Origin of the sequence: uncultured Stenotrophomonas sp. (assembly GCF_913778665.1) — a bacterium.
In the GTDB taxonomy this organism is placed as follows: Bacteria; Pseudomonadota; Gammaproteobacteria; order Xanthomonadales; family Xanthomonadaceae; genus Stenotrophomonas.
This window is the reverse complement of sequence record NZ_CAJYVQ010000004.1, coordinates 55,993-167,473: the sequence shown is the minus strand read 5'-3', so window position 1 is coordinate 167,473 and position 111,481 is coordinate 55,993. Positions and strand designations below refer to the sequence as shown.

The following is a 111,481-nucleotide window of genomic DNA, read 5'->3' as shown; positions in this document are numbered from 1 at the left end:
CTTGCGGTTGCTCGAATCGTCCAATTCATCAGCCTGAAGTCGGCGTCATTCCTACCTGTTTCCCACAGGCCCACAGGCCGGGCGCCATTCACTTGCAGCCAGCAGCGCCGGTGCACTGTCCGGACGCACGTTCAGCAGCGTGGCAATCGCGCTGTGTTGGTCGGGCGCGCGTGCAACGTAGTCAGCGGCAATGCGGTAACCGATCCAGTAGCCAAGATCGCCGCGACGCGTTTCATCGCCGGGTCCGTTGTAAAGCCATTGCGACAGGTCGGTGCCAGCGCTGTCCTGGGCGAACTGGCGTTCCAGCGCGCACTCGCGGCCCTGGGTCCAGCGGCGCAGATGCGCGTTGGCTGGTTGCCCGGAGATCAGTTCGGCCACGTACTCGGCGCCTCCTTCCAGCAGCGTCTGGTAGAGCAGGGTCGGTTGCGCAACCTCCGCGCCCGCGCCGGGCTGCTGGATGTGCACGTACTCATGGGCGATCAGGTGCACGAAGCGATCGCTCACATCGGCCTGCATCCAGTCGGCGTTGCACAGCGCTTCCAGCCCAATGACTACACCCTCGGGCGTGGTGACACCGCCGCTGTTGCCCCGGCCCACCAGCACCGTCACCAAGGGGAAGCGTGCCTCCGGCAGCAGCGTGCCCAGCCGGCCGAGCGCGGCGGCGACGCGGGTGCGGATGGCGGGCAGGGCGGTCGCGCAGCGGCGTGCCTTCTCGAACAGCGCCGGCTTGTCCTGGATCGCGCGCGCCAGCCGTTCCATCGAACCGATGCGGCTTGCGGTGAAACCGTGCAATGCCTTGCTGCCCGGATCCAGGTAGTGGCGCTGCAGATCCTGCGCGCTCGGCCGTCCCTGGTTGGCATCAAGCACCTGGAAGAAGCGCGCGACATCCTCGGTCTGGATGACCACGTGTTCAGCGGCAGGCGCGCGAGCGGCGGCCTGCGCGGGCAGCACAGAAGCAAGCAGGACCCAGGGCAGCAATACCTGCAGCAATCCGAAGAGGCAGCGCGGCACACCGTGCGATGCAACGGATGACGGCTTCATCAGGTTCCCCAAACCCATGCAGAGGCAACTACGATAGCGCGGCCGTGGTGCAGGCATAGCGGGACCAGCCCCGAACAGCGCCACGTCCGGCTGCAACGCATACGTGGCAGACGCCCACTCCGAGAGCGTCGCAGCCTGCTCGACGACGAGGTTCTGCGCAACGGCTGCGACCGGGGCAACACAAGCGGCACAGAGGGGGCTTCGGAGCAGCACAGGATTCACGGGCAATCCTCGGATGGGGGAGTGGCCGCGCACGGCAGGGAGGGCGCGTGTGGCCGGCCATGCGAGAAGTTGCAGATTCGAAGCTTCGTGCAGCTACCCGAGCAGAGTTCCCTGAACGCCAGCCTTATTTATATACCAGTCAGTTCAATATTCAGGGTCGATTAGACCCCCTAACGGATAATTCACACCTGTCGTCCGCCTCCTCTCCCTCCCCTCCCGGGAGGCGGTCGACGAAACCAAAATAATTAAAGGTGTGTCCCGATGAACAAGAATTCGCTGCTTGCCCTGGGTCTACTGGCTGCTCTGCCGTTCGCTGCATCGGCGACCGACGGCCTGTCGTACAACTACGTTGAAGGCGGCTACGTGAACACCGATGCCAAGGGCGGCGACGCCGATGGCTGGAAAGTAAAGGGTTCGGTGGCGGTGCACCCGAACTTCCACATCTTCGGCGACTACAGCGCGCAGGAGACCGACAAGTTCAAGAATGACGTCGACCAGTGGCGCATCGGCGCCGGCTACAACTACGGCATCGCACCGAACACTGACCTGGTGGCCCGCGTTGCGTACCAGAAGTACGACATGAAGCATGGCCTGGACTTCAACGGCTACTCCACGGAAGTGGGCGTGCGCACTGCGTTCAACCCGTACGTGGAAGGCTACGTGATGGCCGGCTATGAAGACTTCAGCAAGAAGCACGGCATCAACCCGGATGGCGAGTTCTACGGCCGCGTCGGCGCCACCGCCAAGTTCAACCAGAACTGGGGCCTGAGTGGCGAAGTGAAGCTGGCCAAGGCCGGCGACCGCGAGTGGTTCGTGGGCCCGCGCTTCACCTGGTAACAAACGCCTGTCGTCAGTGCGTGTTGTGCTGGCGTGTGACTCTCTCTCTCTCTCTCCCACACGCCAACCGAAGCCCGGCCTCGCGCCGGGCTTCACTTTTTTGTGGACTGCAGCGGAATCATTGCGCGCCGTGGAGCGGGCATACTGGGTCCGAGCCAGGCAGAGTCCAGGGCATGCTGACCCCTATTTCCGCGTATGTGCAGCAGGCAGACGGCAATACCGTACAGGTGGTGCTGCTGGACGCAGACGCGCGCGCGGCGTTGCAGGCACTCGGCTTCGAGGGGCAGGCGACGACCCTGTGCACCGAAGTGGGCGACGACATCGGCAAAGCCCGCTTGTTCGCTGCCCTGCGTGATCGTGGCGTAGCCTTCTCGGCCGGTCGCGAATGGAGCCCGGCCGAGGTGTTTGCCTGGCTTCGCGACGGTGGCCTGCTGGACGGTCCGTATCTGCGCATCGCCTGGACCGGCCCACAGCAGTACGTTGTCTGCAGCGAGTCGTGATGCGCCTTGGCGGATGCGGCCCTAGCGCACCGGCTGGCGATAGGCCTCCGACAGCGTGGCCTTGTACTGCGCCAGCGGTTGCAGGCCCATGGCCTGGCGACGTGCGTCCAGTCCGTCCATGTCCTCGGTGGGGCGCAGCTCCATCGTGCCGTCGCCGGCAGTGGTGAACTGGCTGCCGTAACGCTGCGGCTTGCCCTGCGCGAGCAGTACGCGATCAGTCAGCAGGGCCAGATCGGGAAGATCGGCCTCGCCGGCCTTCGCCGCATGTTCGATCAGCGGCAGTACCTGCGCCTGGAACGCGGGATCGTGATCGGCGTGCTGGACGATCAGCCAGGCCGCCTTGGCCCCGTCATGGCCGACCCGCGAGTAGGTCGGCCAGCCCTTGTCGGCAATCACGGTCTTCAGCCAAGCGGCATTGGCCTGGGCCACCGGCGCGACGCCCTTGAACGCATCGCCACCCCCCGCGTCGATGGCCACATGCTGTGCGGCCTGGTCACGCTCGGCGCGTTCCAGCAGCTCCCTGCGCAGTGGCGCGTCCAGCTGCGCGCGGCGTTGCTGCTCGGCCGCTTCCACGCGCCGCTGCATGTCCGGCCACGCCGGATCGGCACGCAGCGCGTTCAAGCCCGGGCGATCCTTGTGCAGCAGATCATCGAATGACAGGCGCCCGCTGGGCAGCAGCTGGTTCACGTAGTCCATTGCCTGGCTGCGGTCGCCGGCGGCGGCGGTGCATTCAATCAGCAGCAGTTCGCCGCCGTCCGGGAAGTGGCCGCCACGCTGCAACAGGTCACCAAGCAGTCGCGCGCATCCTCTGAAGTCATCGGCGCCGTAGCGGTCGAGGGCGGTGAAGAAGGGATCCTCGGCTGCGGCTTGCGTGCGAAGCGGTGTGCCCAACGCCAGGGCGAAGGCCACGGTTGCGGCCGATGCGCGCAGCCACTGCATCGATGTAGGGGACATCAGCGTCTTCCTCCGTGAAGTGCGGGGATGGCCACGTGCTGCCGGCCTCATGGCGCAGGCTAGCAGTGTCATGGCGCCGTCTCAAACGCATGCGGCATCCGCTGCGAACTGAGAACCGCTCCGTCGCCACCAGGGGTGTTCCGCTATGATCGCCCGCACATCGCCACCCGCGATGCGCCCGCCTCAAGCCCGCAGGAACCGACGTGAACTCCCAGCCCGCACCGATCACCGCCCTCAACCACACGCTCGACAACGAGCCGCAGCAGATCACCGCGCCGTTGACCCACTCGGCCGCGTTCCTGGTGCTGAAGGTGAAGGATGACGAGGCTTCGATCGCGAAGGCACGCGAGGTGCTGGCCAGCACCGACGACCTGATCAAGAACACTGCCATCCGCGATATCGAGCGCACCTTCACCTGCAATGTGGCCATCGGCCACCGCGTGTGGGAAGCGGTGGTGGGCAGCACGCCGCCGCGCGAGCTGAAGCCGTTCCGCGAGATCAAGGGCGCGACCCACACCGCCGTGTCCACGCCAGGTGACCTGCTGTACCACATCCGCGCCCGCACGATGGACCTGATCGTGGCGTTCGAGCGCAACCTGCTGATGGCCTTCGGTGATGCGGTGGAGGCGGTGGATGACGTGGCCGGTTTCCGCTACTTCGATGGCCGCGACCTGCTCGACTTCGTTGACGGCACCGCCAATCCCGAAGGGCTGTCGCTGCCGGAAGCCACGATCGTGGGTAGCGAGGACCCTGACCATGCGGGCGGCAGCTACGTGGTGGTGCAGAAGTACCTGCACAACCTCGACAGCTGGCGCGCGCAGAAGACCGAAGCACAGGAAGCGATCATCGGCCGCACCAAGCATGACAACATCGAGCTGGATGATGCGCCGGCCGACGCGCAGAAATCGCACAAGACGCTGTGCACGATCGAGGACGCCGACGGCGAGCACGAGATCCTGCGTGACAACATGCCGTTCGCCAACCCAGGCCGTGGCGAGTACGGTACCTACTTCATCGGCTACACCCGCCGCCTGTGGGTGATCGAGACGATGCTGGAGCGGATGTTCATCGGCAATCCCGCACCGCTGCATGACCGCATCCTCGACTTCTCCACCGCCGTGACCGGCGGAACCTTCTTCGCGCCGGCGCGCAAGGTGCTGGCCGACCTGGGCGACTGATTGCCGGGTACGCGCCGCCATCTGCCTGTCATCTACCGCGCCGACCATGTCGCGCTGGATGGGAGTGCAGGAGGCGGGCGATGGCCACGACAGGGAACAGGAGCGGCGCACGCCGCGGCTGGCGGCCAATCGCCGCCTTGGTCAGCGCGCTGGCACTGGGGGGCGCCAGCGTTTCCGCGCAGGAGGCCCCTGCGCACTGGATGGCCTATGCCGCCGCGGTGGGCGGTCAGCTGCAGCAGCGCCTGCAGCAGGAACAGGACCCGCAGGCGCAGCGCGTTGTGGAATGGCTGCAAGCGCATCCGGACACCCCCACGCCGCTGCCGGTGAGCCTGTGGATCGCCGCAGATGGCCGCATCTCGACGCTGGAATTCGAGAGCCTCGGCGACCGCCAGGTGGATGCGGACCTGCGCGCGACACTCCAGGCCGCGCCACTGCAGGCGCCGCCGCCGGCAGACATGCGCCAGCCGCTGCGCCTGGGCTTGGCCCTGACCCGGTAGATGTACGCACGCCTGGATGGCGGCCGGCATCTACCCGACCCATCCACGCAGGGCGTGGGTCTACCGGGTTGCCACCTGCGGTTCGCGCGCGGCCGAACTCCACGCGCGCAGGCCGAACACGGCCAACCCGAGGAAGAACACGTACAGCGCCGCAGTCACGTGCAGCGACTTGAACAGGTACGCGCCGACATAGACCACGTCCACCCCGATCCACACCCACCAGCAGGCAACGTGGCGACGCGCCTGCCACCACTGCCCAACCAGGCTCAGGCCGGTCAGCAAGGCATCCAGCCACGGCAGGGCGGCGTCGGTGAAGCTGTGCATGGCCGCGCCCAGCGCCACGCCACCGCACACGCCGATGGCCAGGTCGCGCAGCAGCTTGTCGCGCGCCAGCGGCACGATGCGGATGTTGCCCTCATCGGCGGCATGCTGGCGCCAGTTGATCCAGCCATAGACCAGGAAACCGCCGAAGATCATCTGCAACAGCGTGTCCGAGTACAGCTTGGCCTCGGCGAACACCAGACCATACAGGGTCACCGACAGCAGGCCGACCGGCCACGCCGACAGCCGGCGCCGGGCCATCAGCCAGACGCCGAGGATGCTGCACAGCGCGGCGGTCCACTCCAGCATCACGCCGCTCACAGCGCGAACGTCACCGACAGGCGCGCCTGTCGCGGTGCGCCGGGGAACAGGTAATAGTCACCGCCGCTGCTGCCGGTATCGCGCCAGTAGAAGCGATTGAACACGTTGTCCACCGACAGGTTCCAGGTCACCGCACGTTCGTGCAGGCGATGCTGGAAGCGCAGGCCTGCGTCGAACACCGAGTAGTCCGGTGCACGCACGCCGCCATCGGCACGCGCGACGTTGGCACCGGCGTAGCGCCAGCCGCCAGTGACATCCAGGCCCTGCACGAATGGCAGCGCGTAGGCCAGGTGCACGCTGGCGCGCACCTTCGGCACGTTCACCAGCTGATGGCCTTCATAGGCCGGCGTACCGGTATCGCGCGCGCGCGCCTGCAGCACGCTGGCGCTGGCCACGATCTGCAGCGCATTGGTCAGCTGGCCATTGGCGGTCAGCTCCAGGCCGGTGTGGGCCTGCGTGCCCTGCTCGACGAAGGTGTAGCCGACGTCGCTGTTGTCGGGCTGGGCGTACTGGTACGGCTGCGAAATGCGGAACAGCGCAGCGCCCAGCGTCAGTGCCTCGACCGGCACGTACTTCACGCCCACTTCCAGCTGCCGCGACTGCACCGACGGCAGGAACGCATCGGCGTTGGAGGTCCAGAACGGCGCTTCCTGGCCCAGCGAAATGCCGCGCACGTAGCTGGCGTAGGCGTTGAGCTGGCCGGTGGCCTTCCACACCAGTGCGGTCTGCGGCAGGAAGCGCGACAGGCGGCTGTGGCGCTGCGGGATGCCGCGCTTGTCATACGCACGCTCGTCCAGGCGCACGAAGCGGCCACCGGCCAGCCACTGCCAGTCGTCTCCGAAGCTCATCCGGTCCAGCGCGAAGAACGCGGTCTGGCGGCTGTCCAGGCGTCGTGCGGATGGGCCGGGCATTTTCGGCGACGGCTCGAACACCGGCACCTGCGCGTCGTGGATGTTGCTGGTGCCGACGTACTCGTTGACGCTGGGGCGCCTGTCCACGGTGCGGCGGAAATAATCGGCACCGACGGTCAGCTGGTGGCCGACGCTGCCGGTCGCGAAGCGGCCGCGCAGTTCGGCACGTGCCTGCTGGTTGCGGCGGCTGTCGTCCGGGCTGCGGTAGTCGTAGACATCGTAATCGCCGTTGGGCGCAAAGTAGTTGCCCGGCACGCTGCCATCGGCGCATTGCGCGGCGTAGTAGCAGCCGTAGGCGAAGGCGACGTTGTCGTCGATCACCGAACGGCTGTGGCCGACCGAGACGCGCGACTGCCAGGCGTCGTTGAAGTCGTAGGTGTGCAGCGCGGTGATGTTGGTACTGGCGATATCCACCGGGCGCTGCCACGGCTGGTAGCCGAGCAGGTGCTCGCGGTCGACGCCGCGTGGCAGGTCGCGTGCGCCCAGCAGCTGGTAGCCCGACACCGAGCGCTGCGAGCTGGTCTGGTAGTTGGCGTCCACCTCCAGCTTGCCGCGTTCGCCGATCAGCCAGTCGGCCGCCAGCGAGTAGAAGTTGCGGCGGCCATCGGCGTGCTCGACATAGGAATTGCTGGAGTCCCATGCGGCATTCAGCCGCAGGCCGAAGCGCGGGGTGATCCAGTGGCCGACATCAACGGCGACGTAGCGTGAGCCTTCCGAATCGGTGCCAAGCGTAGCGTTGCGCACTTCGGCCGGGCGCTTGCCGATGTAGTTGATGATGCCGCCCGGCGCCATCACCCCGGCGGCGAGGCCAGCCTCGCCCTTGAGGATCTCCACCGACTGCACGTTCTCCAGCGCCAGGCGCTGTTCGCCGGCGATGGACAGGCCGTTGAAGCGGTAGCCGGTCGCCGCGTCCAGCGCGAAGCCGCGGATGGCGATGTTCTGGTAGTAGCCCACCGGCGCATAGGCATCGCCCAGCGAGGCATCGTTGCTGGCCAGCTCGGACAGCGAACGCACCTGGCGGCGGTCGAGGTAGTCGCGCTCGAGCACGTTGACCGAAGCCGGGGTGTCCTTCCAGCTGCCGCCACCGAAGGCGTTCACGCGCGAGGTGTCGGCCTTCGGTTTGCCGGCCTCCACGCGCACCGCCGCCAGTTCGGTGGGTGAGCGTTGGGCGCCGGTGGCAGCCGCGTCTGGGGACGCCTCGGCCTCGCTGGCATGCAGCGGCAGCGAAGCGCAGAGGGCGAGGAAGAGCAGGGTGGGGCGCAGGCAGCGGTTCATTCGATTCGTCTTCGGACAACAAGGGAGACGAAGCGACGGCGCGCAGGCGCACCGGCCCATGACGGGGGTGTGGCTGCGGCTCAAAGCTCCCTACGCCGGTGCAAACCGGATCAGGTTCCAAGGGACTCTCTCAGCCTGGCAGATCCAGGCACCCCCGCTTCAGGTGGCCATTTCACTACAAATGGTACGGATTTGCGAGCGCAGCCCTTTTCACAGGAAAGCTGACCCTGATGATGCGTCCCCAACGGTGCGCCAACCGGGTCACGCGGCGGCGTGCAGCGCCTGCAGCAGTGCCTGCCCGGGCGCACTGTGGAACCAGGCTGGATGCCCCAGCATGAAGGGCTGCCAGGCCACGTCGGCGTTCGCGGTGGAGCCGGTGACACCTTCGAAATACTCCACTTCGGACAGTGCGAAGTCGAAATGGACCATCGGCAGCAGGTCGGCCAGCAGGTGCACGCGCGTTGACGACAGCGGCAGTACCTGCCGGTAGCCATCGAGCAATGCCAGCGCGATGTCGATGCGCACCGCGTCGCTGCCGCGTTCCAGTTCCAGCCACGCCACCGCGTTGCGCTCGATCGCGGTGGCGAGGTCGAACAGTGCGCTGGTGGGCGAGGCCAGCCCGAAATCCAGCACGGTGCTGACCTGGCCGTCGCGCCACAGCAGGTTGGAGACGTGCCAGTCGTTGTGCGCCCACAGCGCGGGTTCGTCGCGCAGGCGCTTGGCCAGGCCGGCGTGCCAGGTCAGGACGTGGCGGCGCAGCTGTGCTTCCCAGGGGATACGTGCGAGATAGCGGGCCAGGCCTGGGCGCGCGGGCAGGTCGGCCTTGATCGCTGCAATCGGATCGTCGGCGCGGATCAGTTCGTCGCGTGCTACCAGCAGGTGCGTGCTGCGCTGGGGCGCGTGGAAGCTGGCCGAAGCGCGGTGCAGCTGCGCGAGCGCGCGGCCCGCTTGGCGGGCCTGCCCGACGTCGGTCAGCAGCGACCACGACACCGCATCGCGGTACAGGTCGTCACCCGCACCGACGGCGTGCAGTTCAAAGGTCCACTGATCGTGCTCGACGGCCGTCTGGCCATCGGCCGAGGCCAGCACCTGCACGACCGGCACGCCGGCGTGGGCGAGATGGGCGATGAAGCGGTGCTCTTCCTGCAGGCAGGCCGCGCTGCGCACGCTGTGGTGATGGCGCTTGATGAACACCGCGCCGTGCGTGCCGTCGACGATGGCCGCGGCCGACAACGGCCGCGGGCTGTGCCAGCGTGGTGCGCTGTGCTCGCCCAGCTGTGGGTAGCGCGCGCTCAGCCACCCGATGTCTGCGGTGCTGATCGGCGGCCAGTCGGCGGCGACCTCATCGTTGTTGAGGCCCTGCACGCGGTGGGAAGAAGAAGTCATGCCGCAGCCCGAGAGGGGAAAGTCACGTCCAAGGCTGCGCATTCAACGCCATGACCACGGCCAACGCAAACGGGCGGGTCATCGACCCGCCCGCCCCAGCGTCGGCATGCAGTGTGCCGTGCTGCCGCTTACCAGCCGCGATGGCGGCCGCGATCGTTGTAGTAGCGGTTGTCGTAGTAACGCTCGCGCTGCCAGCGGCGGTGATCCCCGCGGTCGTAGTAGCCGCTGCGGTAGTAGCCACGGTCGTAACGGCGGTCGTAGCGGTTGTCGTAATAGCGACGGTCGCGGCGGTCGGAGGTGGTCAGATTGCCGATCGCACCGCCGGCCACGGCACCGCCGACGGTGGCCGCCGGGTCGCCGTTGGAGAGCAGGTTGCCGGCCACGCCACCCACCACGGCGCCGACCAGGGTGCGCTTGTCCTTCCTCGACATCGCGCTGGCATCGCTGACCACGGCGACACCGGCAACCAGTGCAAGGGCCATCGCCAGACCACGGAAGCTGAGTGTGGAAGTACTGAGCATGTTCGATTCTCCTGTGAGGTGCATGCCACGTGGGCAGGGAGGGCGCGGGCGCCCTGGCTGCCGTGGAGACCACGCTGGCGTTCCAACGTTGTCGGAACATTGCCGGGTCCACCGGGCGGCTTGCGCATTCATCTAGCGGCAGGCGGCATGAAGCAAGGCTGAAAGTGACCGCGGCCGCTCAGCTGGCAGTGGGGAAAACAGCGGCGCATGCCAGACCACGCCCTTGTCCAGCAAGGCGTTCGGGGGCTCAGGCCAGCATCATCCGCTGCGCCTGGCGAGCCCTTTTCAGCTGGGGTTGCTGCCGCTGGCGCAGCAGGATCGGCGCGCGGATCATGCGCGCGGCCGGTCAGATGTTGCCATCGCGCAGGTAGTCGAACAGTTCAGCGTCGCCCTTCAGTCCCAGCTTGAGCATGGCGTCACCCTTCTGCCGGCTGATGGTGCTGACGCTCTTGTGCAGCTGCAGCGAAATCTCCTTCACCGTCATGCCGGTGCCGAGCAGCCGCAGCACCTCCACTTCGCGCGGTGACAGCGGCTTGCCGTCGCCCTCGCGCATGCGCCAGCTGCCGGCGGTCTCCACCCGCTCGCGCAGGCTGCGGCTGATGTAGGGCTGGCCGCGATAGACCGACTGGATGGCCTGCGGCAGCTCGTCCATCGACGAGCTCTTGTCGACCAGGCCCAGCACGCCACTGTCGAGCACCATGCGCAGGATCGCCAGGTTGTTGGAGACGCTGAGCATCAGCACCGGCAGGTCGGGATAGCGGCGGCGGATCATGCCGATCATGGTGAAGCCGTCGGCCTGCGGGCTGCCGGGCATGGAGTAATCGGTCACCAGCAGGTCGCAGGGCTGGCTGCCGAGCAGGGTCATCAGCGCCTGCGCGCTGTCGGCTTCACCGACCACCCGGCCCACCCCGCTGGACTCGATGACGGCGCGGGTACCGATGCGGACCACGGGGTGGTCGTCTGCGATGATGATGCGCAAGCTCATGCTCTAGTATGACCACCGGTAGGCTGGGCCGCGACCATCGCGGTCCCTGCCAGCATTCTAGGAGATCGACGCCGATGCGTAGCTGGGCTGTTCGCGGGCTGGTCCTGCTGCTGGCCGTGATGCTGCTGCCGGTAGCCCTGGCACAGGCGGTGCCGGGGCCGCTTCCGCTCAGTCCGTTGCAGCGCGAGTACCTCGCCGCCCATCCCACCATCGTGGTGGGGCAGTATGACAGCGGCTGGCCGCCGTTCGAGTCCCTCCGTGATGGGCAACAGGTTGGCTTGGGGCCGGATTATCTGTCGCTTCTTGCCCGTCAATTGGGCGTGAAGGTGGAGGCCCGTCGCTATCCCGATTGGACATCCGTGCTGGATGCGGCATGTCGTGGCGAGATCGACGTGGTGATGAACATCGGCCTGAGTGCCGACCGCACCCGTTGCATGGTCTATACCGCCGCCTACGCTGAGGCCGCGCTCGCCATCGTCGGCCGGCCGGGGGATCTGCGCGCCTCTGAAATGCCGGACCTGGAGGGTCTGCGGGTGGTGATCGAACAGGATTTCCTGACCGCCGGCCAGGTGCGTGCGCGTTTCCCGCGTGCGCGCCAACTTGTCGTAAACAACACTCTGACGGCATTGCAGATGGTCAGAGACGACAAAGCTGATGTCTACATCGGCAATGCCTATGTCGCCACCGAACTGATTGCGCGCCAGCGGCTGGAAGGCGTGGTGCTGTTGCGTCCCAGCGATCTGCTCCCCGAACGGCTGCACTTCGGCATTTCCAACAGCAAGCAACCGCTGGCCGAGGCGCTGGATCTGGCCCTGGCGGCGACCAGCCAGGCCCAGATCGACGCTCTCGCCCAGCGCTGGCTGACCCCGCCGAAGTGGTCGGTGCCAGCACAGCTGGCGCTGAGCCAGGCCGAAAAGCGGGTGCTGGAGCAGCCGCTGAAGATCGGCTTTGCCCCCAACGCCGCGCCGCTCTCGTTTGCCGACACGGACGGCAAGCCAAGTGGCCTGGCCAGCGAGTACCTGCAGCGGTTGATCGCGGCCGGCGCCAACCTGCAGCCGGAGAACAGCCACGACTGGTTCGACGTGCGCGAGAAGGCACGCCGTGGCGAACTGCAGGCGGTGATCGGCATTCCCGCCGACTCGCGCTACCTGGGCCCGGACTGGGTGTTCAGCCAGCCCTTCATCAGCGTGCCGAACGTGATTGTCAGCCGCAAGGACAGTCCAGCGCTGCTGGGGCTGTCGGACCTGCAGGGCAAGCGCGTGCTGCTGTCCGACCCCGAACGGGTGCGTGGTTACGTGCTGCAGCAGGCGCCACAGGCCAGGATCATCGCCGCGCGCAGCGCCGAACAGGCCCTGCAGCGGGTGAGCGATGGCGAAGCCGATGTCTACGTGGGCAACCTCGCGCTGGTCGACCACCTCCTGCGCAACCGCTTCCCGGGGCAGCTGCAGGTGGCTGCCCCGGCCGGCTTCAACGACCAGCTGGTGCTGGCGGTGGAGCGCCGCCATGCCGCCCTGGCCACCACCTTCGACCGCATGCTGCTGCAGATGCCGCCGCGCACGCGCGAGGCGCTGCGCGGCGACTGGCTGGCGGTGGAGTACCGCAACGGTGTCGACTGGACGACCGCGCTGCGTTGGGCCCTGCCGCTGCTGCTGGTATTGCTGACCGCGTTGCTGGTGCATGGCATCGGCTACTGGCGCCTGCGCCGCGAAGTGGCTGGGCGCCGTCACCTGGAACAGCGCTTGGCAGAGGTCACCGACAACCTGCCGGCGGTGGTCTACCAGGCCCGCCGCGAGGCCGACGGTGCGCTCAGTTTCCCGTTCATTGCCGGCGATCTGCAGGCATTGTTCGGCATCACCCGGCAGCAGGCCGAGCAGGATGCCAGTACCCTGCTGGCGCGCGTCGAAGAGGACGATCGCGCGCGCATCCTGCAGGCGGTGGAACAGGCGGCCCGGCAGTTCGCACCGCTGATCCTCGAATTCCGCCTGCGTACCGACGGTGCCGGCGTGCGCTGGGTGCGCAGCCAGGCCCATCCATATGCGGCCGAGGCCGGTGCGGTGACCTGGAGTGGATACTGGGTGGATGTGAGCGAAGCGCGCGCGCAAGCCGAGGCGCTGACCGCTGCCAAGGCCGAGGCCGAGCAGGCCGCCGACGCGAAGTCGCGCTTCCTGGCCACGATGAGCCATGAGATCCGCACGCCGATGAGCGGCGTGCTGGGCATGCTGGAAGTGCTGGCGCACTCGCCGTTGGACGCCGAACAGAAGCGCATCCTCGGCGCAATCGAGGACTCGGCGCAGATGCTGCGGCAGATCCTCGATGACATCCTCGACTACTCGCGGCTGGAGGCGGACGCACTGCGCCTGGAGCCGGTGCCGCAACGGCTGCGCCCGTTGCTGGAAAGCGTGTGCCGGCTGCTGTCGGCGCAGGCCAGCGCACGCGGGCTGGCGCTGCATGTGCAGATCGACCCGCAGCTGGCGGCGGCCCACGAGGTGGATGGCGTGCGCCTGCGCCAGATCGTGTTCAACCTGCTCAGCAACGCCATCAAGTTCACGTCGCAGGGTGAAGTGCGCCTGCAGCTGGAAGTGACGGGGCCGACCGCCGCCAATGGTGGCCAGCCACTGTGCCTGAGCGTGACCGACACCGGCATGGGCATCGCGCCGGAACAGCTGCAGCACCTGTTCGCGCCCTTCACCCAGGCTGGCGCCTACATCCAGCGCGACCACGGTGGCACCGGCCTGGGCCTGAGCATCTGCCAGCGCCTGGTGAAGATGATGGACGGCGAACTCACGCTGCACAGCGTGCTGGGCGAAGGCACGCGTGCCGAAGTGCGCTTCTCGCTGGTCGAAGCCGGCAGCGGGGACGTTGAAGCGCTGGATGCCGAGCAGGAACAGGCGGCTCTGCTGCCGCCGGCGCTGCGCCAGGCGCGGGTGCTGGTGATCGAGGACCATCCGACCAACCAGGCGATGATGGCCTGGCGGCTGCAGCAGCTGGGCGTGCCGCATGTGCTGGTCGGCGACGGCCAGCAGGGGCTGGACCGGCTGTCAACGGAGTCGTTCGATCTGGTCATCACCGATTGCCGGATGCCGGTGCTGGACGGTTTTGCGTTCACCCGCCTGCTGCGCGAGCGCGAGGGCCGCACCGGGCAACCCCGGCTGACCGTTCTGGCGTTGACCGCCAGCGTGCTGGACGACGACGCGCGCCGTTGCCGCGAGGCGGGCATGGATGAAGTGCTGGCCAAGCCGTTGTCGCTGGCAACATTGCGCGCGGCGCTGCTGCGCTGGCTGCCGCAGGCACAGGGCCAGGTGTTCGATGCGCCGGCAGCACAGCAGTCTGCTGCTGATGGGGATGCGGTGCCCGACATGGCGGCGTTGCAGCAGCGCTACGGTTCGCGCGCGGTCGCCGAGCAGCTGCGCGACAGCCTGCTGCAGGCCAGTGAGAGCGATCTGGCCGCTGTGCAGCGTGCGCTGCAGGCGGGTGATGGCGTGACCGCCGCACTGCACCTGCATCGCCAGGCTGGTGGCCTTGGCGCGGTGGGGGCGACGGCGCTGGCCGCGCAGGCCAATGCACTGGTCGAACGCCTGCAGGAGGTGGATCCCTCCGATCCGGCACCGCTGTTTGCCGAGGTGGCCGACTTCGTGGCGCGGCTGCAGCGGCAGCTGCAGCGCCTGGCTCACTGAGCGGACTGCTGCTGCAGGTAGGCGATCACCAGGGCGCGGCGTTCGGCGCTGGGAAAGGCGTTGTACATGCGCGTGCCCGGCACCAGGTGCGTGGGTGACTGCAGGAAGGTATCCAGCGTCTGCGCGGTCCAGGTGAGGTTGGCGCGGCGCATGCCGTCGGAATAGCCGTAATCGGGCAGGCTGCCGGCGCGGCGGCCGATCACGCCGTGCAGGTTGGGCCCGAAGCGATGGATGCCACCGGGCTGCACAGTGTGGCAGCCGGCACACAGTTCGAACGCGCGCTGCATGGCCTGCTGGCGCGCCTGTTCCGGCGTAGCGGGTGCTGCAGGCGGGCGCTGGCAGGCTGTGGCGACCAGCGCCACGGCAACGGCGATGAGCAGGTGGGAAGCACGCATGGGCGGGCAGGATAGCGCTGCGCGGCAACCGACGGGCTGCGACGCGCGGTCGCAGCCCGTGGCGATCACATGCCCGAGTAGTTCGGGCCGCCGCCGCCCTGCGGGGTCACCCAGACGATGTTCTGGGTCGGGTCCTTGATGTCGCAGGTCTTGCAGTGCACGCAGTTCTGCGCGTTGATCTGCAGCCGTGCGTTGTCGGCTTCGCCAACGAACTCGTACACGCCGGCCGGGCAGTAGCGCGCTTCCGGGCCGGCGTACTCGGCCAGGTTGACCTTCACCGGAATGCTCGGGTCCTTCAGCGTCAGGTGGCTGGGCTGGTTTTCGTCGTGGTTGGTGCTGCTCAGGAACACCGAGCTGAGACGATCGAAGCTCAGTACACCATCCGGCTTCGGGTAGGCGATGCGAGTGTGCTTGGCCGCCGGTTCCAGGCAGGCGTGATCCGGCTGGGTGCGGTGCAGGGTCCACGGAGGGTTGCGCACGCCCAGCTTGGGCAGCAGCCACTGCTCCACGCCGGTCATCAGCGTGGCCACGGTCTGGCCCTTCTTGAACCACTGCTTGAAGTTCTTGGCCTGCTGCAGTTCGGTGAACAGCCAGCTGGCTTCGAACGCCTTCGGATACGCGCTCAGTTCATCGTGCTGGCGGTCAGCAGCCAGCGCATCGAACGCGGCGTCGGCGCACAGCATGCCGGTCTTGATCGCCGCGTGGCTGCCCTTGATTCGGCTGGCGTTGAGGTAGCCGGCCTCGCAGCCGACCAATGCGCCACCCGGGAACACCGTCTTCGGCAGCGACAGCAGGCCACCGGCGGTGATCGCGCGCGCGCCGTAACCGATGCGGGTGCCACCCTCCAGGTGCTTGCGGATGTCCGGGTGGGTCTTGAAGCGCTGGAATTCCTCGAACGGGCTCAGCCACGGATTCTTGTAGTCCAGGCCGACCACGTAGCCGATGGCGACCTTGCCGCCGTCGGCGTGGTACAGGAACGCACCGCCGTAGGTATCGCTGTCCAGCGGCCAGCCGGCGGCATGCACCACCAGGCCAGGCTCATGCTTGGCCGGGTCGATCTGCCACAGTTCCTTGATGCCGATGCCGTAGGCCTGGGGGTCCTTGCCTTCGTCCAGCGTGTAGCGGGCGATCAGCTGGCGGCCCAGGTGGCCGCGCGCACCTTCGGCGAAGATCGTGTACTTCGCCTGCAGGGCCATGCCGCGCTCGAACGCCGGGCCGATGCTGCCGTCCTTCTCGATGCCCATGTCGCCGGTGGCCACGCCGATCACTTCACCGTTGTCGCCATACAGCACTTCGGCGGCGGCGAAACCCGGGAAGATCGCAACCTCCAGCGCCTCGGCCTGCTGCGCCAGCCAGCGGGTCACTTCACCCAGGCTGATGATGTAGTTGCCTTCGTTGTGGAAGCACTCCGGCAGCAGCGCGTTGGGGGTGCTGCGCGAACCGGTCTCGCTGAGGAACAGGAACTCGTCGCGGGTAACCTTCTGCTTCAGCGGTGCGCCGCGCTCGGCCCAGTCCGGGAACAGTTCGGTCAGCGCGCGCGGGTCCATCACCGCACCGGACAGCACGTGCGCGCCCGGCTCGGACCCCTTCTCCAGCACGCACACCGACAATTCGCGGCCGGCTTCGATCGCGCGCTGGCGCAGGCGGATCGCGGTGGCCAGGCCGGCGGGGCCGGCACCGACGATCACCACGTCGAATTCCATTACTTCACGCGGGGGCAGGGCGTTGGCTTCAGCGCTCATCGATTGCATGACTCGTGGGTAGGGCCGGCATCGGGGCCACCGGCGGTGCCTGGGAATCGCGCGTGCGGCCACGGGCGAAACGGTTGTTTGAATGTGTCAGGGTACCGGGCCGCGCGTGATCGAGCTAGATCGGCACCGTTCACGCCAAGATTGCTGCATTGCAGCGTAGTGCCGCAGCTCTGGCAGGTGCCGACGTTGCTCGGCACGCTCTGCCCGGATGACCGACAATGGCCGGGTCCTGACTGCGTGTGAGTGCCATGGCTTTGCATCCGTACGATCTGTTCGATGTCCGTTCCCTGCTCAACGAGGAAGAGCGCGCGGTGCAGGAGAGCGTGGCCCGCTTCACCAACGAACGCGTGCTGCCGATCATCGGCGATGCCTTTGACCAGGCCCGTTTCCCCGACGAACTGGTGCCGGAGATCGCTTCGCTGGGCCTGCTCGGTGCGACCCTGCCGACCGAGTACGGCGGCGGTGGCCTCGGCGCGGTCAGCTACGGCCTGATCTGCCAGGAGCTGGAGCGCGGCGATTCCGGCCTGCGCAGCTTCGTGTCGGTGCAGAGCTCGCTGTGCATGTACCCGATCTACGCCTATGGCAGCGAGGAGCAGCGCCAGCAGTGGCTGCCGGCGATGGCGCGCGGTGAACTGATCGGCTGCTTCGGCCTGACCGAGGCGCACGGCGGTTCCGACCCGGCCAGCATGAAGACCCGCGCGGTGCGCGATGGCAGTGACTGGCGCATCAGTGGCAGCAAGATGTGGATCACCAGTGGCCCGGTGGCCGATCTGGCCATCGTCTGGGCGCAGACCGAGGACGGCATCCAGGGCTTCGTGCTGGAAAAGGGCATGGCTGGCTTCACCACGCAGGAAATCAAGCACAAGATGAGCCTGCGCGCGTCGCTGACCGGTGCGCTGTTCTTCGACGACGTGCGCGTGCCCGACAGCCACCGCCTGCCGAATGTGAAGGGACTGAAGGGACCGCTGGGCTGCTTGACCCAGGCCCGTTACGGCATCAGCTGGGGCCCGATCGGTTCGGCCATTGCCTGCCTCGATGAAGCGCTGGGCTATGCCATGGAACGCGTGCTGTTCGGCCGTCCGCTGGCGGCCACGCAGAGCGCGCAGATCAAGCTGGCCGAGATGGCGCGCCGCATCACCACCGCGCAGCTGCTGGCACTGCAGCTGGGCCGACTGAAGGAAGCCGGCCAGCTGCAGCCGCAGCAGGTGAGCTTGGCCAAGTGGAACAACTGCCGCATGGCCATCGACATCGCCCGGGAGTGTCGCGACCTGCTGGGCGGTGCCGGCATCACCACCGAGCATGTGGCGATCCGGCACGCGCTGAACCTGGAATCGGTGATCACCTATGAAGGCACCGAGACCGTGCACCAGCTGGTGATCGGCCGCGAACTGACCGGCATCAACGCGTTCTGAACCCTGCTTCCGGTGGGTGCCAACCTTGGTTGGCGTATTCCTTCAGCGCGCGAGCGGCGGTTGGGTCCGCCTTGAAGCGAGCCGAGCACCGCAGGTCAGGCGGGGCGAAGAGGCGCAGATGCCTGAGCGTAGCGAGTTCCGCGCCGTCCCCGGGCGGGCCGAGGAGCGCAGGGTACCGGTGCGCAGCACCGGCTCGCGGATGGCGGCGCGTTTCTTTGGTTACTTTCTTTGCGAGCGCAAAGAAAGTGACACACGTGAGCTACGCCCCGCCGGCAAACCCATGCTGCCGCCACGCTTCGTACATCACCACGGCCACGGTGTTGGACAGATTGAGGCTGCGGTTGTCCGGCCGCATCGGCAGGCGCAGGCGGCGGCCATCGGGCAGGGCATCGAGTACGTCCTGCGGCAGGCCACGGCTTTCCGGGCCGAACAGGAACGCGTCGCCGTCTTCGAACGCCACGCTGTCGTAGCGGACGCTGGCCCGCGTGCTCAGGGCAAATACCCGCTTGGGCGCGATCCGCGCCAGCGCGGTGTCCAGGTCGGTGTGCACCTGCAGGCGCGAGTACTCGTGGTAGTCCAGCCCGGCGCGCTTGAGCTGCTTGTCTTCCAGTGCGAAGCCGAGGGGCTCGACCAGGTGCAGCTGCGCGCCGGTGTTGGCGCAGAGCCGGATCACATTGCCCGTGTTGGGCGGGATTTCCGGTTGGAACAGGATCACGTGGAACTGGGGCGCGGCATTCATCGGCGCAGTGTACCTGCCACGGCCGCCGCCTTTACGGCGCACGCCCTGCGCAGGGCAGGGCGGCACCGGTCACGGGCGCAGCAGGACCTGGGCGGTTTCGGTGGCCAGGGCCTGCAGATCGGCAGCGCTCGGACGCACCTGCAGGGCCGGCAGGTTGACGATCACCTGGTTGGCGACGCTGGTGGCGGCGGCGGCCAGGGTGGCGGCGTAGCGCTGGGCTTCCAGTTCGGCGGCCAGGGCGACGCGCTGTTCCAGGCTCGGACGGACTTCCACCGAGGCCAGCGTGGTGATCGGCATCGCGGCGGCGACCGGGGCGGCGGCGTAGCCGTTGCGCTCGGCCAGCTGGTCGGCGCTCGGGCGCACTTCCACGGTGGCCAGGGTCGGGATGCCGCTGGCCTGTTCCCAGGCCTGCTGGGCCAGCTGGTCGGCGGCCGGACGGACCTGCACGGTGTGCAGGGTCTTGATGGATTCGGAGGCCTGCACCGACGAAACAACCGCGGTGCCGGCGATCAGGGCGATGGCGATGGCAATGGTCTTGGCGTTCATGACGGGGCCTGTTTGGTGTTGGTGATCAGTGGTGTGGTAGTAAGGTAGTACACCAGTTCTGGGCTTGCAAGGAAAATTTTCGATTTCCTGCATTTGTTCAGTCTTCAGTCAGCTTTTGTCTGAAGCCCTTCTTGGCGCAGGAACTACGAAGCAATCCCCGTGCCAACTTTTAGCCATTGATTTGCAAAGGTTTTTTAACTCAGAGAAAGTGTCCGGTGGGCGGACACCTGTCCATTCGATGGGCCGCGGACACTGTCCGGACGGGACCTGCCGATGCATGTGACGTATCAGAACGGGCGAAGGAGCGCCCGGATGGCGGACCGGGGCAAACACCCCCAGTGACTCCCGACCGATTCCTGCCGCAGCGCGCGCAGGCTAGGATCGCGGTTCACCTATGTGACCAAGGATCCGGATATGTCTCTCGCCCTTCGCCCGCGCGCTGCACTGCTGGCCGTTGCCCTCAGTACCGCCTTGGGCACGCTTGCGCCCACCCATGCGCTGGCCGCCAAGCCGGCGGCACCGGCCAAGGTCGATATTCCGTACGAGCAGTTCACCCTGCCCAATGGCCTGCGCGTGATCGTGCATACCGATCGCAAGGCGCCGATCGTGGCGGTCAATGTCTGGTACCACGTCGGCAGCAAGGACGAACCGGCCGGCCGCACCGGCTTTGCGCACCTGTTTGAACACCTGATGTTCCAGGGCAGCGAGAACCACAGCGGCGAATTCTTCGAACCGTTCAAGCAGGTCGGTGCCACCAACCAGAACGGCACCACCAATACCGACCGCACCAACTACTTTGAGAACGTGCCGACCACCGCGCTGGACATGGCGCTGTGGATGGAATCGGACCGCATGGGCCATCTGGTCGGTGCGATCGACCAGGCCGCGCTGGACGAGCAGCGTGGCGTGGTGCAGAACGAGAAGCGCCAGGGCGAGAACCAGCCGTATGGACAGGCCTGGGACCAGCTCAACAAGGCGCTGTACCCGGTCGGCCATCCGTACCACCACGGCGTGATCGGCTCGATGAACGATCTCAACGCCGCGTCGCTGGACGACGTGAAGACCTGGTTCCGCACCTGGTACGGCCCGAACAACGCGGTGCTGGTGCTGGCCGGCGACATCGACGTCGCCACCGCCAAGGAAAAGGTTGCCCGCTATTTCGGCAGCATCCCGGCCGGCCCGACCATGGCGCAGCCGGCGGTGAACGTCGCCAAGCGCAGCGCTGACACCCGCGAAACGATGACCGACAAGGTGCCGCAGGCGCGCATCTACCGCGCCTGGAACGTGCCGCAGGTCGGTACCACCGACATCGACCAGCTGCAGCTGTTCGCGCAGGTACTGGGCGGTGCCAAATCCTCGCGCCTGAGCCAGCGCCTGCAGCACCAGGACAAGCTGGTGGACAGCATCGGTTCGGGCCTGTCGTCGTCGCAGCTGGGCTCCAACTTCCTGATCGTGGCCACGGTCAAGCAGGGCCAGGACCCGGCCAAGGTCGAAAGGATCATCGATGAGGAACTGGACCGGCTGATCAAGCAGGGCCCGACCGCCGCCGAACTTGAGCGTGCCAAGACCGGCGCCCGCGCCGGCTTCATCCGCGGCATCGAACGCATCGGTGGCTTCGGCGGCAAGGCCGACGCGCTGGCCGAGTGCGCGGTGTTCACCGGCGATCCGGGCTGCTTCCGTACCTCGCTGGCCAACATCGAGAAGACCACCGCCGCCGATCTCAGCCGCCTCGGCGCGCAGTGGCTGGACAAGGGCAGCCACACCCTGGTGATCACACCGGGTGAGCGCGTGGCGCTGAAGGAGGAACCGAGCCAGGCGCCGAAGCCGTTCAACGTGCCGGCGGCGGATCCCAAGTACAGCACGCTGCCCGACCAGGTCGACCGCAAGGCCGGCGTGCCGCAGACGCGCGAGTTCCCGCCGCTGAAGTTCCCGGCGCTGCAGCGCGCCACGCTGAAGAACGGCACGCAGGTGATCCTGGCCGAGCGCCATGAGATTCCGGTGGTGCAGTTCAGCTACCAGTTCCCGGGTGGCTTCAGCGCCGACCAGGGCCGCAAGCCCGGTACCGCCAACTTCACCATGAGCCTGATGACCGAAGGTGCCGGCAAGCTGGGCTCGCTGGCCTTTGCCGATGCAGCCGATGCGCTGGGCGCCAGCCTGGACGCCTCGGCCGGGCTGGACTCGATGAGCGTGGACCTGTCGGCCCTGAAGGAGAACCTGGCGCCGTCGCTGGCGCTGTACCGCGACCTGCTGCGCGAGCCGCGCTTCGAACAGGGCGAGATCGACCGGGTGCGTGCCACCTGGATCGCCGGGATCCAGCAGGAGAAGGTCAACCCGGGTGCGGTGGCGATGCGCGTGCTGCCGCCGCTGCTGTACGGCAAGGGTCACCCGTACGCCATTCCGTTCACCGGCAGCGGTGACGAAGCGGCGATCAACGGCCTGACCCGCGAGGACCTGGTCGACTTCCACCACGACTGGCTGCGCCCGCAGAACGGCACCCTGATCGTGGTCGGTGACACCACCCTGGCCGAGATCGTGCCGCTGCTGGACAAGCAGCTGGGCGACTGGAAGGCCAGCGGCGATGCGCCGCAGGTGAAGGCGGCCACCGATGTCGCGCTGCCCAAGGGCCCGCGCGTGTTCCTGATCGACCAACCGGGCGCGGTGCAGGCCAACCTGTTCGCCGGCCAGGTGGTGCCGCCATCCAGCGCCGCCAGCTCGACCCGCTTCGACATCGCCAACGGCGTGATCGGTGGTGACTTCACTTCGCGCCTGAACATGAACCTGCGCGAGGACAAGCACTGGTCGTATGGCGCGCGCAGCAGCGCGACCAGTTCGGTGGGCCAGCGTCCATGGATGGCCAGTGCGCCGGTGCAGATCGACAAGACCGGCCCGGCGATTACGGAAATGCGCAAAGAGATCGCCGCGTTCGCCGATGGCAGCAAGCCGGCTACCGCCGCCGAGGTCAACCGCATCCGCAACATCCAGACCTTGAGCCTGCCCGGTGCCTACGAGACCGCCAGTGCGGTGGCCTCGACCATCGGCTCGATCGTCCAGTTCAAGCGACCGGACGATTACGTGCTGCGTCGCAAGGCCGAGATCGAGGCGATGACCCCGGCGCAGGTGCAGCAGGCTGCCGCCGAAATCAAGCCGCAGGCCCTGACCTGGGTGGTGGTGGGTGATCTCAAGCAGACCGAAGCGGCCGTGCGCGCGCTGAACCTGGGCGAGGTGACCGTGATCGATGCCGAAGGCAACCCGGTCAAGAAATAAGGGATGTGCCTGCCCGCCAAGGCGGGCAGGCCTGCTGTGGTGGCGCCGGGCCATGCCCGGCGGTTTCCCGGCGGCCAGCGACGCCGCGCTGCGCGCTGGCCGGTCATGGCCCGGCCCTACCGGGGGATCCGACCCCGCTCCGGCTACCCCCGATTCAGGCTGTTCAGGCAGAATCCCCCCATACCCTTCCAGGATCTGCCCATGCGCGTTCTGCTGCTTTCCTCCCTGCTGCTCACCGTCACCGCCTGCACCTGGGTGCCGATCGAACCGGCCGGCAAGGCGACCCGCGTGCTGCCGGCAGGCCCGGTTCCGGCCGGCTGCATCGCCAAGGGCGAAGTGGTGGTCACCGTGAAGAGCAAGGTCGGCTTCTACAACCGCAACCCGCTGCGTGTGCAGGAAGAGCTGGAAACCCTGGCCCGCAACGAGGCCCCCAGCGCCGGCGCCAACGCCGTGCAGGCCGCTGCGGCCCCCGCCGATGGCAGCCAGCGCTTTGCCGCGTTCCAGTGCCCGCCGCGCTGAACGCTTCACCATACGGCCAAGGCTGAATTCGTAAAGATGCGGTGAAGGCCCCGGGGGTTATAGAATAGCGCCCCCTTTTGCCTGAGCCTTGGCGCTAACCTCGATGCTCTTCAAGAATGTCTCGATCGCCGGCCTGGCACACGTCGACGCGCCGCATACGCTGACGACCAAGGAAATCAACGAGCGGCTGCAGCCGACGTTGGACCGCCTGGGTATCCGCACCGATGTGCTCGGCGATATCGCCGGCATCCACGCCCGCCGCCTGTGGGATAACGGCGTGCTCGCCTCCGATGCCGCCACCATGGCCGGCCGCAAGGCGCTGGAAGACGCAGGCATCGAAGCGACGCAGGTCGGCCTGCTGGTCAACACCTCGGTCAGCCGCGACTATCTGGAGCCGTCCACGGCATCGATCGTCTCGGGCAACCTCGGCGTCAGCGACGAGTGCATGACCTTCGACGTTGCCAATGCCTGCCTGGCCTTCATCAACGGCATGGATATCGCCGCGCGCATGATCGAGCGCGGTGACATCGACTACGCGCTGGTGGTCGATGGCGAGACCGCCAACCTGGTGTACGAGAAGACCCTGGAGCGCATGACCGCCCCGGACGTCACCGCCGACGATTTCCGCAACGAGCTGGCCGCGCTGACCACCGGTTCGGGTGCTGCCGCGATGGTGATGGCGCGCTCGGAACTGGTGCCGGACGCCCCGCGGTACAAGGGCGGCGTGACCCGCTCGGCCACCGAGTGGAACCAGCTGTGCCTGGGCAACCTGGACCGCATGGTCACCGACACACGCCTGCTGCTGATCGAAGGCATCAAGCTGGCGCAGAAGACCTTCACCGCTGCCAAGATCGCCTTGGGCTGGGCGGTGGAAGAGCTGGACCAGTTCGTGATCCACCAGGTCAGCCAGCCGCACACCGCCGCGTTCATCAAGAACTTCGGCATCGACCCGAAGAAGGTCATGACCATCTTCGGTGAGCACGGCAACATCGGTCCGGCCTCGGTGCCGATCGTGCTGAGCAAGCTCAAGCAGCTGGGCAAGCTGAAAAAGGGCGATCGCATCGCGCTGCTCGGTATTGGCTCGGGCCTGAACTGCTCGATGGCTGAAGTGGTCTGGTAAGCAGCCCGCTGCCCGATCTCCTGTAGAGCCGAGCCATGCTCGGCTCACGCGCACTGCGCGGTTTTTCCGCGGCCTGACCGGAGAGCCGCCGAGCATGGCTCGGCGCTACGCCGCGCCGCGATTCTCACTAGGTGCTCCGCATGCGCGATCTTCCCGGTTACCCCGCCCACCCGCAGCGCTTCGAGGTCCGTCCCGGCCTGTCGATGAGTTATCTCGACGAGGGCCCGCGCGATGGCGAGGTGGTGGTGATGGTGCACGGCAATCCGTCGTGGAGCTATTACTGGCGCACGCTGGTGGCCGGCCTGTCGGACACGTACCGCTGCATCGTGCCGGACCACATCGGCATGGGCCTGTCGGACAAGCCCGATGACAGCCGCTACGAGTACACGCTGCAGTCGCGCGTGGACGATCTGGATGCGCTGCTGAAGCACCTGGGCATCACCGGCCCGGTGACCCTGGCCGTGCACGACTGGGGCGGCATGATCGGCTTCGGCTGGGCGCTGTCGCACCACGCGCAGGTCAAGCGCCTGGTGGTGCTCAATACCGCCGCCTTCCCGATGCCGGCCGCGAAGAAGATGCCGTGGCAGATTGCGCTGGGCCGCCACTGGAAGATCGGTGAGTGGATCATCCGCACCTTCAACGCGTTCTCGTCCGGCGCCTCGTGGCTGGGCGTGGAGCGGAGGATGCCGGCCGACGTTCGCCGCGCCTACGTGTCGCCGTACAACAGCTACGCCAACCGCATCAGTACCATCCGCTTCATGCAGGACATCCCGCTGTCGCCGGCCGACAAGGCGTGGTCGTTGCTGGAGCGTGCCGGCAAGGCACTGCCGTCGTTCGCCGACCGCCCGGCCTTTCTCGGCTGGGGCCTGCGCGACTTCGTGTTCGACCATCATTTCCTGAAGGGCTTCCAGGCCGCGCTGCCGCGGGCCCAGGTGCATGCCTTCGAGGATGCCGGCCACTATGTGCTGGAAGACAAGCACGAAGTGCTGGTGCCGCAGATCCGCGCCTTCCTGGACGCCAACCCGATCTGAGGGGCGTGCCGGCCAACGGTCGGCACACCGGCCGGATTCATGAGGTTGCCGGCCGGCGGCCGGCACTACCGCTACGCCGCGATCGGTGCCTGTGGTGGCGATGAGGGGCTGTTGCCGTTGTCGTCCGGGTGGCCATCGTCGTTGCCGGCTTCATCGCGCCAGCGCCAGTCGGCCAAGGTCAGCGGGTCCAGGCCATAGGCGATGCGCGCCTTGTCGCACTGCGGGCTGGCCTTGCCGTACTCCCACGACGCGTCCACCTCGCGGCACACGCTGGGCCGGTTGGGATGGATGGTGCAGCGTGAATACACCCCGATCTGCGCATCCAGCGCCACGCAGCGCACCGGCTTGGCGTGGGTGCCGCGCATGCACAGGCGGTGCGGGTCGAGCACCTCGGTCAGCTGGTGCGGCACGCCGCCAGGGGTGACCTCGTCTGATTCCATCCAGTGGAAGGCCACGCGGTATTGGGTGCAGCAGGCGCCGCAGGTCATGCAGGGATGTTGCATGGGCAAGCCGCCTCGGGCGGCAGTTGGAATCGGGGACGAGGCAGCGGATTTTCCACGAAGTGGACCGCCGCGCAAGAAATTCCGTAAGCGGCGACAATGAACGGATGAACCGACCCTGCAACATTGCCGCGCGCCTGCCTGAACTGGCGCGTGAACGCCCCCACCAGATCGCCATCCGCTGTCCCGGCCGCCGGGGCGCCGGCAACAGCATGGCAGCCTATGATGTGACCCTGGATTACCGCCAGCTGGATGCCCGCAGCGACGCCATGGCCGCCGGCCTTGCCGGCTACGGGATCGGTCGTGGGGTGCGCACGGTGGTGATGGTGCGGCCGTCGCCGGAGTTCTTCCTGCTGATGTTCGCGCTGTTCAAGCTGGGCGCGGTACCGGTGCTGGTTGATCCAGGCATCGACAAGCGCGCGCTGAAACAGTGCCTGGACGAGGCGCAGCCGGAGGCCTTCATCGGCATCCCGCTGGCGCATGTGGCGCGGCTGGTGCTGCGCTGGGCGCCGTCGGCGGCGCGCCTGGTCACCGTCGGTCGCCGCCTCGGCTGGGGCGGTACCACCCTCGCCGCGCTGGAGCGTGCCGGCGCCAACCGCGGTGCGATGCTGGCCGACACCGACGGCGAGGACATGGCCGCGATCCTGTTTACCAGCGGCTCCACCGGCGTACCCAAGGGCGTGGTGTACCGCCATCGCCATTTCGTCGGCCAAATCCAGTTGCTGGGCAGCGCGTTCGGCATGGAAGCGGGTGGGGTGGACCTGCCGACCTTCCCGCCATTCGCGCTGTTCGATCCCGCGCTGGGGCTGACCTCGGTCATTCCGGACATGGATCCGACGCGGCCGGCACAGGCCGATCCGGCGCGCCTGCATGATGCCATCCGCCGTTTCGGCGTGACCCAGCTGTTCGGCTCGCCGGCGCTGATGCGGGTGCTGGCGAAGCATGGCCAGCCGCTGCCGACGGTGACCCGGGTGACCTCGGCCGGGGCACCGGTGCCGCCTGACGTGGTCGCCACCATCCGCAGCCTGCTACCCGCCGACGCGCAGTTCTGGACGCCCTATGGCGCCACCGAGTGCCTGCCGGTGGCGGTGGTCGAGGGGCGCGAACTGGAGCGCACGCGCGCCGCCACCGAGGCCGGTGCCGGTACCTGCGTGGGCAGCGTGGTGGCACCGAACGAGGTCCGCATCATCGCCATCGATGACGCGCCGCTGGCCGACTGGTCGCAGGCGCGCGTCCTGCCCACCGGCGAGGTCGGCGAGATCACCGTGGCCGGACCGACGGCCACCGACAGTTACTTCAATCGCCCGCAGGCCACGGCCGCAGCGAAGATCAGCGAGACCCTGGCCGATGGCAGCACCCGCGTGGTGCATCGCATGGGCGATGTGGGCTACTTCGATGCGCAGGGCCGCCTGTGGTTCTGCGGGCGCAAGACGCAGCGCGTGGAGACTGCGCGCGGGCCGCTGTACACCGAACAGGTCGAGCCGGTGTTCAACACCGTTGCAGGCGTGGCGCGCACCGCGCTGGTCGGCGTCGGTGTGGCGGGTGCGCAGGTGCCGGTGCTGTGTGTGGAACTGCAGCGTGGCCAGTCCGGCAGCCCGGCACTGCAGGAAGCGCTGCGTGCGCATGCCGCAGCGCGCATGCCCGAAGCCGGCCTGCAGCACTTCCTGGTTCACCCGGCCTTCCCCGTCGATATCCGTCACAACGCCAAGATCGGCCGCGAGAAGCTCGCCGTCTGGGCCAGCGCCGAACTGGAGAAGCGCGCATGAAAATCCTGGTTACCGGTGGTGGGGGGTTCCTTGGCCAAGCGCTGTGCCGCGGGCTGGTCGAGCGTGGTCACCAGGTGCTGGCGTTCAACCGCAGCCATTACCCGGAACTGCAGGCGATGGGCGTGGGGCAGATCCGTGGCGACCTGGCCGATCCGCAGGCGGTGCTGCATGCGGTGGCCGGCGTCGATGCGGTGTTCCACAACGGCGCCAAGGCCGGTGCCTGGGGCAGCTATGACAGCTACCACCAGGCCAACGTGGTCGGCACCGACAACGTCATTGCCGCCTGCCGCGCGCACGGCATCAACCGGCTGGTCTATACCTCCACGCCCAGCGTGACCCACCGTGCCACTCATCCGGTGGAAGGTCTCGGCGCCGACCAGGTGCCGTACGGCGAGGACTTCCAGGCACCGTATGCGGCGACCAAGGCGATTGCCGAACAGCGTGTGCTGGCCGCCAACGACGCCTCGCTGGCGACGGTGGCGCTGCGCCCGCGCCTGATCTGGGGCCCGGGCGACCAGCAGCTGGTGCCGCGCCTGGCCGAACGTGCACGGCAGGGCCGCCTGCGCCTGGTGGGCGATGGCAACAACAAGGTGGATACCACCTACATCGACAACGCCGCGCTCGCACACTTTCTCGCTTTCGAGGCATTGGCGCCGGGGGCCGCGTGTGCGGGCAAGGCCTACTTCATTTCCAACGGCGAACCGCTGCCGATGCGCGAACTGGTCAACAAGCTGCTGGCCGCCGTCGGTGCGCCGGCCGTGGACAAGGCGATCAGCTTCAGGACCGCCTACCGCATCGGCGCGATCTGCGAGCGCCTGTGGCCGCTGCTGCGCCTGCGTGGCGAGCCACCGCTGACCCGTTTCCTGGCCGAGCAGCTGTGCACGCCGCACTGGTACAGCATGGAACCGGCGCGCCGCGACTTCGGCTATGTGCCCCAGGTCAGCATCGAAGAAGGGCTGCGCAGGCTGAAGGCTTCATCTGCCGCATAGATCGCCATCACCGGTTGCACACCGCCAGATCGGGAGGATGGACCCACGCCATCCAACGGCCCGGACATCTGCGAGGAGCGCCATGCTGCATTACGCCGTCATTTTCTTTGTCATCGCCATCATCGCCGCCGTGCTCGGCTTCTCCGGCATCGCCGGTGCTGCCAGCAACATCGCCTGGATCCTGTTCGTGATCTTCCTGGTGCTGGCGGTGATCTCGATGTTCCGCAAGCGCGGATAGAAACCGCAGGGCGTGCCGGTCACCGACCGGCAGGCCCTCGCTGGGCAGGTGCCTGGTAGGCACACCTTCTGTAGAGTCGAGCATGGCTCGACTCTACAGAAGCGCCCGATCCGCCGCATGGCGCTCCAGCGCCAGTTCAATCAGCCTCATGATCAGCGTGGCGTAGTCCACGCCACTGGCACCCCACAGTTTCGGGTACATGCTGATGCGGGTGAAACCGGGCAGCGTGTTTATCTCGTTGATGACGATCCCGCCGCTGCCGGTGAGGAACACATCCACCCGCGCCATGCCGGCGCATTCCAGCACTTGGTAGGCCTGCAGCGCCACCTGCTGGATGCTCGCCTGGGTGTCGCCATCGATGTCGGCCGGCACCACCACGTCGGCGCCATCGGCGTTGATGTACTTGGTGTCGTAGGCATAGAACTCGTCGTGCAGCACCACTTCGCCACACACGCTGGCCTGTGGCTGCGCGTTGCCCAGCACCGCACACTCGATCTCGCGCCCCACAACGGCTGATTCGACCAGTACCTTGTGGTCGTAGCGCAGCGCCAGTTCCAGCGCGGCCGCAAAGCCGTCCGCATCCTTGACCTTGCTGACGCCCACCGACGACCCCTGGTTGGCCGGCTTCACGAACAGTGGCAGGCCGAGCTGGGCGATGATCGCCTCGACATCGACCGTGGCCGCCTGGTGGCGACGCAGGCACAGCCACGGCGCGACCTGCAGGCCGGCGTCGCGCAGCAGGCGCTTGGCTACATCCTTGTCCATCGCCATCGCCGAACCCAGCACCGAGGAACCGACGAACGGCAGGTTCGCCATCCGCAGCAAGCCCTGCAGCGTACCGTCCTCGCCCAGTGGCCCGTGCACGATCGGCAGCACCACATCGATCTGGCCAAGCGCGGCGCTCGCGTCGGAAGGGCGCAGGGGCGCCTGCTCGGCACCGGGATACACCGACAGCGAGGTGCCGGAGCGGTGCAGGGCGATGCGCGCCGGGTCATCGGCGTTGAGCAGGAAAGTGCCGGGCTGGCTCAGGTGCCACTGGCCCTGCTTGTCGATGCCGATCAGCACCGGCTCGAAGCGGTCGCGGTCGAGGGCGTCGAGGATGTTCTTCGCCGACTGCAGCGAAACTTCGTGCTCGGAGGAGGTGCCCCCGAAGATGATGCCGACCCGGGTCCGCGCCATGGAGTTGCGGTGTCCTGTGCGTTGCGTGGCCGTACAGCATGAACCTTCCATTGCGGCTCAGGTGAGGCGCGGATGAACCAACCATCCATCCACGCATGGCGTGGATCTATCGTCCTCATGGCCCATCAACAGGGGTCAGAGCCCGTTGCGCAGCAACGGGATCCGACCCCTGTCGCCCCACAGATCGCGGGAACCTGTCGAAGGCGGGGTGGGTCCGGTTGCGGGGGTGTCCGCGGCATGGATGCCGCGGCCAAGCCCCCACGGACGGGTTTACGGCGTCCCCCGCAACCGGACCCATCCCGCCAACCCACGGAATGCCGGTTGTTGCAGTTGCTTCGGCTATTGCTGTTGCCGTTGCCTCTGCCGTTGCCTCTGCGGGTGCCGGGCGGCAGCCCGGCCCAAGCCCCCCACCCACGCAGGTAGAATGCGCACATGGCTCTTTCCCTGCTCAAGTCCCTCAAGCCGGTCGCCGGCCGCGCCCTGCAGATCGCCCTGAACCGCGCACTGGCGCTGGATCCGGATACCCGCCATGCACTGGCCGGGCTCGACGGTCGGCATATCGACCTGACCCTGGAAGCGCCGCCGCTGGCGATGCGCATCAGCGTGGACGGCGATCAGCTGCGGGTCGGCCCGGTGGACGCGCAGGAAGCCGACCTGGCCGTGCGCAGCAGCCTGGCCGGTGTGCTGGCGCAGTTGCCGCTGCTGGCCAACGCCCGCCGCGCCGACAGCAACGACAAGGGCCGCGTGCGCGTGGCGGGCGATGCCGAACTGGCGCGCCGCCTGCAGCAGCTGGCCAAGGGCTTCGATCCCGACTGGCAGCAGCCGTTCGTCAGCGTGTTTGGCGAAGTGCTGGGCGTGCAGGTCGCCAATACCCTGCGCAGCGCGCTGCAGCATGCACGCCAGGGCGCAATCGATCTTGCCCACAGTGCCGCCGAGTTCATCACCGAAGAGTCGCGCGACGTCGTGCCGCGCGCTGAGCTGGATGCCTTCCACGATGACGTGGATGTGCTGCGCGATGACGTCGAACGCCTCGATGCGCGCGTGCAGCGCCTGCGGGGTGCCGCATGAAGGCCGTGCTGCGGGCCAGCCGCATCGGCCGGGTGATCCTGCGTTATCGCCTCGATGACCTGCTGCAGGGCACGCCCGCCGAACGCTGGCTGCGCCTGGCCAAGCCGTTCGTGCCGCGCGCCTCGGCCGACATCGCCGTGCAATCGCGTGGCGCACGCCTGCGCCTGGCGTTGCAGGACCTGGGCCCGATCTTCGTCAAGTTCGGCCAGATCCTGTCCACCCGCCGCGACCTGGTGCCGACGGATGTAGCGAACGAACTGACCCTGCTGCAGGACCGGGTCAAGCCGTTCGATGGCGAGACCGCGCGTGCCATCGTCGAGGAAGCGCTCGGCCTGCCGGTCAGCGAAGCGTTTGCCAGCTTCGACACCGAACCGTTGGCCTCGGCCTCGATCGCGCAGGTCCACGCGGCCACGCTGGCCGATGGCCGCCAGGTGGTGGTCAAGGTGCTGCGCCCGGGCATCGAGAAGCAGATCGGCGCCGACATCGCCCTGCTCAATTCGCTGGCCGCCCTGGTCGAGCGCACCCACCCGCGCGCCGACAAGATCCGCCCGCGCGAAGTGGTGGCAGAAGTGGAGAACACCCTGGCCGCCGAGCTGGACCTGCAGCGCGAAGGCGCCAATGCCAGCGTGCTGCGCCGCTTCTGGGAGAACTCCGACGACCTGTACGTGCCGGAAGTGATCTGGAGCCATACCGCCGAGCGCGCGCTGACCCTGGAGCGCGTGTGGGGCATTCCGTCCGATGACATCGCCGCGCTGGACAAGGCCGGCATCGACCGCAAGGCGCTGGCCGCCAAGGGCGTGCGGGTGTTCTACACCCAGGTGTTCCGCGACAACTTCTTCCATGCCGATGCGCACGCCGGCAACATCTGGGTCGATACCGATCCGGCACGCCGCGCCAACCCGCGCTTCATCGCGCTGGACTTCGGCATCATGGGCCAGCTCTCGCAGGAAGATCAGTACTACCTGGCCGAGAACTTCATGGCCATCTTCAACCGCGACTATCGCCGCATCGCCGAACTGCACGTGCAGGCGCGCTGGATGCCCGACCACGTGCGCATCGATGATCTGGAAGCGGCGGTGCGCTCGGTGTGCGAGCCGTACTTCACCCGGCCGCTGTCGCAGATCTCGCTGGCGGAAGTGCTGATGAAGCTGTTCCGCGTGGCGCAGCGCTACCAGCTGACGTTGCAGCCACAGCTGATCCTGCTGCAGAAGACCCTGCTGAACATCGAAGGCGTCGGCCGCCAGCTGGACCCGCAGATCGACATCTGGGCAGTGGCCAAGCCGGTGCTGGCCAGGATCCTGCGCGAGCGCTACAGCCCGCGCCGCGTGGTGCGCGAGATCGGCAAGCGGCTGCCGGAAATCATGACCCACGCGCCGGACATGCCGCGCCTGGTACACGCCTGGCTGACCCAGCAGGTGGAAGGTCGCCATGAACTGGCAATGCGTTCGCGCGATCTGGTCGCGCTCGATGCCAGTGTGCAGCGGCTGCAGAAGCGCGCGGTCGGCGCGATCACCGGGGTCGGCCTGCTGGCCATTGCGGCGTCGATGTACGTGCTGCAGCCGCCGGGCTGGTACTGGGGCGACCTGCCGATGTGGAGCTGGTTGTCCGGTGCGATCGGCGCGGTGGCGCTGGCGCGCGCGTGGTGGAAGTAGCCGCCGTGCTGCAGGCACTCAAGGACGAGCTGGCTCGCTTCGGCGCCGACAACGACGCGCGCGAGACCGAGCGCGGCCGGCGCATGCTCAACATCACGCCGGACACCGGTGCGTTCCTGTCGGTACTGGTGCGTTTCGGGCAGGCGCGCCAGGTGCTGGAAATCGGCACCTCCAACGGCTATTCAACGCTGTGGCTGGCCGAGGCCGCCGCTGCCATCGATGGCCATGTGACCACGCTGGAGTTCGCCGAGGACAAGGCGGCGATGGCGCGTGCCACCTTCGCACGCAGCGGCCTGGAGCAGTGCATCACCCTGGTCCACGGCGATGCAGGGTCGTGGCTGGCGCGGGCCGTCGATGCCAGCGTCGACCTGCTGTTCCTCGATTCGGACCGTGAACAGTACGCCGGTTGGTGGCCGCAGCTGCGCCGCGTGCTGCGCCCGGGTGGCCTGCTGGTGGTGGACAACGCCACTTCGCATGCCGCGCAGATGGAACCGCTGCGTGCGCTGCTGGCCGCCGACGAGAGCTTCAGCACCAGCCTGGTGCCGGTGGGCAACGGCGAACTGCTGGCCGTGCGCAACGCCTGACGGCTTTGCAGGCAGGTGCCACCCTTGGTTGGCACGCTGTTGCCGGTCGCGCGGAGCAGCCGAGCGTGGGCTCGGCTCTACAGAAGGCAGGCCTTTATAATCCCGTGGTGAGCACCGAACCCGATACCCCCCTCGCCGCGGTCGAGACCGACACCGCGCCCCTGCAGCTGCTGTACCTGGACGAACGCCTCGCGGTGGTCAACAAGCCGGCCGGGCTGATGGTCCACGACAGCAAGCTGGCCCGTGGCGAAGACGATTTCCTGGCCGACCGCCTGCGCGAGCAGCTGGGCCGACCTGTCTTCCTCGTGCATCGCCTGGACCGCGCGACCAGCGGCTGCCTGCTGCTGGCCTTCGACCGTGACTCCGCCAGCACGCTGGGCAAGGCGCTGATGGGCGGCGAAGTGCTGAAGGACTACCTGACGGTGTGCCGCGGCTGGCCGGCTGAATGTTCCTGGCGGGTCGACCATGACCTGGATGGCGGCCCCGGCAAGCCGGTGAAGAAGCCGGCGATCACCGACTTCCAGCGCCTGGCCACCGGCGAACTGTCGGTGCCGATCGGCGAATTCAGCAGTTCGCGTTATGCGCTGCTGCGCTGCCAGCCGCAGACCGGACGCTTCCGTCAGATCCGGCGCCACCTCAAGCACCTGTCGCACCACATGATCGGCGATACCAGCCACGGCGATGGCCGCCACAACCGCATCTTCCGCATGCAGGGCGTGCACCGCATGCTGCTGCACGCCGAGCGCCTGCGTTTCCCGCATCCCGATGGCGGCATGGTGGATGTAAGTGCGCCGCTGGACCGCGAGTTCCAGAAGGCGCTGGACCTGTTTGGCTGGAACCAGGGCCTGTAGACGGTGGTGCCGGCCGCGGGCCGGCATCCGCCCGATTCCGGTTGTTCCAGGATTGCCGGCCAGCGGCCGGCGCTACCTCACTTCTTTTCCGGCTCGTTGACGATCGCTTCCAGGTCCTTCTGCAGATCGGCAAACAGCGGCTGCATGCGCGCCTGGATCGCCACCATTACGTTCTGCATCAGCGCCGGGGTCTTGTCCAGCAGGCTCTGGCCGGCCGAGCTCTCGTAGAACTCGGCCATCGCCAGCACGTCTTCCTTGCTGAACGTCTTCTTGTACAGGTCCACGTACATCGGCCTCAGCTGCTGCCACGACAGGGCCTGGCGCAGGGTCTGGCTGGTCCGTGCCTGGATCCGCTTCAGCTGTTCCTGCTGCTGGGCGTTGAGCTGGCGCTGGGCGGCCACCTGCTGGAACTGCTGCTGCTGCATCGCCTCGATCTGCGGCAGCATGGTGTCGATCATGCTCTGCGCGCGCGAGGCCGAGAGCAGGCGGTTGATGTCGCCGTCGGTCGGCGGCGCGGCCAGGGCGGGGACACTGGCCACGGCCAGCGCCAGCAGCAGGGCAGCGCGGCGCAGCAGGGACGGCAGGGCGGGTGCGAAGCGGGTCATGCGAAGCTTCCTGCGGTACATGGGACGGCCAGCATACCCGCAGCCGAGGCGAAGGCGGCGTGTTCGGCACCTGATCGGCGGCATACGGTGCGCGATGCCCACTCCGCCGCGTGGCTGCCGCTACAATGCGCGGATGGGCAGTGGACCGGTCATCATCAGCGCGCAGCTTGAGATCCCCGACGGCGAGATCGTCGAGCGGTTCGTGCGTGCCAGTGGCGCCGGTGGCCAGAACGTCAACAAGGTCTCCACCGCGGTGGAACTGCGGTTCGACGTGGCCAACTCGCCCTCGTTGCCCGACCCGTTGCGCGAGCGCCTGCTGGCGCGGCGTGACCGGCGCATGACCAGCGAAGGCGTGCTGGTCATCGACGCGCAACGTTTCCGGACCCAGGATCGCAATCGCGAGGATGCGCGCGAGCGGCTGGCGGCCTTCATCCAGGCCGGGCTGAGCGTGCCCAAACCACGCAAGGCGACCAAGCCGAGCCTCGGGTCGAAACTGCGTCGTCTGGACGCCAAACGCGGGCGCGCGCAGATCAAGCGCGGGCGCTCATCACGTGACTGGGAGTGATTGCTTGAACAAGCCGATTTCGTTGCTGCCGGCCGTGCCGCCGCAGATGCCGCAGGTCAAACCCAACGCCTTCCTGCGCTGGCTGGCGCGCTGCACCCTGCGCATGGGCGGCTGGAAGGTGACCGGCACCCTGCCTGACATTCCCCGCCTGGTGTTCATCATCGCGCCGCACTCGTCCAACTGGGACGGCCTGTGGGGCATGGCGGCCAAGATCGCGCTGGGCATGAAGGTGAAGGTACTGGGCAAGGCCTCACTGTTCTGGTGGCCGCTGGGCCCGCTGCTGCACAAGCTGGGCGTGATCCCACTGGACCGCAGCTCGCCGCAGGGCACGGTGGGCCAGGCCGTGGACCTGCTGCGCAACAACGAGAAAATGTGGTTCGCCATCACCCCCGAGGGCACCCGCAAGGCGGTGAAGGAGTGGAAGGCCGGCTTCCTGAAGATCGCGCGGATGGCCGACGTGCCGATCCTGACCGCGTATTTCCACTACCCGGAAAAGACCATCGGCATCGGTCCGCTGTTCACGCCCAGCGGCGATGATGCCGCCGACATGGCGGCCATCCGTGAGTTCTACCGGCCCTGGATCGGCAAGACCCGCGGTACGGTCTGAGCCGGCCACAGGCCGCCGCATAGACGCCACGTCCGGCACATGCCGGGCGTGCGCGACAGGAGTAGGGTGGAGGGCTGGTATTCCGTACCGTCTGCCCAAGGAGCGTTTTACATGTCGCGTACCGTAGTCCTGGCCGCCGCCATCAGCCTGGCGCTGGCGGCCTGTTCCGGCAAGGAGTCCACCCCCGTGTCCGATGCCCAGAAAGCCCCGGCCCAGCAGCCAGCCGAAGCCTCCACCAATCCGCTGCTGAGCGCCAGCACGCTGCCGTTCCAGGCGCCGCAGTTCGACAAGATCAAGGACAGCGACTACCTGCCGGCGTTCGAAGAAGGCATGCGCCAGCACCTGGCCGACGTGCGCAAGATCGCCGACAGCAGCGAGCCGGCCACCTTCGACAACACCATCGTGGCGATGGAGCGCAGCGGCGAGACCCTGAACCGCGTGTCGCGCATCTTCTTCGGCCTGGTCCAGGCCGATACCAACGACGCGCGCCAGAAGATCCAGGAGGAAGTGGCGCCGAAGCTGGCTGCGCACCAGGACGAGATCAATCTCGATCCGAAGCTGTTCGCGCGCGTGAAGTCGATCTATGACCAGCGCGACACGCTGGAACTGGATCCGGTGCAGAAGCGCCTGGTCGAGCATTACTACGACGGCCTGGTGCGCGCTGGCGCGCAGCTGTCCGACGCCGACAAGGCCTCGCTGCGCAAGCTCAACGTGGAAGAGACCACCCTCTCCACCCAGTTCCACACCCGCCTGGTGGCAGCCACCGCCGCGGCCGCCGTGGTCGTCGACGACAAGGCCAAGCTGGCCGGCCTGGACGAGGATGCGATCAACAACGCTGCGGCCGCCGCGAAGGACCGCAAGCTGGATGGCAAGTTCCTGCTGCCGCTGCAGAACACCACCCAGCAGCCGGTGCTGGGTTCGCTGAGCGACCGCGACCAGCGCGCTGCCGTGCTGAAGGCTTCGGAAACCCGCGCCGAGCGCGGCGATGCCAACGACACCCGGCAGACCGTGCAGCGCCTGGCCCAGCTGCGTGCGCAGAAGGCCAAGCTGCTGGGTTTCGACACTTTCGCCGACTACCAGCTGGGCGACCAGATGGCCAAGACCCCGGCTGCCGCGTTGAAGCTGCTGACTGATACCGTGCCGGCGGCCACCGCCAAGGCTCGCGCCGAAGCCGGCGAGATCCAGAAGGTGATCGACGCGCAGAAGGGTGGCTTCCAGGTTGCCGCCTCGGACTGGGACTTCTACGCCGAACAGGTGCGCAAGGCCAAGTACGATCTGGACGAATCGCAGGTCAAGCCGTACTTCGAGCTGGACAACGTGCTGCAGAACGGCGTCTTCTACGCCGCTACCCAGCTGTACGGCATCACCTTCAAGCCGCGCACCGACATTCCGACCTACAATCCGGACATGAAGGTGTACGAAGTGTTCGACAAGGACGGCACCTCGCTGGCGCTGTTCTACACCGACTACTTCAAGCGTGACAGCAAGTCCGGCGGCGCCTGGATGGACGTGTTCGTGGAGCAGGACGGCCTGACCGGTGCCAAGCCGGTGGTCTACAACGTCTGCAACTTCACCAAGCCGGCCGCCGGCCAGCCTGCGCTGATCAGCTTCGACGACGTCACCACCATGTTCCATGAGTTCGGCCATGCACTGCACGGCATGTTCTCGAACGTGAAGTACCCGTCGATCGCCGGCACCGCCACCTCGCGCGATTTCGTCGAATTCCCGTCGCAGTTCAACGAGCACTGGGCGCTGGACCCGAAGGTGTTCGCCAACTACGCCAAGCACTACAAGACCGGCGAAGCGATGCCGCAGGAACTGGTCGACAAGATCCTCAAGGCACGCAGCTTCAACCAGGGCTATGCGACCACCGAGTATCTGTCGGCCGCACTGCTGGACCTGGCCTGGCACACGCAGAAGGCCGACGCGCCGCTGCAGGATGTCGGCGCCTTTGAAGCCAGCGCGCTGAAGAAGTTCAAGGTCGATCTGCCGCAGGTGCCGCCGCGTTACCGCACCACTTACTTCGACCACATCTGGGGTGGCGGTTACTCGGCCGGTTACTACGCCTACTTCTGGGCCGAAGTGCTGGATCATGACGCCTACCAGTGGTTCACCGAACACGGCGGCCTGACCGCCGCCAACGGCCAGGAATTCCGCGACAAGATCCTTTCGCGCGGCAACAGCGTGGAGCTGTCGACCCTGTACCGCGATTTCCGCGGCAAGGACCCGTCGGTGGAACCGCTGCTGAAGTTCCGCGGGCTGAAATAAGAAGAGCAGAACGGCGGGGGCAACCCCGCCGTTTTTCGTTATGTAGCGTCGAGCCGTGCTCGGCAGCCTTTCCACGAAGAGCCAGTCGAGCATGGCTCGACTCTGCGAACAGCGCTACGTGCCCACGTGCACCCGGTTCGCCTGCTCGGCCAACCCGAGGTGATCCAGCGCGATATCCAGCGCCAGCACGTAGCTCTGCGCACCATACCCGGCCGCAATGCCCAGGCGCTGGCCGACACCGGCTGGCAGGCACGGCTCGGCCACGGCGCCGTCGTCATGCACTTCCACGTAGGCGTTGTGCAGATAGGGCAGCAGCCGCTGCAGGCGAAGGCTGTTGGCGCACGCACCTGGATCAAGCAACGTCACCTCGCCGCGGCTGTGGTCGGCCACGCGCAGTGCGTCCAGCAGCTCCTGCTCCGACCCACAGGCACGGATCGCCACGCTGGTGCCGGCATCGATCGCACGATGCACCAGCGACTTCAGCACCGGCGCCGGCAGTGGCATGGCGGTACGGATCAACGCGCCGGCGGCTTCCGGGCCACGGATGATGAAGATCGACATGGCTCAGCCCTCCTGTGCCAGGCGGCGGCCGACGATGGCCAGCGACAACGGATAGCCGGCCTGCTGGCTGCGCTGGTCGATGATCACCGCGGCGGGTCCATGCTGCAGCCGCAGGCGTGCATCCAGGCCGGGCTCGCTGGGCGCCTGCAGCTCGATGTACTGCGCCGGCAGCCGTTCCAGCGCCGCCTGCAGCGCACCCCTCTCGGCCTGCCATTGCGCCTCGTCGGCCACGCCGACATCCAGCAGCACCCAGTCGGCCGAACGTGCCTGCGGCTGGCACAGGCACTGGCGCACTTCGGACAGGCTGGCGCAGTCGCTGCACAGCACGCGATGGCCGGCCAGCTGCGCCGGCAGCTGCGGGCGCGGCGCCGATGAGGGCGCGTGGCGGATCACCAGGAGGGTCATACAACACCTTGCGGAATGCGCCCTGCGGCGCGGTGGGCACACGATGCGCGCGGCCCCCGTAAAGGTGCGATGCCCGGATCCGGCCCCGCGCGTAAAACCTGCGTAACCCTGCATCGGTAGCGCCGGGCCACGCCCGGCGAACGCGCTGCGCCCCCGTTTCCATCGGTTACTGGGCATGGCGCGGCGCCATCGGGAACCTCTCCCTCCATGTGTGGTCTGATGCAGCGACCACCCACCAGAACCCGTCATGGACGCCGTCTCCCGCCCTCCCTTTTCCGAACGCGCGCTCACCTGGCTGAAGAAGGAAGCGCTGCCGCTGCTGGTCATGCTCGGCCTGCTCGCCGCCGCCCGCGACACCCTGGCCAACCACTACGTGGTGCCCAGCGGCTCGATGCAGCCGACCCTGCAGCCCGGCGACCGCGTGGTGGTGGACATGCGCGCCTACGGCCTGCGCCTGCCGTTCACCGCCAAGGAACTGATGGCCACCGGCACCCCGCAGCGCGGCGAGGTGGCGGTGTTCGATTCGCCGGCCGATGGCACCCGCCTGATCAAGCGCGTGGCGGCGGTGGCCGGCGACCATGTGCAGATGCGCGAGGGCCACCTGAGCATCAATGGCCAGCCACTGCAGAGCGCCGACCTGCAGGATGTGGAAGCCTTCGGCACGCGCCGTGCCCACCTCGACCTGGACATGGGCGGCGGCCCGGACATCGCCGATCTGGTGGTGCCGGCCGGCAAGCTGCTGGTGCTGGGCGACCACCGTGGCAACAGCTTCGACGGCCGCTTCTTTGGCTTCGTCGATGCCGACAAGGTCTACGGCCGCGCGGTGGCGGTGTATTACCGCCGGGGCGACGGCTTCGAGTGGCAGCGCCTGTAAGCTGAATCGATATGTCAGGCATATCAATCCTGACTTATCCGGTTATGGATCGACTGGATGAACGGGCCTAGTCTGGGCCCCCGTTCCCTCCCACGCCCGGCCGCCCCACCGGCCCACCGATCCCATGACTGGCGAAACCGCGGCGGCCGTCGAACGCCGCCCCCGCACTGTTGACCCCGCCGCAGAGACCCGTATCCAGCAGGGCACGCCGGCGTTCCGTCGTACCGCGCTCGCGCTGTTCCTGGCCGGCTTCTCCACCTTCGGCCTGTTGTACACGGTGCAGCCGCTGCTGCCCGAGTTCAGCCGCCACTTCGGCGTGTCCGCCGCCGGCAGTGCGATGTCGCTGTCGCTGACCACCGGCACCCTGGCCGTGGCGATGCTGTTGGCCGGCCTGGTGTCCGATGCGCTCGGCCGCCGCCCGCTGATGATCGCCGCGCTGCTGGCCTCGGCCACCCTGTCGCTGTGCACCGCGCTGGTGGATGACTGGACCACGCTGCTGGTGCTGCGCACCCTGCTCGGCCTGGCCCTGAGCGGCGTACCGGCGGTGGCGATGACTTACCTGGTCGAAGAAATGGACAGCCGCGCGCTGGGCCTGGCGATGGGCCTGTACATCGGCGGCAATGCCATCGGTGGCATGAGCGGACGCCTGCTGGCCGGCATCATCGCTGACCACTGGGGCTGGCGCTGGGGCATCGGCGTGGTCTCGATCATCGCCATCGCCAGTACCGTGCTGCTATGGTTGCAGCTGCCGCCGTCGCGGCATTTCCAGGCGCGCCGCGATGGCCTGCGCCAGTTGCCGTCGCGCTGGCGCGCGCTGTTCGCCGACCCCGGCCTGCCGTGGCTGTTCGCCACCTCGTTCGTACTGATGGGCGTGTTCGTCACCCTCTACAACTACCTGGGCTACCACCTGCTGGCGCCGCCGTACCACCTCAGCCAGACCGTGGTCGGCCTGATCTTCAGCGTCTATCTGGTCGGTACCTTCAGTTCGGCGTGGATGGGCCAGCAGGCCACGCGCTACGGACGTGGCCGCATTCTGTCGATCTCGTTCGCGCTGATCGGCGCCGGCATCGCGCTGCTGGCGATGCCGTGGCTGAGCACGATGGCGCTGGGTATCGCGCTGGTGACGTTTGGCTTCTTCGGTGGCCACTCGGTCGCCAGCAGCTGGGTCGGAAGCCGCGCCGGCGCGATGCGCGCGGAAGCCTCGGCGCTGTATCTGTTTGCCTACTACCTCGGCTCCAGCGTGCTGGGCGGCGTGGGTGGCCTCGCCTATGCCGCCTGGGACTGGCTTGGCGTCTGTGCGTTCGCCGCCGTGCTGACCCTGATCGGTGGTGGCATCGTTTGGGCGCTGCAGCAGCGTGCGCCGCAGCCGGTTACGGCGTGATCCTGTGGAGTTGCGCTTGCCTTGGTAGAGTCGACTGTCAGTCGACTGTTCTTCGATCAGACCGCAAAAGCCCCGCGCAGCAGCGCGGCGAAGTTGCGGATCAACGGCGTTAGCCGTTCGCGATGCCACGCCAGCTGCACCTCCGAATGCGCGCCAGCATCGGCCAGTGCCACAAAGCGCGCGCCTTCCACGCGGATGTGATCGCACGACGATGGCAGGATCGCCGCGCCCAGGCCGGCGGCGGCCAGGCTGATCAGCGTCGAGGCTTCGCCCGCCTCCTGCACGATGCGCGGGGTGAAGCCGGCTGCGGCGCACAGGGCGATCATGTGGTCGTGGATGCCGGCACCGGCACTGCGACGAAATGCCACGAACGGCTCCTGGGCGAAATCACGCAGCGCCAGCGTGCCCTGCTTCGTCAGCCGGCGAAGGGCAGGGTGGCCGGCATGCACGATCAACGCCAGCGGATCGACGAACAGGCTGTGTGCCACCAGTTCCTGCGGCAATGCGCGCTTGCGGATGATGCCGACGTCCAGTGAACCGTCGAGCAGCGCATCGATCTGCTGCAGGGTGTTCATCTCGCTCAGCTGCAGGCGCACCTGCGGGTACTGCTGCCGGTACTGCAGGATAGACCGCGGAATCTGCGGCGACAGCGGCGTGGCGCGGGTGAGGCCAATGTGCAGCTCACCCTGCTCACCGCGCTGCGCGCGCTGCACCTCGTCCACCGCCGCTTCCACCTGCTGCACGATGGCGCGTGCCCGTTCCTGCAGCAGCTCCCCCGCAGGCGTCAGCTGCACGCGGCGATGGCTGCGCACGAACAGGCGCGCGCCGATCAGTTCTTCCAGCTGGCGGATCTGCTGGCTGAGCGGCGGCTGCGACATGCCCAACCGCTCGGCCGCCTGGCCGAAGTGCAGCGTATCGGCAACGGCAAGGAAGTAACGCAGGTGGCGCAGTTCGATGGACATGCGCCCAGTCTATGCATCGCCAGCCACAAATGGAGCCAGATCATTCGTACGTCATCCACGCATGGCATGGATCTACCGTGTCGGCCAAGGTCGACACCCACCAACAGCAGTCCATGGCGTTCCGACAGACCACGGAGATCTGTCGAAGGCGGGGTGGGTCCGGTGGCGGGGGTGTCCGCGGCATGGATGCCGCGGCCAAGCCCCCAAGGAGGGGTTTACGGCGTCCCCCGCCACCGGACCCATCCCGCCATCACACGGATAGCTCGCTGTTGCTGTTGCTTCGGCTGTTGCTCTGGCCCCTGGAGGTGCAGGGCGCAGCCCTGCCGAACACCCCTCACCGCTCGGAATGCCCGCTCTGGTCGTAATCGCGCGGACTGAACAACTCCGGCTGGATCAGCTCGATGAACGCGCGCGCCTGCGCCGACAGCGCCTTGCCCCGGCGCACGATCACCCCGTAACTGCGCTCGGGGAACCAGCGCCTCATCGACCGCGCCGCCAACCGCTCGCGGTCGGCCTCGTTCAGGCACAGCGCCGGCACGATGGAAATGCCCATGCCCATCGCCACGTACTGCTTGATCACCTCCCAGCCGCCCACTTCCAGTGCCACGGTGTAGGCGATGCGGTGGCGCTGGAATACCTGGTCAACCAGCCGGTAAGTGATCTGCCGCTTCGGCGGCAGCACCAGCGGGTAGCGGGCGATGTCGGCGAGCTCCAGCTCGCCACCACTGGCCAGCGGATGATCGTGTGGCGCGATCAGCACCTGCTCGAAGCGGTAGGCCGGCGCATAGGTCAGGTCGGCCGGCACGTCGGTCATCGACCCGATCGCCAGGTCGGCGGCATCCTCGCGCAGCAGATCGGTGCCGTCGGCACTGATTGCGTTGTGCAGGGTCAGGCGCACGTCCGGGTGATGCATCCGGAAGCGTTCGACGATCTTCGGCAGCAGGTACAGGATGGTGGAACTGTTGGCGGCGATGTTCAGTTCGCCCGCGTCCAGGCCGCGCACCTTGTCGCGGAAGCGCGCCTCCAGCCCGTCAAGGTTCTCCACCAGTGGCTGCGCCATTTCATACAGCAGCTGGCCCTCGCGGCTGGGCACCAGGCGCCGCCCGCTGCGCTCGAACAAGGGTACCCCCAGCTCACGTTCCAGCGCCTGCAGCTGCAGGCTGATGGCCGGCTGGCTGACGAACAGTGCCTCAGCAGCCCGTGAGACCGAGCCCAGGCGCACGGTTTGGCAGAACGCGCGCAGTGGTTTCAACCGGTCGGATTTGTAGGAAAAACGAGGACTTGGCGAGGGGCGCGTGGTCATGGCGTCACAAGTATTAGCACAATTTATGTAAAGCATTGCAAAAACTGTTTTGCCAAATACTCGGCCCGGGCGGCACCGTGGAGGCGTTCCCCCACCGCTGGAGTCGCCCCATGTCCGCCGTCGCTTCCGCTGTTCCCGCCCCTGCCAGCAAGGCTACCCCCGGAATCGCCCTGGCGACCCGCGTGGCCGGCCAGGACGCCGTGCTGCCGGCGCCGCTGCTGGCCCTGCTGGTGTCGCTGCACCGTGCGGTGGAACCGGGCCGGCAGGCACGGCTGCAGGCCCGCTGTGAACGCCAGGCGTTCTTCGACCAGGGCGGCCTGCCGGACTTCCGTGAAGACACCACCGCGATCCGTAGCGGCGACTGGCGCGTTGCGCCGCTGCCGGCCGCGCTGCAGGACCGCCGCGTCGAGATCACCGGCCCGACAGACCCGAAGATGGTCATCAACGCGCTGAACTCCGGCGCCAAGGTGTTCATGGCCGACTTCGAGGATTCGACCTCGCCGACCTGGCGCAACCTGCTGGCCGGGCAGCAGTCGCTGGCGGCGGCGGTGCGTGGTGATCTGGAATTCACCGCCGCCAATGGCAAGCACTACACGCTGCGCCCGTACGACGAACAGGCCGTGCTGATCGTGCGCCCGCGCGGCTGGCATCTGGACGAGAAGCACGTGCGCATCGATGGCCAGTTCATCGCCGGCGGCCTGTTCGACGCGGCCGTTTTCGCCTTCCACAACGCGCGCACGCTGCAGGCCAGGGACCGTGGCCCGTACTTCTACCTGCCCAAGCTGCAGAGCATGGAAGAGGCTGCGCTGTGGGAAACCGCGCTGTCGCACATCGAAGGCATGCTCGGCCTGCCGCACGGCCAGATCAAGGTGACCGTGCTGATCGAAACGCTGCCGGCGGTGTTCGAGATGGACGAGATCCTGCACGCGCTGCGTGACCGCATCGTCGGCCTGAACTGCGGGCGCTGGGATTACATCTTCTCGTACCTGAAGACCTTCCGCCGCCATGCCGACCGCGTGCTGCCCGAGCGTGGCCAGGTGACCATGACCCAGCCGTTCCTGAAGGCCTATTCGGAGCTGCTGATCCAGACCTGCCATCGCCGCGGTGCGCATGCGATGGGCGGCATGGCTGCGCAGATCCCGATCAACAACGATGCGGCCGCCAACGAGCAGGCGATGGCCCGCGTGCGCGCCGACAAGCTGCGCGAAGTGACCGCGGGCCATGACGGCACCTGGGTCGCGCACCCGGCGCTGATTCCGGTGGCGATGGCGATCTTCGACGAGCACATGCCCACCGCGAACCAGCACAACGTGCTGCGCCAGGACGTGCGCGTCGGCCGCGATGAACTCATCGCACGGCCGCCGGGCACCATCACCCGCGCCGGCTTCGACAGTAACGTGGAAGTCTGCGTGCGCTATCTGGCCGCGTGGCTGGATGGCAACGGCTGCGTGCCGATCCATCACCTGATGGAGGACGCGGCCACCGCCGAGATCAGCCGCAGCCAGCTGTGGCAGTGGCTGCACACGCAGGGCCAGCAGCTGGACGATGGCACCGCGATCGACCTGGCCCTGCTCGACGCCACGCTGGCGCAGCTGCCTGCACGACTGGGCGATACCGCCGCGTTGCCCGGTGGCGCCCGCATCGGCGAGGCGGTCGCCCTGCTGGCCGAACTGAGCCGCAGCAACGAACTGACCGACTTCCTGACCCTGCCGGCCTACGCACGCATCGACTGACCGCGCGCTCGCGTTACGCCGTCGCTTCCTTCCCCGCTGCACGCACGAACCGAACTGGAGAAAGACATGAGCAAGCTGCCCACTGCCGAACAGATCCAGCACGACTGGGATACCAACCCGCGTTGGGAAGGCATCCAGCGCAACTACAGCGCCGCCGACGTGGTGCGCCTGCGCGGCACCGTCCACATCGAGCATTCGCTGGCCCGCCTGGGTGCGGAGAAGCTCTGGGCGTCGCTGCACGAGCGCGAGTTCGTCAATGCGCTGGGTGCGCTGACCGGCAACCAGGCCATGCAGCAGGTCAAGGCCGGGTTGAAGGCGATCTACCTGTCCGGCTGGCAGGTGGCCGCCGATGCCAACCTGGCTGGGCAGATGTACCCGGACCAGTCGCTGTACCCGGCCGATTCGGTGCCGGCGGTGGTCAAGCGCATCAACAACACCCTGCTGCGCGCCGACCAGCTGCACCACGCCGAAGGCAAGGATGACATCGACTTCCTGCAGCCGATCGTGGCCGACGCCGAAGCCGGTTTCGGCGGCGTGCTCAACGCCTTCGAGCTGATGAAGGCAATGATCGAGGCCGGTGCCGCCGGCGTGCACTTCGAGGACCAGCTGGCCTCGGTGAAGAAGTGCGGCCACATGGGCGGCAAGGTACTGGTGCCGACCCGCGAGGCGATCGAGAAGCTCAACGCCGCGCGCCTGGCCGCCGACGTGCTGGGCGTGCCGACCCTGCTGGTGGCGCGTACCGATGCCGAGGCGGCCGACCTGCTGACCAGCGACATCGACGGCAACGACAAGCCGTTCGCCACCGGCGAGCGCACCGTTGAAGGCTTCTACAAGACCCGCAACGGCCTGGAACAGGCGATCAGCCGCGGCCTGGCCTACGCGCCCTACGCCGACCTGGTGTGGTGCGAGACCGGCAAGCCGGACCTGGAATTCGCCCGCAGGTTCGCCGAAGCGATCCATGCGAAGTTCCCCGGCAAGCTGCTGGCCTACAACTGCTCGCCCAGCTTCAACTGGAAGAAGAACCTGGACGACGCCACCATCGCCAAGTTCCAGCGCGAACTGGGCCGCTATGGCTACAAGTTCCAGTTCATCACCCTGGCCGGTTTCCACGCGCTGAACTACGGCATGTTCAACCTGGCCCACGGTTATGCGCGCCGCCAGATGAGTGCGTTCGTGGAACTGCAGGAAGCTGAATTCGAAGCGGCCGAGCGCGGCTTCACTGCGGTCAAGCACCAGCGCGAAGTCGGCACCGGCTACTTCGATGCGGTCACCCAGGCGATCCAGCAGGGTCAGTCGTCGACCACCGCATTGACCGGCTCGACCGAAGAAGAGCAGTTCCACGGCGGGCGCAGCGAACGCGCCGCCTGAGCGGGTAGTGCCGGCCGCAGGCCGGCTCAACCGGGTCTGCGAGCAATCAGGGTGGCCACGGAAGGGCCAGGCAACGCCGGCAGGTCGGGGGACCTGCCGGCGTTGTTATATCGATGGAAGTGGTGTGAATGCGGGCCGCGTCAATCAGGCGCACCCGATCGCCGGGCACTTTGGCCGAAATCCTGTGAAGGCGGCCATCGAATTGATCCGGAACGACTTTTTGCACGCCCTTGGCGAGCAGAACGGCCACTGCACTGCTTCACGGCGGGAACGCGGGCCGGAAAGCTCAAAATGAGATAGGGCGCACATTTTAAAGCGGTGCTATGCTCCGCGGCTCACCAGGGGACGCTGGCGGCGGGTGCAGGGAATGACCGGCAGGGGTGCGGCCGAGAACAGTGATGTGACGTCAGGTATCGCCCGGGTGGCGATGGCCGAGATCGTGCATGCGCTGCTGTCCGATGCCGAGGTCGCATTGTTCGCCAGATTTGCTCGTGCGTGCAAGCTTCATGCCGGACAGTGGCTGTTCCAGCGTGGACGCCGTGGCGAGCGCATGTATGTGATCCTCGAGGGCCAGATCGAACTGGACTTCGGCGAGGACCTGGTGATCAAGACCCTCGGTCAACACGAGTTCTTCGGTGAGCTGGGGCTGCTGGTCGGCGACCACCCGCGCAGCGCCAGTGCCCGCGCCCTGGTCGACTGTGAAGTGCTGGAACTGGGCCCCTCCGACTTCCACCGCCTGGTCGAATCCGACCCGGGGCTGGTCGCCTACTTCCTGCGCCGCACGATCATGCGCGTGCTGACCAACGAGCAGGCCCTGATCAGCCAGCTGCGACGGCGCAACCACGATCTGGAAACCGCGCTGGACAATCTGTACATCACCACCCACCAGCTGACCCACACCCGTGAGCTGGTGCGCACCGATGAACTGACCGGCCTGCACAACCGCCGTGGCCTCACCCTGTACCTGCAGGAGTGCCGCATCGACGGCAATGGCCCGCCGCAGGCGCTGCTGCTGATCGACTGCGACCGCTTCAAGCAGATCAATGACCGCCACGGCCACCAGGCCGGTGATCGCGTCCTGCAGAGCATGGGCAACATCCTGCGTTCGATGGCTGGCGAGCACGATCTGGCCTGCCGGCTCGGTGGCGACGAGTTCTGCCTGATCCTTCGCCGTGGAAATCATGAGATCGTGCAGCACGCGGCCGAGTTCATTCTCAGCGCGGTGCACGGTCTGCTGGAACGCAGCCACGGTACGCCGCACGTGAGCCTGGTCAGCATCGGTGCCAGCCTGCTGGCGCCGGAATCGGGCTGGACCGAGTGGTACGCCAGCGCCGACCGCGCGCTCTACCAGGCCAAGCACGACGGCGGCAACTGCCTGCGTTGGGTGGACGCAGCGCAATCACCTTGATCGGGAGGACAGAGGCGATGAATGGCGACAACGGAACGTCGACGCCGCACAACCAGCAACTGCGCGCCCTGCTGTTCACCGATCTGTGTGACTCGTTGCTGCTGGTCGAACGCATCGGCGATGTCGCCGCCGCCGAACTGTTCCAGGAGCACGACCGCCTGGTGCTGGCGCTGCAGCAGCGCTGGCACGGCCAGCTGATCGACCGCTCCGATGGCTTGTTCATGCTGTTCGAGCGCCCGATCGATGCGCTCGGCTTCGCGCTGGATTACCAGCGTGGCCTGCAACCGCTGGGGCAGGACCGCGACATCCGCCTGCAGGCGCGGGCAGGGCTGCATGTGGGCGAAGTCATCCTGTGGAACAACAGCACCGAATCGATCGCGCTTGGAGCCAAGGCAGTGGAGGTGGAGGGCCTGGCCAAGCCGATGGCCGCGCGCCTGATGCAGTTGGCACCCCCTGGACAACTGCTGATGTCGGCGGCTGCCGAATCGGTGGTACGCCGCGCAGCAACGGAGCTGGGGGAACTGGGCGGTCGCCTGCAGTGGAGGTCATTCGGTCGCTGGCGCTTTCGCGGTGTGGCGCAATCGATGGAAGTGCTGGGCGTGGCGGTGGCAGGCACGGGCATGCTTTCGCGGCCGCGTGCCAGCGACAAGGCGCGCCCCGACGTCCCGGTCTGGCGGCGCCCGCTGGCGATGGCCGCGCAGGCGGCCCTGATTGTCTCTGTCGGGCTGGGTCTTTGGCTGCTGGCGCGGCCGCAGCCGGCGATTGCCTTCGCCGAACGCGACTGGGTGGTGATGGCCGATGCGCGCAACCTGACCGACAACCCGGTCCTGGACGACGCCTTGAACCAGGCGTTGCGCATCGGGCTTGAGCAGTCGCGCTACGTAAATGTGATCAGCGACATGAAGGCGCGCGACACCATGGCGCGCATGTTGATGCCACCCAACACCGAGATCGATCGTGGGGCCGCTGTCCAGATCGCGATGCGCGATGGCGCCCGCGCAGTACTCGATCCCTCGATCCGTGAGGTGCACGGCCAGTTGCGGATTGCCGTCGATGTTGTCAATCCTGCCACGGGCGAGACCGTCTACTCGGTCTATTCCGATGGCAAGGGCCTGCCTTCCGCGCTGACCTCCAGTGACCAGGTCGTGGTGCAGTTGCGAGCGCGGCTGGGCGAAGCGATGGCGCAGATCGGCAAAACATCGGCACCGTTGCCACAGGTGGCAACCGCCAACCTCGATGCGCTGCATGCCTATGCGCGCGGACAGCTTGCCTACGGCCGTGGACAGACCGAGTCATCGTTGAAATTTTTCCAGATCGCAACGCGCATCGATCCCGACTTCGCCATGGCCTATATCGGGCAGATGCGCTCGATGTTCAGCCAGGGCCGGCTGGAGGACGCGCGCGGCTTGCTGACCAAGGTCAGGACGCTGCGCCACCGGCTGAGCACGCGTGAGGGCCTGTATCTGGATGCATGGCAGGTGGAGCTGGAGTCCGGTTCAGAATCCGCCGCTGGCGAGGCCTGGAAGGTATTGGCCGATCTGTATCCAGATCATCACGGGGCCAGCGTCAACTACGGCCTGGCCGAGTTCGTGCTGGGCCACTATGAAAAGGCGGAGCAGGCCGTTGCCCATGCAAATGTCGAGCAGAACCCGCTGCGCAGCGTGACGCTGGAGCTGCTCGGGCGCATCCAGCTGGCACGGGGAAAGGTTGATGAGGCGGTGGCAACGCTGCGCCGTGCCATGCAGCTCGCCGAAGGTCGCCCGAACCGGCAGCTGGTTGCGGCGCTGGCCGTGTCCGGGCGAAATGCAGAAGCCAATGCAGTGCTGGCGCGGTTGCCGGAGAACGGGCCGGGACGATGGCTGGAAGGGACTTCACTGGCCATCGATGAGGGGCGGTTCGAGCGGGCGTTGGCAGCCTCGATCGGGGCCGCAGGCCGGTGCAATGACGGTCCCTTCGTCTGTGATCTGCTGGGCACGGTCAATTTGGCTGTTCACGCCGCGTCGGCCCGCTGCGTAGCGCCACGTGACATCGCAACGCAGGCCAGCGCGATGCTGCGGAATGCGGCGCAACCCGACAACGGTGAGCGTGGACAGTACCTGTATTTTGCTGCGGCCAACCTGTATGCGGCACAGCGATTGGGCCTGCAGTCCTCGATCACCCGGCAGCTGGCCGAGCTTGATGCATTGGCGGACGATACGGTCGATCCACGTGCGCGCCAACTGGCGGCGGTGGTCAAGGCCAATGCGTTGCACCTGTCCGGCGACAGCGCGCAGGCAATCACGATGCTGCAGGCAATGGTTGACGGTAGTGAGCTGTTCCAGGTCCACAGCGTGCTGGCAGCAGCCTATGCTGCACAGGGCGCGACACAGGAGCATCAGTCGCAGTTGGACTGGATGCATCGGCACCGCGGGCGCGCTTATACCGAGTTTGCAGGATCGTCCGCGTTGCAGGCACTGAATGTGGGTGACAGCCAGCGTGGGCCATCACGCCCGGGATGCGCCGCCTCACCGGACGCATCCTGAGCGATCAACCAAGGTCAGGGAGCCTGCGAACCGTCGATGAAGCAATGCGGATGGCTGAACACCGAGCGCTCGGTCAGCTGCTGCACCAGATTGTCGCGTGCCGCGGCCAGATCTTCGCTGGAGGCCAGGTCGGCCGACAGCATGCATCCTTCTGCGGCTGCAGCGGCCTCGGCACTGATCTGCCGAAGGGCGGTGGCCGGATGCTGCTTGAACGTCGCGCGGAAAGCCTCGTCCGAGGTCAAACGGTCCAACAGCGTGGTGGCATCGGCAAGGGACAACGGAGACTTCTGGTTCGTCATGAGCGTGGGATCCAAGGAGACAGGGAGGGTCGAACGAGTGGCGCGTGCCTGTGGCCGTACTCATAGCGGCGCGGATCGATGGGTCTTGAACACAGTACCGGGTCATACTTCCCCAGCTCCACCGGCTGCACACGGCCTGATCCCCATTCGCCACAGGAACTCCGATGACCTTTTCGCGGTACCGCCGATGCCACGCGCTGGCTGTTGTTCCCGATGAACAACCCTCGTTCTCCCTGGACAGCCTGCTGACGGGTGGAACCGGTGTGGAGTTCGTGCAGCAGTTGCAGGTGCGTGCTGCCCATCTCGATCAGCCTGTGACGCTCGATGTGGACGCTTGCGCGTTGTTGCTGCAGACCAGTGCCGAGCGCTGGCAGGTCTTCCCGGATGACCTGCAGCACCGCGCCCGGGTGGCATCGCTGCTGGAGGCGGGGCTGCTGATCGCGGAGGAGGGCGCGCCCGAGGCAGCGCGGCAGGCCGACCAGCGTGTTCGAGACGGCCACTGGTGGGCGTTGTCAGCCATCCATCATCGACACTCCCGCTGGGCGGGCGTAGACAGTGCTGGTGACATGGAGAAGCACCGGATGGTGACCGCGCAGGACCTGGTGCAGCAGCTCGGCAAGCCACCCGCCGAAGCGCCGGAGCGACAGCCCGGCGCGATCGCATTGCCGGTCGCGGCACCCGATGCCGTGGCGCAGCTGCTGGCTGCACGTACCACCTGTCGCAACTACGCCGAGGACAAGCCGCTTCCGCTGGAGATGCTGGCCGGCATGATGCAGCACGTACTGATGGCGCAGGCACAGGTGGAAACCGAACCCGGCGTGCGCTTCCTGAAGAAGAACGTGCCGTCCGCGGGGAGTCTGCATCCGCTGGAAGCCTACGTGATTGCACGCAATGTCGATGGCCTGCAGCCGGGGGTGTACCACTACCACGCGGTGGCTCACGAGCTGGCGTGGCAGCAGGCACAGCCTGCCCGGCTGGACGATTTTTGCCTGCGCCTGTTGTCGGGCCAGCACTGGTTCGCTTCGGCCCATGCCATGGTGGTGCTGGTCTGCCGTTTCGGTCGCAACTTCTGGAAGTACCGCAACCACGCCAAGGCCTATCGTGCCGTGAGCCTGGATGTCGGCCATGTGTCGCAGGCACTTTATACAGCGGCCACGGCCAATGGCCTGGGTGGCTTCGTCACTGCGGCGATCAATGAGACGGAGATCGAGTCGCTGCTGGGGTTCGACCCGATGGTCGATGGCGCGATGGCGGTGTGCGGATTCGGCTGGCGTTCGCAGAACATGACGACCGCAGAACTGGATCCGGCGGGGCATGTCTGGAAGCGCGAGGCCAGCGATTGAACGGGCCCGGCAGGGCGCTGGAGCATCCAGCGCCCCCTGTCGGGTGTGTTACTGGATGATGCGGTGGACGTGACCGGCTTCGAAGGTGAAGACCACGGTCATCGATGCGCGGTGACTGGAGAGGTAGTTCGCCAGGGCATCGCGGGCCTGGCTCAGCTCTTCCTTGCTGGCCAGCTTGCCGGTGCTCAGGCAGGGCGGCACCTGCGCCATCGAGTCGAATGCCAGGCCGATCTGCCGGCAGGCCTGCATCGGATTCCTGCTGAACTGTGCACGGAACACGTCATCGCTGCACAGGCGGTCGAGCAGGGCAATGGCGGTTTGCGGCTCAAAGCGGGGTGACTCGGTGGTGGTGTGTTGGCTGGAGAACGGGGCACGAGTGGACGGCAACATCGGATTTACCTCTGGAGTGGATCGAGGGGCGTTTGCCGTGCCATCGCAGCGCCGGCATCGGCCGTGAACTCCGCGCGGAGGGCGTCGTCACAAGAAAGCAGGTCGAGCAGTCGACCGGCATTGACGGCACTCATCGGGGACGTTGTGGACATCGGAAACATTCCTTGTCGTTCAATGTCCGCCGATTAAAGCACGGGTGACGGGCGCGAGCGCGCGGCAGCGCAGCGTCAGGCAACACCGGCGGCAGGCGCGGAGAGTCGCAACGCCATCGGGCCCGGCTGAGGGATCTGAAGCTCGAAGACCGCGCGGTCTGAACCGCGCGGCCCGTGCCACATCACGCCGCTTCGAAGTCCACCAGCACCGCACCGTCACCGACCTGGTCGCCAGCCTTGGCGCGGTAGCCCTTCACCGTGCCGTCGGCGGGCGCCTGCAGGGTGTGCTCCATCTTCATCGCTTCCAGCACCACCAGCGGCGTGCCGCGCTTGACCTCGGTGCCGGCCGCGACCAGCGTGGCCACGATCTTTCCCGGCATCGGTGCCAGCAGGCTGCCGGCGTCGGCCGCGGCGTGATCCGATTCACCCACCGGGTCGTGCAGGGTGAAGCGGTGCTGGCCATCGGCGCCGAACAGGTACAGCTGATCACCGTCGCGCAGGAGCTGCAGTGTCCAGCGGCGTCCGTCCAGCTGCACGTTCAGCCCGTGCGCATCGGCGTTGCCGATCGCCCGCACCGGCGCGGCGTCATCGCGCTGCACGCGCCAGCCGTCGGCCTGTGCCCATACCTTCAGGGCATGCCGGCGCTCGCCCTGCTGCAGCGGCAGCACGCGGGGTGCGGCCGCGCCCAGGCGCCAGCCATCCTGTACCTGCCACGGCGAATGCGGGTCGCGCGCATCAATGCTGGCACCGGAGGTGCTGGCGACGGCGGCCACTGCGGCCAGCATCCACAGCGCATCGTCGGTATCGCCGATGCGGCTCAACGCGTCCTGCTCGCGTTCGATCAGCGCAGTATCCAGCCTGGCGTGGGCGAACGAATCGGTGTTCACCAGCCGGCGCAGGAAGCCGGCATTGGTGGTCACGCCCACCACCTGGCAGTCGGCCAGGGCCTGGCTCATGCGGCGCAGTGCAGCGTCGCGGTCCACGTCCCAGACGATCAGCTTGGCGATCATCGGGTCGTAGTACGGAGTGATGCTGTCGCCTTCCTCCACACCGGTATCCACGCGGACGTTGGCCGACGGCGTCGGCAGGCGCAGGCGGCGCAGGGTGCCGGTGGACGGCAGGAAGCCACGGTCGGCATCCTCGGCGTACAGGCGCGCTTCGATCGCGTGGCCGTGGATGGCCAGCTGCTCCTGGCGCAGCGGCAGCGGCTGGCCCGAGGCCACGCGCAGCTGCCACTCCACCAGGTCGGTGCCGGTGATGTACTCGGTCACCGGGTGCTCGACCTGCAGGCGGGTGTTCATTTCCATGAAGTAGAAATCGCCGTCCGGGCCGGCAATGAACTCCACCGTGCCCGCGCCCACATAGCCCACCGCGCGCGCGGCATCGACCGCCGCCTGGCCCATCGCCGCGCGGCGCTCGGCACTCATGCCCGGCGCCGGGGCTTCTTCCAGTACCTTCTGATGGCGACGCTGCACCGAGCAGTCGCGCTCGAACAGGTACACCGCCTCACCGTGGCTGTCGCCGAACACCTGGATCTCGATGTGGCGCGGCCGCTCGACGTATTTCTCGACCAGCACGTGGTCGTTGCCGAACGCCGAGGCCGCCTCACGCTGGCAGCTGGCCAGTGCATCGACGAAGTCCTCGCTGCGCTCGACCTTGCGCATGCCCTTGCCACCGCCACCGGCGCTGGCCTTGATCAGCACCGGGTAACCGATAGCGTCGGCCTGCGCGCGCAGGAAGTCGGGTGCCTGCTGTTCGCCGTGGTAGCCGGGGGTGAGTGGCACGCCGGCCTTGGCCATCAATGCCTTGGCCGCGCTCTTGTCGCCCATCGCGCGGATCGCGCTGGCCGGTGGGCCGATGAAGGTGATGCCCGCCGCGGTGCAGACGTCGGCGAAGCCGGCGTTCTCGGACAGGAAGCCGTAGCCGGGGTGGATCGCCTGCGCGCCGGTCGCGCGTGCGGCGTCGAGCAGCGCATCGCCGCGCAGGTAGCTGTCACGCGCGGCGGCCGGGCCGATGTGGATGGCTTCATCGGCCAGGCGCACGTGGCGCGCGTTGCGGTCGGCATCGGAATACACCGCCACAGTGGCGATGCCCAGGCGGCGGCAGGTGGCGATGACGCGGCAGGCGATCTCGCCGCGGTTGGCGATCAGGACTTTGGTGAACATGGCAACGGGCTTCATGGGAGCGTGCTCGGTCATGGCACGGGTTACATGCGGAACACGCCGAAGCGCGTCTGCTGCGGGGCGGCGTTGAGGCTGGCCGACAGCGCGAGCGCCAGCACCCGGCGGGTGTCGGCCGGGTCGATCACGCCGTCGTCCCACAGGCGCGCGCTGGCGTAGTAGGGATGGCCCTGTTGTTCGAACTGCTCGCGGATCGGCGCCTTGAACGCATCTTCCTCTGCCGCCGGCCACTGCCCGCCCTTGGCTTCGATGCCATCGCGCTTGACCGTGGCCAGCACGCTGGCGGCCTGCTCGCCGCCCATCACGCCGATGCGCGCGTTCGGCCACATCCACAGGAAGTTCGGCGAGTACGCGCGGCCGCACATGCCGTAGTTGCCGGCACCGAACGAACCGCCGATGACCACGGTGAACTTGGGCACCTTGGCGCAGGCCACCGCCATCACCAGCTTGGCACCGTCCTTGGCGATGCCGCCCTGTTCGTACTTGCGGCCGACCATGAAGCCGGTGATGTTCTGCAGGAACACCAGCGGGATGTTGCGCTGGGTGCACAGCTCGATGAAGTGCGCGCCCTTCAGTGCCGACTCGGAGAACAGGATGCCGTTGTTGGCGATGATGCCGATCGGGTAGCCGTTCAGATGGGCGAAGCCGGTAACCAGCGTCGCGCCATAGCGCGGCTTGAACTCATCGAAGCGCGAGCCATCGACCAGGCGCGCGATCACTTCGCGCACGTCGTAGGGCTTGCGCGTATCGGCCGGGATCACGCCGTACAGTTCATGCGCCGGCAGCAGCGGTTCTTCGGGCACCTGCACCGCCATCGCTGGCTCCGGCTTGCGCCAGTTGAGTTGCGCGATGATCGCGCGGACCCGTGCCAGTGCCTGCAGGTCATTGTCGGCCATGTGGTCGGCCACGCCGGAAATGCGCGTGTGCACGTCGGCGCCGCCCAGTTCCTCGGCGGTCACCACTTCACCGGTCGCCGCCTTCACCAGCGGCGGCCCGCCGAGGAAGATCGTGCCCTGTTCGCGCACGATTACCGTCTCGTCGCTCATCGCCGGCACATAGGCGCCGCCGGCGGTGCAGCTGCCCATCACGCAGGCGATCTGCGGAATGCCCTGCGCGGAGAGGTTGGCCTGGTTGTAGAAAATGCGGCCGAAATGGTCGCGGTCGGGGAAGACTTCATCCTGCAGTGGCAGGAAGGCGCCACCGGAATCGACCAGGTAGATGCACGGCAGGTGGTTCTGCTCGGCGATCTCCTGCGCGCGCAGGTGCTTCTTCACCGTCATCGGGTAGTAGGTGCCGCCCTTGACCGTGGCGTCGTTGGCCACGATCACGCATTCCACGCCACTGACCCGGCCGATGCCGGCCACCACGCCGGCGGCAGGCACGGCGTCGTCGTACATGCCATGCGCGGCCAGCGGCGCGATTTCCAGGAAGGCGCTGCCGGGGTCGAGCAGGGCGTCGATGCGGTCGCGCACCAGCAGCTTGCCGCGCGCGGTGTGCTTGGCGCGTGCCGCCTCGTTGCCGCCCAGCGCGGTGTGGGCAAGGGTGGCGTGCAGGTCGTCGACCACGGCCTGCATCGCCGCGTGGTTGGCTTCAAAGGTTTCGCTGCCCGGTTGCAGCTGGCTGTTCAGGACGGTCATCGCGGTGGCCTTACAGGGTGCGCTGGAACAGTTCGCGGCCGATCAGCATGCGGCGGATCTCCGAGGTGCCGGCGCCGATTTCATACAGCTTGGCATCGCGCCACAAGCGGCCGGTCGGGTATTCGTTGATGTAGCCGTTGCCGCCCAGGATCTGGATCGCCTGGCCGGTCAGCCAGGTGGCCTTCTCGGCGGCGTACAGGATGGCACCGGCGGCGTCCTGGCGGGTGGTGCGGCCCTGGTCGCAGGCGCGCGCCACGGCATAGACATAGGCGCGGCAGGCGCCCAGGCCGACGTACATGTCGGCGATCTTGGCCTGGATCAGCTGGAAGCTGCCGATCGCCTCGCCGAACTGGTGGCGCTCGTGCACGTAAGGCATCACCACATCCATCGCCGCCGCCATCAGGCCCAGCGGGCCGCCGGACAGCACCACGCGCTCATAGTCCAGGCCGGACATCAGCACCCGCACGCCACCGCCGACCTGGCCCAGCACGTTTTCTTCCGGCACTTCGCAATCCTGGAACACCAGCTCGCAGGTGGGCGAGGAACGCATGCCCAGCTTGTCCAGCTTCTGCGCGGTGGAGAAGCCCTTCATGCCCTTCTCGACCAGGAAGGCGGTGATGCCCTTGGCGCCGGCGTCCACGTCGGTCTTTGCATAGACCACCAGTACGTCAGCATCCGGGCCGTTGGTGATCCACATCTTGTTGCCATTGAGCACATAGCGGTCGCCGCGCTTGTCCGCGCGCAGCTTCATCGACACCACGTCCGAACCGGCGCCCGGTTCGCTCATCGCCAGCGCACCGACCTTGGCGCCGCTGCACAGGTCGGGCAGGAAGCGCTGCTTCTGTTCCTCGTTGCCGTTCTTGCGCAGCTGGTTCACGCACAGGTTGGAATGCGCGCCATAGGACAGGCCGATGCCACCGGAGGCGCGCGAGATTTCTTCCATCGCCACCACGTGGGCCAGGTAGCCCATGCCGGTACCGCCGTATGCTTCCTCCACGGTGAGGCCGAGCAGGCCCTGTTCGCCCAGCTTGGGCCACAGGGTCAGCGGGAACTGGTTGGTGGCATCGGCCTCGGCGGCCAGCGGTGCGACCTCGGCGGCGGCAAAATGGGCCACGCTCTGGCGCAGCAGGTCGATCTCCTCACCGAGATCGAAGTTCAGGGATGGCACGTGCATTGCGGTGGCTCCACGGCGGGACTGCAGGGAATGGACGCACCCGGCGGGGGAGTGGGCGACGGTTTCCAGGACCGCCACCCACACGGGCGATGGCCCCAGCGTAGCGGGGTTCGGGAAAGAAGTGAATACAAATTCAAAAATTGAAAATAGAATCAAAACATGGCCTACAAACGCTCTGCACTGATGGAAGAACGACTGGCCGGGGCCCGGGAACGGATTCTGCTGGCCACCCGTGAGCTGGTCGCCGCCGGCGGCTGGCGCAACGCCCCGGTGACCGCGGTGGCGACCCAGGCGGGGGTGTCCACCGGCCTGATCTACCGCCACTTCCCGTCCAAGGCCGAGCTGTTCGTGGAAGTGCTCAACGCCGCCGTGGCCCACGAAGTGGCGATCATGGAGCGCATCGCCAGCGGCCCGGAGGTCGCCAGCGAGCGGTTGCGGCTGGCGATCACCGCCTTCGTCCGCCGCGCGCTGGCCGGGCCGGGGCTGGCCCATGCCTTCATCGTTGAACCGGTCGACCCGGACGTGGAGGCCGAGCGCATGCGCGGTCGTCGCGCGTTCGGCGATGTGTTCCTGCGCCTGGTGGAAGAGGGCGTGGCGGCTGGTGAGCTGCCGGCGCAGGACGCGCACGTCGCCGCCGCCTGCCTGGTCGGTGCCTTTACCGAGGCGATGGTCGGCCCCACCGCACCCAGCCGTGAAGCGCACCGCGACGAGGACGCGCTGGTCGACGCGATCTGCAGCTTCTGCCTGCGCGCGATCGGCGCCCGGTAATCCGGTCGAGCCGGCCGCTGGCCGGCTACTGTTGCCGGGGTCGGATCCCTTTTGCACGGCAAAAGGAATCTGACCCCCAGCCCCGGCATGCTGCGCCGCATCAGCATCGACGCCTGTTGTCGCACGCGAAGCGCGTTCTATACTCGGCCCATCACGCAGTCGCTCAGCCGTGGTCCAACGACTATCAGCCAGGGGTAACGAAGAGTGCGGAATTACGATCTGGAGTTCCTGAAACGCTTCTCCATGGTGATCGCGCTGCTGGCGACCATCACCCTCGGCCTGATCCTCCTTGCCGCCTACATCCACACCCGGATTCCGCCCGAGGTATCGCCGACCGCGGTCAAACGCACCGAACAGCGCATTTCGCCCACCGGCGCGGTGTACGCCGGCAGCACGGGCGCCGCCGCGCAGGCTGCGGCCAAGGCCGCCGCACTGGCCAAGGCCGCTTCCCAGGTCGCCTACGGCGGCACCAAGGACGGCAAGGTCATCTTCGACAACCTGTGTACTGCCTGCCACACCACGGGTGTGGGCATGGCACCAACGCTGGACCACGCGCACTGGGACAAGCGCATCGCGCAGGGCAAGGACACCCTCTACAAGCACGCCATCGAGGGCTATACCGGCCCTGACGGCGGCATCATGCCGCCCAAGGGCGGCAACCCGGCGCTGACCGAAGAGCAGATCCACGCCACCGTGGACTGGATGCTGGGCAACCTGAAGTAGAAGTAGTGCTGGCCAGCGGCCGGCACTACCCGGCTTTGCCCACCAAGGCCTGATCGCTCATATGCCCCCGCCAGCAAGCGGGATTTCGCATTTCAGGGTTAGTCTGTGCGGCCTCTTCCCTGGAATTGCCTGTCGATGCGCCGCCGTTCCCTTGCCCTTGCCTTGTCCCTGCTGCTGCCGGCCAGCGCCTTCGCCCAGGCCCAGCCGCAGGCCGCACCGGCCCCGGCAACGCCTGCCGCGCGCACCGGCGCCACCGTGGTGCTGACCGCCGCACCGGCCGACTGGCGCGCATTGGACGGCCAGCGCGTGCGTATCGCCGCACCGCTTACCCTCGCCGGTACCGATGGCCTGGAGCGTTTCGGCCAGCTCACCGTGGCCTTCGATGGCCGCCTCTGGCAGCCCACCGAAGTGGCCGCGCCGGGCACTGCCGGCTACGAGCAGGTGATGGCCGACAACCAGCGTCGCCGCCTGGTGCTGGACGACGGCAGCGATGCCCGTGACCCGGCCAGCGTGCCGTACCTGCCGGGCACCCCGGTGCTGCGCACCGGCATGCAGCTGCGCAACGTGGAGGGTGTGGTGCACGTGGACGCGCAGGGGCGCCCGCGCCTGCAGGTCGAAGGTGTGCTGAAGCTGCCGGAGCTGAAGCGCCCGGCGGTGCCGACGGTGCCGGGCAGCCTGCACGTGGCCGCCTTCAACCTGGAGAACTTCTTCAACGGCGACGGCCAGGGCGGTGGCTTCCCGACCCTGCGTGGTGCGCGCACCCTGGACGAGCACAAGGCCCAGGTGGCCAAGCTGGTCACCACGATCAACGCGCTGGGCGCCGACGTCGCCGCGCTGATGGAGCTGGAAAACGATGGCTACGGCCCGCAGTCGGCCATCGCCGAGCTGGTCGATGCGCTCAATCGCGACCGTGGTGCGCAGGGCGACTGGCGCTTCGTCGATGCCGGCAACGGCCCCGGCGAGAATCCGATCCGGGTCGGCATCATCTACCGCAGCAGCCGCCTGCAGCCGCTGGGCACGCCAGCAACGCTGACCGGCGGCCCGTTCGTCGAGCACAGCCGCGTGCCGCTGGCGCAGGCCTTCCAGGGCAAGCAGGGCGCGCCGTTCGTGGTGGTGGCCAACCACTTCAAGTCGAAGGGCTGCCGCGACGCGGCCGGTGCCGACGCCGACCACAACGACAACCAGGGCTGCTGGAATGCCACCCGCGTGACCTCGGCGCAGCAGCTGCATGCCTGGCTGCAGACCGATCCGACCGGGACCGGCGCCAAGGATGCGGTGCTGCTGGGTGATTTCAACGCCTACGCGATGGAAGACCCGATCCGCGCTCTGCATTGCCTGGGCTGGCAGGACGCGTTCAAGGTCGCCAGGGTCGAGCATCCCTACAGCTATGTCTACAACGGCTACACCGGCCGTCTTGACCACGCGCTGCTGAGCCCGGGCATGGCCAAGCGCCTGCGCGGTGCCGCCGAGTGGCACAGCAACGCCGACGAGCAGGATGCCAGCGGCTACCAGGGCCGCAACGTGCAGGGCCCGTGGCGCAGTTCCGACCACGACCCGCTGCTGCTGGGCTTCGACAAATAACCCACCGGCTGGGCATCCGCTTGGGTGTGGCGCACACATGGGGCGCCACTGATCCTGCTGTTGCTTTTGATCTTCCAGTCCGCCTTCAAGCGAGCCGAGCATCGCAGGTGAATCAGGGGCGAAGAGGCGCCGATGTCTGAGCGTAGCGAGTTCGGCGCCGCCCCCTGATTCACCGAGAAGCGCAGGGTACCGGTGCACAGCACCGGCTCGCGATTGGCGGAGCGTTTCTTTGGTTACTTTCTTTGCGCGCAAAGAAAGTGACACCTCTCCGGAGTTGCGGAAACAATTTGCCAGGGATGGCCCGGCACCACCGATACCTCACCCCCAGGCGATCAACCCGATCGCCAGCACCGCCAGCGCCAGGCCGGCGCGGTTCCACTTCGTGGTCGCCTCGCCGAAGGCGAACACGCCCACCAGCGCACCCAGCACCACCACGCCGATGTTCATGCCGGCAAACACGGTCGCTGGGCTGTCCGGCATCGACTGGTGCGCATGCACGTAGAAGAGAATGTTGCCGCCGTTGAGCAGGCCCAGCAGCGCACCGGCGCCGAGATTGCGCCAGGCCAGCCGGGTGCGGCCGCTGGCGTGCCGCCACAGCTGCAGCGCCAGCATCAGCACGAACGCCACGCTGAAGCTGGCCAGCAGCGCCGCCATCGACGGCGTGCCGGACAGCGCCACCTGCTTGAGCAGCACGTCCACCACTGCGAACCCGCCCCACACGCCCAGCAGCCAGCCCCATCCGGCGGGCGAGGCGGCCACCGCCGGGCCACGCGGGCGCAGGGTGATCGCCACCATCGCCAGCAGGCCCAGGCCGAGTCCTACCAGTTTCCACGTGCTGGCAGTCTGGCCGAAGAACAGGAACGCCGCCGCCAGCGACAGCAGCAGCGACAGGCGCTGCGCCACGTCACTGCGGACGATGCCGGCCACTGCCACCGCGCGGCCCAGCACCAGGAAGATCGAAGGCAGCACCACTGCCAGTGCCAGCAATGACAGCCACGGCGCGCGCGGCGCGCGCAGTGCATCCAGCGGCGGCTGCAGCACCACCGCCGTGAGCGTCGCCGCCACCAGATAGTTCCAGGTGACCATCTGCGCGACATCGAGCTGGCGGCGTCCGGCCACCTTCAACAATACCGAAACCAGCACACTGCAGATCACGGCCAGGGACAGGTAGAGCATGGGACGGGCACAGGGCAGGGGCGGGGGACGGTATCATGGTGCCATGCACAAGCCCTCGTTCCCCGTCGCCCCCGGCGAAACCGCCTGCCTCGAACTGGATGGCCCGGCCGGCCCGCTGGAAGTGGTCGTCGACCTGCCCAAGGCCGATATACCGGTGCAGCCGATCGTGGCCATCGTCTGCCATCCGCTGTCCACCGAAGGCGGCACCCTGCACAACAAGGTGGTCACCATGACCGCCACCACCCTGCGAGAGCTGGGCATCGCCACAGTGCGCTTCAACTTCCGCAGCGTTGGCGGTTCGGCTGGTGAATTCGACCACGGCGTGGGCGAGCAGGACGACCTGAAGGCCGTGGCCGCCTGGGTGCAGGCGCAGCGCCCCGACGACCGCCTGTGGCTGGCCGGTTTCAGCTTCGGTGCCTTCGTTTCGCTGAAGGCCGCCGCTGAACTGCAGCCGGAAGCGCTGATCTCGATCGCGCCGCCGGCCGGTCGCTGGGACTTCGAGGGCGTTGCACCGCCGGCGCGCTGGCTGGTGATCCAGGGCGAGCAGGACGAGATCGTCGATCCGCAGGCGGTCTACCAGTGGCTGGATACGCTGGCGCTGCCGCATGAGCTGGTGCGCATGCCCGAGACCAGTCATTTCTTCCACCGCAAGCTGATCGACCTGCGCGGTGCGCTGACCCACGGCGTCAAGCACTGGCTGGGCGCGGCGGCATGAGCGCAACCGAGTTGACCCCCTCGCAGCGGTACGCGGAAGGGGTTGCCCGTGGTGATTGGCAGAACGACCCGGCCCAGCACGCGGCGCTGGCCGAACTGGACCGCATCCACCTGGGCCTGCTGGACAGCGCCGAGGACGGTTGGCTGGATCGCCTGTCTTCGTTCTGGAAGAAGCCTGAGCCGGTCAAGGGCCTGTATTTCTGGGGCGGCGTCGGCCGCGGCAAGACCTTCCTGGTCGACCTGTTCTACGACGGGCTGCCGATCAGGCAGAAGTACCGCACCCACTTCCATCGCTTCATGCGCAGCGTCCACGAGCGCCTGCGCGAGCACCAGGGACAGAGCGACCCGCTGGCGAAGATCGCCCAGGAATGGCGCAGCAACCTGCGCGTGCTGGTACTGGACGAGTTCTTCGTCACCGACATCGGCGATGCCATGCTGCTGGCGCGGTTGCTGGAACGGCTGTTCGCCGAGGGCGTGACCCTGGTCACAACCTCCAACACGGCGGTGGAGAACCTGTACCTCAACGGCCTGCAGCGCGAGAGTTTCCTGCCGGCCATCGGCCTGCTGCAGCGCTTCTGCGTCGAGCTGTACGCCGAAGGCACCGAGGACTACCGCATGCGCGCGCTGACGCGCTCGCCGGTGTATCGCGCGCCATTGGCGGCCGACAGCGATGACTGGCTGGCCACGCGCTGGAATGAGCTGAGCGGCGGCCAACCGGCCAAGGCCGGCAACATCGAGATCGAAGGGCGAAAGATTCCGGTACGCGGCCGCGGCAAGAGCATTGCCTGGTTCGATTTCGCCGCGCTGTGCGAGGGCCCGCGCGGGCCCTCGGACTACATCGAGATCGCGCATGAGTTCAACACGGTGTTGCTGGGCGGCATTCCCGCCTTCGATCGCCTGAACGAAGATGCCGCGCGCCGCTTCGTCAACCTGATCGACGAGCTGTACGACCGCCACGTCAACCTGGTGTGCACCGCCAGCACCTCGCCGATCGAGCTGTACACCGGCCAGCGCCTGCAGGGCGCGTTCGAGCGCACCGCCTCGCGCCTGATCGAAATGCAGAGCGCCGAATACCTGGGCACCCCGCACCGGGCGTGAGGGTGATTTGCTGTAGAGCCGAGCCCATGCTCGGCTGCTCTCCCTGCAGCCCTCGCAAAAGCAGCCGAGCGTGGGCTCGGCTCTACAACAGCACGGCGCAGCTATCGGGAGGGGGCCACGGTATTGTCACGTGGCCGCTCATCCGGCCCGGCCGACACATGCAGGCCCGCGCCATCACCGTGCTTTACCCGCACGCTGTCGCCGCGCTCCAGCAGCCGCAGCGGCTGACCCTGGTAGCGTAGCTCCAGCGCGTCGTGGGCATCCGCCAGCGACTGCACCAGCGGGCACAGCGCCATGGCCTTGGCTTCCAGCTGCTGGCTGCGCGCTTCCATGCGGCGGTCGACCTCGGCATCAAGGCGATCGGTGCGGCGCTCCATGGCGCCGGCACGGCCGGTGAACACCTGCCACAGCACGCTGCGGGTCATCGACGTGGCCATCGTCTCGGCCATCTGCTCGATGTGCGCGTCGAAGCCGTCGCCGAAGGTCGCCTGTTCCCAGTAGCCGCGGCCCAGGCTGGCGTCGATCCAGTCCTGCATCTCGCCGCGCATCGCCCGCATCTGGCGGTTGCGGGACTTGCCGGTGATGGCCTCGAAGGCCGCGTCCAGCGCATCGAAGGTGACCCCGGAGACTTCGTGGGCCAGCGCGGTGGCCGCCGGCATCAACTGGCGGGCACCGGCCTCCATCTGCCGCAGGCGGGCGGCGTCGGCGGCGCTGACCGGCACCATCGTGCCGTCCAGGCTCAGCTCGCCGTCGTGGAACACCACTTCATGCGGCGCCTGCGGGCCATGCCGCAGCCAGATGCCACCGCTGTCCACCAGCACGTCGTAGTCGGTATGGATACCGCACTGGTCCGAACGCAGGTCCAGCCCCTCAGCGGCCAGCGCGGGAGCGGCGAACAGGGCAGGCAGCAGGGCCAGCAGGGGCAATCGCAGGTGCATCGGACAATCCGTCTCCGCAAGCGAGAGGCCAGCATCCGCTGCCCACGCGCGGGCGTCACCGGCCGGAAGTCACCCGTCCACCGGATTCCCACCGGCTGCCCACCCTCTATCCACAGGGTTGTCCCTAGCCAGCTTCATCACTGTCATGTGAAGCTGTCATTGTTCCGTTTCCGCGGTGCGTTGTACCACCACGATGATGCGTTTCGGGCTTGACTGCGCAGCCCGTTCCGGCGGGTCTGGAGCGTCTGATCAGGCCGCCGATGGCACGATCCTTGCGGCGCAAGGGATTGCCGAATTTCACTACATTTGGCGTTGACGGCCCCCATTACCCCCACTATCTTGTGGCCGTCGGTCGCAGCAACCCCAATTCCAGGGGCGCAGCAGCACCCTTCCGCGATCGTCGACGGCAGTGGCAGGCGCAGGGTCTCATTCCCTGCGACGCCGTCCTGCCATCCTGGGCCGTCATGTCCCGGGCTGCGTTACCCCGATGCATCGAGCACCCCCAATCACGCCAAGAGGACATACGCCGTGAGCACCGAATCCAGCGCCACCATCGAGAAGGAAAGCGAGTTCCTGTTGACGTCGCCGCCGACGGCCAACGCGATGAGTGTGACCAAGCGCAACGGGACCACCGAGCTGGTGGACCTGAACAAGATCGTGCGCGCGGTGCAGCGTTCCTCTGAAGGCCTGCACGCCGTCGATCCGATGCGCGTGGCTACCCGCACCATTTCCGGCCTGTACAACGGCGCCACCACCCGCGAGCTGGACGAACTGTCCATCCGCACCGCCGCCCTGCTGATCGGTGAAGAGCCGGAGTACGGCCGCCTCGCGGCGCGCCTGCTGGCCAACTACATCGCCAAGGAGGTGTCGGGCCAGGAAATCTACGCCTTCTCGCAGTCGGTCAGCCGTGGCCACGAAGTGGGCCTGATCAACGATCGCCTGCTGAACTTCGTGCAGACCAATGCACGCAAGCTCAACGATGCCATCGACATCTCGCTGGACCTGAACTTCGATTACTTCGGCCTGCGCACGCTGTACGACCGCTACCTGCTGCGCCACCCGCACACCCGCAAGGTGATCGAGACCCCGCAGCAGTTCTTCCTGCGCATCGCCAGCGCGCTGAGCGAGGACGTGTCCGAGACCCTGGCGCTGTACAAGCGCATGGGCAACCTGGACTACCTGCCGTCCAGCCCGACCCTGTTCAACTCCGGCACCACCCACGAACAGCTGTCCTCGTGCTTCCTGCTGGATTCGCCGCAGGACTCGCTGGAGTCGATCTATTCCAAGTACGGCGACATCGCCCAGCTGTCGAAGTTCTCCGGCGGCATCGGCGTCAGCTACACCCGCGTGCGCTCGCGTGGTTCCCTCATCAAGTCGACCAACGGCCATTCCAACGGCATCGTGCCGTGGCTGAAGACCATGGATTCGTCCGTGGCCGCGGTGAACCAGGGCGGCAAGCGCAAGGGCGCGGCCTGCGTCTACCTGGAAACCTGGCACGCCGATATCGAGGACTTCCTCGAACTGCGTGACAACACCGGTGACGAAGCCCGCCGTGCGCACAACCTGAACCTGGCCAACTGGGTGCCGGACCTGTTCATGAAGCGCGTCGAAGCCGACCAGGAATGGTCGCTGTTCGATCCGCGCGTGGTGCCGGAGTTCACCGACCTGTTCGGCGAAGCCTTCGAAGCCGCCTACCTGCAGGCCGAAGCGCAGGGCAAGGCCAACCGCACCATCTCTGCCCGCAAGCTGTACGCCCGCATGATGCGTACGCTGGCCGAGACCGGCAACGGCTGGATGACGTTCAAGGACAAGTGCAACCGCGCCAGCAACCAGACCCTGCGTCCGGGTAACGTGATCCACCTGTCCAACCTGTGCACGGAAATCCTGGAAGTCACCTCCAACGATGAAACCGCGGTGTGCAACCTGGGTTCGATCAACCTGGGCAACCACTTCGACGAGCACAACGAGTTCGACTTCGAGAAGCTGGCCGAGACCGTGCGCCTGGCCGTGCGCCAGCTCGACCGCGTCATCGACCTGAACTTCTACCCGATCGAAACCGCGCGCCGTGCCAACCTGCGCTGGCGTCCGGTCGGCCTGGGCTGCATGGGCCTGCAGGACGTGTTCTTCCGCAAGCGCCTGCCGTTCGACAGCGCCGAAGCCCGCGCGCTGTCGAAGAAGATCGCCGAAGCGATCTACTTCCACGCGCTGGAAACCTCCTGCGAGCTGGCCCAGGAACGCGGCAAGCACCCGTCGTTCAACGACACCCGTGCCGCCAGCGGCGAACTGCAGTTCGACGCCTGGAACGTGGTGCCGGAAGACACCGCGCGCTGGGATGCCCTGCGTGAGCGCATCAAGGAACACGGCCTGCGCAATTCGCTGATGATCGCGATCGCCCCGACCGCGACCATCGCCTCGATCGCCGGCTGCTACGAGTGCGTCGAGCCGCAGGTGTCCAACCTGTTCAAGCGCGAGACCCTGTCCGGTGACTTCCTGCAGGTCAACCGCTACCTGGTGAACGAGCTGAAGAAGCTGGGCCTGTGGACCGCCGACATGCGCGACGCCATCAAGCTGGCCGAAGGTTCCATCGCCGGCGTGGCGCAGATTCCGGAAACGCTGCGCGAGGTCTACCGCACCGCGTGGGAACTGCCGATGCGTTCGCTGATCGACATGGCCGCCGAGCGTGGCGCCTTCATCGACCAGTCGGCCTCGCTCAACCTGTTCATGGAAAGCCCGAACATCGGCGCGATGTCCTCCATGTACATGTACGCCTGGAAGCAGGGCATCAAGACCACCTACTACCTGCGCTCGCGCCCGGCTACCAAGATCGCCAAGACCACGGTGAGCAGCGCGGCCCCGGCCAAGGTGTTCAGCCCGGACGAAGCCATCGCCTGCTCGCTGGAAAACCCGGAAGCCTGCGAGGCCTGCCAGTAAGACGCGCCGTGCCGGCCTTGCCGGCACCTCGCACCTGTAGAGCCGAGCCATGCTCGGCTGCCGCACGGAAACACCAAGGTAGCGCCGGGCCATGCCCGGCGTTTTGACCCGAGAAGACAAGGAAACACCCATGGCCGACAAGCCCAAGCAGATGCTGCTCGATCCCGGTTTTGAACTGACGCTGCGCCCGATGCGCTACCCGCAGTTCTATGACATGTACCGGAACGCGATCAAGAACACCTGGACGGTGGAAGAGATCAACTTCCAGATCGACATCACCGACCTGCACAGCAAAATGTCGCCGGGCGAGCGTCATCTGATCCACCGCCTGGTCGCGTTCTTCGCCACCGGCGACTCGATCGTGTCCAACAACCTGGTGCTGAACCTGTACCAGCACTTGAATGCGCCCGAAGCGCGCATGTACCTGTCGCGCCAGCTGTATGAAGAAGCGCTGCACGTGCAGTTCTACCTGACCCTGCTCGACAACTACCTGCCGGATCCGGAAGAGCGCGCCAAGGCGTTCTCGGCGGTGGAGAACATCGACTCGATCAAGAAGAAGGCCGATTTCTGCTTCAAGTGGATCGACTCGATCCAGAGCCTGACCCGCATCGAGACCCGCGAACAGCGCCGCCAGTTCCTGCTCAACCAGATCTGCTTCGCTGCCTGCATCGAAGGCCTGTTCTTCTTCGCTGCGTTCGCCTACGTGTACTACTTCCGTTCGCGCGGCCTGCTGCCGGGCCTGGCCTCGGGCACCAACTGGGTGTTCCGCGACGAGAGCGCGCACATGGAGTTCGCGTTCGAGTCGGTGCGTGTTGTTCGCGAGGAAGAGCCGGACCTGTTCGACGACGAAATGAAGCAGCAGGTCTACGACATGCTGGCCGAAGCCATCGAATGCGAAGTGCAGTTCGCCGAGGACGTGCTGTCCGGTGGCGTGGCCGGCATCTCGACCCGCGACATGCGCCAGTACCTGCAGCACTGTGCCGACCAGCACTTCGCCAAGCTGGGCATGGAAAAGAAGTACAACGTGCGCAACCCGCTGCCGTTCATGGAACTGCAGGACGTGCAGGAACTGACCAACTTCTTCGAACGCCGCGTCTCGGCCTACCAGGTCGGCGTGCAGGGCGAAGTCGCCTTCGACATGAACTTCTGATCGAAGCGGTCAGGCCTGTCGAAACGAGAAACCCCGGCCGGCGCCGGGGTTTCTTGTTTCTGTCGACTCTACAATTACCGCCGCCCTTCCACCGCCATGCGCACCGCCAGCCCGGCCAGCACCGTGCCCATCAGCCAGCGCTGCACCGCATGCCAGGTCGGGCGCGCGGCCAGGAAACCGGCGATGCTGCCTGCCATCACCGCGATCACCGCGTTGACGCTCACACTGACCGCAATCTGGGTGAAGCCCAGCACCAGCGATTGCATCAGCACGCTGCCATGCCCCTCCGGGTGCAGGAACTGCGGCAGCAGCGACAGGTACATCACCGCAATTTTCGGGTTCAGCAGATTGGTCAGGAAACCCATCGCGAACAGCCGACGCGGGCCGTCCGGCGGCAGGTCGCGTACCGCGAAGGGGGAGCGGCCGCCGGGCTTGAGCGCCTGCCAGGCCAGGTACAGCAGGTACAACGCACCGCCGATGCGTAGCGTGTCGTAGGCGAACGGCACGGTCATCAGCAGGGCGGTGATGCCCAGTGCCGCGCACAGCATGTAGAACACGAAGCCCAGCGCCACCCCGCCCAGTGAGATCAGGCCGGCGCGGCGGCCCTGGCAGATCGAGCGCGACACCAGGTAGATCATGTTTGGCTCGGGCGTGAGCACCATGCCCAGCGATATGAGGGCGAAGGCCAGCAGATCGGAGGTCGCGGGCATGGGCGGTCCTGGCAGGGGGCGTGGCGCAGTGTAGCGCCCCCTGCACGGGGCCTGGCTTAAAATTGCCGGACCCCACACCGAAGCACTCCCATGACCCCGATCCCCGAGACCGTGCCGCCCATCGAAGTGCGCATGGCCGAAATCGTCTTCCCCAATCACACCAACCACCTTGGCACCCTGTTCGGTGGCCAGGCGCTGGCGTGGATGGACAAGGCCGCCTTCCTGGCCGCCGCCCGCTACTCACGCCGCACCGTGGTGACCGCGCGCAGCGACCAGGTCGACTTCAAGCTGCCGATCCGCATCGGCCAGATGGTCGAGACCATCGGCCGCATCGTCGAAGTCGGCCGCAGCTCGATGAAGGTCGAGGTGGAGCTGGTCGCCGAGGACCTGCACAGCGGCGAGCGCAAGCTGTGTACCCGCGGCCACTTCGTGATGATCGCGCTGGACGAGGAAGGCCACCCGATCGCGGTGCCGCCCCTGCCAGCGGCCTGACCCGGCCAACTGACCAGCGCTTGCGAGGGCACCCATGCGCCCCCATCTGGCACCCATGACCCCGCCGCTGACCGACTTCATCGACCGCGCCCAGCGCCTGTTCGTGCTGACCGGCGCCGGCTGCAGCACCGCCTCGGGCATCCCCGATTACCGCGATGCCGACGGCCAGTGGAAGCGCACGCCGCCGGTGACCTACCAGGCCTTCATGGGTGAGGCCGCCACCCGCCAGCGCTACTGGGCGCGCAGCCTGCTGGGCTGGCCGCGCTTCGGCCTGGCCCGTCCCAACGGCACCCACCAGGCGCTGGCGGCACTGGAAGCGCGCGGCAAGCTGCAGGTGCTGCTGACCCAGAACGTGGACGGCCTGCACCAGCGCGCCGGCAGCCACAACGTGATCGACCTGCATGGCCGCCTGGACCTGGTGCGCTGCATGGGCTGCGAGCGCCGAAGCGGCCGCGAGGATTTCCAGCAGCGCCTGCTGGATGCCAATCCGGGCTGGGACGCGCTGGAGGCCGGCATCGCACCCGATGGCGACGCCGACCTGGAGACCGACTTCTCCGCGTTCGTGGTGCCCGATTGCCCAGACTGCGGCGGCCTGCTGAAGCCGGATGTGGTGTTCTTCGGCGAAAACGTGCCGCGCGAGCGGGTGGCGGCGGTGCATGACCACCTGCAGCAGGCCGATGCCGTGCTGGTGGTGGGCTCCTCGCTGATGGTGTATTCCGGCTTCCGCTTCGTGCAGGCCGCGGCCAGGGCAGGGTTGCCGGTAGCGGCACTGAACCGAGGCCGCACCCGCGCCGACGACCTGCTGCAGTTCAAGGATGAACGGGACTGCGCCGAAGCGTTGGCAGGTTTCGCGATCCGTTAGAGTCGACTGTCAGTCGACTCCCGCGCGCAGCGCGGGATGTTCAGCCGCATGGCAGAAAGCAGTCGACTGACAGTCGACTCTACCGATGACGCGCCCCCGCGAAACAGCGATCCATCCACACGGTTGATTCGCAGGCCGTGCGGCGGTGCAATACGCCCCCTCCATCCGCCTGTCCCCCGCATCGCCGTGACCCAGCTGTTTTCGCCGATTTCGTTCGGCCCCCTGACCCTGTCCAACCGCATCGTGATCGCGCCGATGTGCCAGTACTCCGCCGAAGACGGCCGCGCCAGCGACTGGCACGCCATGCACTTGGGCAACCTGGCGCAGTCCGGCGCCGGCCTGCTGATCCTGGAAGCCACCGCGGTCGAACCGCGCGGCCGCATCAGCTGGGCCGACCTGGGCCTGTGGGACGACGGCACCGAAGCCGCACTGGCACAGGTGCTGGCCAGCGTCCGCCGCTGGTCGCCGATGCCGCTGGGCATCCAGCTCGGCCACGCCGGCCGTAAGGCCTCGGTGAACCGTCCGTGGGACGGCGGCGGCCAGCTGCCAGCCGACGATGCCCGTGGCTGGCCCACCGTGGCGCCGTCGCCGCTGCCGTTCCATGCCGCCGATCCGGCGCCGCAGGAACTGGACGAAGCCGGCATCGCCGAGGTCGTCGCCGCCTTCGCCGCCAGCGCGGTGCGCGCCGAGCGCCTGGGTTTCGAGCTGATCGAACTGCACGCCGCGCACGGCTACCTGCTGCACCAGTTCCTGTCGCCGCTGAGCAACCGCCGCACCGATGGCTACGGCGGCTCGCTGCCGAACCGCCTGCGCCTGCTGGTGGAAGTGTTCGATGCAGTGCGTGCGGCGGTGTCCGACAAGGTCGCGGTGGGCGTGCGCATTTCCGCCAGCGACTGGGTCGATGGCGGCTGGGACCTGGTGCAGAGCGAGGCGCTGGCGCAGGTGATGGAAGCGCGTGGCTGCAACTTCCTGCACGTTTCCAGCGGCGGCCTGGACGAGCGCCAGAAGATCACGGTGGGCCCGGGTTACCAGGTGCCGTTCGCGGCAGCGATCAAAGCCAAGGTGCGCATGCCGGTCATCGCCGTGGGCATGATCACCGAACCGGAGCAGGCCGAATCGATCCTGCGTCATCGCCACGCCGATGCGGTGGCCCTGGCGCGCGGCATCCTCTATGACCCGCGTTGGCCATGGCACGCCGCAGCTGCACTGCGCGAGAGCGTGGTACCGGCGCCGCAGTACCTGCGCTGCGAGCCGCGCGACGCGCGTGGCGTGTTCAACGCGCGCTGACGCTCACACCCGCCAGGCCGGCGCCATGCCGGCCTGCAGGTGTTCGAACAGCGCGCGGATCTTGGCGGTGAAGTCGCGGCGGTCGCTGACGCAGAAATAGACCTCCATCGGTTCCGGGCGCCATGCACTGTCCGCGCCAAACACCGTCTGCAGGCGGCCGTCGCGCAGGTAGGGCTCGGCCACGAACGCAGCCAATCGAGTGATGCCGGCACCGGCCGCCGCCAGCGTCGCCAGCGCATCGATGTCATCGCAGACCATGCTCGGCGGCAGCGCTGCATCCAGGCGCTGGCCGTCCTTCAGCAGGCCCCAGCGCAGTGGCCGGCCGTCGGTGGGGAAGCGATGCAGCAACCCGCGATGGCTGCCAAGCTCAGAGGGTTGCTGCGGCGTACCGTGGGCCTGCAGGTACGCGGGTGAGGCGCAGAACACGAACGGCACCCGCGCCAGCTGCCGTGCGACCACGCCATCTTCCAGCTGCGCCCCGATGCGGATGCTGGCATCCACCGCTTCCGGCCCATGTTGCACGGCGCGGTCGCTCAGGCGCAGCTCCAGCTGAAGCTGCGGATAGCGTTGCTGCAGCGAGGGCAGCAACGGCGCCAGCACGTGGCGACCGAATGCGCTGCTGCTGGCGATGCGCAGCGGCCCGGCCGGTTCGACGTCGCCGGCGGTGACCATCGCCTGCGCACGCGCCAGGTCGGCTTCTATGTGGCGCACCTGCGCCAGGTAAAGCGCGCCGGCCTCGCTGAGGGCCAGGTGGCGCGTGCTCCGGTTCAGCAGCCGTACGCCCAGATGCGCCTCCAGCCGGCTGATGTTCTGGCCGACGGCGGTGGCGCTGATGCCAAGCGTGCGGGCCGCGGCGGCAATGCTGCCGGTCTCTGCGGTGCGGGTGAAGCTGCGGATCAGTTGCAACAGGTTCATGACCAACCAGCTTGCCACGGGTGCACCCAAGTATCGCTTGGGACTGAACCAAGCTGTTCGGTTGCATCGGTGATTATCGATCCGGCGGGCGCGGCGCTGCCCTACACTCGGGGGATGCGCCCCGACTCCATCCTCACCCTGTCCTGCCCCGACCGTACCGGCATCGTCTACCGCGTGTCCGGCCTGCTGTTCGACCACGGCTGCAACATCCTCGACGCCCAGCAGTTCGGTGACGAGGAAAGCGGCCGCTTCTTCCTGCGCGTGCATTTCGACCGCGACGCCGGGCTGCCACTGGACACCGTTCACGCGGCGATGGCTGGCTTGGCGGCCGGCTTCGGCATGGACTGGCAGCTGCACGACGGCCGCCGCCGCGCACGCCTGCTGGTGCTGGTCAGCAAGCAGGGGCACTGCCTCAACGATCTGCTGTTCCGCGCCCACAGCGGCCAGCTGAAGGTGGATATCGCCGCGGTGGCCTCCAACCACGTCGATTTCGCGCCGCTGGCCGCGTCCTACCAGGTGCCATTCCACCACCTGCCGGTGAACGCGGAAACGCGCGCGGTGCAGGAACAGCAGATCATCGACCTGGTCGAGCGCGAGCGCATCGACCTGGTGGTGCTGGCGCGTTACATGCAGATTCTGTCGCCCACGCTGTGCCGCGCCCTGGCCGGCCGCGCGATCAACATCCATCACAGCTTCCTGCCCAGCTTCAAGGGCGCGCAGCCGTACCACCAGGCGCACGCGCGCGGGGTCAAGATCATCGGCGCCACCGCGCACTACGTCACCGAAGATCTGGACGAGGGCCCGATCATCGAACAGGACGTGGCCCGCGTGGACCACGCGATGGCACCGCGCGAGCTGGTGCGGCTGGGCAGCGATACCGAGTCGCAGGTGCTGGCGCGTGCGGTGCGCCGCCATGTAGAGCACCGCATCCTGCTCAACGGGCATCGCACGGTGGTGTTCCGCTGAGGGGCCTCGCCTCCACGCAGTTCTCACCGGGCTTTGCGGCTCCGCGCGCTACGGTATCTGTCCTGCAGCAGAGGGAGCACCCGCATGGGCCAGCTCGTTGATGGCGTCTGGCAGGTCGGCACCGCAGGTGCCGCCGGCGAGGATGGACAGTTCCACCGCGAGGAATCCACGTTCCGCCACTGGCTCACAGCCGATGGTGGGCCCGGTCCGCAGGGCCAGCCAGGGCATGCGGCCGCATCCGGGCGCTACCGCCTGTACGTCAGCCTGGCCTGCCCCTGGGCCCACCGTGCCCTGATCATGCGCGCGCTCAAGGGCCTGGAATCATTGCTGCCCGTGTCGGTGGTGCACTGGCACATGGGTGACCAGGGCTGGACGTTCCGGCCAGGGCGCGGCGTGATACCCGACCCGGAACTGCAGGCGGAATACCTGCATCACCTGTACACCGCCGCGAAGCCGGGCATGACCGGCAAGGTGACCGTGCCGGTGCTGTGGGACCGCGAGCAGCGGAGCATCGTCAGCAATGAATCGGCCGATATCCTGCGCATGTTCAATGAGGCCTTTGACGGGTGTGGCGCTTTGCCCGGTGATTACTACCCTGCGGCCCTGCGTGCGGACATCGATGCGATCAACGCGCGCGTCTACGAAGCGGTCAACAATGGCGTCTACAAGGCAGGCTTCGCCAGCACCCAGCAGGCCTACGACGAGGCCGTGGAGCCGCTGTTCGAAACGTTGGATATGCTTGATGCGCGGCTTCAGCAGTCGCCGTGGCTGGTGGGTGGTCGAATGACCGAAGCCGATATCCGCCTGTTCACCACATTGCTGAGGTTCGATGCGGTGTACCACGGCCATTTCAAATGCAATGTGCGGCAGATCGCCAGTTACCCCGGTCTGAACGGGCTGCTGCAGCGGATGCTGGCGATGCCTGCGGTCGCCCGCACGGTGGATGCCCACCACATCACCCACCACTATTACCAGAGCCATCGCCAGTTGAACCCGTCCGGCATCGTCGCGCGGGGGCCGGCATGGCTGAGGGACCTGCCGTCCGCGCAGCTGTGAAGCCGTCAATGGATCAAAGGATCGCAATCCCCGCCTTGCCCAGCGCCTCACGCACCATCGCGTCGTTGGCCTCGGTCACCGGCCGGGTCAGCTCCCACAGGAACTTCACCCGGAAGCCCGACTTCACCGCGTCCTGCGCGCTCCACAGCACGCAGTAGTCGCGGGCCAGCCCGCATAGGTGCACTTCGCGGATGCGGCGTTCGTGCAGCCAGCCGGCCAGGCCGGTGGCCGGACGCTCGCCGTCGGGGCCGTGGTTCTCGCGGAAAGCGCTGTACGAATCCACCTGTTGGCGCGTGCCCTTGCGCAGGATCAGATCGGCCACGGTCCAGTCCACGCCCGGGTGCAGCGCGGCGCCATCGCTGCCCTGCACGCAATGGTCGGGCCACAGGGTCTGTGGCTGCGCGTGCAGCAGGAGGGTCTCGAACGCGCGCTTGCCGGGGTGCTGGCTGGCGAACGAGGCGTGGTCGGCGGGGTGCCAGTCTTGGGTGGCCACCACCGTACGGTAGCGGCGCTGCGCTAACAGTTCGGCAATCGGCGCCACCAGCGCATCGCCCTGGTCGCAGGCCAGCGCGCCACCGGGCATGAAGTCCGGCTGCAGGTCGATCACCAGCAGGGCGACATCGGCGGGCAGGGCGGTCATGGCAGGTCCACTACAACGCAAAGGGGCGACCAGCGTGGCCGCCCCGGCGGCACAGGTCAATCGCCCTGCGGCGTCCCAGCGTCCTGCCCGTAGTACAGCAGGCCGATCTTGATCCGCTCCCGGCCGTTCTCGCGGCGATGGCGGTTGGCATCGCGCAGCGAGTACACGCAGCCGCAGTATTCCTGCTGGTAGAACTGCTCGCGCTTGCTGATCTCGATCATGCGGCTGGCACCGCCGCCCTTGCGCCAGTTGTAGTCCCAGTACTGCAGGCCGTCGTAGCGCGAGGCAGCACGGATGCCGCAGTCGTTGATCTGCGCCATGTTCTTCCAGCGCGAGATGCCCAGCGACGAACTGATGGTGTCGTAGCCATGTTCGTGCGCATACAGTGCGGTGCGCTCGAAACGCATGTCGAAGCACATCGTGCAGCGGATGCCGCGCTCGGGCTCGTTTTCCATGCCGCGCGCACGGCTGAACCAGTTGTCGGTGTCGTAGTCGCAGTCGATGAACGGGATGCCGTGCTGTTCGGCGAAGCGGATGTTCTCCTGCTTGCGCAGCTCGTATTCCTTCACCGGGTGGATGTTGGGGTTGTAGAAGAAGATCGCGTAGTCGATCCCGGAGGCGGTGATCGCCTCCATCACCTCGCCGGAGCAAGGCGCACAGCACGAATGCAGCAGCAGGCGCTTGCCGTCGGCGGGCAGGGTCAGGGTAGGGCGTTGGAGCTCGGTCATCGTCAGGTACCGCATGGACCGCCGGCAACGGCGGCGACCCATGCATCGGGCGGGAAAACGGGTCTGGCCGGATACCGTGAAAAGGACGCGCGCGGCCGCGCCGCCTGCACGCGCAGGACAACGGCGGCCCCGGCACCCTCCCCGCGGAGAGTCCAGGTCGAATCAGGGGACGGTCGTGTCCCCCGGCCGGGGCCGGTATTCGGGCTGATGGACACGGGCCGAAGCCCACCTACTCCCTGCCGCTTCCCAGGCGCGAGCCCAGTGCTGTTGGCAGGATTCGTTTCCATTCACCGCTGCGGGGCAGCTCCGGAATGGGCGCGCGAGGCGCCTTCACCGGATTCCCGTTTAAATCCCTCCCCGCGCCGGAGCGACGGGAGGGATACCTTCGGCGTGTGCAAAGTGGACCTGTTGGCGGCCATGGTCAAGGGTCAATTGCCATGCCGAGCTGTGGCTCGTTTCTCAGGCTGTGAGAGCCCCTCTTGCCATACTGTGCATCGACAGACGGGAGGTGGCTCGTGGCGGCGAAGTACTGCGATCTGGTCATGAAAGGCGGCATCACCAGCGGCATCGTGTACCCCAATGCGGTACTGGCGCTGGCGCGCGAGTATCGGTTCAAGAGCATCGGCGGCACTTCGGCCGGCGCCATCGCTGCGGCGGTGGCGGCTGCGGCAGCGTGTGGTGATCGCCGCCAGCAGGCCGGCGAACATCTGCCTGGCGATGCCGGCTATGGTGGGTTGTCGGCGGTATCGGCGCAGCTGTCGCGGCGCGGCTTCATCTACAGCCTGTTCCAGCCCGCACGCGGCGCACGCGCGGCCTATCGGCTGCTGGTGGTGCTGACCGGCAATGCCAGCCTGCCGCACAAATTGCTGTGCCTGGCCGTTGCCGTGTTCGAGATCGCGCCGCTGGAAGTGCTGGTGTCGCTGGCGCTGCTGCTCGGCCTGGGCTGGTGGGGCGGTGGTTGGAGCGGCGTGGCGGCCACGCTGCTGCCGTCGCTGCTGTGTGCGTATGGTGCGGGTGTGGCCGGTGCCGCGCTGCGTGTGGCGCGGGTGGCGCGACGTAACCTGCTGGGCCTGTGCAGTGGACTTGGCCGCGATGCACGTACGCCGGCACTGACCGAGTGGCTGCACGAATGCCTGCAGCAGTTGTCTGGCAAGCCGCTGGATGCACCGCTGACCTTCGCCGACCTGCACGACGCGCCGCGCTATGCCGGCGAGCCGGACAGCCCGCATGCGATCAGCCTGCAGATGATCACCACCTGCGTGTCGCACAACGAGCCGCGTACGCTGCCGCTGGGCGGCGCGCAGTTCTGGTTCCTGCGCGAGGAATTCGAGCAGCTGTTCCCGGCCAGCGTGGTGCAGTGGCTGGTGACACAGGCCGGGCCGCCGCTGGAGGTGGAAGGGCGGCAGTACTACCACCTGCCGCCGGGCCCGCAGCTGCCGGTGCTGGTGGCCACGCGCATGAGCCTGAGCTTCCCGCTGCTGATCAGCGCGGTGCCACTGCACGAGCCCTCGCGCCGCGAGCGCCGCTGCGAACCCACCGCACCTGCAGCCGACCCCGAGCACAACGTAGCCGACAGCATGGAAGGGCTGACCAGCGCCGGGCAGACCTGCGGCCCGGTAATCACCGCGTTCCGCATCTGCTGGTTCTCCGATGGAGGCATCAGCAGCAACTTCCCGATCCATCTGTTCGATGCCGCCCTGCCGCGCTGGCCGACCTTCGCCATCAACCTGGTCTACCCGCAGCACGCCGAAGCGGTGAACCAGGGCAGCGGTGGCCGCCAGTCGCTGGAACACGCGGTGTTCCTGCCCACGGAGAACCGCCACGGCTGGCAGCGCACCTACCAGTCGATCACCACACCGCTGGCAGCCGCCGAGCTGGGGCGCTTCCTGTTCGCGGTGGTGGCGACCATGCAGAACTGGCGCGATCTGCTGCAGGCACGCGCGCCGGGCTATCGCGACCGCATCGTGCACGTCAGCCTGCAGGGCGACGAAGGTGGCATGAATCTGGACATGCCACAGGAGGTGCTCACCCGCATCGCTGACAAGGGCAGCCTGGCTGGTGCGCGCTTCTGTTCGTTCTCGTTCGAGAACCACTACTGGATCCGCTGGCGCAACCTGGCGTCGGCCTATCAGCGTTACACGCTGGAAGTGGCACGAACGGACGACCCGGCGCAGCAGGTGCTGGCCTATCGCTCGGCGTACGCGATGGTTGCGCGCGGTGAACCGTCTCCGCCCTCGTACAAGCTGAGCTCGGAAGACAAGCGACTGGCCTCGCAGCAGCTATGGGGCTTGATGGTCGAGCAGGGTCGCAGCTGGGAGGACCTCGGCCCTGACCTCACCGACGGCGCACCGCGCCCGCTGCCGCAGATGAAGGTCACGCCGATCTACTGACCGGGTAGCAGATCCACGCGTGGCGTGGATCAAGCGTGTCGACCAAGGTCGACACCTACCCACAGCAGCAAAGGATGCCGTTTCGACAGCTCGCGGAGATCTGTCGAAGGCGGGGTGGGTCCGGTGGCGGGGGTGTCCGCGGCATGGATGCCGCGGCCGAGCCCCCAAGGACGGGTCTACGGCGTCCCCCGCCACCGGACCCATCCCGCCATCCCACGAAATGCCAGCTTTTGCCGTTGCTTCGGCCTCTGCAGGTGCAGGGCGCAGCCCTGCAAAACCCCCTACCTCCCCGGCAACTGCGCGAACGCGCGCTGCATGCAGTCCTCGCGCGGGCACACCCGGCAGCCCGGCCCGATCGACACCGAATTGCCCGGGCTCTGCACGTCCAACCCCAGCGAATACACCAGCCGCTCGGCATGCTGCAGGTCGCAGCCCAGTGCTACCGCAAACGTCTTGCGCGGCTGGCCATGCCCAACCGGGCCGCTGCTGACCTGCCGTGCCAGCCAGAAATGGCGGCGGCCATCGGGCATGCGCGCAGTCTGGGTGAGGATACGCCCGGGCTGGTTGAATGCCTCGTAGACGATCCACAGTGGGCACGAGCCGCCCACCTGCGAGAAGTGGAAGTCGGTGGCCGAATGGCGCTTGGACACATTGCCGGCGCGGTCCACACGGATGAAGAAGAACGGCAGCCCGGGTGCGCTGCGCCGCGCCAGCGTGCTCAGCCGATGGCAGACCGCCTCGAAGCCGACGCCGAACTGGTGGGCCAGCAGTTCGATGTCGTAGTTGCAGGCCTCGGCGGCGCGCAGGAAGCGCATGTACGGCATCACCAGCGCGCCGGCGAAGTAGTTTGAAAGACCGATACGTGCCTGCGCGATGCGCGCGTCATCGCTGAAGCCGGCACGTGCCACCACCGCATCGATCTGCGGCAGGTAGCCGTGCAGGGCCAGTTCGGCGGCCATCTGGAATGCCTGCTGGCCCGGCTCCAGGTAGTCCGGCAGCCACAGCCGCCGTGCAGCGGCATCGTACTGGCGTTTCTCGCGCCCGGCCTGCAGCGCGGCCACTTCCACCAGCACGCCGTGGCGGTCGGCCAGCAGCTGGCGCAGCCGCGGCGCCACGTGGCCGGGCGACAGCCCCCACTCGGCGAACAGGCGTTCGGCCAGCTCATCCAGCTCGGGGATGTGGTTGTGCATGCGGTTGAAGAACTCTCGCACCTGGTCACCGGCGGGCAGGGTGCTGCCGGCACCGGGCTCGCCCAATTGGAACTCCAGGGCAGCGGCATGCTCGCGCAGGGCCAGGTGGCGGCGATGCAGATCGAGCAGGGCGCGGCTGACCTGCGGCAGGTTGCCGGCCAATGCGCGCAGTTCGGTGGCGCTGACCTCGGCCAGACCCAAGTCGCGCAGGGTTTCGCCCAAGGCTTCCTGCAGTGCGGCGGGCTCATCCTCGTCGAACAGCGCCGAAACATCGCCGAGTACCTGGCCCAACTTCTTCTGCACGGCCGGGGTCAGCGGGCGCTTGTTGCGCTCGATCTGGTTCAGGTAGCTGGCCGACAGCCCCAGCGCCCGCGCCAGGTCGGCCTGGCTGTAACCGCGCTGCTCGCGCAGCCGCAGCAGGCGCAGGCCAAGTTGTCGCTGGGGGGTTGAATAATTCACAGAATTAACAGGAATCGTGGGGTGCGTTGGCCAGATTAAGCGGATTCAGGCCGGAAATCGAGGTGAGTGCTGTGAATAATGCCAAGCATCTTTCGAGCCCGTGGGATTGTCGTCATGACTGTTGCAGCGCCCCGTATCCGCATGCTGATCGATGGCCAGTTCATCGAATCGGCCACCTCCCACTGGCAGGACGTGGTCAATCCCGCCACCCAGGACGTCCTGGCCCAGGTGCCGTTCGCCACCGCCGGTGAAGTGGACGCCGCCGTTGCTGCTGCCAAGGAAGCGTTCAAGACCTGGCGCAAGACCCCGATTGGCACCCGCGCACGCATCTTCCTGAAGTACCAGCAGCTGATCCGCGAGAACATGAGCGAGCTGGCCCACATCCTCACCGCTGAACAGGGCAAGACCCTGCCGGATGCGGAAGGTGATGTGTTCCGTGGGCTGGAAGTGGTCGAGCACGCGGCTGCCATCGGCAATCTGCAGCTGGGCGAGCTGGCCAACAACGTGGCCAATGGCGTGGACACCTACACGATCATGCAGCCGCTGGGCGTGTGCGCCGGCATCACCCCGTTCAACTTCCCGGCGATGATCCCGCTGTGGATGTTCCCGATGGCCATTGCCACCGGTAATACCTTCATCCTCAAGCCGTCCGAGCAGGACCCGATGGTCACCATGCGCCTGGTCGAGCTGGCGCTGGAAGCCGGCATTCCGAAGGGCGTGCTGAACGTGGTGCATGGCGGCGAAGAAGTGGTCAACGCGATCTGCGACCACCCGGACATCAAGGCCGTGTCGTTCGTCGGTTCCACCCGCGTCGGCACCCACGTCTACAACCGCGCCTCGCTGGCCGGCAAGCGCGTGCAGTGCATGATGGGCGCCAAGAACCACGCCGTGGTGCTGCCGGACGCCAACAAGGAGCAGACCCTCAACGCGATGGTCGGCGCCGCCTTCGGTGCGGCCGGCCAGCGCTGCATGGCCGCCTCGACCCTGGTGCTGGTCGGTGAAGCACGCAACTGGGTGCAGGACCTGGTGACCAAGGCCAAGACCCTCAAGGTCAGTGGCGGCACCGTGGCCGGCACCGATGTCGGCCCGGTCATTTCCTGCAGCGCCCGCGAGCGCGTGGAAGGCCTGATCGCTTCGGGCGTGGAGCAGGGCGCCAAGCTGGTGCTCGATGGCCGCAACCCGCAGGTCGATGGCTTCGAGAAGGGCAACTTCGTCGGCCCGACCATCTTCGCCGGTGTCACCACCGACATGCGCATCTACCAGGAAGAAATCTTCGGGCCGGTGCTGGTCATCCTCGAAGCGGAAACGCTGGAAGACGCCATCACGATGGTCAACAGCAACCCCAACGGCAACGGCACCGCACTGTTCACCCAGTCCGGCGCGGCCGCACGCAAGTTCCAGGAAGACATCGATGTCGGCCAGGTCGGCATCAACGTGCCGATCCCGGTGCCGGTACCGCTGTTCTCGTTCACCGGTTCGCGCGCCTCCAAGCTGGGCGACCTGGGCCCTTACGGCAAGCAGGTGGTGCTGTTCTACACCCAGACCAAGACGGTCACCGCGCGCTGGTTCGATGACGAGACGCTGAGCCACGGCGTCAACACCACGATCAGCCTGAAGTAACGGCAGGAGCAGCCATGAGCCACTCGATGACGACGGAACTGGAAGAAGCACAGCAGGCGTACCGCGAGGCTGCGCGCGACTTCGCACAGGCCGAACTGGCGCCGCACGCCGCGCGATGGGATGCGGAGGGCATCTTTCCGCGCGAGGCGATCGCCAAGGCCGGTGAACTGGGCTTCTGCGGTCTGTACATGGACCCGGAAGTGGGCGGCAGCGGCCTGAGCCGACTGGACGCCGCCGTCGTCATCGAGGAGCTCGCCAACGTCGATCCGTCGACTGCGGCCTACATCAGCATCCACAACATGGCCTCGTGGATGGTGTCCAAGTGGGGCCAGCCGACGCTGCGTGATGCGTGGGGCACCGATCTGTCCTCGGGCAGCAAGCTGGCCTCGTACTGCCTGACCGAGCCGGGCGCCGGTTCCGATGCGGCCTCGCTGAAGACCACCGCCGTGCGCGACGGTGACCACTACGTGCTGAACGGCTCCAAGGCCTTCATCTCCGGCGCCGGTGCCACCGAGCTGCTGGTGGTGATGGCGCGTACCGGCGGTGCCGGTGCGGGTGGGGTCAGCGCCATCGCAGTGCCGGCCGACCTGCCGGGCATCAGTTTCGGCCGCAAGGAAGAGAAGATGGGCTGGAACAGCCAGCCCACCCGTGGCATCACCTTCGAGAACGTCCGCGTGCCGGTCAGCCACCTTCTGGGAGAGGAAGGCGGCGGCTTCAAGCTGGCGATGAAGGGGCTCGATGGCGGCCGCATCAACATCGCCGCCTGCTCGTTGGGTGCCGCGCAGGGCGCACTGGATGCCGCGCGTCGCTACATGGGCGAGCGCCGCCAGTTCGGCAAGGCGCTGGCCGAGTTCCAGGCGCTGCAGTTCAAGCTGGCCGACATGGCCATCGAACTGGTCGCCGCGCGGCAGATGGTGCATTCGGCTGCGCGCAAGCTCGATGCCGGTGCCAGCGATGCCAACGTGTGGTGCGCGATGGCCAAGCGCTTCGCCACCGATGCCGGCTTCAAGATCTGCAACGAAGCACTGCAGATCCACGGGGGCTACGGCTACATCCGCGAATACCCGATCGAGCGCCTGCTGCGCGACAGCCGTGTGCACCAGATCCTGGAAGGCACCAACGAGATCATGCGGGTGATCGTTGCCCGTCACCTGCTCAACACCGAAGAGGAACTGCGATGAAGGATTGGCGTACCCAGGCGCATGTGGGCCTGAAGGTCGAGGCCGATGGCCACACCGCCGTGGTCACCCTGCACAACCCGCCGGCGCACACCTGGACCGTGCACAGCCTGTCCGCGCTGCGCGACCTGGTGGGCGCGCTCAACGCAGACCGCGACGTCTACGTGCTGGTGATCACCGGTGACGGCGAGAAGTTCTTCTCCGCCGGTGCCGACCTCAACCAGTTCGCCTGCGGTGACAAGGCCGCTGCACGTGAAGCGGCGCGCCGCTTCGGCGAAGCCTTCGAAGCGCTGTCCGGGTTCCGTGGCGTATCGATCGCCGCGATCAACGGCTACGCCATGGGCGGTGGCCTGGAGTGTGCGTTGGCCTGCGACCTGCGCATCATCGAAGACCACGCCCAGGTCGCACTGCCGGAGGCCACCGTCGGGCTGCTGCCGTGCGCCGGTGGCACCCAGAACCTGCCGCGCCTGGTCGGCGAGGGCTGGGCCAAGCGCATGATCCTGCTGGGCGAGCGCATCAACGCCGAGACCGCGCTGCGCATTGGCCTGGCCGAAGAAAAGGTCGGCAAGGGCGAAGCCAAGGCACTGGCCTTGGAATGGGCGAAGAAGGCCGGCAAGCAGAGCCCGACCAGCATCGCCGCCTGCAAGGCCCTGGTGCAGTCCACCCGCACCGGCACCCACGCCTCGGCGCTGGTGGCCGAGCGCGAGGCCTTCGTCGACCTGTTCGACACCGCTGACCAGGTCGAGGGGGTGACGGCCTTCCTGGAAAAGCGCGCCGCGCAGTGGAAGAACGCATGAGCACCGACACCGTTGCCGACGGCGCACCGGTGCTGTTCGAAGAGCGCGTGGCCAGCAACGGCACGCGCATCGGCTTCGCCACGCTCAACGCACCGCGCACGCTCAATGGCTTCTCGCTGCCGATGGCGCATCTGCTGCTGAAGCAGTTGAACGCCTGGGCCGACGATGACGGCATCGCGATGGTGGTGTTGCAGGGTGCCGGCGAAAAGGCGTTCTGCGCCGGTGGCGACCTGCACAGCCTGTACAAGGCCATGGTCGCCTTCCGCGAAGAAGGCCACAGCGACATCCGCGAAAACGACTACGCCGCCGAATTCTTCGACGTCGAATACCGCGTCGATTACCTGATCCACACCTACACCAAGCCGATCCTGTGCTGGGGCCACGGCATCGTGATGGGTGGCGGCATCGGCCTGATGTCCGGTGCCAGCCACCGTGTCGTGAGCGAACGTTCCAAGCTGGCCTTCCCGGAAATCACCGTCGGTCTGTTCCCAGATGTCGGTGGCAGCTGGCTGCTGCCGCGCGTACCGGGCAAGGGCGGTCTGTTCCTGGCCCTGACCGGCGCACTGCTCAACCCCGGCGATGCCATCTACGCCGGCCTGGCCGACGTGCACGTGGCCGAAGAGCGCCGCAGTGCAGTGTTCGATGCGCTGCTGCAGGTGGCCTGGTCGGGCGATGCCGCGCACAACCACGAACGCCTCAGCCATCTGCTGCAGTCACACGCCAGCGATGCAGCCACCGGCCCGCTGCTGGCCAATGCCGCGCAGGTCGACGCGCTGTGCGAGGGCGATGACCTTGCCGCCATCATCGATCGCATCAGCGGCCTGCAGACCGGAGATGCCTGGCTGCAGGCGGCACAGAAGACCCTCGCCGCCGGTGCGCCCGGCTCGGCACGTCTGGCGTTCGAGCTGCAGCGCCGCAGCGCCGGCCACGACCTGGCCAGCGTCTATCGGCTGGAGTACATCACCGCGCTGCACTGCGCCGCCCACGGCGATTTCGCCGAAGGCATCCGCGCGCTGCTGATCGACAAGGACCGCAACCCGCAGTGGAACCCGGCCACGCTGGCCGAGGCCACCGCCGCGTGGGCCGATACGTTCTTCGCTTCGCCCTGGGCCGATGCCGCGCATCCGCTGGCCGACCTGGGCACCCCCGTCGCTGAAAGGAGCCTGGCATGAGCCGCATTGCATTCATTGGGTTGGGCAACATGGGTGGCCCGATGGCCGCCAATCTGGTCAAGAACGGCCACACCGTGCGCGTGTTCGATCTGGTCCCGGCCGCGGTGCAGGCGGCCGTCGACGCCGGCGCCAGCGCCGCCGCATCGGCACGCGAAACCCTGGCCGATGCCGAAGTGGTGATCTCGATGCTGCCGGCCAGCCGCCATGTCGAAGGCGTGTACCTGGGCGATGACGGCATCCTCGCCGCGATTCCGGCCGGTGCACTGGTCATCGACTGCAGTACCATTGCCCCGGCCAGCGCACGCAAGGTTTCCGAAGCCGCGGCCGCGCGTGGCCTGCAGATGATCGACGCGCCGGTGTCCGGCGGTACCGCCGGTGCCCAGGCCGGCACCCTGACCTTCATCGTCGGTGGCGAAGAGGACGCGCTGGAACGCGCGCGCCCGGTGCTGCAGGCGATGGGCAAGAACATCTTCCACGTGGGCGCCAGTGGTGCCGGCCAGGTTGCCAAGCTGTGCAACAACATGGCGCTGGGCGTGATCATGGCGGTGACCGGCGAAGCCATTGCCCTGGGCGTGGCGCACGGGCTGGACCCGAAGGTGCTGTCGCAGATGATGGCGGTCAGCACCGGCCGCAGCTGGGCCACTGAAGTGTGCAACCCGTGGCCGGGCGTGCTGGAGAACGCGCCTGCGTCGCGCGGCTACAGCGGCGGTTTCGGCAGCGACCTGATGCTGAAGGACATGGGCCTGGCGGTGGAAGCGGCGATGAGTGTCGGCGCCTCGATTCCGCTGGGCGAAGTGGCCCGCAACCTGTACTCGATGAACCACCAGGCCGGCCGCGGCAAGCTGGATTTCTCCAGCGTCGTGCAGCTCATTACGAGCGAGAAGTGACCTGGTAGTGCCGGCTGCTGGCCGGCAACCTCATGCCCCCATGCGGGACAACGAAGGTGGGATGGGCGGATGCCCGGTTTCGATCGGCATCCGCCCATTTTTTTGCCCTGCACGCGGGTAGTGCCGGCCGCTGGCCGGCATCAACGCATCAGGCGACGATCAGCGTCACGTCGATGTTGCCGCGGGTGGCGTTGGAGTACGGGCAGACGATGTGAGCCTTCTGCACCAGTTCTTCCACCTGCTCGCGCGGCACGCCCGGCACGTTGATGGTCAGCTCGGCTTCAATGCCGAAACCGGTCGGGATCTGGCCGATGCCAACCTTGCCGGTGACGGTGGTGTCGGCCGGCAGCGCGACCTTGGCCTGGCCGGCCACGAACTTCAGCGCGCCCAGGAAGCAGGCCGAGTAGCCCGCGGCGAACAGCTGCTCCGGGTTGGTGCCCGGGCCACCCGCGCCGCCCAGCTCACGCGGGGTCGACAGCTGGATGTCCAGCACGTTGTCGGAGGAGACGGAACGGCCTTCACGGCCGCCGGTGGAGGTGGCCTGGGCGGTGTACAGAACCTTTTCGATGGACATCGGGATGCTCCTGGTCGGTGGGTGGGTGTTGCGTTGGAGCCTACTGTGCCCGGTTTCCGCGTACGTTGGGTTGCAATGCGTACGAAAAACTTGATCGATCGTCCTACTGTCCTAGATCGTCCACTCGCGGTCGGTGGTGAACATGATGGTCAGCCAGCGGTCCGGCGAGGCTTCACCCAGTGCATCGCCGATCTCGTCGCGCAGCTGGTCCCATTCCAGCAGCGGCCGTGGCGGATCGTCCTCGCGCACCACGAAGAACAGCTCGATCTGCTCGCCACGCCCGACCTGCGCCACGTAGCTGCGGTGCTCGACGAAGCCATGCTTGGCGACGATGTCGCGCGCCACTGCATCTACGTGCGCCTGCAGCTCCGGCGGAGTCACCAGCAGGATGCCGGCCAGCGCCCGGCGCACGGTGCCGAGCGGGGCGATCATCACCAGCACGCAGACGAAGGCGAGGATGGCCGGGTCGATGTACGGCCCCACCCACGCCCACGACGTGCCCTGCACCAGCGCGCCGCCGAGGAAGGCGAGCAGATAGCAGGCCGACATGCTTGCGGCGATCACCCAGTTCTTCGCATCCAGCGCGATGAACTCCGAACCGATGCGGCGGTTGGCGCGCAGCACGAACCAGGCCAGCGCGCTTTCGGCCCCCAGTGACAGGCCGGCGAAGATGATCGCCGGGCCCAGTGCGATGTGGCGGCCACCGGACATCAGCGCATCTACCGCATTGACCAGCGCATACAGCGCCGCACCGATCATCAGCGTGCCGCTGACCCCCAGCACGATCGGCTCCAGATGCCAGAAGCCCATGGTGAAGCGCTGGTTGAGCCGCGACTGCAGGGCATCGGTGTTGGTGGACAGCGCGATCAGCCGCGCCACCAGCAGCGACAGCCAGGTCATCACCACGTCGATCAGCCCGTAGATGCCATCGAAGATGATCAGCGAGGAATTGGCCAGCAGGCCGAACACCACCGCGGCCACCGCCAGCAGCAGCGCACCGGCGATCGACAGGCGAAGCACGCCCTGTTCGGTGGTCGGGTCGAAGAAATGCGGGCGATCGGTAGCCATGACCTGATTGTAGAGCGGAGCCACGCTCAGCTGCCTTTTGCGGCTGACCGCGCTCCCCTCATGCAGCCACTTCCCGTAGACTACGCCCCTCCCACGCACCGACCCCGCCCTGCAGTGATCACGCCACCCTGACCCTTGCCGCACCTCGGCAGCCGGCCCGCCCGGCTCAGGAACCCGTGTCCATCCACTGCAGCGCCTCGCGGCCAGGCCGCGTGTGCGCGGAGTTTTCCCATGCAAACGTCCTATCCACTGCGCCAGCAATGGCTCGGCAACCTCCGTGGCGACCTGCTGTCCGGCATCATCGTCGCCCTGGCCCTGATTCCCGAGGCCATTGCCTTCTCGCTCATTGCCGGCGTCGACCCCAAGGTCGGCCTGTACGCCGCGTTCTCGATTGCCGTGATCACCGCCATCGCCGGCGGCCGCCCCGGAATGATCTCCGCCGCCACCGGTGCGATGGCGCTGGTGATGGTCGACCTGGTCAAGGACCACGGCCTGCAGTACCTGTTCGCCGCCAGCATCCTGGCCGGCCTGCTGCAGGTGCTGGCCGGCGTGTTCAAACTGGGCTCGCTGATGCGCTTCGTCTCGCGCTCGGTCATCACCGGCTTCGTCAATGCACTGGCGATCCTGATCTTCCTGGCCCAGATGCCCGAGCTGATCGGCCGTGGCCCGGCCGTGTACGTGCTCTGTGCCGCCGCGCTGGCGATCATCTACCTGCTGCCGCGCATCACCCGCGCAGTGCCGTCGCCGCTGGTGGCGATCGTGCTGCTCACCGCCGTGGTGATCGGCTTCGGCATCGACGTGCGCAGCGTCGGCGACATGGGCCAGCTGCCCGACAGCCTGCCGCACTTCCTCATTCCCGATGTGCCGTTTACCTGGGAAACCCTGCGCATCCTGCTGCCGGTGTCGGCCACGCTGGCGGTGGTCGGCCTGCTCGAATCGATGATGACGCTGCAGATCGTCGAGGACATCACCGAGACGCCCAGCGAGCGCAACCGCGAATGCGTCGGCCAGGGCGTGGCCAACACGGTCACCGGCTTCCTCGGCGGCATGGCCGGCTGCGCGATGATCGGCCAGTCGATCATCAACGTAACCTCCGGTGGCCGTGGCCGTCTGTCATGCCTGGTGGCCGGTGTCGTGCTGCTGGCAATGGTGGTGTACGGCAGCGAGCTGGTGCAGCAGATCCCGATGGCGGCGCTGGTGGCGGTGATGATCATGGTCAGCATCGGCACCTTCAGCTGGCGCTCGCTGCGCGACCTGCGCACCCATCCACGCAGTTCGTCGGCGGTGATGCTGCTGACCGTGGTGGTCACCGTGGCCACCCACGACCTGGCCAAGGGCGTGCTCAGCGGCGTGCTGCTGTCGGCGCTGTTCTTCGCGCGCAAGGTGGGCCGCTTGCTGGAGGTGCAACGCGAGGAGGTGGGTGATACCCAGGTCTACCGCGTGCGCGGCCAGGTGTTCTTCGCTTCCGCTGGCCAGCTTGGCGTGGCGTTTGATTACCGGCAGGTGGCACCGAAGGTGCAGATTGACCTGCGCGATGCCCATCTGTGGGATCTGACCGCCGTGGCCGCGCTGGAGAGCGCGCAGGAAAAACTGGCCGCGCATGGCGCCGATGTAACGGTGGTGGGGCTCAATGCCGCCAGCCGGACGCTGATCGAGCAGGTGGGTAGGCGCGGCGGCGGGCACTGAGGTCGCACTCATCAATCGCCGCCACCTGTGCTGGGACATGGGTCCATAAGCGCTTCTGCAGGGGGCACCCGGGTGACCGCAGCGGCGGTCGCCCGCGTTGTTGCATCAGTGCCGGCGGCCCATGCACCTGACTTCCACCCGCATGTCGGCGTCCATCACTTCGCTGGTGCAGATCATCTGGTTGTCGCCCGGCCCGATGTTGGGGCGCACGCCCAGATCGAAGAGGTAGCGACTGAAGTCCATGTAGGCGTCACTGGTGATGCCACCGGGGAACTCGTACACCACGGGCTTGCCGTCCTTGGCAACGTCTGCTTTGGTCTCTGGAACCGGGTTGCCGTGAACGTCGCGGCCGGTGCCGGGAATAGGCGCCCAGCTTTTCATCTCGCTGTCGTAGGAGGCCTTGACCGTGGAGCCATCGGCGAAGTTCAGCGTGGTCACCGGGCGGCCCGCAGTCAGCGAGATGTTCTTTCCCCTGACCGAATTGACGAACGTCATGTGCGCCGCATACCCGCGGGCGCGCCAGGAGGCATTCAACTGCTCGATCGCGTTGTTCATCCTGGCCGGGCTCTGCAATGCATCGTATACGGTTGCCGGAACCGGCCTGTCTGCGGCGGGAGCCGCCAGTGCCCGTCGCACGCGTGCAGTCGCCATCGCTTGCTGGGGGAGTCTCCACGTGTTCGATGCAACGTCGTAGTTCATTTCAAGGCTGCGCCCATTCGCGTGCCAGAAGCGGACCAGGGCTACGAAGTAGTCTTCCAGGTCCTGTTCGATCGGCAGCTCCTGGATCCTGCGATCCCACAGGATGACGAACTTCCGTATTTCTCCCGTGGAAATACTGGTCACCAGCGCACCGCCGACGTCGACGTCCGACAGCGCGGCCGCCTGCATCTGAGCGTATGAACACCCTTCGCACGGGATATCTTGTATCTGCTTCAACTGCGCGTGCGCTCCCTGCGCACAGAGCAACAACGCCACCGCAGTGGCGTATCGGAACAGCCTCATCGAATTCGATTCCTAGATGGATGGATTGGGTAGGAAATGAATGACGATCCTGGCTACTGCCGCAATGACCAGCGCAATCGACACGGCGCGGGTGAAGCGATGAATCTCGCGCCGTTGGAAGGGTATCCATACCGTGAGCAGGATGGTCGTGAGGCCAAAGACCAGCACCGGGGTGCCGGAAGTCGCCATCGCCATGCACAGGCTGATGAAGGCGAACAGTTCCAGGACCAGTTCGATATAGGTGCGTTGCTGCATTACATGTTCCGTTTGCTTGGGACATCCATGCCGCACATCGTTGTACGGCACTCAAATGATATCACTTCTCATTCGTATTTGATGGCGTGACAGGCGTGTGCCACAGCGGCAATGGGGCACCGGCGCTTCGAACGCTGCCTGACGACCCGGCGCCATTCAGACACCCGGTGTAAACTATTGATCTCACTGGCAATGCCAGTCTCCTCGATCAACGCTCCGATGACGTCCGCCACCGCCCGTTACGCCGACTCCCTGCGCCTGTCCGTTGCCCCGATGATGGACTGGACCGATCGCCACTGCCGCGTGTTCCACCGCGTGCTGGCGCCGGGCGCGCGCCTGTACACGGAGATGGTGCACGCCAACGCGGTCATCCACGGCGACCGTGAGCGCCTGCTCGGCTTCGATGCCAGCGAACAGCCGCTGGCGCTGCAGCTGGGTGGCAGCGATCCGGCCCTGCTGGCACAGGCCGCGCGCATCGCCGCCGAGTGGGGCTACGACGAGGTCAACCTCAACTGCGGCTGCCCGTCCGACCGCGTGCAGGCCGGGCGCTTCGGCGCCTGCCTGATGCGCGAGCCGGTGCTGGTGGCCGAGTGCGTGGCGGCCATGGTCGATGCGGTCGACATCCCGGTGACGGTGAAGTGCCGCCTGGGCGTGGACGAGGACAACGATTACGACGTATTCGCCGCCTTCGTCGACCACCAGGTCGCCGCCGGTGCGGCAATGGTGGTGGTGCATGCGCGCAATGCCTGGCTGAAGGGCTTGTCACCTAAGGAGAACCGCGAGGTTCCGCCGCTGAAGTACGATTGGGCGTATCGCCTGAAGCAGGAGCGACCGGCGCTGCCCGTGGTGCTCAACGGTGGCCTGGCCAGCGTCGAGGCGGTGCAGGCACAGGCGGCGCACGTCGATGGCGTGATGCTGGGCCGTGCGGCCTACCACGACCCCTACCTGCTGCATCAGCTGGAGGCGCTGCACACCGGCGCCCCGCTGCGGTCCCGCGGCGACCTGCTGCGCGCGCTGCGCCCCTACGTGGAAGCGCGCCTGGGCGAAGGCTTGGCGCTGAAGCACATCACCCGTCACCTGCTGGGCCTGTTCCACGGCCAGCCGGGTGGCCGCGCGTTCCGCCAAGTGCTGAGCGAGGGCGCACACCGCCCGGGCGCCGATTGGGCCCTCGTCGAGCAGGCGCTGGCCGTCACCGAACGCCAAGCCGATCGCGCTGCAGCGTGACCGAAGTCACTTTCCTGACTTGACAAGGGACGGTGATTCGTCCCGAATGTTCATTTAGCTGAACGGAGCGGGGCCTGGGCCGGAAAAGTTCAGACCGGATTCACTGCCCAAAACCAAGAATTTGCAAAAGATTTGTAAAGCGCCGGGTCCCGAACCCGGTCCCCGGATTTACGACTTTTGAACGAATCGCCGTGCTCGGCTAGGATCGCATTGATGTCTTCCGCTCCCTTCCATTGCCGCATTGCCCTGGCCACCTGCGTGGTGCTGGCGGCTGCGCCGCTGTCGTCGGCGCTGGCGCAGCAGCCGCCGCGTGGCGAGCAGGGACGCGCGGAGATGATGGAGCGGGGCGAGCGCGGTGGCCGTGGCGACGAGCGTTCGCTGTCCGATGCCGTGCGCCGCGTGCAGCGCAGCACCGGCGGCCACATCCTGGGCGCCGAGCGCGTGCCGTTCGATGGTCGTGACATCAACCGGGTGAAATACATGGACGACCGGGGCCGGGTCCGCTACATGGACGACCCCGCCCCGTCGCGTTCACAGCCGCGCACGCCGCGGTCGGATATGTCATCACTACGCGGCGATAACCCCTGAACAGGGATAGTTGTCGCCATCAACCCGTACCCACAGGCCTCCGGGCCACACCCAGGACACTAGGGAGAGTTCATGCGTATCCTTCTGGTCGAAGACGAAGCCCCGCTGCGTGAGACCCTGGCAGCCCGGCTCAAGCGCGAAGGCTTTGCCGTCGATGCTGCGCAGGACGGCGAGGAAGGCCTCTACATGGGCCGCGAAGTGCCGTTCGATGTCGGCATCATCGACCTCGGCCTGCCCAAGATGTCGGGCATGGAGCTGATCAAGGCCCTGCGCGACGAAGGCAAGAAGTTCCCGGTGCTGATCCTGACCGCGCGTTCGAGCTGGCAGGACAAGGTCGAGGGCCTGAAGCAGGGCGCCGACGATTACCTGGTCAAGCCGTTCCACGTCGAAGAGCTGCTGGCCCGCGTCAACGCGCTGCTGCGCCGCGCCGCTGGCTGGAGCAAGCCGACCCTGGAATGCGGCCCGGTCGCCCTGGATCTCGCCGCGCAGACCGTCAGCGTGGCCGGCAGCAATGTCGACCTCACCAGCTACGAGTACAAGGTGCTGGAGTACTTGATGATGCACGCTGGTGAACTGGTCTCCAAGGCCGATCTCACCGAGCACATCTACCAGCAGGACTTCGACCGCGACTCGAACGTGCTGGAGGTCTTCATCGGCCGCCTGCGCAAGAAGCTGGACCCGGATGGCGAACTGAAGCCGATCGAGACCGTGCGCGGTCGCGGCTACCGTTTCGCGATTCCGCGCAACGAGGGCTGAGCCGGCTCAGCCTGGCGATACCATGATGTCCGGCCGTCTGTGGTTCTTCCGACGCTGGCGGCCGCGCTCTCTGCAGGCGCGCCAGATGCTGGCCGCCTCCGTGGGCCTGGTCGCGTTCCTGGCCCTGGCCGGTTACGCGCTGGACGCTGCCTTCGCCGATACGGCGAAGGCGAACCTGCGTGAGCGCCTGAAGAACTACGCCACCGCCTACGCGGCCGGCATCGACTTCACCCGCGACCGCTCGCTGTACATCCGCGAGCAGCCGCCGGATCCGCGCTTTGATGTGCCCGGCAGCGGCCTGTACCTGCAGGTGGTGATGCCGGACGGCAAGGGCAATTCGATGTCCGCCGAAGGCCCGATGCTGCCCACCGTGGGCGGGGGCCTGCTGGCTCCGCGCCAGGAAGTATTCGAAGGCCCGCTGCCGATGATCCAGATCGATGGCAGCCAGGGCTCGGTGTACCGCTATGGCCTGGGCCTGGTATGGGATGCCGACGCCGACCCCGCCACCGAATTCCCTTACACCATCTACGTGATGGAAGACTCGCGCGCGCTGGGTGCGCAGCTGCGTGTGTTCCGTGGCCGCGTCTGGTTCTACCTGGGTGGCATCGGCCTGATCCTGCTGCTGCTGCAGACCGTCATCCTGCAGTGGAGCCTGCGCCCGCTGCGCCGCGTGATCACCGAGCTGACCAAGGTGCAGCGGGGCGAGACCGCGCGCATGAGCGAGCGCCACCCGCGCGAGCTGGAGCCGCTGACTGACAGCATCAACGCCTTCATCGAGAGCGAGCGCGAGAACCTCGAGCGCCAGCGCAATACCCTGGCCGATCTGGCACACAGCCTGAAGACGCCGATCGCGGTGCTGCGCACGCAGATGGACAGCGGTGCCGGCGACAGTGCGCTGCGCGAAGAACTGGACGTGCAGCTGCAGCGCATGAACAACCTGGTCTCGTACCAGCTGGCGCGCGCGGCGTCGTCGGGCCACAAGCTGTTCTCCGCACCGTTGCCGATCGAATCCAACGCCGAAGAGATCGTGCGCGGCCTGGAAAAGGTCTACGCCTCCAAAGGCGTGCTGTGCGAATTCGACATCGAACCGGCCGCGCGCTTCCACGGCGAACCGGGTGACCTGCAGGAACTGCTGGGCAACCTGCTGGAAAATGCCTTCAAGTGGGCCAACCGCCGCGTGCTGCTGACCGCGCAGCCGCTGCCGGCCCCGAACGCGCGTCGCGCCGGCCTGCTGCTGGCGGTGGATGACGATGGCCCGGGCATTGCCCCGGACGACATCGGCAAGGTGCTGCAGCGTGGCGTGCGTGGCGACGAGCGCGTGCAGGGCCACGGCATCGGCCTGTCGATCGTGCAGGACCTGATCAAGGATTACCGCGGCGAACTGATCGTGGGCCGCTCCAGCGAACTGGGCGGCGCCCGCTTCGAAGTGCGCCTGCCGCCGGGGCCGTAAACCGCGCGGTCCCGAGGGTGTTCCGGCACTACCGCGCGTCGAAGGCTGGCGGCTCGCCGTAGAACCGCCGCAGCTGCGCGGCCACCTCCGGCAACGCCTGCTGCAGCAGGTCCGGTGCGGAGAAGTGATACTCGCTGGCGACCGCGAAGAATTCTTCCGGCGCTTCCGCCGCATACGGATCGATCAGCACCTCTTCACCGGCATCCACCTGCGCACAGAACCCGTCGTAGGCGCGCTGGAAGATGGCCGCCCACTCCCGCTGCCATTCGCGCGGCAGCGGCGGCGTGCCGTCCATCGCGCCATCCAGCGCATCCAGCTTGTGCACCATCTCGTGCACCGCCACGCAGTAACCCTCGTGTGGCGCGGCCAGGTCGGCCTGCACATCGGCCCAGGACAGGATCAACGGGCCGCTGTCCCACGACTCGCCAATCAGCTCGTCATCCCATTCGTGCAGCACTCCGGCCGCATCCATGTGGCTGCGGTGCACGCGGAACGCATCGGGATAGATGATCAGCTGCGACCAGCCCTGCAGCCCCACTTCGCCGAACTCCAGCAGCGGCAGGCAGCACAGCGCGGCCAGCAGCACGCCATCGCCGGGCTGCAACTGCAGTTCACCGATCGGGGTAAGGGTCTTCTCGTGCAGGAAGCGCGTGGCCAGCGCCCGCAGCCGTGCGCGACGGGGGGCGTCCAGGCCGTGCAGCCAGGCCACGCGGCGGCAGGCGTCCTCCCAAAGCGCATCGTCAATCGGCCGCGGCGCAGGCCGCAGCCACCCCAGCAACGACTTGATCAGCGGAACATTCCCGGCAGGTAGCTGTGCCACTTCGGCGCGCGGATGCGTTGCAGCACGTCGTCGTCGCTGCCACCGCCGCCGGTGCTGCTGTTGGCCGCCGGGCGAACCGGGGCCGGCTTGCTGGTTGCTGCCGAGGCGGTCGCGGTCGGTGCACGCTGCGAAGCGGCATCACCGTTGGAAGTCACGCAGGCGCCGCGGCTGTCGTCCAGCGCTGCTGTAGCAGACGCCGCGAAGGGCATCGTCAGCAGGATCAGGCAATGGGCATAACGGCGCATTGACGACATCCACGTTAAGGGAAGGTGAGTTCCCGATTCTAGCCCGAACCCGAGGCCCCGTTGGAAGCCCCTGCGGAACCCAGCGTGGCAGGCGTCGCTGACGGCTTTCCCGCATAATTCCTCCCTGACTTCGTGGAAGCTGCCGTGGACGATCGCCAATTGCTGGCCAAACTCGCTGCCGGTCGCCTGTCCGGCGACGCCCTGGCCCGTGAGCTGGGCCAGACCCGGGCGGCCATTTGGAAGCGTATTCAAGGACTTAGGGCTGCCGGTGTGGACATCGAGGGCCGTGCCGGCGAAGGCTACGGCCTGACCCGTCCGGTGGACCTGCTGGACCCGGACGCGATCCGCGCCGGCCTGCCTGCCGACGCCCAGGTCCTGCTGCACGACCTGCAGGTGGCCTGGTCGGTGGACTCCACCAACGCCGAATTGCTGCGGTGCAGCGCGCCCCAGCGCGGGGTGAGCGTCCTGCTCGCCGAACGCCAGACCGGCGGCCGCGGCCGTCGCGGCCGCAGCTGGGCCTCACCGCTGGCCGCCCATGTATACCTGTCGGTGCTGCGCTTGTTCTCCGGTGGCCTCGGCCGCCTGGCCGGACTGAGCCTGGTCGGCGGCATCGCCGTGGCCGAGGCGCTGCATGACCTGGGTTTCACCCAGGCCCAGCTGAAGTGGCCAAACGACTTGATCGTTGATGGCAAACGCAAGCTGGTCGGCCTGCTGGCCGAGGGCGGTGGCGAATACGCCGGCCCGGCGCGCGCAGTGATCGGCATCGGCATCAACACGCACATGCCGCCCGCGTTCGCCGAGCAGATCACCCAGCCGTGGGTGGATCTGGACACCCTGGCCGGCAAGCCGGTGGACCGCAACGTGGTCGTTGCTGCCGTGCTGGCGCGCCTGCTGCCGGCGCTGGAAGAATTCGATCGCGAAGGCCTCGCTCCGTTCCTGCCGCGCTACGCCGCCTTCGACATGCTGGCCGGCCGCGAAGTACGCGTGGAACTGGAAGGACAGTGGCAGCACGGTACCGCGCTCGGCCTGGCCGATGACGGCGCACTGCGCGTGCGCATCGATGGCCAGGAACGCCTGCTGCACGCCGGCGAAGTCAGCGTGAGGGCGGCATGAGCGATTGGTTGTTCGACCTCGGCAACTCGCGCTTCAAGTTCGCGCCGTTGCAGGGTGACCGCGCCGGTGACGTGCAGGCCTGGGCGCATGGCGCCGAAGGCATGGCCGGGCAGCCGCCGCACAGCCTGCCCAGCGGCCGCACCGCGTTCGTGGCCAGCGTGGCCGCACCGTCGCTGACCAGCGCCATGCTGGACCAGCTGCAGCGCCGCTTCGAAAACGTGCACGTGGTGCGCACCAGCGCCGAATGCGCCGGTGTGCGCATTGCCTATGCCAAGCCGGAAAAGTTCGGCGTCGACCGCTTCCTGGCCCTGCTGGCTGCCGCAAAGGCGCAGCGCCCGGTGATGGTGGTGGGCGTGGGCACCGCACTGACGATTGACCTGCTCGACGCCGACGGCCAACACCACGGTGGCCGCATTTCCGCATCGCCCACCACCATGCGCGAAGCACTGCACGCGCGCGCGGTGCAGCTGCCGGCCACGGGCGGTGATTACAGCGAATTCGCCAACGACACCGCCGACGCGCTGGCCTCCGGCTGCGATGGTGCGGCCGTGGCGCTGATCGAACGCAGCGCCCAGCAGGCGAACGCGCTGCTGGGCGTGGCACCGTCGCTGCTGGTGCACGGTGGTGGCGCACCAGCGCTGATGCCGTTGCTGCCCGGCGCTGATTACCACCCGTCGCTGGTGCTGGATGGCCTTGCCCGCTGGGCGGTGCACCAGCCCGCAGGCTAGTATCCGCGCATGCTGACCCGTGCCCTGATCGTCGTGCTGGCCATCCTCAATCTTGGCGTCGCCTGCTGGTGGCTGCTGCGCGATGCACCGCAGAAGCCTGCGCCGCCGCCGCAACCGGCCGGCGTGGCCGAGCTGCGCTGGGTGCCCGGTGGTGTGGATGCCGCTGCGGCCGCCGAAGCCACGGCCGCCGCCCCGACTGCGCCGCTGGTGGAGCGCGAACCGGCTGAGAAGACGGCGGTGGCTGCGACGCCTGCCCCTGCGGTGCCGGCCAAGCCGCAGGTGACCGAAGCTGCACCGGGACCGGCACCAGTGGCGGTTGCCGCAGCGGCCAAACCCGCCCCTTCACCGGTTGCGGAGAAGCCTGCGACGCCGCCAGCCGCCCCGGAGCCGCCGCGCTGCGTCGCGCTGGGTCCGTTCGCCGACCGCGCCGCCGCGACCGCCGCGCAAGGCAAGACCGGCACGGCGTTGAGCCAGGTGCGCCTGCGCGAACAGCCCGCTTCCAGCGGCAGTGCCCGTTACCGGGTGATGCTGCCGGCCGCCGCCAACCGCGAAGAGGCCCAGGCCACGGTCAAGCGCATCGTCGCCGCCGGCCTGAGCGACTACTACATCATCAGCCAGGGCGAGGAGACCAACGCCGTGGCGCTCGGCCAGTACCGCAACCGCGAAGGCGCCGAGCGGCGCATGGCCGCAGTGCAGGCCGCCGGCTTCCTGCCGCGCCTGGTGGCCAGCGGCGACGCCGGCCAGTGGTGGCTGGAAGGGCAGCTGGCGGCGGGCACGCAGCCGGCCCAGGCCCAGCAGCGCAGTGGCGCGGCACAGAGCCGGTCGCTGGAATGCGCAAGGTTGCGCTAGAATCCCCGGACCGCGGCGCCGCCGCCGGTGATCCACCCATGCCGCTTTAGCTCAGTTGGTAGAGCAACTGTCTTGTAAACAGTAGGTCATCCGTTCGATTCGGATAAGCGGCACCATTGGGCATCTGCTAATCCCTCTTTGCAGCGGCAGCGCGTTGGCCAGTCGGGCGCCGATTCCGGCCCCCCTCCTTCCTTCTTCGCTGTTCTCCCTCGCGACGTGTGATGTGTCGCTGTTCACTTCCCTGCGCGCGATCCTGATTGTTGAAAGCATGTCGCCGGTAGGCTCCTTTCTCCATGAAGATCCAGCGTACCCGACAGTTCGCGGCATGGATTGACGCGCTCAAGGACGTAACCGTGCGTGCCCGCATCGGTCGGCTCGCAGAAGGCCATCCCGATGATCACCGCTATCAGGCCGGTGGCGTTTCTGAACTATGCATCGATGCAGGGCCGGGTTACCGCGTGTACTACACGCAGCGGGGCAGGCAGTTGATGATTCTTCTGGTCGGAGGCGACAAGGGTTCGCAACAGCGCGATATAGAGAAGGCCAAGGAGATTGCGCGTGCCCTGTGAGCATCGAACTGGTTGTAGGGGAAACGACTCAATACCAAAGTACTGGAGCTGTCCCATCATGGCCATCAAGAAGAAAGTTGAACTCCAAGCATTCTATGTGGCCGAACACCTTAATGCCCCGATGGGAATTGCGGCCTATCTCGACGCATGCATCGAAGAAAGCGACGGCGATTCGGCATTCATCGCTTAGGCGCTGGGCGATATCGCCCGTGCCCAAGGGATGAGCAAGGTCGCACGTGCCCTCCCGCAGTGCCGCCGTCATCGGCAATCAGAGCCGCGCCTTCGTGGTGACGCGGCTTGCTTCGGCGTGCGAAGTAAAGCTGGCTTGACAGGCCCGGCAAGGCGCCTAGGCCACGATCTCAGACCTGAAAGCCACAACGCACCGTCTGGATCATGCTATTCCTCACGGACAGCGGACAGCGGACAACGCCCCACCCCATACTGCCGCTACACGCCCACCTTGGGCCCCTTCGGGATCCGCACATGCGTCGCCACGCCCTGCCGCTCACCGTCGCCCTGCTTTCCACCGCGTTCGCAGCCCCGGCCATGGCCGCCGTGCCCTTCTTCAACGCCAGCTGCCCGGGCGGCCTCGATGTGCACGCCGACGAAGGTGGACCGGTCTACGTGCAGGGCCGCGAGGCCACGCTGAAACGTTTCAACGACCGCTATTTCGAAGCACGCGATGCCAACAGCGGCATCACCCTGTCGATCAGCCGCAACGATGACGGCGCGCCGCAGGTCAGCTACACCGGCCGTGGCGGCGCCAATGGCATCTGCCAGGTCAGCGCCAGCGACACGTCAGCGCCCTCCGCAAACAGCACACGCCCTCGCGACGCTGCCGCCGGAGATGCCGCACTACCGCGCGAGGTCACCTGTGAATCCACCGGCCAGCAGCAGGTGTCGTGTGATCTGAACACCCGCGGCAACGTGGAGATCGTGCGCCAACTCAGCCGCACCCGCTGCGAGCAAGGCAAGAACTGGGGCTTGGCGCGGCACTCGGTGTGGGTCAATGGCGGTTGCCGCGCGGTGTTCCGCAATGTGTCTTCAGTGACCAACCCGGCGCCCGCAGGCGATACCGCACTGGGCGCCTGCAACATGCGCAAGGGCGCGCAGGGCGCACTGGTCACCCAGATGCCGGTGGGCAACGATTACCAGGAGCTGATCATCGATTATCCCGACGGCCGCTTCCTGTGCATGATGCGCAATAACGGCCAGGTGCAGAGCGTGACGCCGGTTCGCCGCCGCGGGCGCTGAGCGCGGGGGTGTAGATCCGGCGTCAGCAGCCGGACCTGTACAGCAGCACCCATGCCAGGATCAGGGCGAACGTTCCGAACGACGTCAGGCCGAACCACAGCACGGCCACCTTCACGTTGCCGATCAAGGCTGCCAGCATCCGGTCCAGTTCGCTCTTCAGGATCGGATATTCAGCGTGCGCCTTGCGCAGGCGGTGCCAACCGAACCCGAAGAACACCAGCAGCGAGAAGGGCGTCAGCAAAAGCACCGCCTGCATCAGCCAGCGGTTCGGCGACGCCTCAATCAAGCCGCTCAACAGAACCGCAAACGCGGCGATGGGCAGCGCGCCCATGAAAAAGCGTGGCCAAGCGGTATTGATGAAGGGCGACATCGCAATCTTCCATGAAGGGCGGTCGGGTCCGCGCGGCATCATGCCATGCTCATGGCCTGCTGCACCGCCGCGAGTGGTGTCACACAGCTCTGGCTAGACTGTGCTTCTTTTTTCCCGCAGGAGGCACCCATGGCCGATCCCATTTCCGTATCCCTGATTGGCGTTCCCACCGATGTCGGTGCGGGCCATCGCGGTGCACGGCTGGGGCCGGAAGCGCTGCGCGTGGCGGGCCTGCCGGAGGCGCTGGAAGCGCGCGGCGTGGATGTGCGCGACCTGGGCAACCTGGATGGCCCGCGCAACCCGTGGACCGCGCCGGTGGAAGGCTATCGCCACCTGGACGAGGTGGTGGCGTGGAACCGCGCGCTGATGGACGCCAGCTACGCTGAACTGCAGGCCGGGCGCATGCCGATCATGCTGGGCGGCGACCACTGCCTGGGCATCGGTTCGATCACCGCCGTGGCGCGCTGGTGCCGCGAGCAGGGCAAGACCCTGCGCGTGCTGTGGCTGGACGCGCATTCGGATTTCAACACCAGCGATGTCACTCCATCGGGCAACATCCACGGCATGCCGGTGGCCTGCCTGTGCGGCCTCGGCCCGGATGCGCTGACCCAGCTCGGCGGCAGCGCCCCGGCGATCACCCCGTCGCAGATGCACCAGATCGGCATCCGTTCGGTGGACCCGGAAGAGAAGCGCCTGATCAAGACCCACAAGGTGGATGTCTATGACATGCGCTACATCGACGAGAACGGCATGAAGCGCGCGGTCGAAGCGGCGCTGGCCGGCATCGACGAGAACACTCACCTGCATGTCAGCTTCGATGTGGATTTCCTCGACCCGAGCATCGCCCCGGGCGTGGGCACCACCGTACCGGGCGGGGTGAACTACCGCGAGGCGCAGCTGGTGATGGAGATGATCGCCGACACCGGGCGCATGGGTTCGCTGGATATCGTCGAGCTCAACCCCTTGTTGGACAAGCAGAATGCCACCGCCGAACTGGCCGTGGATCTGGTCGAAAGCCTGTTCGGCAAGTCCACCCTGATGCGCGATTGAGGGCTTCCCCTGAACGGGATCCCGATCCGTTCACACCCGCTCCACGCCCCTGCCGCCAGATTGCACTTCACGCGGCGGCAGTGGCGATGGCCTCTCCCGCTGAGCGAAAGAATCCCATCCGCGAATGAAGCGGTGTAGCGGCAAACCCAAGGAGAAGCCCATGAAGCGCGTAGTTGCCCTGATGCTGTTGTCGATGTTCTCGGTGGCCCTGCTGGCCGGTTGCAACACCGTGGCCGGTGCCGGCAAGGACGTGCAGAAGGCCGGTGAGAAGGTTGAGGATGCCGCCAAGGGCAACTAAGCCCGGCGCGGAACGGAAAGAAAAAGGCCGGGGACTTCCCCGGCCTTTTTCATGCGCGATGCCCCCGGCGGCTGTGCAAGCGGAGTGAACCATTCAAGCAGGTGAGCGTGCATTTCATTGGCGGTTGACTGGTATTCAACAGCCACTGCGCGAAGCTGGAGCCACGGTAAGAACGCCGTTGCAACCAAGGACTCCCAGCAATGAACAAAGACATCATTTCCGGCAAGTGGTCGCAGCTGAAGGGCAAGGCCCAGGCCAAGTGGGGCGATCTGACCAACGACGATTTCGACGTGGCCGAGGGCAATGCTGAGTACCTGGCCGGTCGCCTGCAGGAACGTTATGGCTGGGCCAAGGACCGCGCCGAGAAGGAAGTCCGTGAGTTCCAGGATGCGGTGAGCAAGGACTATCCGGACTACAAGTAAGCGCCGACCGTTTTCCCCACAGCACAACGCCCGCACCGTCAGGTTGCGGGCGTCGTGTTGTCTGCGCTCAGCGCGCCGGCGGGTCCGGAACGTAGCGGTTGGGGAAGGCCTGCGGTTCGCGCGGCAGGCGCGAAGGCGGATCGACAAGGATGCCGCGCGCGCGCAGGTGGCGGGCGCTGTCGTACCGCAGCTGCAGCACCTGGGCCGGGCTGCGGCTGGCGCGCTCGAAGTCGGTGTCGCGCACCGAAGATTGTTCACGCGCACCGTGGCCCGTGCCCAGCGCCGGTGCCTGCGACTTGCTCGCGTTGCCCTCGATGCGGCTGGCACGGGCATCGGCGGCAGCTTCGGCCTGCGCGGCCGGTGCCGGCAGCGGCAAGCCACGGCGCAGGATCGGCGCCGGGCGCCAGCGCCGCGCTTCTTCGAACACGGCGACGCCGACCACACCGATGTTGTCCGGGCGACCGGTGCGGCTGGCGTAGCTGCCGCTGGGACTGCTGAACACGAACTGCGCCACCTCGTCCTGGCTCTTGCGCCAGCCGGTGATATCGGCGCGCTGGCCGGGGTTGAGCACGTAGCCGGTCTGCGAGGGATCAGCGTTCTCGCCGGAAATGGCGTTGATGCCGTCCACCGACAGCACCACCAGCACCCGGCGCGGGCTGTCGTTGTACAGCCGCACGGCGTAGCGATGGCCACGCTCGCCGGCCACCCAACGCTGGCCTTCAGCGGGGTAGCTGCGCAGTTCAGTGCCACGGTCGCGGTCGACCAGGGCCATGCGCACCGGGCCACCCTCGTACACCGGCGGCGGGGGCGGGGCCGGGCGGAAGCCGGCCAGGGGCAGGATCAACAGCAGGGGCAGCAGGCGTTTCATCGGGTGTCTCCAGCGGGGTTGAGTGAATGAACGCGCCGCTGGCCCTGACGGGGTTGGCCTTGGGCACGGTAAACTGGCCCCGTTCATCGAAGGTTTCCCCACGCAGTCATGACGACCCGAGTCCTTACCGGCATCACCCCCTCCGGCACGCCCCACCTGGGCAACTACGTCGGCGCGATCCGTCCGGCGATCGCGGCCAGCCGCGCCCCGGGGATCGAGAGCTTCTTCTTCCTGGCCGACCTGCACAGCCTGATCAAGTCGCAGGACCCGCAGCGCACCCAGCGCGCGACCCTGGAGATCGCCGCCAGCTGGCTGGCCTGCGGCCTGGACCCGGAACACGTGTGGTTCTACCGCCAGAGCGATATCCGCGAGACGACCGAGCTGATGTGGTTCCTGACGGCCATTGCCAGCAAGGGCATCCTCAACCGCGCGCACGCCTACAAGGCGGCGGTGGACAAGAACCGCGAGGAAGGCGCGGATGAAGACGCGGGCGTCAGCGCCGGCCTGTTCATGTACCCGGTGCTGATGGCCGCCGACATCCTGATCTTCAAGGCCAACCAGGTGCCGGTGGGCCGCGACCAGATCCAGCACATCGAGATGGCGCGCGATTTCGCCCAGCGCTTCAACCACGTGTACGGCAAGGAGTATTTCCCGCTGCCGGACGTGGTGATCGACGAGCAGGTGGCGACGCTGGCCGGCCTGGATGGCCGCAAGATGAGCAAGAGCTACCACAACACCATTCCGCTGTTCGTGCCGCGCGAGGAGCTGAAGAAGCTGGTGTTCTCGATCCTGACCGACTCGCGCGCACCGGGCGAGCCGAAGGACACCGAGGGCTCGGCGCTGTTCCAGATGTACCAGGCGTTCGCTACCCCGGAACAGACCGCCGAATTCGCCAAGGCGTTCGCCGCCGGCATCAGCTGGGGCGATGCCAAGCAGCAGCTGTTCGAGCGTATCGACAGCGAGCTGTCGCCGCTGCGCGAGCGCTACAACGCGCTGATGGCCGAGCCGGAGAAGATCGAAGCTCTGCTCAAGCGCCGTGGCCAGCAGCTGCGCGAGCAGCTGGCGGCACCGCTGCTGGAAGAGCTTCGCCACGCCGTGGGCCTGCGCGACCTGTCCACTGCGGGCGACATCGCCAGCGAGGACGCCGGCGTGGCCCGCGTGGCACCGCCGTTGTTCAAGCAGTACCGCGAGAAGGACGGCCGTTTCTACTTCAAGCTGACCGCCGGTGACGGCACGCTGCTGATCCAGAGCGAAGGCTTCGATTCGCCGCGCGATGCCGGCCAGCTGATCGCGGTGATCAAGCAGGCCGAGCAGGGCGACCAGCTGCAGAGCGAACTGTTCAAGCTGGAGGCCGAGGTGGATGCGGTGCTGGCTGCGCTGGCCGTGCTGCGCGAGGAGTGATGGATGTAGAGCCGAGCCCACGCTCGGCTTTCGGCTTTGCTTTTGTAGAGTCGAGCCGAGCATGGGCTCGGCTCTACAGGGCAGCCCACCACCCATGGCATGATGTCCGCGCGCCTCCGGCGCGATGACATGGAGTCTGCAATGGCCTGGTTGTCGCTGCTGCTGTTCCTGCCCTGGTTCCTGTTGCTGGGCAGCCTGTACTGGCTGTTCCCGCGCCAGCCGCGTACTGCGCGCCGGCGCCTGTTCGATGGCACCACCCTGCTGCTGGCCTTCGCGCTGAGCATCGTCTCGATGCTGTGGGGGTATCGCCTCGGCATGGCACAGCCCGGCGCCGGCCCGATCTGGCCACAGGTGCTGGCGGTGCTTTACGCCTACGGCGCATTCCTGGCGGTGCTGGTGCTGGCCCTGTTGCTGCGGCCGCGCTGGCTGGACCGGTAGCCCCGCCTTTGTAGAGTCGAGCCCTGCTCGACCGCTTTTCCGCCCAGTCGAGCATGGCTCGACTCTACCGAAGCGCCCTCCGACCAAAGCCGCATCGAATCCGGGCCGCCTGCACGCCTACCATGGGTGTCTGTTCCCGATCCTGCCAGGTGCGTGCCGATGCCCGCCGACCCCAGCATCCATACCATCGACACCGGCTTCCAACGCCCCGGCTTCGATGCGGCCTACCTGATCGTTGAACGCGGCCGCGCGGCCTTCGTCGACTGCGGTACCGGCCTTTCCGTGCCGGCGATGCTGCAGGCGCTGGCGGGCGTGGGGCTGGGCGTGGATGCGGTGGACTGGCTGCTGCTGACCCATGTGCACCTGGACCACGCCGGGGGCGCCGGCCTGCTGATGCAGCAGCTGCCGAACGCGAAGGCCGTGCTGCATCCGCGCGGCGCCCCGCACATGATCGACCCGACCCGGCTCATTGCGGGTGCGACGGCGGTGTACGGCGCCGAGGAGATCGCGCGCAGCTACGGCCGCATCGAGCCGATACCGGAACAGTGCGTGGTGGTGGCCGAAGACGGGCACCGCATCGACCTCGCCGGTCGCGAACTGGTGCTGCTGCACACACCGGGCCACGCGCTGCACCACTACTGCGTGTGGGATGCGCGCAGCCGCAGCTGGTTCACCGGCGATACCTTCGGCATCTCCTACCGCGAGCTGGACAGCCCGCAGGGCGCCTTCATCTTCCCGACCTCGTCGCCGGTGCAGTTCGACCCGGAGGCGATGAAGGCGTCGATCCGGCGCCTGCTCGATTATGCGCCACAGGCGATGTACCTGACCCACTACGGCCGCGTTGAGCAGGTGCAGAAGCTGGCCGAGGACCTGTTCGAGCAGATCGATGCGATGGCCACCATCGGCCGCCAGTGCGATGGTCGCCCGGACCGTCACCGCTGCCTGCTGGCCGCCTTGCTGGCGCTGTACCTGGAGCGCGCGCAGCAGCATGGCTGCACGCTGGACGAGGCGGCGGTGACCGCCGTACTGGCGATGGACATCGAGTTGAACGCACAGGGCCTGGCCTGCTGGCTGGAGCGCATCAGCAAGTAGGTCCACGCCACGCGTGGATGACTGGCTCCATGCCATGCAGGGATGAGGGGCGCCCACGCTGGGCCGCGATGTCACGACCACGTTACACTCTGGTGACTTCCAAGCCTGCCGTGGTATTGCCGTGAATCCGATGCGCGTGTTGCTGCTGTCGTCCTGCCTGTTCGTCGGTGGCCTGGCTCATGCGGCCAACGATCTGCCGGGTGGCGGCATCGATCCGCAGGCGCTGTCGCGTCACGTGCGTGTGCTGGCGTCGGACGAGTTCGAGGGCCGCGCGCCGGCCACCGAAGGCGAAGAGCGCACCGTGCAGTACCTGATCGAGCAGTTCCGCAGCTATGGCCTGCAGCCGGGCGGTGTGGACGGCAGCTGGGTGCAGCCGGTGCCGCTGGTGCGCGCGCAGCTGGATGGCCCGGCCAAGGCCAGCCTGTCGCTGAAGCAGGGCAAGCGCGCGCTGGCCAACGGCGTGGACGTGACCCTGCAGAGCCTGCAGCCGCGCAAGCGCGTGCAGATCAAGGATGCACCGCTGGTGTTCGTCGGCTACGGCATCGACGCGCCGGAACGCCACTGGAATGACTACAAGGACGTGGACCTGCACGGCAAGATCGCCGTGGTGCTGATCAACGACGCCGATTTCGAGGCCGATGCGCCGGGGGCGTTCGATGGCAAGGCCGTGACCTATTACGGCCGCTGGACCTACAAGTTCGAGGAAGCCGCACGCCGCGGCGCCGAAGGCGTGCTGATCGTGCACGAGACCGCGCCGGCCGCTTACGGTTGGGCGACAGTGAAGAGCTCAGGCACTTCGCCGCTGTTCGACATCGAGCGCGGCCAGGCCGAAGCCATGGCCCAGCACACGCCGCTGCGCGGCTGGATGCAGCGCGAACTGGCCGAGGCGATCTTCGCCGACGCCGGCCTCGATTTCGACGCCGAGAAGCGCAAGGCGATGCGCGCCGACTTCCGGCCGGTGGCGCTGGACAATGCCAGGCTGAGCGTGGATTTCGCGCTGAAGCGCGAACAGGTGGTGACCCGCAACGTGGTGGCCAAGCTGCCCGGCGGTGCGCATGGCGACGAGGCGGTGATCTTCTCCGCGCACTGGGATGCGTTCGGCATCGGTCAGCCGGACGCCAAGGGGGACCGCATCCGCCGTGGAGCGATCGACAACGCCACGGGCGTGGCCACGGTGCTGGAATTGGGCCGCGTGTTCGCTGCCGGCCCGCAGCCGCAGCGCACCCTGTACTTCGTGGCACTGACCGCTGAAGAGAAGGGTCTGCTGGGCGCAAGCTACTACGCCGCGCACCCGCTGGCGCCGCTGGACAAGACCGCCGCGGTGCTCAACATCGAGATGTTCAGCCCGGATGGCCCGACCCGCGATATCGCCTCGTGGGGCAAGGGCCGTGTCTCGCTGGAAAGGGACCTGGAGCGCGTGGCCAAGGCCCGTGGCCGCAGCTACAGCCCGGACCCGAACCTGGAGGCTGGCTTCTTCTACCGCGCCGACCACTTTGCCTTCGCGCGCCTGGGCGTGCCGGCGATCACCATCGGCCCCGGCCTGGACAAGCTGGACGGCGGCGTAGAAGCCGGCCGCGCGCTGCGCGAGAAGTACTTCGCCGATTGCTACCACCAGGCCTGCGATGCCTGGACCCCGGGCTGGGACCCGAGCGGCCACGCCGCCGACACCCTGCTGGTCTACGACCTGGGGGCCGAGCTGGCCAACAGCCGCCGTTGGCCGACGTGGGAAAGGGAATCGGAGTTCCGCGGCGCGCGCGACAAGAGCGAAGCGGCCCGCCGCTGAGGATCGGAACCGGCGGGGTGTCATGTCATTCCGCCGGGAGTAGAGTCGACTATCGCGCCCAGCGCGGGTTTTTCGGTGCCGACAGAGAGAGCAGCCGACTAACAGTCGACTCTACCGATTGCCGGCCAGCGGCCGGCACTACCTGCGCCGCCGCAACAGCGCCCACGCGCCCCAGCCACTGGCGGCGAGCACGGCCAGATAGCACGCCACCGTCGCGCGCAGGCCCACCGGGTGCAGCACCCCGCCGCGCGGGTGGCTGCTCATCGCAAGGGAACTGTGGCCACTGCCCAGATCGATTGCCAGCTGCAGCACCAGTGCGGCAGAGAACACCAGCAGCGCCACCCCGAAGCCGATGCGCGGCCACGAGGCCTGCGCGCTGGGGCGGCGCAGCAGCCAAGCCAGCGCCGTGGCTGCGGCAAGCGCCGCCGCGATCCACATCAGCGGCGACGCCGGAGATGCAGCAGCCACCGGCATTGCACCGGTGGCTGCGATCAGTACGACGCCCTTACTTGCGGGTGCCGTCGAGCCAGTTCGGGCCCTTGTTGGTGAGGAAGAAGACATAGACCACCAACGATACCGCGATCGTGGCGGTGACGTAGATGGCGAACCAGTCGACGTGGCCGGTTTTCAGCGCGCCCTGGTACAGCAGCGGGGCGGTGCCACCGAACAGCGAATTGGCCAGCGCGTAGCCCAGGCCCACGCCCAGTGCACGGATGTGGGTGGGGAACAGTTCGGCCTTCACCACCGCGTTGATGGACGTGTAGCCGGTGAGGATGACAAAGCCCAGCGCCAGGGTGAGGAAGGCGAGGGTGGCATCGTGCTGGTGCGGCAGCTGGGTGATCAGGTACCAGCTGTACAGCACGCCGCCGACACCGAAGAACACCAGCAGGCTCTTGCGGCCGATGATGTCCGACAGCCAGCCACCGACCGGCTGCAGCACCATCAGGAACGCCAGCACGCCCAGGTTGATCAGGGTGCCGGTCATCGGGTCGTCACCCGCGAAGGCGCTCTGGATCATCTTCGGGCCGTTCACCGAATAGGTGTAGAAGGCGATGGTGCCACCGGCGGTGATCAGGAAGCACAGCAGCAGCGGCCGCCACTGGTGCACGAACAGTTCGTACATCGAGCCGGACTTCTGTGCCTTGCCCTCGCGCGCGGCTTCGATCGACGACTCCGACAGCGACTCGTCCATGCCCCGGCGCAGCCAGAACACCACCACTGCGGCGATGCCACCGATGCCGAAGGCGATGCGCCAGCCCCATTCGGAGATTTCCGGCTTGCCCCAGAAGGTCAGCATCAGCAGCAGGGTAAGTTGGGCCAGCACGTGGCCGCCGACCAGGGTGACGTAGTGGAACGAGGACAGGAAGCCGCGGCGGCCGGGAATGGCGGCCTCGGACATGTACGTGGCGCTGGCGCCGTATTCACCACCAGTCGCGAAGCCCTGCAGCAGGCGCGCGAACAGCAGGATGACCGCTGCCCAGATACCAATGCTGGCCGCTGTGGGGGTGACGGCGATCAGGAACGAGCACAGCGCCATCACCGTGACCGAGACGGTCAGGGCCAGGCGGCGGCCGTGGCGGTCGGCGAAGCGGCCGAAGAACCAGGCGCCGATCGGGCGCATCAGGAACGTGGCGGCGAAGATCGCCCAGACGTACATCGTGGAGTTCTTGTCTTCAGGCGAGAAGAACTGCGATTCGAAGTACACGGCGAACACCGAGTACACGTAGACGTCGTACCACTCCACCAGGTTGCCGGCGGAGCCTTTGAGGGTATTGGAGATCGAGCGGCGCAGCGCGGCGCCCTCGTTCGCGGGTACGGCAGGTTGGGACGTGGTGCTCATCTGGGTGTGGATCCTCGATGCGGCGCTTCCGTGCGGGAAATATCGGGTACCCGGCGCGCGAAGGGCGCCGCGGCCAGCCTCCTAGGTACTGCATCCCACGTCAACGCCAGGTGCCGGGAGGCGGGCAGGGCATGGGAACCGCACAGGGTGACAGCAAGCCGCGGCGGCGGACCATAACTAAATCGTCGTATGCCGGTTCGCGGCCTGTTGCAAACCGGAGTGATTTCCCGCAGGCGAACGCTCTAGAATCGGCGTTCCCCCGCCTGCTGGTGCGTCATGTCGGCTCCTCTTTCTTCGTCTGCGGCTGCCCCCCGGGGTGGCCTTGTTGCGCTGGCATTACTGCTGGTCTATGTGGTCTGGGGCTCGACCTACCTGGGCATCGCCAAGGCCCTGCACGGCGGCGCACTGCCGCTGACGATGGTCTCCGGCAGCCGGTTCATCATTGCTGGCGGGGTGATGTACGCCGCGCTGCGGCTGTTCTGGAAAATTCCGAAACCAACGCTGCGGCAGTGGCGCAACCTGTTGATCATGGGCGTGACCATGCTGGTGCTGGGCAACGGCATGGTGGTGCTGGCCGAGCGCGAGGTGTCCTCCGGCCTGGCCGCCACCGCGGTCGCCTCGGTACCGCTGTGGATGGCGCTGTTCTCGGCGCTGCGCGGTCAGCACGCCAGCCGCGGCGAATGGCTGGGTATCGCCATCGGCTTCCTCGGCGTGGTCTGGCTCAACGCCGGCAGCAGCCTGACCGCGTCGCCGACCGGGCTGGTGCTGCTGCTGATCGCGCCGGTCGGCTGGGCCTTCGGTTCGGTGTGGGCACGCGGCCTGGACCTGCCGGGCCCATTCATGACCGCGGCCGGGCAGATGATCTGCGGTGGCGTGCTGCTGGTGCTGATCGGCCTGGCGGTCGGCGAGCGCCCGACCACGCTGCCTGATGCCGGCGGCCTGCTGGCGATGGCCTATCTGTGCGTGTTCGGTTCCATCGTCGCCTTCACCGCGTACGTGTGGCTGCTGCAGAACGTGCGCCCGGCACTGGCCGGCAGCTATGCCTACGTGAATCCGGTCATCGCCGTGCTGCTGGGCGCGCTGTTGAACGGTGAACGTTTCGGCTGGCGCGACCTGCTGGCGATGGTGGTGATTCTTCTGGGCGTGGTGGTGTTGACGATGGCAAGGACACGAAGGAAATGAGCATGGACGAGAAGGAACAACGCCGGGGCCTGCTGGTCACCGCCTCCACCTTCGTGATCTGGGGCCTGGTGCCGGTGTACTGGCACCTGCTCAACGAGGTGCCCTCGTTCCAGATCATCGCCCACCGCATCATCTGGAGCACCGTGCTGGTGCTGGGCTGGCTG

Annotated in this window: 105 protein-coding genes, 1 tRNA gene and 2 riboswitches (1 of these 108 cut by a window edge); of the genes, 66 read left to right on the top strand and 40 right to left on the bottom strand. The window is 67.3% G+C overall.

Annotated features, from left to right (window positions below):
• Window positions 1-51: 51 nt before the first annotated feature.
• A complete protein-coding gene (locus QZ853_RS05570; protein WP_295571476.1) occupies window positions 52-978 on the bottom strand; it encodes a DUF2268 domain-containing putative Zn-dependent protease in 927 nt (308 codons plus the stop codon).
• A 546-nt stretch (window positions 979-1,524) separates the two neighbouring features.
• Between QZ853_RS05570 and QZ853_RS05565 the strand changes: the two genes are divergently transcribed.
• Window positions 1,525-2,100 carry an Ax21 family protein gene (locus QZ853_RS05565; protein WP_295571283.1) on the top strand — a complete coding sequence of 192 codons (576 nt, stop codon included), beginning with the start codon at window positions 1,525-1,527 and terminating at the stop codon, window positions 2,098-2,100.
• Between the two features lie 173 nt (window positions 2,101-2,273).
• The gene (locus QZ853_RS05560; RefSeq protein ID WP_295571282.1) at window positions 2,274-2,600 is read left to right on the top strand and encodes a hypothetical protein; all 327 of its coding nucleotides are present in this window, start codon (window positions 2,274-2,276) and stop codon (window positions 2,598-2,600) included.
• Window positions 2,601-2,621: 21 nt separating this feature from the next.
• Here QZ853_RS05560 and QZ853_RS05555 read toward each other — a convergent pair whose 3' ends face one another.
• Window positions 2,622-3,554, bottom strand: a complete 933-nt coding sequence (locus tag QZ853_RS05555) for a DUF6624 domain-containing protein (RefSeq protein ID WP_295571281.1) — start codon at window positions 3,552-3,554, stop codon at window positions 2,622-2,624.
• 203 nt (window positions 3,555-3,757) lie between these two features.
• On the opposite strand from QZ853_RS05555, the gene QZ853_RS05550 reads away from it, so the two are divergent.
• Both QZ853_RS05550 and QZ853_RS05545 read left to right on the top strand, forming a co-directional pair.
• Window positions 3,758-4,732: a Dyp-type peroxidase gene (locus QZ853_RS05550; RefSeq protein WP_295571280.1), complete on the top strand. Its 975-nt coding sequence runs from the start codon at window positions 3,758-3,760 to the stop codon at window positions 4,730-4,732.
• An 80-nt stretch (window positions 4,733-4,812) separates the two neighbouring features.
• A complete protein-coding gene (locus tag QZ853_RS05545) occupies window positions 4,813-5,229 on the top strand; it encodes a hypothetical protein (protein ID WP_295571279.1) in 417 nt (138 codons plus the stop codon).
• A 60-nt stretch (window positions 5,230-5,289) separates the two neighbouring features.
• Here the strand turns inward: QZ853_RS05545 and pnuC are convergent, their stop codons facing one another.
• The 5 genes from pnuC to QZ853_RS05520 form a co-directional block, all read right to left on the bottom strand.
• Entirely contained in the window at window positions 5,290-5,859 is a 570-nt protein-coding gene (gene pnuC / locus QZ853_RS05540) for a nicotinamide riboside transporter PnuC (protein ID WP_295571278.1), read from the bottom strand.
• Between the two features lie 8 nt (window positions 5,860-5,867).
• Complete coding sequence (locus QZ853_RS05535) at window positions 5,868-8,057, bottom strand: TonB-dependent siderophore receptor (RefSeq protein ID WP_295571277.1); 2,190 nt, start codon at window positions 8,055-8,057, stop codon at window positions 5,868-5,870.
• A gap of 70 nt (window positions 8,058-8,127) precedes the next feature.
• Window positions 8,128-8,223, bottom strand: a riboswitch (TPP riboswitch).
• Between the two features lie 95 nt (window positions 8,224-8,318).
• Window positions 8,319-9,443 carry a phosphotransferase gene (locus QZ853_RS05530; RefSeq protein WP_295571276.1) on the bottom strand — a complete coding sequence of 375 codons (1,125 nt, stop codon included), beginning with the start codon at window positions 9,441-9,443 and terminating at the stop codon, window positions 8,319-8,321.
• 128 nt (window positions 9,444-9,571) lie between these two features.
• Complete coding sequence (locus tag QZ853_RS05525; RefSeq protein WP_295571275.1) at window positions 9,572-9,964, bottom strand: glycine zipper 2TM domain-containing protein; 393 nt, start codon at window positions 9,962-9,964, stop codon at window positions 9,572-9,574.
• A 346-nt stretch (window positions 9,965-10,310) separates the two neighbouring features.
• Window positions 10,311-10,949 carry a response regulator transcription factor gene (locus QZ853_RS05520; RefSeq protein WP_295571274.1) on the bottom strand — a complete coding sequence of 213 codons (639 nt, stop codon included), beginning with the start codon at window positions 10,947-10,949 and terminating at the stop codon, window positions 10,311-10,313.
• Window positions 10,950-11,023: 74 nt separating this feature from the next.
• Between QZ853_RS05520 and QZ853_RS05515 the strand changes: the two genes are divergently transcribed.
• Window positions 11,024-14,623, top strand: a complete 3,600-nt coding sequence (locus QZ853_RS05515; protein WP_295571273.1) for a transporter substrate-binding domain-containing protein — start codon at window positions 11,024-11,026, stop codon at window positions 14,621-14,623.
• On the opposite strand, the gene QZ853_RS05510 is transcribed toward QZ853_RS05515, so the two are convergent.
• Together QZ853_RS05510 and QZ853_RS05505 are read right to left on the bottom strand one after the other, a co-directional pair.
• The gene (locus QZ853_RS05510; protein ID WP_295571272.1) at window positions 14,617-15,018 is read right to left on the bottom strand and encodes a c-type cytochrome; all 402 of its coding nucleotides are present in this window, start codon (window positions 15,016-15,018) and stop codon (window positions 14,617-14,619) included. The two genes, QZ853_RS05515 and QZ853_RS05510, sit on opposite strands and share 7 nt — an antisense overlap.
• 65 nt (window positions 15,019-15,083) lie before the next feature.
• Window positions 15,084-16,760 carry an electron transfer flavoprotein-ubiquinone oxidoreductase gene (locus QZ853_RS05505; protein WP_295571271.1) on the bottom strand — a complete coding sequence of 559 codons (1,677 nt, stop codon included), beginning with the start codon at window positions 16,758-16,760 and terminating at the stop codon, window positions 15,084-15,086.
• A gap of 257 nt (window positions 16,761-17,017) precedes the next feature.
• Between QZ853_RS05505 and QZ853_RS05500 the strand changes: the two genes are divergently transcribed.
• Entirely contained in the window at window positions 17,018-18,181 is a 1,164-nt protein-coding gene (locus QZ853_RS05500) for an acyl-CoA dehydrogenase family protein (RefSeq protein WP_295571270.1), read from the top strand.
• A gap of 259 nt (window positions 18,182-18,440) precedes the next feature.
• Here QZ853_RS05500 and QZ853_RS05495 read toward each other — a convergent pair whose 3' ends face one another.
• Window positions 18,441-18,920, bottom strand: a complete 480-nt coding sequence (locus QZ853_RS05495; RefSeq protein ID WP_286070588.1) for a tRNA (cytidine(34)-2'-O)-methyltransferase — start codon at window positions 18,918-18,920, stop codon at window positions 18,441-18,443.
• A 69-nt stretch (window positions 18,921-18,989) separates the two neighbouring features.
• Window positions 18,990-19,466 carry a hypothetical protein gene (locus QZ853_RS05490; protein ID WP_295571269.1) on the bottom strand — a complete coding sequence of 159 codons (477 nt, stop codon included), beginning with the start codon at window positions 19,464-19,466 and terminating at the stop codon, window positions 18,990-18,992.
• A 414-nt stretch (window positions 19,467-19,880) separates the two neighbouring features.
• On the opposite strand from QZ853_RS05490, the gene QZ853_RS05485 reads away from it, so the two are divergent.
• The 4 genes from QZ853_RS05485 (at window position 19,881) to QZ853_RS05470 (ending at window position 25,400) form a co-directional block, all read left to right on the top strand.
• The gene (locus QZ853_RS05485; RefSeq protein WP_295571268.1) at window positions 19,881-22,730 is read left to right on the top strand and encodes a pitrilysin family protein; all 2,850 of its coding nucleotides are present in this window, start codon (window positions 19,881-19,883) and stop codon (window positions 22,728-22,730) included.
• 201 nt (window positions 22,731-22,931) lie between these two features.
• Window positions 22,932-23,249 (top strand): DUF4156 domain-containing protein, encoded by a 318-nt coding sequence (locus tag QZ853_RS05480; RefSeq protein ID WP_005407628.1) that lies wholly within the window; start codon window positions 22,932-22,934, stop codon window positions 23,247-23,249.
• Window positions 23,250-23,352: 103 nt separating this feature from the next.
• Window positions 23,353-24,369 carry a 3-oxoacyl-ACP synthase III gene (locus tag QZ853_RS05475; RefSeq protein WP_008264841.1) on the top strand — a complete coding sequence of 339 codons (1,017 nt, stop codon included), beginning with the start codon at window positions 23,353-23,355 and terminating at the stop codon, window positions 24,367-24,369.
• 140 nt (window positions 24,370-24,509) lie between these two features.
• Window positions 24,510-25,400, top strand: coding sequence for an alpha/beta fold hydrolase (locus QZ853_RS05470; RefSeq protein ID WP_295571267.1), 891 nt, complete (start codon window positions 24,510-24,512; stop codon window positions 25,398-25,400).
• 71 nt (window positions 25,401-25,471) lie between these two features.
• Here the strand turns inward: QZ853_RS05470 and QZ853_RS05465 are convergent, their stop codons facing one another.
• Complete coding sequence (locus QZ853_RS05465; RefSeq protein WP_197584005.1) at window positions 25,472-25,903, bottom strand: YkgJ family cysteine cluster protein; 432 nt, start codon at window positions 25,901-25,903, stop codon at window positions 25,472-25,474.
• Window positions 25,904-26,007: 104 nt separating this feature from the next.
• Here QZ853_RS05465 and oleC point away from each other — a divergent pair, with 104 nt between their 5' ends.
• The 3 genes from oleC to QZ853_RS05450 all read left to right on the top strand — a co-directional run bounded on the left by oleC (window position 26,008) and on the right by QZ853_RS05450 (window position 28,893).
• On the top strand, window positions 26,008-27,666 hold the full coding sequence (oleC, locus tag QZ853_RS05460; RefSeq protein ID WP_295571266.1) for an olefin beta-lactone synthetase: 1,659 nt from the start codon (window positions 26,008-26,010) through the stop codon (window positions 27,664-27,666).
• Window positions 27,663-28,655: a 2-alkyl-3-oxoalkanoate reductase gene (oleD, locus tag QZ853_RS05455; RefSeq protein ID WP_295571265.1), complete on the top strand. Its 993-nt coding sequence runs from the start codon at window positions 27,663-27,665 to the stop codon at window positions 28,653-28,655. Before oleC ends, oleD begins: the two co-directional genes overlap by 4 nt.
• An 82-nt stretch (window positions 28,656-28,737) precedes the next feature.
• Window positions 28,738-28,893 carry a DUF1328 domain-containing protein gene (locus QZ853_RS05450; protein WP_049429804.1) on the top strand — a complete coding sequence of 52 codons (156 nt, stop codon included), beginning with the start codon at window positions 28,738-28,740 and terminating at the stop codon, window positions 28,891-28,893.
• A gap of 93 nt (window positions 28,894-28,986) precedes the next feature.
• Here QZ853_RS05450 and ddlA read toward each other — a convergent pair whose 3' ends face one another.
• Entirely contained in the window at window positions 28,987-30,072 is a 1,086-nt protein-coding gene (gene ddlA / locus QZ853_RS05445; RefSeq protein WP_295571264.1) for a D-alanine--D-alanine ligase, read from the bottom strand.
• A gap of 432 nt (window positions 30,073-30,504) precedes the next feature.
• On the opposite strand from ddlA, the gene QZ853_RS05440 reads away from it, so the two are divergent.
• From QZ853_RS05440 to QZ853_RS05425, 4 genes are all read left to right on the top strand, one after another.
• Window positions 30,505-31,140: an SCP2 sterol-binding domain-containing protein gene (locus QZ853_RS05440; protein WP_295571263.1), complete on the top strand. Its 636-nt coding sequence runs from the start codon at window positions 30,505-30,507 to the stop codon at window positions 31,138-31,140.
• Entirely contained in the window at window positions 31,137-32,792 is a 1,656-nt protein-coding gene (ubiB, locus tag QZ853_RS05435) for a ubiquinone biosynthesis regulatory protein kinase UbiB (protein ID WP_295571262.1), read from the top strand. The genes QZ853_RS05440 and ubiB overlap by 4 nt, the downstream gene beginning before the upstream one ends.
• A gap of 5 nt (window positions 32,793-32,797) precedes the next feature.
• On the top strand, window positions 32,798-33,376 hold the full coding sequence (locus QZ853_RS05430; protein ID WP_295571475.1) for an O-methyltransferase: 579 nt from the start codon (window positions 32,798-32,800) through the stop codon (window positions 33,374-33,376).
• A 107-nt stretch (window positions 33,377-33,483) separates the two neighbouring features.
• Window positions 33,484-34,227 (top strand): pseudouridine synthase, encoded by a 744-nt coding sequence (locus QZ853_RS05425; RefSeq protein WP_295571261.1) that lies wholly within the window; start codon window positions 33,484-33,486, stop codon window positions 34,225-34,227.
• Between the two features lie 77 nt (window positions 34,228-34,304).
• On the opposite strand, the gene QZ853_RS05420 is transcribed toward QZ853_RS05425, so the two are convergent.
• Window positions 34,305-34,832: a DUF2059 domain-containing protein gene (locus QZ853_RS05420; protein WP_295571260.1), complete on the bottom strand. Its 528-nt coding sequence runs from the start codon at window positions 34,830-34,832 to the stop codon at window positions 34,305-34,307.
• A 133-nt stretch (window positions 34,833-34,965) separates the two neighbouring features.
• Here QZ853_RS05420 and arfB point away from each other — a divergent pair, with 133 nt between their 5' ends.
• From arfB to dcp, 3 genes are all read left to right on the top strand, one after another.
• On the top strand, window positions 34,966-35,397 hold the full coding sequence (gene arfB / locus QZ853_RS05415; protein WP_286071976.1) for an alternative ribosome rescue aminoacyl-tRNA hydrolase ArfB: 432 nt from the start codon (window positions 34,966-34,968) through the stop codon (window positions 35,395-35,397).
• A 4-nt stretch (window positions 35,398-35,401) separates the two neighbouring features.
• Window positions 35,402-36,004 (top strand): lysophospholipid acyltransferase family protein, encoded by a 603-nt coding sequence (locus tag QZ853_RS05410; protein ID WP_295571259.1) that lies wholly within the window; start codon window positions 35,402-35,404, stop codon window positions 36,002-36,004.
• A gap of 111 nt (window positions 36,005-36,115) precedes the next feature.
• A complete protein-coding gene (gene dcp / locus QZ853_RS05405) occupies window positions 36,116-38,272 on the top strand; it encodes a peptidyl-dipeptidase Dcp (RefSeq protein ID WP_295571258.1) in 2,157 nt (718 codons plus the stop codon).
• Window positions 38,273-38,386: 114 nt separating this feature from the next.
• Here the strand turns inward: dcp and QZ853_RS05400 are convergent, their stop codons facing one another.
• Both QZ853_RS05400 and QZ853_RS05395 read right to left on the bottom strand, forming a co-directional pair.
• Window positions 38,387-38,833, bottom strand: a complete 447-nt coding sequence (locus QZ853_RS05400; protein ID WP_004153636.1) for a 3-dehydroquinate dehydratase — start codon at window positions 38,831-38,833, stop codon at window positions 38,387-38,389.
• A 3-nt stretch (window positions 38,834-38,836) separates the two neighbouring features.
• Window positions 38,837-39,238: a hypothetical protein gene (locus tag QZ853_RS05395; protein WP_295571257.1), complete on the bottom strand. Its 402-nt coding sequence runs from the start codon at window positions 39,236-39,238 to the stop codon at window positions 38,837-38,839.
• Between the two features lie 247 nt (window positions 39,239-39,485).
• Here QZ853_RS05395 and lepB point away from each other — a divergent pair, with 247 nt between their 5' ends.
• Both lepB and QZ853_RS05385 read left to right on the top strand, forming a co-directional pair.
• Window positions 39,486-40,112: a signal peptidase I gene (gene lepB / locus QZ853_RS05390; protein ID WP_295571256.1), complete on the top strand. Its 627-nt coding sequence runs from the start codon at window positions 39,486-39,488 to the stop codon at window positions 40,110-40,112.
• Window positions 40,113-40,236: 124 nt separating this feature from the next.
• On the top strand, window positions 40,237-41,493 hold the full coding sequence (locus QZ853_RS05385) for an MFS transporter (RefSeq protein ID WP_295571255.1): 1,257 nt from the start codon (window positions 40,237-40,239) through the stop codon (window positions 41,491-41,493).
• Between the two features lie 56 nt (window positions 41,494-41,549).
• Here QZ853_RS05385 and QZ853_RS05380 read toward each other — a convergent pair whose 3' ends face one another.
• Window positions 41,550-42,455, bottom strand: a complete 906-nt coding sequence (locus QZ853_RS05380; protein WP_295571254.1) for a LysR family transcriptional regulator — start codon at window positions 42,453-42,455, stop codon at window positions 41,550-41,552.
• 334 nt (window positions 42,456-42,789) lie between these two features.
• Window positions 42,790-43,758, bottom strand: coding sequence for a LysR family transcriptional regulator (locus QZ853_RS05375; protein ID WP_295571253.1), 969 nt, complete (start codon window positions 43,756-43,758; stop codon window positions 42,790-42,792).
• A gap of 110 nt (window positions 43,759-43,868) precedes the next feature.
• On the opposite strand from QZ853_RS05375, the gene aceB reads away from it, so the two are divergent.
• The 4 genes from aceB (at window position 43,869) to QZ853_RS05355 (ending at window position 50,789) form a co-directional block, all read left to right on the top strand.
• Window positions 43,869-45,491, top strand: coding sequence for a malate synthase A (gene aceB, locus QZ853_RS05370; RefSeq protein ID WP_295571252.1), 1,623 nt, complete (start codon window positions 43,869-43,871; stop codon window positions 45,489-45,491).
• Window positions 45,492-45,557: 66 nt separating this feature from the next.
• Window positions 45,558-46,859 (top strand): isocitrate lyase, encoded by a 1,302-nt coding sequence (aceA, locus tag QZ853_RS05365; protein ID WP_295571251.1) that lies wholly within the window; start codon window positions 45,558-45,560, stop codon window positions 46,857-46,859.
• Window positions 46,860-47,226: 367 nt separating this feature from the next.
• Entirely contained in the window at window positions 47,227-48,267 is a 1,041-nt protein-coding gene (locus QZ853_RS05360; protein WP_295571250.1) for a GGDEF domain-containing protein, read from the top strand.
• A 17-nt stretch (window positions 48,268-48,284) separates the two neighbouring features.
• Complete coding sequence (locus QZ853_RS05355) at window positions 48,285-50,789, top strand: putative peptide modification system cyclase (RefSeq protein WP_295571249.1); 2,505 nt, start codon at window positions 48,285-48,287, stop codon at window positions 50,787-50,789.
• Between the two features lie 14 nt (window positions 50,790-50,803).
• On the opposite strand, the gene QZ853_RS05350 is transcribed toward QZ853_RS05355, so the two are convergent.
• A complete protein-coding gene (locus QZ853_RS05350) occupies window positions 50,804-51,088 on the bottom strand; it encodes an NHLP-related RiPP peptide (protein WP_295571248.1) in 285 nt (94 codons plus the stop codon).
• 164 nt (window positions 51,089-51,252) lie between these two features.
• On the opposite strand from QZ853_RS05350, the gene QZ853_RS05345 reads away from it, so the two are divergent.
• Window positions 51,253-52,431 carry a putative peptide maturation dehydrogenase gene (locus QZ853_RS05345; protein WP_295571247.1) on the top strand — a complete coding sequence of 393 codons (1,179 nt, stop codon included), beginning with the start codon at window positions 51,253-51,255 and terminating at the stop codon, window positions 52,429-52,431.
• Window positions 52,432-52,479: 48 nt separating this feature from the next.
• On the opposite strand, the gene QZ853_RS05340 is transcribed toward QZ853_RS05345, so the two are convergent.
• The 4 genes from QZ853_RS05340 to QZ853_RS05325 all read right to left on the bottom strand — a co-directional run bounded on the left by QZ853_RS05340 (window position 52,480) and on the right by QZ853_RS05325 (window position 57,964).
• The gene (locus tag QZ853_RS05340) at window positions 52,480-52,821 is read right to left on the bottom strand and encodes an NHLP-related RiPP peptide (protein ID WP_295571246.1); all 342 of its coding nucleotides are present in this window, start codon (window positions 52,819-52,821) and stop codon (window positions 52,480-52,482) included.
• Window positions 52,822-53,155: 334 nt separating this feature from the next.
• Window positions 53,156-55,138, bottom strand: coding sequence for an acetyl/propionyl/methylcrotonyl-CoA carboxylase subunit alpha (locus tag QZ853_RS05335; RefSeq protein WP_295571245.1), 1,983 nt, complete (start codon window positions 55,136-55,138; stop codon window positions 53,156-53,158).
• Window positions 55,139-55,179: 41 nt separating this feature from the next.
• Entirely contained in the window at window positions 55,180-56,790 is a 1,611-nt protein-coding gene (locus tag QZ853_RS05330) for a carboxyl transferase domain-containing protein (protein ID WP_295571244.1), read from the bottom strand.
• A 10-nt stretch (window positions 56,791-56,800) separates the two neighbouring features.
• Window positions 56,801-57,964: an isovaleryl-CoA dehydrogenase gene (locus QZ853_RS05325; protein ID WP_295571243.1), complete on the bottom strand. Its 1,164-nt coding sequence runs from the start codon at window positions 57,962-57,964 to the stop codon at window positions 56,801-56,803.
• A 159-nt stretch (window positions 57,965-58,123) separates the two neighbouring features.
• Here QZ853_RS05325 and QZ853_RS05320 point away from each other — a divergent pair, with 159 nt between their 5' ends.
• The 3 genes from QZ853_RS05320 (at window position 58,124) to QZ853_RS05310 (ending at window position 61,036) form a co-directional block, all read left to right on the top strand.
• Window positions 58,124-58,732: a TetR/AcrR family transcriptional regulator gene (locus QZ853_RS05320; RefSeq protein WP_286070615.1), complete on the top strand. Its 609-nt coding sequence runs from the start codon at window positions 58,124-58,126 to the stop codon at window positions 58,730-58,732.
• A gap of 204 nt (window positions 58,733-58,936) precedes the next feature.
• Window positions 58,937-59,455 carry a c-type cytochrome gene (locus tag QZ853_RS05315; RefSeq protein WP_286070616.1) on the top strand — a complete coding sequence of 173 codons (519 nt, stop codon included), beginning with the start codon at window positions 58,937-58,939 and terminating at the stop codon, window positions 59,453-59,455.
• Between the two features lie 135 nt (window positions 59,456-59,590).
• Window positions 59,591-61,036, top strand: a complete 1,446-nt coding sequence (locus QZ853_RS05310; protein WP_295571242.1) for an ExeM/NucH family extracellular endonuclease — start codon at window positions 59,591-59,593, stop codon at window positions 61,034-61,036.
• A 318-nt stretch (window positions 61,037-61,354) separates the two neighbouring features.
• On the opposite strand, the gene QZ853_RS05305 is transcribed toward QZ853_RS05310, so the two are convergent.
• Window positions 61,355-62,212 carry an EamA/RhaT family transporter gene (locus QZ853_RS05305; protein WP_295571241.1) on the bottom strand — a complete coding sequence of 286 codons (858 nt, stop codon included), beginning with the start codon at window positions 62,210-62,212 and terminating at the stop codon, window positions 61,355-61,357.
• 43 nt (window positions 62,213-62,255) lie between these two features.
• Between QZ853_RS05305 and QZ853_RS05300 the strand changes: the two genes are divergently transcribed.
• Entirely contained in the window at window positions 62,256-62,927 is a 672-nt protein-coding gene (locus tag QZ853_RS05300) for a CocE/NonD family hydrolase (protein WP_295571240.1), read from the top strand.
• Window positions 62,924-64,024: a cell division protein ZapE gene (zapE, locus tag QZ853_RS05295; RefSeq protein ID WP_295571239.1), complete on the top strand. Its 1,101-nt coding sequence runs from the start codon at window positions 62,924-62,926 to the stop codon at window positions 64,022-64,024. Before QZ853_RS05300 ends, zapE begins: the two co-directional genes overlap by 4 nt.
• Before the next feature lie 101 nt (window positions 64,025-64,125).
• Here zapE and QZ853_RS05290 read toward each other — a convergent pair whose 3' ends face one another.
• Window positions 64,126-64,962 carry a DUF2884 family protein gene (locus QZ853_RS05290; protein ID WP_295571238.1) on the bottom strand — a complete coding sequence of 279 codons (837 nt, stop codon included), beginning with the start codon at window positions 64,960-64,962 and terminating at the stop codon, window positions 64,126-64,128.
• Between the two features lie 528 nt (window positions 64,963-65,490).
• Here QZ853_RS05290 and QZ853_RS05285 point away from each other — a divergent pair.
• Complete coding sequence (locus QZ853_RS05285) at window positions 65,491-67,893, top strand: ribonucleoside-diphosphate reductase subunit alpha (protein ID WP_295571237.1); 2,403 nt, start codon at window positions 65,491-65,493, stop codon at window positions 67,891-67,893.
• A gap of 130 nt (window positions 67,894-68,023) precedes the next feature.
• Entirely contained in the window at window positions 68,024-69,043 is a 1,020-nt protein-coding gene (locus QZ853_RS05280) for a ribonucleotide-diphosphate reductase subunit beta (RefSeq protein WP_049429771.1), read from the top strand.
• 74 nt (window positions 69,044-69,117) lie between these two features.
• Here the strand turns inward: QZ853_RS05280 and QZ853_RS05275 are convergent, their stop codons facing one another.
• On the bottom strand, window positions 69,118-69,753 hold the full coding sequence (locus QZ853_RS05275; protein WP_295571236.1) for a LysE family translocator: 636 nt from the start codon (window positions 69,751-69,753) through the stop codon (window positions 69,118-69,120).
• A gap of 90 nt (window positions 69,754-69,843) precedes the next feature.
• On the opposite strand from QZ853_RS05275, the gene QZ853_RS05270 reads away from it, so the two are divergent.
• From QZ853_RS05270 to QZ853_RS05260, 3 genes are all read left to right on the top strand, one after another.
• Entirely contained in the window at window positions 69,844-70,245 is a 402-nt protein-coding gene (locus QZ853_RS05270) for an acyl-CoA thioesterase (RefSeq protein ID WP_005407672.1), read from the top strand.
• Between the two features lie 55 nt (window positions 70,246-70,300).
• Window positions 70,301-71,107, top strand: a complete 807-nt coding sequence (locus tag QZ853_RS05265) for an NAD-dependent protein deacetylase (protein ID WP_295571474.1) — start codon at window positions 70,301-70,303, stop codon at window positions 71,105-71,107.
• 186 nt (window positions 71,108-71,293) lie between these two features.
• Complete coding sequence (locus QZ853_RS05260; RefSeq protein ID WP_295571235.1) at window positions 71,294-72,394, top strand: NADH:flavin oxidoreductase/NADH oxidase; 1,101 nt, start codon at window positions 71,294-71,296, stop codon at window positions 72,392-72,394.
• A 3-nt stretch (window positions 72,395-72,397) separates the two neighbouring features.
• Here QZ853_RS05260 and QZ853_RS05255 read toward each other — a convergent pair whose 3' ends face one another.
• Window positions 72,398-73,309, bottom strand: coding sequence for a LysR family transcriptional regulator (locus QZ853_RS05255; RefSeq protein WP_295571234.1), 912 nt, complete (start codon window positions 73,307-73,309; stop codon window positions 72,398-72,400).
• A gap of 114 nt (window positions 73,310-73,423) precedes the next feature.
• Here QZ853_RS05255 and purU point away from each other — a divergent pair, with 114 nt between their 5' ends.
• Window positions 73,424-74,275, top strand: a complete 852-nt coding sequence (purU, locus tag QZ853_RS05250; protein WP_295571233.1) for a formyltetrahydrofolate deformylase — start codon at window positions 73,424-73,426, stop codon at window positions 74,273-74,275.
• An 84-nt stretch (window positions 74,276-74,359) separates the two neighbouring features.
• A complete protein-coding gene (locus QZ853_RS05245; protein ID WP_295571232.1) occupies window positions 74,360-75,331 on the top strand; it encodes a glutathione S-transferase family protein in 972 nt (323 codons plus the stop codon).
• Between the two features lie 13 nt (window positions 75,332-75,344).
• Here the strand turns inward: QZ853_RS05245 and pncA are convergent, their stop codons facing one another.
• Both pncA and QZ853_RS05235 read right to left on the bottom strand, forming a co-directional pair.
• Window positions 75,345-75,971, bottom strand: coding sequence for a bifunctional nicotinamidase/pyrazinamidase (gene pncA, locus QZ853_RS05240; protein ID WP_295571231.1), 627 nt, complete (start codon window positions 75,969-75,971; stop codon window positions 75,345-75,347).
• A gap of 56 nt (window positions 75,972-76,027) precedes the next feature.
• Window positions 76,028-76,699: an epoxyqueuosine reductase QueH gene (locus QZ853_RS05235; protein WP_295571230.1), complete on the bottom strand. Its 672-nt coding sequence runs from the start codon at window positions 76,697-76,699 to the stop codon at window positions 76,028-76,030.
• Window positions 76,700-76,871: 172 nt separating this feature from the next.
• Window positions 76,872-77,101, bottom strand: a riboswitch (cobalamin riboswitch).
• Between the two features lie 140 nt (window positions 77,102-77,241).
• Between QZ853_RS05235 and QZ853_RS05230 the strand changes: the two genes are divergently transcribed.
• Window positions 77,242-79,089, top strand: coding sequence for a patatin-like phospholipase family protein (locus QZ853_RS05230; RefSeq protein ID WP_295571229.1), 1,848 nt, complete (start codon window positions 77,242-77,244; stop codon window positions 79,087-79,089).
• A gap of 281 nt (window positions 79,090-79,370) precedes the next feature.
• Here QZ853_RS05230 and QZ853_RS05225 read toward each other — a convergent pair whose 3' ends face one another.
• Entirely contained in the window at window positions 79,371-80,738 is a 1,368-nt protein-coding gene (locus tag QZ853_RS05225) for a short-chain fatty acyl-CoA regulator family protein (protein ID WP_295571228.1), read from the bottom strand.
• Window positions 80,739-80,852: 114 nt separating this feature from the next.
• Between QZ853_RS05225 and QZ853_RS05220 the strand changes: the two genes are divergently transcribed.
• Genes QZ853_RS05220 through mmsB form a run of 5 tightly spaced genes read left to right on the top strand, consistent with a single transcriptional unit; the run spans window position 80,853 to window position 86,392 of the window.
• Window positions 80,853-82,358 carry a CoA-acylating methylmalonate-semialdehyde dehydrogenase gene (locus tag QZ853_RS05220; protein ID WP_295571227.1) on the top strand — a complete coding sequence of 502 codons (1,506 nt, stop codon included), beginning with the start codon at window positions 80,853-80,855 and terminating at the stop codon, window positions 82,356-82,358.
• Between the two features lie 14 nt (window positions 82,359-82,372).
• A complete protein-coding gene (locus tag QZ853_RS05215) occupies window positions 82,373-83,539 on the top strand; it encodes an acyl-CoA dehydrogenase family protein (protein WP_295571226.1) in 1,167 nt (388 codons plus the stop codon).
• The gene (locus tag QZ853_RS05210) at window positions 83,536-84,333 is read left to right on the top strand and encodes an enoyl-CoA hydratase (protein ID WP_295571225.1); all 798 of its coding nucleotides are present in this window, start codon (window positions 83,536-83,538) and stop codon (window positions 84,331-84,333) included. The genes QZ853_RS05215 and QZ853_RS05210 overlap by 4 nt, the downstream gene beginning before the upstream one ends.
• Entirely contained in the window at window positions 84,330-85,505 is a 1,176-nt protein-coding gene (locus QZ853_RS05205; protein WP_295571224.1) for an enoyl-CoA hydratase/isomerase family protein, read from the top strand. The genes QZ853_RS05210 and QZ853_RS05205 overlap by 4 nt, the downstream gene beginning before the upstream one ends.
• Window positions 85,502-86,392, top strand: coding sequence for a 3-hydroxyisobutyrate dehydrogenase (mmsB, locus tag QZ853_RS05200; protein WP_004136647.1), 891 nt, complete (start codon window positions 85,502-85,504; stop codon window positions 86,390-86,392). The genes QZ853_RS05205 and mmsB overlap by 4 nt, the downstream gene beginning before the upstream one ends.
• 148 nt (window positions 86,393-86,540) lie before the next feature.
• Here the strand turns inward: mmsB and QZ853_RS05195 are convergent, their stop codons facing one another.
• Together QZ853_RS05195 and QZ853_RS05190 are read right to left on the bottom strand one after the other, a co-directional pair.
• Window positions 86,541-86,966, bottom strand: coding sequence for an organic hydroperoxide resistance protein (locus QZ853_RS05195; protein WP_004153735.1), 426 nt, complete (start codon window positions 86,964-86,966; stop codon window positions 86,541-86,543).
• 111 nt (window positions 86,967-87,077) lie between these two features.
• The gene (locus QZ853_RS05190) at window positions 87,078-88,034 is read right to left on the bottom strand and encodes a cation transporter (RefSeq protein ID WP_295571223.1); all 957 of its coding nucleotides are present in this window, start codon (window positions 88,032-88,034) and stop codon (window positions 87,078-87,080) included.
• Window positions 88,035-88,265: 231 nt separating this feature from the next.
• Between QZ853_RS05190 and QZ853_RS05185 the strand changes: the two genes are divergently transcribed.
• A complete protein-coding gene (locus QZ853_RS05185; protein WP_295571222.1) occupies window positions 88,266-89,720 on the top strand; it encodes a SulP family inorganic anion transporter in 1,455 nt (484 codons plus the stop codon).
• A gap of 105 nt (window positions 89,721-89,825) precedes the next feature.
• Here the strand turns inward: QZ853_RS05185 and QZ853_RS05180 are convergent, their stop codons facing one another.
• Entirely contained in the window at window positions 89,826-90,722 is an 897-nt protein-coding gene (locus QZ853_RS05180) for a hypothetical protein (RefSeq protein WP_295571221.1), read from the bottom strand.
• A gap of 12 nt (window positions 90,723-90,734) precedes the next feature.
• On the bottom strand, window positions 90,735-90,977 hold the full coding sequence (locus tag QZ853_RS05175; RefSeq protein ID WP_295571220.1) for a hypothetical protein: 243 nt from the start codon (window positions 90,975-90,977) through the stop codon (window positions 90,735-90,737).
• A gap of 192 nt (window positions 90,978-91,169) precedes the next feature.
• On the opposite strand from QZ853_RS05175, the gene dusA reads away from it, so the two are divergent.
• From dusA to QZ853_RS05155, 4 genes are all read left to right on the top strand, one after another.
• On the top strand, window positions 91,170-92,201 hold the full coding sequence (gene dusA / locus QZ853_RS05170; protein WP_295571219.1) for a tRNA dihydrouridine(20/20a) synthase DusA: 1,032 nt from the start codon (window positions 91,170-91,172) through the stop codon (window positions 92,199-92,201).
• Between the two features lie 213 nt (window positions 92,202-92,414).
• The gene (locus QZ853_RS05165) at window positions 92,415-92,789 is read left to right on the top strand and encodes a hypothetical protein (RefSeq protein ID WP_295571218.1); all 375 of its coding nucleotides are present in this window, start codon (window positions 92,415-92,417) and stop codon (window positions 92,787-92,789) included.
• Between the two features lie 72 nt (window positions 92,790-92,861).
• Window positions 92,862-93,545 (top strand): response regulator transcription factor, encoded by a 684-nt coding sequence (locus tag QZ853_RS05160; protein ID WP_004136763.1) that lies wholly within the window; start codon window positions 92,862-92,864, stop codon window positions 93,543-93,545.
• A gap of 25 nt (window positions 93,546-93,570) precedes the next feature.
• The gene (locus QZ853_RS05155) at window positions 93,571-94,995 is read left to right on the top strand and encodes a sensor histidine kinase (protein WP_295571473.1); all 1,425 of its coding nucleotides are present in this window, start codon (window positions 93,571-93,573) and stop codon (window positions 94,993-94,995) included.
• Between the two features lie 28 nt (window positions 94,996-95,023).
• Here the strand turns inward: QZ853_RS05155 and QZ853_RS05150 are convergent, their stop codons facing one another.
• The gene (locus QZ853_RS05150) at window positions 95,024-95,815 is read right to left on the bottom strand and encodes a M90 family metallopeptidase (RefSeq protein ID WP_295571217.1); all 792 of its coding nucleotides are present in this window, start codon (window positions 95,813-95,815) and stop codon (window positions 95,024-95,026) included.
• Complete coding sequence (locus QZ853_RS05145) at window positions 95,782-96,060, bottom strand: hypothetical protein (RefSeq protein WP_295571216.1); 279 nt, start codon at window positions 96,058-96,060, stop codon at window positions 95,782-95,784. Before QZ853_RS05145 ends, QZ853_RS05150 begins: the two co-directional genes overlap by 34 nt.
• A gap of 144 nt (window positions 96,061-96,204) precedes the next feature.
• Here QZ853_RS05145 and birA point away from each other — a divergent pair, with 144 nt between their 5' ends.
• The 7 genes from birA to QZ853_RS05110 all read left to right on the top strand — a co-directional run bounded on the left by birA (window position 96,205) and on the right by QZ853_RS05110 (window position 100,573).
• Window positions 96,205-97,173, top strand: a complete 969-nt coding sequence (gene birA / locus QZ853_RS05140; RefSeq protein WP_295571215.1) for a bifunctional biotin--[acetyl-CoA-carboxylase] ligase/biotin operon repressor BirA — start codon at window positions 96,205-96,207, stop codon at window positions 97,171-97,173.
• Window positions 97,170-97,901: a type III pantothenate kinase gene (locus QZ853_RS05135; RefSeq protein ID WP_295571214.1), complete on the top strand. Its 732-nt coding sequence runs from the start codon at window positions 97,170-97,172 to the stop codon at window positions 97,899-97,901. The genes birA and QZ853_RS05135 overlap by 4 nt, the downstream gene beginning before the upstream one ends.
• A gap of 9 nt (window positions 97,902-97,910) precedes the next feature.
• On the top strand, window positions 97,911-98,750 hold the full coding sequence (locus QZ853_RS05130) for an SPOR domain-containing protein (RefSeq protein ID WP_295571213.1): 840 nt from the start codon (window positions 97,911-97,913) through the stop codon (window positions 98,748-98,750).
• Between the two features lie 40 nt (window positions 98,751-98,790).
• Window positions 98,791-98,866, top strand: a tRNA-Thr gene (locus QZ853_RS05125).
• Window positions 98,867-99,043: 177 nt separating this feature from the next.
• The gene (locus QZ853_RS05120; RefSeq protein ID WP_295571212.1) at window positions 99,044-99,319 is read left to right on the top strand and encodes a type II toxin-antitoxin system RelE/ParE family toxin; all 276 of its coding nucleotides are present in this window, start codon (window positions 99,044-99,046) and stop codon (window positions 99,317-99,319) included.
• 58 nt (window positions 99,320-99,377) lie between these two features.
• Entirely contained in the window at window positions 99,378-99,509 is a 132-nt protein-coding gene (locus QZ853_RS05115) for a hypothetical protein (protein ID WP_295571211.1), read from the top strand.
• 293 nt (window positions 99,510-99,802) lie between these two features.
• Window positions 99,803-100,573 (top strand): DUF3011 domain-containing protein, encoded by a 771-nt coding sequence (locus QZ853_RS05110; protein ID WP_295571210.1) that lies wholly within the window; start codon window positions 99,803-99,805, stop codon window positions 100,571-100,573.
• Between the two features lie 22 nt (window positions 100,574-100,595).
• Here the strand turns inward: QZ853_RS05110 and QZ853_RS05105 are convergent, their stop codons facing one another.
• Window positions 100,596-100,943: a hypothetical protein gene (locus QZ853_RS05105; protein ID WP_295571209.1), complete on the bottom strand. Its 348-nt coding sequence runs from the start codon at window positions 100,941-100,943 to the stop codon at window positions 100,596-100,598.
• Between the two features lie 129 nt (window positions 100,944-101,072).
• Between QZ853_RS05105 and rocF the strand changes: the two genes are divergently transcribed.
• From rocF to QZ853_RS05090, 3 genes are all read left to right on the top strand, one after another.
• Window positions 101,073-101,993, top strand: coding sequence for an arginase (gene rocF / locus QZ853_RS05100; RefSeq protein WP_295571208.1), 921 nt, complete (start codon window positions 101,073-101,075; stop codon window positions 101,991-101,993).
• 160 nt (window positions 101,994-102,153) lie between these two features.
• Entirely contained in the window at window positions 102,154-102,291 is a 138-nt protein-coding gene (locus QZ853_RS05095) for an entericidin A/B family lipoprotein (protein ID WP_019661832.1), read from the top strand.
• Window positions 102,292-102,491: 200 nt separating this feature from the next.
• Window positions 102,492-102,713, top strand: coding sequence for a CsbD family protein (locus QZ853_RS05090; protein ID WP_004153772.1), 222 nt, complete (start codon window positions 102,492-102,494; stop codon window positions 102,711-102,713).
• 67 nt (window positions 102,714-102,780) lie between these two features.
• On the opposite strand, the gene QZ853_RS05085 is transcribed toward QZ853_RS05090, so the two are convergent.
• Window positions 102,781-103,581, bottom strand: coding sequence for a hypothetical protein (locus QZ853_RS05085; RefSeq protein ID WP_295571207.1), 801 nt, complete (start codon window positions 103,579-103,581; stop codon window positions 102,781-102,783).
• A 108-nt stretch (window positions 103,582-103,689) separates the two neighbouring features.
• Between QZ853_RS05085 and QZ853_RS05080 the strand changes: the two genes are divergently transcribed.
• The 4 genes from QZ853_RS05080 to QZ853_RS05065 all read left to right on the top strand — a co-directional run bounded on the left by QZ853_RS05080 (window position 103,690) and on the right by QZ853_RS05065 (window position 108,295).
• A complete protein-coding gene (locus QZ853_RS05080; protein WP_295571206.1) occupies window positions 103,690-104,982 on the top strand; it encodes a tryptophan--tRNA ligase in 1,293 nt (430 codons plus the stop codon).
• A gap of 141 nt (window positions 104,983-105,123) precedes the next feature.
• The gene (locus QZ853_RS05075; protein ID WP_295571205.1) at window positions 105,124-105,420 is read left to right on the top strand and encodes a hypothetical protein; all 297 of its coding nucleotides are present in this window, start codon (window positions 105,124-105,126) and stop codon (window positions 105,418-105,420) included.
• Between the two features lie 159 nt (window positions 105,421-105,579).
• Complete coding sequence (locus tag QZ853_RS05070; RefSeq protein ID WP_295571204.1) at window positions 105,580-106,512, top strand: MBL fold metallo-hydrolase; 933 nt, start codon at window positions 105,580-105,582, stop codon at window positions 106,510-106,512.
• 130 nt (window positions 106,513-106,642) lie between these two features.
• Entirely contained in the window at window positions 106,643-108,295 is a 1,653-nt protein-coding gene (locus QZ853_RS05065; RefSeq protein WP_295571472.1) for a M28 family metallopeptidase, read from the top strand.
• Between the two features lie 138 nt (window positions 108,296-108,433).
• On the opposite strand, the gene QZ853_RS05060 is transcribed toward QZ853_RS05065, so the two are convergent.
• Complete coding sequence (locus QZ853_RS05060; protein WP_295571203.1) at window positions 108,434-108,769, bottom strand: hypothetical protein; 336 nt, start codon at window positions 108,767-108,769, stop codon at window positions 108,434-108,436.
• 31 nt (window positions 108,770-108,800) lie between these two features.
• On the bottom strand, window positions 108,801-110,135 hold the full coding sequence (locus tag QZ853_RS05055; RefSeq protein WP_295571202.1) for an MFS transporter: 1,335 nt from the start codon (window positions 110,133-110,135) through the stop codon (window positions 108,801-108,803).
• A gap of 276 nt (window positions 110,136-110,411) precedes the next feature.
• On the opposite strand from QZ853_RS05055, the gene yedA reads away from it, so the two are divergent.
• Entirely contained in the window at window positions 110,412-111,317 is a 906-nt protein-coding gene (gene yedA / locus QZ853_RS05050; RefSeq protein ID WP_295571201.1) for a drug/metabolite exporter YedA, read from the top strand.
• Window positions 111,314-111,481: the start of an EamA family transporter RarD gene (gene rarD, locus QZ853_RS05045; RefSeq protein ID WP_295571200.1), read on the top strand. 729 nt of this gene lie beyond the right edge of the window; only the first 168 of its 897 coding nucleotides appear in the window; its start codon is at window positions 111,314-111,316; its stop codon lies off the right edge, out of view. Before yedA ends, rarD begins: the two co-directional genes overlap by 4 nt.

What these genes read in the sequence shown, in the direction of transcription:
- QZ853_RS05160 (WP_004136763.1), top strand. Translation starts at nt 92,862, where the DNA reads ATGCGTATCCTTCTGGTCGAAGACGAAGCCCCGCTGCGTGAGACCCTG.
- QZ853_RS05330 (WP_295571244.1), bottom strand. Translation starts at nt 56,790, where the DNA reads ATGACCGTCCTGAACAGCCAGCTGCAACCGGGCAGCGAAACCTTTGAA.
- QZ853_RS05270 (WP_005407672.1), top strand. Translation starts at nt 69,844, where the DNA reads ATGACCCCGATCCCCGAGACCGTGCCGCCCATCGAAGTGCGCATGGCC.
- QZ853_RS05345 (WP_295571247.1), top strand. Translation starts at nt 51,253, where the DNA reads ATGACCTTTTCGCGGTACCGCCGATGCCACGCGCTGGCTGTTGTTCCC.
- QZ853_RS05395 (WP_295571257.1), bottom strand. Translation starts at nt 39,238, where the DNA reads ATGACCCTCCTGGTGATCCGCCACGCGCCCTCATCGGCGCCGCGCCCG.
- QZ853_RS05515 (WP_295571273.1), top strand. Translation starts at nt 11,024, where the DNA reads ATGCGTAGCTGGGCTGTTCGCGGGCTGGTCCTGCTGCTGGCCGTGATG.
- QZ853_RS05375 (WP_295571253.1), bottom strand. Translation starts at nt 43,758, where the DNA reads ATGACCACGCGCCCCTCGCCAAGTCCTCGTTTTTCCTACAAATCCGAC.
- QZ853_RS05440 (WP_295571263.1), top strand. Translation starts at nt 30,505, where the DNA reads ATGGCTCTTTCCCTGCTCAAGTCCCTCAAGCCGGTCGCCGGCCGCGCC.
- aceB (WP_295571252.1), top strand. Translation starts at nt 43,869, where the DNA reads ATGTCCGCCGTCGCTTCCGCTGTTCCCGCCCCTGCCAGCAAGGCTACC.
- purU (WP_295571233.1), top strand. Translation starts at nt 73,424, where the DNA reads ATGCGCCCCGACTCCATCCTCACCCTGTCCTGCCCCGACCGTACCGGC.
- QZ853_RS05255 (WP_295571234.1), bottom strand. Translation starts at nt 73,309, where the DNA reads ATGAACCTGTTGCAACTGATCCGCAGCTTCACCCGCACCGCAGAGACC.
- QZ853_RS05290 (WP_295571238.1), bottom strand. Translation starts at nt 64,962, where the DNA reads ATGCACCTGCGATTGCCCCTGCTGGCCCTGCTGCCTGCCCTGTTCGCC.
- QZ853_RS05095 (WP_019661832.1), top strand. Translation starts at nt 102,154, where the DNA reads ATGAAGCGCGTAGTTGCCCTGATGCTGTTGTCGATGTTCTCGGTGGCC.
- QZ853_RS05075 (WP_295571205.1), top strand. Translation starts at nt 105,124, where the DNA reads ATGGCCTGGTTGTCGCTGCTGCTGTTCCTGCCCTGGTTCCTGTTGCTG.
- QZ853_RS05305 (WP_295571241.1), bottom strand. Translation starts at nt 62,212, where the DNA reads ATGCTCTACCTGTCCCTGGCCGTGATCTGCAGTGTGCTGGTTTCGGTA.
- QZ853_RS05235 (WP_295571230.1), bottom strand. Translation starts at nt 76,699, where the DNA reads ATGACCGAGCTCCAACGCCCTACCCTGACCCTGCCCGCCGACGGCAAG.
- QZ853_RS05135 (WP_295571214.1), top strand. Translation starts at nt 97,170, where the DNA reads ATGAGCGATTGGTTGTTCGACCTCGGCAACTCGCGCTTCAAGTTCGCG.
- QZ853_RS05555 (WP_295571281.1), bottom strand. Translation starts at nt 3,554, where the DNA reads ATGTCCCCTACATCGATGCAGTGGCTGCGCGCATCGGCCGCAACCGTG.
- QZ853_RS05300 (WP_295571240.1), top strand. Translation starts at nt 62,256, where the DNA reads ATGCACAAGCCCTCGTTCCCCGTCGCCCCCGGCGAAACCGCCTGCCTC.
- QZ853_RS05180 (WP_295571221.1), bottom strand. Translation starts at nt 90,722, where the DNA reads ATGAGGCTGTTCCGATACGCCACTGCGGTGGCGTTGTTGCTCTGTGCG.
- QZ853_RS05175 (WP_295571220.1), bottom strand. Translation starts at nt 90,977, where the DNA reads ATGCAGCAACGCACCTATATCGAACTGGTCCTGGAACTGTTCGCCTTC.
- ubiB (WP_295571262.1), top strand. Translation starts at nt 31,137, where the DNA reads ATGAAGGCCGTGCTGCGGGCCAGCCGCATCGGCCGGGTGATCCTGCGT.
- QZ853_RS05215 (WP_295571226.1), top strand. Translation starts at nt 82,373, where the DNA reads ATGAGCCACTCGATGACGACGGAACTGGAAGAAGCACAGCAGGCGTAC.
- QZ853_RS05325 (WP_295571243.1), bottom strand. Translation starts at nt 57,964, where the DNA reads ATGCACGTGCCATCCCTGAACTTCGATCTCGGTGAGGAGATCGACCTG.
- QZ853_RS05360 (WP_295571250.1), top strand. Translation starts at nt 47,227, where the DNA reads ATGACCGGCAGGGGTGCGGCCGAGAACAGTGATGTGACGTCAGGTATC.
- QZ853_RS05190 (WP_295571223.1), bottom strand. Translation starts at nt 88,034, where the DNA reads ATGGCTACCGATCGCCCGCATTTCTTCGACCCGACCACCGAACAGGGC.
- QZ853_RS05130 (WP_295571213.1), top strand. Translation starts at nt 97,911, where the DNA reads ATGCTGACCCGTGCCCTGATCGTCGTGCTGGCCATCCTCAATCTTGGC.
- pnuC (WP_295571278.1), bottom strand. Translation starts at nt 5,859, where the DNA reads ATGCTGGAGTGGACCGCCGCGCTGTGCAGCATCCTCGGCGTCTGGCTG.
- dcp (WP_295571258.1), top strand. Translation starts at nt 36,116, where the DNA reads ATGTCGCGTACCGTAGTCCTGGCCGCCGCCATCAGCCTGGCGCTGGCG.
- QZ853_RS05510 (WP_295571272.1), bottom strand. Translation starts at nt 15,018, where the DNA reads ATGCGTGCTTCCCACCTGCTCATCGCCGTTGCCGTGGCGCTGGTCGCC.
- QZ853_RS05355 (WP_295571249.1), top strand. Translation starts at nt 48,285, where the DNA reads ATGAATGGCGACAACGGAACGTCGACGCCGCACAACCAGCAACTGCGC.
- QZ853_RS05080 (WP_295571206.1), top strand. Translation starts at nt 103,690, where the DNA reads ATGACGACCCGAGTCCTTACCGGCATCACCCCCTCCGGCACGCCCCAC.
- QZ853_RS05400 (WP_004153636.1), bottom strand. Translation starts at nt 38,833, where the DNA reads ATGTCGATCTTCATCATCCGTGGCCCGGAAGCCGCCGGCGCGTTGATC.
- QZ853_RS05060 (WP_295571203.1), bottom strand. Translation starts at nt 108,769, where the DNA reads ATGCCGGTGGCTGCTGCATCTCCGGCGTCGCCGCTGATGTGGATCGCG.
- ddlA (WP_295571264.1), bottom strand. Translation starts at nt 30,072, where the DNA reads ATGGCGCGGACCCGGGTCGGCATCATCTTCGGGGGCACCTCCTCCGAG.
- yedA (WP_295571201.1), top strand. Translation starts at nt 110,412, where the DNA reads ATGTCGGCTCCTCTTTCTTCGTCTGCGGCTGCCCCCCGGGGTGGCCTT.
- QZ853_RS05275 (WP_295571236.1), bottom strand. Translation starts at nt 69,753, where the DNA reads ATGCCCGCGACCTCCGATCTGCTGGCCTTCGCCCTCATATCGCTGGGC.
- QZ853_RS05520 (WP_295571274.1), bottom strand. Translation starts at nt 10,949, where the DNA reads ATGAGCTTGCGCATCATCATCGCAGACGACCACCCCGTGGTCCGCATC.
- aceA (WP_295571251.1), top strand. Translation starts at nt 45,558, where the DNA reads ATGAGCAAGCTGCCCACTGCCGAACAGATCCAGCACGACTGGGATACC.
- QZ853_RS05495 (WP_286070588.1), bottom strand. Translation starts at nt 18,920, where the DNA reads ATGAATGCCGCGCCCCAGTTCCACGTGATCCTGTTCCAACCGGAAATC.
- QZ853_RS05105 (WP_295571209.1), bottom strand. Translation starts at nt 100,943, where the DNA reads ATGTCGCCCTTCATCAATACCGCTTGGCCACGCTTTTTCATGGGCGCG.
- QZ853_RS05545 (WP_295571279.1), top strand. Translation starts at nt 4,813, where the DNA reads ATGGCCACGACAGGGAACAGGAGCGGCGCACGCCGCGGCTGGCGGCCA.
- QZ853_RS05110 (WP_295571210.1), top strand. Translation starts at nt 99,803, where the DNA reads ATGCGTCGCCACGCCCTGCCGCTCACCGTCGCCCTGCTTTCCACCGCG.
- QZ853_RS05120 (WP_295571212.1), top strand. Translation starts at nt 99,044, where the DNA reads ATGAAGATCCAGCGTACCCGACAGTTCGCGGCATGGATTGACGCGCTC.
- QZ853_RS05485 (WP_295571268.1), top strand. Translation starts at nt 19,881, where the DNA reads ATGTCTCTCGCCCTTCGCCCGCGCGCTGCACTGCTGGCCGTTGCCCTC.
- QZ853_RS05310 (WP_295571242.1), top strand. Translation starts at nt 59,591, where the DNA reads ATGCGCCGCCGTTCCCTTGCCCTTGCCTTGTCCCTGCTGCTGCCGGCC.
- QZ853_RS05475 (WP_008264841.1), top strand. Translation starts at nt 23,353, where the DNA reads ATGCTCTTCAAGAATGTCTCGATCGCCGGCCTGGCACACGTCGACGCG.
- QZ853_RS05115 (WP_295571211.1), top strand. Translation starts at nt 99,378, where the DNA reads ATGGCCATCAAGAAGAAAGTTGAACTCCAAGCATTCTATGTGGCCGAA.
- QZ853_RS05385 (WP_295571255.1), top strand. Translation starts at nt 40,237, where the DNA reads ATGACTGGCGAAACCGCGGCGGCCGTCGAACGCCGCCCCCGCACTGTT.
- QZ853_RS05530 (WP_295571276.1), bottom strand. Translation starts at nt 9,443, where the DNA reads ATGACTTCTTCTTCCCACCGCGTGCAGGGCCTCAACAACGATGAGGTC.
- zapE (WP_295571239.1), top strand. Translation starts at nt 62,924, where the DNA reads ATGAGCGCAACCGAGTTGACCCCCTCGCAGCGGTACGCGGAAGGGGTT.
- arfB (WP_286071976.1), top strand. Translation starts at nt 34,966, where the DNA reads ATGGGCAGTGGACCGGTCATCATCAGCGCGCAGCTTGAGATCCCCGAC.
- QZ853_RS05465 (WP_197584005.1), bottom strand. Translation starts at nt 25,903, where the DNA reads ATGCAACATCCCTGCATGACCTGCGGCGCCTGCTGCACCCAATACCGC.
- rocF (WP_295571208.1), top strand. Translation starts at nt 101,073, where the DNA reads ATGGCCGATCCCATTTCCGTATCCCTGATTGGCGTTCCCACCGATGTC.
- QZ853_RS05220 (WP_295571227.1), top strand. Translation starts at nt 80,853, where the DNA reads ATGACTGTTGCAGCGCCCCGTATCCGCATGCTGATCGATGGCCAGTTC.
- QZ853_RS05155 (WP_295571473.1), top strand. Translation starts at nt 93,571, where the DNA reads ATGTCCGGCCGTCTGTGGTTCTTCCGACGCTGGCGGCCGCGCTCTCTG.
- QZ853_RS05165 (WP_295571218.1), top strand. Translation starts at nt 92,415, where the DNA reads ATGTCTTCCGCTCCCTTCCATTGCCGCATTGCCCTGGCCACCTGCGTG.
- oleC (WP_295571266.1), top strand. Translation starts at nt 26,008, where the DNA reads ATGAACCGACCCTGCAACATTGCCGCGCGCCTGCCTGAACTGGCGCGT.
- QZ853_RS05480 (WP_005407628.1), top strand. Translation starts at nt 22,932, where the DNA reads ATGCGCGTTCTGCTGCTTTCCTCCCTGCTGCTCACCGTCACCGCCTGC.
- QZ853_RS05205 (WP_295571224.1), top strand. Translation starts at nt 84,330, where the DNA reads ATGAGCACCGACACCGTTGCCGACGGCGCACCGGTGCTGTTCGAAGAG.
- QZ853_RS05565 (WP_295571283.1), top strand. Translation starts at nt 1,525, where the DNA reads ATGAACAAGAATTCGCTGCTTGCCCTGGGTCTACTGGCTGCTCTGCCG.
- QZ853_RS05265 (WP_295571474.1), top strand. Translation starts at nt 70,301, where the DNA reads ATGACCCCGCCGCTGACCGACTTCATCGACCGCGCCCAGCGCCTGTTC.
- QZ853_RS05420 (WP_295571260.1), bottom strand. Translation starts at nt 34,832, where the DNA reads ATGACCCGCTTCGCACCCGCCCTGCCGTCCCTGCTGCGCCGCGCTGCC.
- QZ853_RS05090 (WP_004153772.1), top strand. Translation starts at nt 102,492, where the DNA reads ATGAACAAAGACATCATTTCCGGCAAGTGGTCGCAGCTGAAGGGCAAG.
- QZ853_RS05470 (WP_295571267.1), top strand. Translation starts at nt 24,510, where the DNA reads ATGCGCGATCTTCCCGGTTACCCCGCCCACCCGCAGCGCTTCGAGGTC.
- QZ853_RS05145 (WP_295571216.1), bottom strand. Translation starts at nt 96,060, where the DNA reads ATGCGCCGTTATGCCCATTGCCTGATCCTGCTGACGATGCCCTTCGCG.
- lepB (WP_295571256.1), top strand. Translation starts at nt 39,486, where the DNA reads ATGGACGCCGTCTCCCGCCCTCCCTTTTCCGAACGCGCGCTCACCTGG.
- QZ853_RS05450 (WP_049429804.1), top strand. Translation starts at nt 28,738, where the DNA reads ATGCTGCATTACGCCGTCATTTTCTTTGTCATCGCCATCATCGCCGCC.
- QZ853_RS05505 (WP_295571271.1), bottom strand. Translation starts at nt 16,760, where the DNA reads ATGAGCGCTGAAGCCAACGCCCTGCCCCCGCGTGAAGTAATGGAATTC.
- oleD (WP_295571265.1), top strand. Translation starts at nt 27,663, where the DNA reads ATGAAAATCCTGGTTACCGGTGGTGGGGGGTTCCTTGGCCAAGCGCTG.
- QZ853_RS05195 (WP_004153735.1), bottom strand. Translation starts at nt 86,966, where the DNA reads ATGTCCATCGAAAAGGTTCTGTACACCGCCCAGGCCACCTCCACCGGC.
- QZ853_RS05065 (WP_295571472.1), top strand. Translation starts at nt 106,643, where the DNA reads ATGCGCGTGTTGCTGCTGTCGTCCTGCCTGTTCGTCGGTGGCCTGGCT.
- QZ853_RS05055 (WP_295571202.1), bottom strand. Translation starts at nt 110,135, where the DNA reads ATGAGCACCACGTCCCAACCTGCCGTACCCGCGAACGAGGGCGCCGCG.
- QZ853_RS05245 (WP_295571232.1), top strand. Translation starts at nt 74,360, where the DNA reads ATGGGCCAGCTCGTTGATGGCGTCTGGCAGGTCGGCACCGCAGGTGCC.
- QZ853_RS05350 (WP_295571248.1), bottom strand. Translation starts at nt 51,088, where the DNA reads ATGACGAACCAGAAGTCTCCGTTGTCCCTTGCCGATGCCACCACGCTG.
- QZ853_RS05525 (WP_295571275.1), bottom strand. Translation starts at nt 9,964, where the DNA reads ATGCTCAGTACTTCCACACTCAGCTTCCGTGGTCTGGCGATGGCCCTT.
- mmsB (WP_004136647.1), top strand. Translation starts at nt 85,502, where the DNA reads ATGAGCCGCATTGCATTCATTGGGTTGGGCAACATGGGTGGCCCGATG.
- QZ853_RS05230 (WP_295571229.1), top strand. Translation starts at nt 77,242, where the DNA reads ATGAAAGGCGGCATCACCAGCGGCATCGTGTACCCCAATGCGGTACTG.
- QZ853_RS05085 (WP_295571207.1), bottom strand. Translation starts at nt 103,581, where the DNA reads ATGAAACGCCTGCTGCCCCTGCTGTTGATCCTGCCCCTGGCCGGCTTC.
- QZ853_RS05340 (WP_295571246.1), bottom strand. Translation starts at nt 52,821, where the DNA reads ATGTTGCCGTCCACTCGTGCCCCGTTCTCCAGCCAACACACCACCACC.
- QZ853_RS05320 (WP_286070615.1), top strand. Translation starts at nt 58,124, where the DNA reads ATGGCCTACAAACGCTCTGCACTGATGGAAGAACGACTGGCCGGGGCC.
- QZ853_RS05560 (WP_295571282.1), top strand. Translation starts at nt 2,274, where the DNA reads ATGCTGACCCCTATTTCCGCGTATGTGCAGCAGGCAGACGGCAATACC.
- QZ853_RS05185 (WP_295571222.1), top strand. Translation starts at nt 88,266, where the DNA reads ATGCAAACGTCCTATCCACTGCGCCAGCAATGGCTCGGCAACCTCCGT.
- QZ853_RS05490 (WP_295571269.1), bottom strand. Translation starts at nt 19,466, where the DNA reads ATGAACGCCAAGACCATTGCCATCGCCATCGCCCTGATCGCCGGCACC.
- QZ853_RS05210 (WP_295571225.1), top strand. Translation starts at nt 83,536, where the DNA reads ATGAAGGATTGGCGTACCCAGGCGCATGTGGGCCTGAAGGTCGAGGCC.
- QZ853_RS05380 (WP_295571254.1), bottom strand. Translation starts at nt 42,455, where the DNA reads ATGTCCATCGAACTGCGCCACCTGCGTTACTTCCTTGCCGTTGCCGAT.
- QZ853_RS05500 (WP_295571270.1), top strand. Translation starts at nt 17,018, where the DNA reads ATGGCTTTGCATCCGTACGATCTGTTCGATGTCCGTTCCCTGCTCAAC.
- QZ853_RS05335 (WP_295571245.1), bottom strand. Translation starts at nt 55,138, where the DNA reads ATGTTCACCAAAGTCCTGATCGCCAACCGCGGCGAGATCGCCTGCCGC.
- QZ853_RS05280 (WP_049429771.1), top strand. Translation starts at nt 68,024, where the DNA reads ATGGCCGACAAGCCCAAGCAGATGCTGCTCGATCCCGGTTTTGAACTG.
- pncA (WP_295571231.1), bottom strand. Translation starts at nt 75,971, where the DNA reads ATGACCGCCCTGCCCGCCGATGTCGCCCTGCTGGTGATCGACCTGCAG.
- dusA (WP_295571219.1), top strand. Translation starts at nt 91,170, where the DNA reads ATGCCAGTCTCCTCGATCAACGCTCCGATGACGTCCGCCACCGCCCGT.
- QZ853_RS05535 (WP_295571277.1), bottom strand. Translation starts at nt 8,057, where the DNA reads ATGAACCGCTGCCTGCGCCCCACCCTGCTCTTCCTCGCCCTCTGCGCT.
- QZ853_RS05070 (WP_295571204.1), top strand. Translation starts at nt 105,580, where the DNA reads ATGCCCGCCGACCCCAGCATCCATACCATCGACACCGGCTTCCAACGC.